The following is a 115,343-nucleotide window of genomic DNA, read 5'->3' as shown; positions in this document are numbered from 1 at the left end:
CGCTGGATCCGCTGTATGCGAGCAAGCTTGGCGTCAACATCGACGAGCTGCTGCTCTCGCAGCCGGACACGGGCGAGCAAGCGCTTGAAATCGCGGAAGCGCTCGTGCGCAGCGGCGCGGTAGACATTATTGTTGTCGACTCCGTTGCTGCACTGGTGCCGAAAGCGGAGATCGAAGGCGACATGGGCGACTCGCACGTCGGTTTGCAAGCGCGTTTGATGTCTCAGGCGCTCCGGAAGCTTTCCGGCGCGATCGCGAAGTCGAAGACGATCGCAATCTTTATTAACCAGCTGCGCGAGAAGGTCGGCGTGATGTTCGGCAATCCGGAGACTACGCCAGGCGGCCGCGCTTTGAAGTTCTATTCCAGCGTACGTCTGGATGTGCGCCGCGTAGAGACGCTGAAGCAAGGCAATGACATGGTCGGCAACCGCACACGCATTAAGGTTGTGAAGAATAAAGTTGCGCCTCCGTTCAAGCAAGCTGAAATTGACATTATGTACGGCGAGGGCATTTCCAGGGAAGGCAGCTTGATCGATATCGGCGTTGAGATGGATATCGTGCAGAAGAGCGGCGCTTGGTTCTCGTTCGACGGCGAGCGTTTGGGACAAGGCCGTGAGAATGCGAAGCAATACTTGAAGGATAATAAAGAAATTGCGGGTAAAATCGAAAAACAAATTCGTGACGCAAGCAATTTGTCCGCTACTGCTTCGCAAGCGAACTTCTCCGCTGATGAAGACGAAGATGAAGACGAATTGGATTTCGAGCTCGAATAATAATGGAACCATCATCGCCGCTCCCGCCGGGAGCGGCGACGTTTTTTTGACCGCGAAGTTAAGGAAGTTATTAGTGCTGAAGCTAAGCGTTAGAGGATTACGAGGGAAGCGGTGAAACCGGTGAATGAACAACTTTCCAATGATTCAGTGGAATGGGAGATTCGGTCTGTAAAGCGTGACGGGAAAGAGAAGCGCCGTTATTTAATCTTTACGGAGGGCGAAGAGCCGGTCCTGTCCGTGCATGAAGATATTATGATCCGTTTCCGATTAATGAAGGGACAGACGATTACGCCCGCGCAAGCAGCCGAAATACGCAATGAGGATGAGCGGTATCAGGGGTATGTGCTGGCTGTCGCTTACCTTGGCGCGAAGCCAAGAACGCGGAAAGCGATCGCGCAGTATTTGGCTCGGAAGGGATTAATGGAAGAAAACGTCGAATATGCGCTGAACCGTTTAGAATCGGAGCGACTTGTTGATGATGAACAATATGCGCGCCAATTTGCCGTAAGCCGCCTTAGAAGCGGATTAAAAGGAAGGCTCATGATTAGACAGGAGCTGCAGCAGAGGGGCGTGCCGAAGCAAGCTGCGGCGGAAGCGTTGTCCGAGCTGGACCGAGACAGCGAATTAATCGCGGCCAAGCGGCTTGCAGAGAAAAAAAGCCGTTCGTTAAAGGGCGATTTAAAACAGAAAAAAACGAAGCTGATGTCTTTTTTAATGCGCAGAGGATTTCCTGGAGACATTGTCCGCGAAGCGATGAAGGGGATTGAGTGGAGCGGCGGCGATGAGCGGGAAGGCGAGGATCATGGCGATTGGCTTGACAACTGATTTTAGGTAAAGCTAAAATGATTGTGTATTCCTTCACATTTTTTGAATCGATTTTTCTTCCAAAAGTTGATTCGAAACGATTTTTTTCGTCAAAATGAAACATGTTGAAACGGTATGGAACCGGTTGAAAACCAAATAACATCCCAAGCAATGCCTTGGTGTATGCAACAAGGAGGTGAACAAGATGGAAGTGAGCATCTGGATCTTGATTCTGGTTTGCATCCTTGTTGGCGCAATTTTCTTTGGGATTGGTTATTTTACTCGAAGGTCGATTGCCGAAGCGAAAATTTCGAGTGCTGAGCAAGCTGCAGTTCAAATCGTGGAAAACGCGAAAAAGGACGCGGAGGCGCAGAAAAAAGAGATTGTTCTCGAGGCGAAAGACGAAGTCCACAAACTACGTGCGGAAGCTGAGAAGGACACCCGTGAGCGGCGCAACGAGATACAACGTCTAGAAAGACGCCTGCTACAGAAGGAAGAGTCGCTGGATAAGAAATTGGAAGCGCTAGAACGCAAAGAAGAAACTGTAGCCAACAAGGAGAAAAGAATCGAAGAAACACAGGAACAGATTGATTCGATTTACAAGCAGCAGCTTAGCGAGCTTGAACGTATTTCAAGCTTGACAATGGAAGAAGCGAAAACGATCATTTTGACCAATGTCGAGCAGGAAGTGCGTCATGAAACTGCACAAATGATTAAAGAGATCGAGCAACAAGCGAAGGAAGAAGCCGACAAGAAAGCGCGCGATATTATTTCACTCGCGATCCAACGTTGCGCGGCCGATCATGTGGCAGAGACGACGGTATCCGTCGTAACGCTGCCTAATGAAGAAATGAAGGGCCGCATTATTGGTCGTGAAGGACGTAATATCCGAGCGCTTGAAACTTTGACCGGTATCGATCTCATTATTGACGATACACCGGAAGCGGTCATTTTGTCAGGCTTTGACCCGATTAGACGCGAAATTGCCCGTACTTCCCTTGAGAAGCTGGTTGCGGACGGCCGCATTCACCCTGCGCGAATCGAAGAAATGGTCGAGAAATCCCGCAAGGAAATCGACGAGCGCGTTCGTGAATACGGTGAACAAGCAACTTTCGAGGTTGGCGTTCATGGATTGCATCCGGATTTGATCAAAATTCTTGGACGATTGAAGTATCGGACAAGCTATGGTCAAAACGTCCTGAAGCATTCGATGGAGGTCGCATATCTGACAGGCCTAATGGCGGCGGAGCTGGGCGAGGATATTACGCTGGCGAAGCGAGCAGGTCTGCTGCATGATATCGGCAAAGCGCTTGACCATGAAGTGGAAGGCTCCCATGTTGAGATTGGCGTTGAGCTCGCCAAGAAATACAAGGAGCATCCGGTCGTCATTAACAGTATCGCATCGCATCACGGCGATACGGAAGCAACATCCGTTATCGCGATGCTGGTCGGCGCGGCAGACGCATTGTCCGCAGCGCGTCCAGGCGCACGCCGTGAGACGCTGGAGACGTACATCAAACGTCTCGAGAAGCTGGAAGCTATAACGGAATCGTTCGACGGCGTCGAAAAATCCTATGCGATCCAAGCGGGCCGCGAGGTGCGCGTTATGGTTCAGCCGGAGAAAATCGACGATACGGAAGCGTTCCGTCTTGCTCGCGACATCACGAAGAAGATCGAGAGTGAACTTGATTATCCGGGACATATTAAAGTTACGGTTATTCGTGAGACAAGAGCAGTGGAATACGCCAAATAATGTTCATAAGCAATATGGAAAAGTGGCTGCTCGTCAGCCACTTTTCTGCATTGCGGCGTACAAATGGATACATAAGAGAAAGGGAAGAAGCAATGAACGTATTATTTATCGGCGATATCGTCGGAAATGTAGGCCGCAGCGCGCTAAAGCAGGTATTGCCCGCATTGCGGGATAAATATAAGCCGCATATCATTATTGTAAATGGAGAAAACGCCGCAGCGGGAAGAGGCATTACCCGTAATATCGCCCGAGAGTTTTTTGAGTGGGGTGTGAACGGCATTACGATGGGCAACCATACGTGGGACAACAAAGATATTTTTGAGTGGATCGATGAAGAACCGCGTATCGTAAGACCGGCTAACTTCTCAGCCGAAGCGCCGGGTCAAGGCATGGCTATTATTAAGGCGAACGGCAAGCAGCTTGCCATTGTCAATCTGCAAGGGCGGGCGTTCCTGCCGCCGATCGACTGCCCGTTCCGCAAGGCGGACGAGCTGATCGAAGAAGCGCAGCAATCGACCAAAGCGATATTGGTCGACTTCCACGCGGAGGCGACCTCGGAAAAAATCGCGATGGGATGGTATTTGGACGGACGCGCATCGATCGTGCTTGGCACGCATACGCATGTGCAAACGAATGACGATACGATTTTGCCGGGTGGAACGGCCTATTTGACCGATGTCGGAATGGTCGGCTCCAAAGAAGGCGTTCTCGGGATGGAGAAGGGCGCCGTCTTGCATAAGTTTTTGACCCAGCTTCCCTCGCGCTTTGTCGTAGATGAAGGCAAATGGCATCTGCATGGTCTTTCGGTTGAAATTGATGAAGCGACAGGCAAAGCGCTAAAGCTGACCAAAATTCGTCTTACGGAAGATGAATGGCTGCTCATGTAAGGATAGGATAAACTGCTCGCAATGAGCAGTTTTTTTGCTATAAAGATTCAGAACATTCAGAACAGCGCGTGAAGTTGAATGGATAAAAGCAGGAATCTTTCTCCTTTCCTCGAATAGTATTTTAGAAGTGGAATCCATCCAACATTCTAGGGGAGGTACTTTTTATGGACGTATTAAAGGTATCAGCGAAGTCCAATCCAAATTCAGTTGCAGGCGCGCTGGCTGGCGTTCTGCGCGAACGAGGAGGCGCTGAACTGCAAGCCATTGGCGCAGGAGCGCTTAATCAAGCCATCAAGGCAGTTGCAATCGCACGCGGATTCGTCGCTCCTAGCGGTGTGGATCTCATTTGCATCCCGGCATTTACCGACATTGTGATTGACGGAGAGGATCGTACAGCGATTAAATTAATTGTTGAGCCAAGGTGATGGGCTTTGGCCTAACGATAAGGCATCGATGACTAGCCTGTTTACCAAGTAGACAGGTTTTTTGCTTTGCCATGATAGCTGCGGAGGTGAAGGTGAAGCATGAGAATTGTTGATTTCCATTGCGACGCTTTAAGCAAGCTGCTGAGGGATGAGGAGCTTACTTTCGAAGGCAATAAACCGGGCGCGCTTGACGTGACCTACGGAAAGCTTCGCGAGAGCGGAACGCTGCTTCAAGCCTTTGCGGTCTATATTTCAACCAGCAGGGCGGATGAGCAGCAGATCGATCCGATTCTAGAGAGTATCGACCTATTTTATGAGAAAGTGCTGACGCTGCCGGATATGCGGCTCGTTCGAAGCGCTGCAGATTTGGAAGCGTGTATAGCGGATGGTAAAACCGGAGCGCTTTTGTCGCTTGAAGGGATAAAGGGGCTGCAAGGCAGGGAGTCGATGCTTCGTATTTTGTACCGGTTAGGCGTGCGGGCAGCCGGATTCACCTGGAACGACGCGAACTGGTCGGCAGACGGCGTTATGGAGCCGCGCGGCGGGGGACTAACCGCAAAAGGCGCCGAGTTCGTACGAGCATGCAACGAGCTTGGGATCATCATCGACGTATCCCATATGTCGGAGCGGGCGTTCTGGGATACGGCCGGATTATCGTCGAAGCCGATTATTGCGTCTCACTCCAATGCGCAAGCCCTTTGCGCCCATCCGCGGAATCTTACCGATTTGCAGATTAGAGCCATTATCGAGTGCGGCGGCTTGATCGGCATTACATATGTTCCGTATTTTGTGCGGTCAGACGGCGGCGCAACGATAGACGATGTGCTCGCTCATATCGATCATATCTGTTCGTTAGGCGGGGAAAACCATTTGATGCTGGGCTCGGATTTCGACGGGATTGAGCGGTATGTGGAGTCGCTTACTCACCCCGGACAAGTGGAGATGCTTCGGGAAGCGATGCTGCGGAGGTTTTCGGAGCCCTTAACCGAACGTATTCTGTCCGGCAACGCGGTCGCATTTCTGAAGAATAATCTCCCTGCGGAGTGACCGGATTTCCGATCTCGGTTCGATATTGGATTCATCGAAAGAAACTATGCTTTTTATAAGCGTTTACATCTTGCAAAACGGGAAATCCAAACATAAAATTGTTGTGACTCTTAACAATTCTATTATATAATGCACACAGTTGTCGAAATTCATGCACCTTTTTGGAGCAGAGGAGATGGGCATTTTGATAAGTCAATTGTCTTGGAAGATTGGCGGTCAGCAAGGTGAAGGCGTAGAGAGCACCGACCGAATTTTTTCCACAGCACTTAACCGACTCGGTTATTATTTATATGGATACCGTCATTTTTCCTCCCGTATTAAAGGCGGTCACACCAACAACAAAATCCGAATCAGCACGAAGCCGATCCGGGCAATTTCCGATGATTTGGACATTCTGGTCGCGTTCGACCAAGAAAGCATCGATCTGAACGCTCATGAGCTTCGTAAAGGCGGCGTCATCGTTGCGGATGCGAAGTTCGACCCGTCTGTTCCTGAAGGAATTGACGCTAGGCTGTTCCCTGTGCCGATTACGAAGCTGGCCGAGGAGCTTGGCACGTCGCTGATGAAAAACATGGTGGCCTCAGGCGCGTCCTGGGCGCTGCTTGGCCTGCCGCTCGAAGTGTTCAATAAAGCGGTAGAGGAAGAATTCGGCCGCAAAGGTCCTGCCATCGTTGAAAAAAATATTGAGGCCGTAAAGCGCGGCGCAGACTTCGTGCTTGAGCTGGCCGGCGGGCCATTGGACGAATTCAAGCTGGAGGAAGCGGACGGCAAGCAGAAGCTGTTCATGATCGGCAACGAAGCGATCGGTCTTGGCAGCATTGCGGCCGGATGCCGGTTGATGTCGGCGTACCCGATTACTCCTGCTTCCGAGATTATGGAATACTTAATCAAAAAGCTGCCGAAGTTCGGCGGAACCGTCATTCAGACGGAGGATGAAATCGCGGCTGTTACGATGGCGATCGGCGCGAACTATGCCGGCGTGCGGACGATGACGGCATCCGCGGGTCCCGGCTTGTCCTTAATGATGGAAGCGATCGGACTTGCGGGCATGACCGAGACGCCGCTTGTTATCGTGAATACGCAGCGCGGCGGTCCGTCAACCGGCCTGCCGACGAAGCAGGAGCAATCCGACCTCAACGCAATGGTATACGGAACGCATGGCGAAATTCCGAAAATCGTCATCGCGCCGGCCTCAATCGAAGATTGCTTCTACGATATGATCGAAGCGTTTAACCTTTCGGAACAATATCAAGTGCCGGTCATCGTAATGACGGATTTGCAGCTGTCGCTTGGCAAGCAGTCCTGCGAGCCGCTTGATTACAGCAAAATCCAAATCGCGCGCGGCAAGCTGGTTCAAGATGCGCCAGCGCTTGAAGGCGCCGAATTGTTCAAACGATACGAATTTACCGAGGATGGCGTGTCGCCTCGCGTGCTCCCTGGCGAAAAAGGCGGTCTGCACCATGTTACCGGCGTCGAGCATGACGAAGTGGGACGTCCTTCCGAGAGCGCGGTAAACCGGCGCCGCATGATGGATAAGCGGCTGAAAAAGCTGAATGCGCTGGAAATACGGGACGCGCTTCGTATCGACGCTCCAATTGAAAAACCGGATTTACTTATAATTGGAATGGGCTCGACCGGCGGCACCATTGATGCGGCAAGAGAAAGGCTGAAGCAGGACGGCATTTCCAGCAATCATATCACCATTCGTCAAATTCATCCGTTCCCGGCCGATGCGCTGAAGCCTTACCTGGAAGCCGCAAAAAAAGTGATCGTTATTGAAAATAACGCAACCGCCCAGCTGGCGGGTCAAATTAAAATGTACGCCGGCAATTCGGAAAAAATCGAAAGCCTGTTGAAATACGACGGCAATCCGTTCCTTCCGCTTGAAATCTATAAAGCATGCAAGGAGATGAGCTAAGAGATGGCAACGTTCAAAGAGTTTCGTAACAATGTTAAGCCGAACTGGTGCCCCGGCTGCGGAGATTTCTCCATCCAAGCCGCGATTCAACGCGCTGCGGCGAATGTCGGACTTGAGCCAGAGCAGCTGGCTGTCATCTCCGGTATCGGCTGTTCTGGACGGATCTCCGGTTATATTAACGCATACGGCTTTCACGGGATTCACGGCCGCGCGCTGCCAATCGCGCAAGGCGTTAAGCTTGCGAACCGCGAGCTGACCGTCATCGCATCCGGCGGCGACGGCGACGGCTTCGCGATCGGAATGGGGCATACGGTTCATGCCATCCGCCGTAACTTGAACATTACGTATATCGTAATGGATAACCAAATTTACGGTTTGACGAAAGGTCAGACATCGCCTCGCAGCGCGGAAGGCTTCAAAACGAAGTCGACGCCTGAAGGCTCGATCGAGACTACGTTGTCGCCTCTCGAAATCGCCATGTCCGCAGGCGCCACATTCGTAGCGCAGTCATTCTCCAGCGATTTGAAGGGATTAACGAGCTTAATCGAGCAGGGCATCAAGCATGAGGGCTTCTCGTTAATTAACGTGTTCAGCCCATGCGTGACGTTCAACAAAATTAACACCTATGACTGGTTCAAGGAAAACATCGTAAGCCTTGACCAATTCCCGGATTACGATCCGTCGGATCGCGTAGCGGCAATGAACAAAATTATGGAAACAAACGGTATGCTGACCGGCCTCATCTATCAAAATACAACCCGCAAGTCTTACGAGGACATGATCGTAGGCTTCAAGCCGGAGGCGCTGGCGAAACAGGATCTGGCCCTTACACAGGAGCAGTTCGATCAGCTTGTTTCCGAATTTAAATAAATGCTATGATAAGCATACGGCAGCTAGCCGTATGCTTTCTTTGCCTTGTATAGAATATTTGTAAATGGAGAGTGCAGCAACATGAGCAAGCAAGTACCAGTAGGTGTTTCAGCAAGACATATACATTTGTCGGAAGAGCATGTACGCATTTTGTTCGGCGAGGGGGCTTCTTTAACCGAGATGAAGCCGTTATCCCAACCCGGCCAATTCGCGGCGAATGAAACCGTAGCCGTCGTAGGTCCAAAGGGTTCCTTCGGCAAGGTTCGCATTCTCGGACCTGTCCGTAAACGGACGCAGCTTGAAATTTCGCGCACTGACGCGTTTGCGTTGGGCGTAAACGCGCCGGTTCGCGAGTCCGGCGACATCGCCGGCTCCGCGGGAATTACGATCCAAGGCCCGGCGGGCGAGGTTGTCATCGAAGAAGGCGTCATCGTCGCGGCCCGCCATATCCATTTCCATACGAGCGATGCCGAGCGCTTCGGCGTGGCGGATAAGCAGAAGCTGCGCGTTCGCGTAGGCGGCGAAAGAGGCGTCGTGTTCGAAAATGTAATCGCGCGCGTGCACGAGACCTATGCGCTCGATATGCATATCGACACAGACGAAGCGAATGCAGCCGGCGTCAAAACCGGTGACATGGCCGAGATTGTGGAATAGCAAGACTGAATGAGGCGATGCGGCACAGTCCGCATTGCCTTTTTTGTTGGGCGGCAAGAACGTTCGAATGTTAAGCGGCCGGTTGTTTCGATAGGAAGACATTTGTTCCGCATACGGATGGATTAGGCGAAGCGGGTGTGGTATAATTTTGTATTGTTATCCTTTTAAGTTTTCATAGATGATGCTAACGGATCCAGCATAAAGGAAGTGAATCAGAATGAATAAAGAGACTCCGGACGCGGCCAGCCAGAAGGCCGGCAAAAGCGAAAAGGACTATTCCAAATATTTTGACTTCAGCGACGCGAAAATTTTAAAAGAAGAGGACGGCGTTACGACGCTTCGGATTAAAGGCCGTAACATTCAGCTGAGCTCCGCGCCTTCCTACAAGGACGAGAAAAAACGAGGCAAAGAGGAAATCCAGGTCCATTACGACTTCACGATCCCGGAAGAGCTTCGCACGATGGGGATCGGCAAGCGCTATCTGATCCAGACGTACGGCTGCCAAATGAACGAGCATGATACCGAAGTGATGAAGGGTATGTTCGAGGAGATGGGCTATACGGCGACGGAGAACCGGAAGGAAGCGGATGTGATCCTTCTGAACACGTGCGCGATCCGTGAAAACGCGGAGGACAAAGTATTCGGCGAGCTCGGCCACCTGAAGGTGCTAAAGACGGAGAAGCCGGATTTGCTGCTTGGCGTTTGCGGCTGCATGTCGCAGGAAGAGTCTGTCGTTGGACGGATCATGCAGAAGCACGCATTCGTCGATATGATATTCGGCACCCATAACATTCACCGGCTGCCCCAGCTGCTGCAGAACGCCTACTTCAGCAAAGAGATGGTCGTCGAGGTATGGTCGAAGGAAGGCGACATCATCGAGAATATGCCGAAGAAGCGCGAAGGCATGCGGGCATGGGTTAATATTATGTACGGCTGCGATAAGTTTTGCACGTACTGCATCGTTCCATACACGCGCGGCAAGGAGCGCAGCCGCCGTCCGGAGGACGTCATTGCCGAGGTGCGCGAGCTGGCGCGTCAGGGCTATAAGGAAGTGACGCTGCTCGGGCAGAACGTTAACGCGTACGGCAAAGACTTCGAGGATATCGAATACCGGTTCGGCGACTTAATGAACGACATGTCCAAGATCGATATTCCGCGCATCCGGTTTACGACGAGCCATCCGCGGGACTTCGACGATCATTTGATCGAAGTGCTTTCTAAACGAGGCAATTTGGTTGAGCACATCCATCTGCCGGTGCAATCGGGCAGTACGGAAGTGCTGAAGCGGATGAGCCGCAAATATACGAGAGAGACGTTCCTTGACCTGGTGGCGCGGATCAAAAAGGCGATTCCGGATGTTGTGCTGACATCAGATATTATCGTCGGTTTCCCTGGCGAGACGGACGAGCAGTTTGAAGAAACGCTGACGCTTGTGAAGGAAGTCGGTTTCCACTCGGCGTTTACGTTTATTTATTCGCCGCGCGAGGGCACTCCGGCCGCAGGCATGGAGGATAACGTGCCGATGGAGACGAAGAAACGGCGTTTGCAGCGTCTTAACAATTTGCTTGCAGAAATCGGCCGCGAGAAAAACGACGAGATGCTGGGACAAGTTGTTGAAGTGCTGATCGAAGGCGAAAGCAAAAACAACGCGAACGTGCTGTCCGGCCGCACTCGGACGAATAAGCTTGTCCACATGCAAGGGCCGAAGGAATGGATCGGCCAGTTCATTCAAGCAAGAGTTACGGAAACGCAAACCTGGTATATCAAAGCAGAGCCGGTACAAGCGGCCTTAGATGAAGCCGTAAGTTAACGGCATAGAGGAGCGATTTAGAAATGGCAGAGCAACATAATCACGAGCACGGCGTAGCTTGTATGCATCATGGCGGAGAAAACGATATTCCTTCCTTCCATACCCGCGATCTGATCGTGAAGGAAGACATTATGAAGAAGGCGAAGGAGCTGGCCGAGGTTATTTATAACTCCGACGAGGTTCAGCACTACCGCCGCGCGGAGAAGCAGATTAACAGCAACGAACGCGTACAAGCGCTGATTAATCAAATTAAGAAAAAGCAGAAGGAAGTTGTCGCGTTCGAAACGACGTTCAAAAATGCGGACATGGTGAAAAAGATCGAAGGAGAGATGGAAGCTCTTCAAGACGAGCTCGACAATATTCCGATCGTCACCGAGTTCCAGCAGAGCCAGGCCGACATTAACTACTTGCTGCAGCTGGTTGTTACCGTTATTCGCGATACGGTATCCGACCGTATTAACGTTGAGAACGCCAACGAGCCCGCTCCGGAAAATTGCAGCGACTAGCATGAAGAAATGCCCGTAAGCGCGAAGCTTACGGGCATTATTTCGTAAGGGGATTAACTTCCGACAGGCGCTGCGGCTTGCGCCGAAGATTTGGCATGCGAAGACCTCAGCTGTCTGATGTATCCTTGCAGGGAAAGGGTAACGACAACGGCGACTGCCGATTTGACGGCATCGCCGGGCAGGTACGGGTAGAAGCCTGCTACTAACGCCTTGTTAAGCGGCAATTCGGTTACGTGCATCATCCAAGGCACGCCTGGGATATAAGAAAGAAGCGAGCCGAACAATTCAAAGACGATAAATAGAAGCAGGGCAGCGGTCCATTTGCTCCGCCATAAGCCCTCGCTGCGAAGGAGCCGATTCATAGCTAGGCTGATCAAGAGGGCGCAGAACGGGAAGGCGAATATAAAGCCGCCGGTCGCGCCGATCAGATGAGAGATGCCGCCTTTGCCGCCGAAGACGGGCAGGCCGAACGCCGCGAGTACGATCACGATCCATATACTGGAGAACGCTTGGCCGGGCCGAAGAAAAACGCCCGCTAATATAACGGCTAAAGTCTGGAATGTGATCGGAACGGCAGATGCTGTAATTCGAAGCTGTATGATGCTGAAGACAATAAATAGTGCTGCGAATAGAGCGGTGAATACGATTGAACGAATGTTGACGGTTTGCATCGAAACGACTCCTTTATCCAGTTGCAAAATTATTGTTAACCATTTAGGATAAAATTAGGTTAACAAATCGAATTGTAGCATAGCCTGTTTGGTATGGGAAGAGGTTTGGAGGAATATTTTTGCTGGGGAACTTTGAATTGGAGTTGGACGAGGTATCGGTAACGCCGCCCGTGACGGATGGTTCTGCGGCCATGATATTGAAGCCGCTCTCGCTGCGTATCCGGGAAGGCGAATGGATCACGATCGTTGGAGCTAACGGCAGCGGGAAAAGCACATTACTGAAGGTAATGGCAGGCATGCCCATGAAAGGCGTCGGCGGGAACATATCGCGGCACGGCCTTAGGCCTGAGGCTGACAGCGGCGCAATCCCGATCGTGCTGCAGCAGCCCGAGGCCGGCATTATCGGGGCAACGCCATGGGAGGATGTCGTCGCGATGCTTGAACGAAGCGGATTTGAGGAGCGAGCTATTATTAGCGCTGCAGAGCAGGCTCTAAGCGAAGTGGGGCTGGGCGGCCGAATGCGCCAGAAGGTGGAGACGCTGTCCGGCGGGCAAAAGCAATTGACTGCCATTGCGGCTTGTTTGGCTGCTCGTGCGCCGGCTTTGCTGCTTGATGAAGTAACGGCGATGCTGGATCCGGCGATGTCGCTGGAAGTGCTGCACACGGTACGGGGGCTGCACAAGGCGGGAACAACCGTAGTTTGGACAACGCAGCGGATGGAGGAGCTTCGGGCCGAAGATCGGGTGCTTGTCCTGGATTCCGGCGAGGTCGTATTCGAAGGAACTGCGGAGAGTTTGTTCCAACGCGGAAACGATGGCAGCGGCGGACGGAATCAAAGCGCGGCGGAGAGGCTGGGCCTAGAGGCGCCGTATTCGATTCGGGTCGCGTGGGAGTTGAAAGGGCAAGGTGTAGAGCTGGACGAGCTGCCGTTCACGCCGGAGCAGCTTGCGGAGGCGGTGATGCGCTATGCCGGCTGACTGGAAGCTGACGAATGTTACGGTGTGCGCGGAAGACGACAAAAACAGGTTACTGCTCGCTATGATTAACCTTACCTTCGAGCCAGGAAACATTACGCTTCTTATCGGACGTAACGGTGCGGGAAAGTCGACGCTGCTGGAGACGATGGCCGGACTTCGCAAGCTCCAAACAGGCAGCATCTCGATCGGCGGGGAGCCGCTTTGGCTTCCGAAGCGGAACAAGAAGCTGAACCGCAGCGCGCTGCTCCGTTTCGGGCTGGCGATGCAGCAGTCGGACGCGCAGTGGTTTGCGCAGACAGCGCGTGAGGAGCTGTTGTATTCGATGAGGCCGTATAAGCTGCCGGAAGAAGAGACGGAGCGCCGAATGCTGGCGGCGCTCGACGTAACGGGGCTCCAGCCGGCTCTGCTGGAGCGCGATCCTTGGACGCTGAGCGGCGGCCAGCAGCGAAGGCTGGCTCTCGCCTGTCTGCTCGCGTGCGAGCCGGACTGGCTGCTGCTCGATGAGCCGACGGCGGGGCTGGACGCCGCCGGCACAAGCCGCCTATGCGCGATTCTCGAAGCGCATAAGGCGGCGGGGCGCGGAGCGGTCGTGGCAACGCACGACCTCGACGCGCTGCTTCCGCTCGCGGACGCCGTCATCGTGGTTGACGATGGCGCCGTCCGCGAAGCGGCACCGGCAGAGGCGGCGCGCGAGCTCGCCTCTGCGGCGCCGCAGGCGCTGCGCGCGCAGGCTCTGCTGCGCGAGAGGGCGGCTTTGCCGCCGGAGGGCCCCGCTACGCGCAGCGGCGGGGCGTTGTGGCCGGAGCCGCGCGAGCTGGCGGCGGCCATTGCGGGCGGTCTCGCGGCACGGGGCGGCCGGCTTTACGCGCATGCGCCGCATGCCGGCCGGATGAGCGCGGGTGCCTTGCGTGCGCAACAGCCGGCTGCAAAGGCATCAGCGAGCGCACGAACTGAGCAACAGACTGAAGGAACGAGATCTCTTGAGCCGTCTCGCGCTGCACCGGCTTGGGGCAACAAGCTGTCCGAGCCGCAGCAGCGGACATTGGATGCGAAACAAAGCCGCTGGCTCCGGCCGGACCGCTTTGATCCCCGGGCGCTCGTCCTGGCGTATTTCCTGCTGACCGCTTGTACGCTCACGCTTGGCGGCATGGGGCAAATGGCGCTGGCCGCATGCGTTGCGGCGGCCGTTATCGCCCCAACGCTGCCGCTCATTCGAAAATGGTTGTCTGTGTTTAGAGCTTTTGCCATCGTAACCGTTATTCTTGCTCTCATCGCCGGTATTTCATTAACGCCATTAACCTTCGACTGGTCGAAGGCGGAGCCGACGACGGTGAAACTGTTCCAGCTCATGGTCATCATGGCGTTTGGAATGCCGATGCTGGAGCTTATGACGCCGCTGCGACTGCAAAGAGCCATCCAGCAAACCTTCGGCTGGACGGCTCGTTTCGGACTGCCTATTCATGCGGTCGGACTGCTCATTACGATTATTTTCCGCTTTATTCCGTTGCTTGCGCGGGAGTGGGGGCGTTTTGCCAAGCTCGCATCCGCAAGAGGGAAATCGGGTTCGCGGCTTGGCGCCGTCCCTATTACGATGCTTCGGTCGGTGTTTATCCCGTACATCCGCGCCATTCTCCGGCTGGCGGAAGGGATGGCCGACGCGCTGGAGGCGAGAGGGTACGGCAGCATGCCCGTCAAGCCGACTTATGGCTTCCGCCTTGCTTTCGGCAAAGCGGATGCGGGGCTGCTCGCGATTGCCGTCACCGGCAGCTTTCTTCTTCTTCTGATCGGCTGCTTTGTTACAATCTAGTTAGGAGTACCAGCTATTGCGCTCAACCATTCATCAACTTTTCCGGACCATAATCCTTCCGGATCGGCAAGCAGCGTGGACCAGCCGCTTGCAGCGCCTTGCTCAAGATTGGATGGCTGATCGTCGATAAACAAGATACGGCTGTTTGCGGGAAGCTGCGAGCCGACATGCTCGAACAGCTCCCGCTGCGGCTTCCGTAAGCCGACGGCGCTTGATATCGTCACGGTACGAAGAAACGGGCGCACATCCTGCAAAATCGGTTCCACCCATGCCGACAAATGATTGCTCAAAATGTGAATATCCGCCGCAAGACTCCATTTCTCCAATAAGCGAATGGCCGGCAGCGGCTGCAAACTTTCCTTTAAGTACGCCTTTCCCTGCTCTTCGCTTAATCCCTTGGCAGCCCGACATAACCAGTCCCAAAAGGCCGCTTCCGTTATGCCGCCTGTCCACAGCATCTTGCTTTGTTCCTCTTTATATTTGCGGTACAAGGGCTCGGCTTTCTGATTGGAATGGGCAGCGACAAGCTCCCAAAAAACAGGCGATAGATTGGTAGCAAGCACGCCTCCGATATCGAAGACAAGCTGTGGCTTGCCCGAGCCTTCCTCAATATGATCAATCGTTGAATAACTCCGCTTCATTTTATAACCACCTTATCCTCGATTCGAATCTTATCTAAAGCCCGATTACTTAGCTTATATCCGCAGATTGCGAGGTGCCGCGTTTTGCTCCTGCAGCCATTCGTTTGTCGAGGATTACCTTTCGAAGCGCTACAGCTGCAGCCAAGGCCGCAAGCGCCGCTCCAAACCAAAAGCCGCTGTCTAGCCCCCACTGCCCGTTCAGCCAGCCCGCAAGGAACGGACCGGAGAACATCCCGATCGAATACAGCGCCTGATACATGCCCATTGCGGTAGCGCGGGACGAGGTGTCGACTTCGCGAATCGCCATGCCGAGCAGAAGAGGGAGATGGAGCCCCTGCGCAAAGCCGTTAACCGCTTGCGTTACATACAGCATGCCGAGGTTTGGCGCGGCAATTAAAGCGATTGTACAGATAGCGCTCACTACAAAACCAATCGTGATCGTGCCGTTAAGCCCCAGCCTCGGCACGAACAGATGGGATCCGGCCAACGACGCGGCGGCGTGTGGGAGCATAAATGCAAATACTAGAAGCGTAAGCTGAGTGCCGCCGGCGCCCAGCTCTTCGGCCTTAAGCGGGGTAAAGCCGAACATCGTAATAAATAAGACGCCATGCGCGAGAATGGAAAGCAGCGACGCCCGCTGCAGCGTCTTGTCGCGGACAACCGTTGCGACCTTCTCGAAGGACATTCCGTTTGCGGCGCTTCTCGCCGTTCCTTCCGGCTCGCGAATGAAGAAAGCAAGCAGCAGTCCTAACGCGCCTATGACAGCCCCCACCGCAAACGGAGCGCGGGGATCGACGCCTTCCGTCAATGCGCCGCTAGCAAGCATGCCGATCATTTGCCCGACCACCGTCATCACGCTGATTCTGCCCATTGCACGCCCCGTCTCCGAAGCCGCGAAATAACCGGCATACATAACGGTGAACGCGACCCACGCGGAGGCGCATACGCCCGCCACAATTCTAGCCGCTATCGGCCAGAACCAGCCGCCAGGCACAAGAAAAAGCAGACAGCTTAAGCTGGCGCAAATCATGCCGAGTATAATAAAAGGCTTACGTTTACCAAGCCGGTCGGAGAAAATACCAAGCGGAAAACGGACAAGCATCTGGGTAAAGCCATAGCTGCCGAGAACGATGCCGATAAACGCAAGCGAATAACCGCCTGCGCTTAAGTAGGGAGATAGGGTGGGCACATAGATGTACATAGACGTCCAGTAAAGCAGGGTAACGATCGTAAAAAGGGCGCGTCCTTCTTTTGCAGCTTTGCGATTCATAGGTGTTCACCATTCCTTTCAACGTCCACTGTAACGCAATCGCCGCGATGGCGCTACCCCTTTTTTGATCCATGCAGGAGATGGAAACTTTCTGGCTATATTGTCCGTATTAACGATAGGTTGTAGACTATTATGAAGAGTGTCGCGGTCTTATGATTTCGCGTCATTATCGACAAACAGAGGTGAAGAGAAATGGAGAAAACGGAAAAACGTCAGAATAAATGGGTAAAGGAGATTAAAGATTGGACGCTATCGCTCGGCATCGCCGTCGTAGGCGCGCTACTGTTCCAAAACTACGTGTATGCTCAAACGGAAGTACATAATGTGTCGATGCAAAATACGCTCGTAGAAGGGCAAAGACTGATCGAGGATAAATGGTCGTACCGGTTTCACGGTCCAAAGAGCGGCGACATCGTGATCATTAACGGCCCGGAGTATGACTCTCGTCTGGTGAAGCGCGTAATTGCGCTGCCTGGCCAAACCATTGATATGAAAGACGGGGAGGTCTACGTCGACGGGGTGAAGCTGGATGAAGATTATGCCAAAGGCGAAACTTATCCGGTTGTCGTCCCTATGCCCTATACGGTGCCGGCGGGTCATGTTTTTGTAATGGGCGATAACCGCGAGAACAGTCTGGACAGCCGCACCTTCGGCGCCGTCGCGCAGGACAGCCTGGAGGGCAAAGCCGTATTCCGCGTATGGCCGATCGATAAATTCGGCAATTTGCATTAATGAAATTTATTTGAAACGTAATAATTTTGTAAGAAATGTGTTCCAGTTCGTTTAGAAATCGTGTTTATGATAAACGATAGGTTCAGAATTACAGCAAGACAGGGCGTGAGCTATGTCCATCAAAATCAAGCTTTATATGTCGTACTTGGCGATGGCGATCGTGCCGGTTATTCTGCTTATGCTGTTTATGCTGTTTTTGTTTTTCGCCGGCAACAATCAAGATTTGAGAGAGTTTACGGAAGCTCAGAAAAATGAAAGCTTCAATCAGGCTATCATTTATGGCGAATTGCTGTATGTGCTGCGGGATGAATCCGAGAAGATGGAGGACCCGGCGTATATTAGCGGCATGCAGCAAAGGCTGAGCGAGCAGTGGGCGGGATTCCTTCTGACGAAGGACGGCGTGATAACCGACGTCTCGCCGTTTCTTAACGAGCTGTCGCCGGACGAGGATTGGCAGCGTATCGCCGACGAGGAACGCGATGAGCTGCGGCTGAAGCATTACCGGTTCAAATCGAAGGCCATCGCGTTTCCGTTCAAGGATGGAAGCGAAGGGGAGCTTCTGCTCTATTATCGTCTGGAGCCGGTTCCGATCTTTTGGCACCGGGTCACCATGGCTGCGGGACTGATTATCGTCTGCTTGACCGGTCTGCTCCTTACCTACTTCGTCTCTCGGAGCATTATTCGTCCGATCCGTTCGCTTCGCGCAGCTGCTCTCAAGATCAAGGACGGCGATTTGTCCCAAGAGCTACGTCCTCAGAAGCCTGTCGGAGGCGGGAATCAGAACGAGATCGACCAGCTCAGCGCGGCGTTTGAGGAAATGCGTATCCGCCTAAAGCATTCCATCGAGCAGAGCTTGCAGTACGAGGACAATCGCAAGATGCTGCTCTCCCATATTTCCCATGACCTGAAAACGCCGATTTCGGCGATAAAAGGATATGTGGAAGGCATTATGGACGGCATCGCCAATACGGAAGAGAAGCGCCAGCGTTACATGCAGACGATCTATCGGAAGGCTTCGGATATGGACCAGCTGATTGACGAGCTGTTTCTTTTCTCCAAGCTGGATATGCACAAGGTTGTGTTCGATTTTAAAACAGTCGATATCGCAAGGTACTTGGAGTATCTGCTAGACGAGCAGCGCTTCGAAATGGAGAAGTCGGACGTGAAGCTGCTGTTCCAGGATGCGTCGGAAGGCCCGATGCTCGCCGCCGTCGATCCGGACAAGCTGTACCGGGTATTCACCAACATGCTGAACAACAGCGTGAAGTATATGCTGCATGACGGCGCTCCGAGGGAGCATCAGGTGACCGTTAAGGTTCGTAAGGAGAAAGACTTCGCGAAGATTGAAATCGAGGATACGGGACCCGGCATTGACGCCGAGGATTTGCCATATATTTTCGACGGATTCTATCGCGCGGAGCAGTCCCGCAATTCTGAAACGGGCGGCAGCGGCCTCGGGCTGGCTATCGTGAAGCAGATAGTGGAAGGCCACGGCGGCATCGTATGGGCGGAGAACCGAAATAGCGGCGGGGCGCGCTTCTGCATCAAGCTGCCGTTAATGTCGGAAAATCAAGGCGGTGATACAGCATGAAAAGCATTCTAATAATTGAAGACGAGAAGGCGATCGCCGAGCTGGAACGGGACTATTTGGAAAGCCATGGATTCCACGTGCATATTGAAGGACGAGGGGATCTCGGGCTGAAAAAAGCGCTCGAAGGCAGCTACGATCTGATTGTGCTCGACGTTATGCTGCCAAAGCTGGACGGATTCGAGATTTGCAGGGAAATTCGCGCAAAGCTTAACATCCCGATACTGATGGTTACGTCGAAGAAAGAAGATATCGATAAAATCCGAGGTCTCGGACTTGGCGCGGACGATTATATAACGAAGCCGTTCAGCCCAAGCGAGCTGGTGGCGCGGGTCAAGGCTCATCTGTCTCGCTATGAACGGCTTACGTCAGAGCATTCAACTGCCGGGCAGCTTATTCAGATTCGCGGCTTACTGATTGACAAACAGGCGCGGAGAGTCACCATCCATGACCAAGAAGCGATGCTGACAGGGAAAGAGTATGAACTGCTCCTGCTGCTCGCCTCTCATCCGAACCGCGTATTCGAAAAGGAAGAGCTGTTCGAGCGCGTATGGGGACTCGAGGCAAGCGGCGACGCGGCGACGGTTACCGTGCATATTCGCCGGCTGCGGGAGAAGATCGAGCATGACCCGTCGAATCCCCAATATATTGAAACGATTTGGGGAGTCGGTTACCGGTTTAAAGTGTAATAGACAGAGCAGAAGATGAGGAGTGGAGTGCATTGAAAAGCATCATCAAGTTTTCATTGAACAACAAATTTGCGCTTTGGATCATGACGTTTCTGGTCATGTTCGCCGGGCTTTATGCCGGAACCAGCATGAAAATGGAGACGATCCCGGATATTACAATCCCGATCGTAAGCGTAACGACCGTTTACCCGGGGGCTGCTCCAGAGGAAGTGATGGAGAATGTGACCAAGCCGATCGAGCAGCGGACACGCAATTTGACCGGCGTAACCGGCGTATCCTCCACATCAATGGAGAATGCGTCTTCCATCATTATTGAATACACGTACGAGACGGATATGGAGAAAGCAGCCGACGAGGTTCAGAATGTGCTTGCCGAGCTCAGCTTGCCGGAAGGCGTAGATACGCCAAGCGTGTCCCGAATCAGTTTTAACGCTTTTCCTATCCTATCGCTGAGCATGTCTAACGAGACTTTGTCTCTCGATCAATTGACGAAGCAGGTTGAGGAAAGCATCGTGCCGAATTTGCAAGGCTTGGAAGGCGTAGCCGATGTGCAAATATCCGGACAAAACATCGTAAAAGGCGAGCTGGCGTTTAACGCAGAAGCGCTTGCCGCGACTGGCTTAACAGAGGATGCGGTGAAAGGCATTATTCAAGCTTCCGCTATCTCGGCGCCTCTCGGCATTTTCGAATTCGGCGATTCCGAAAAATCCATTTTGGTTGACGGCAACGTCGTGACGGAAGCGGATTTGAACAATCTTACGCTTTTGCCTGGCGTGAAGCTTAGCGATGTTGCCAAGTTGACGGTTGTCGGCGAAGCGGAATCCATCTCCCGCACGAACGGGAAGGACGCAATCGGCGTAAGCATCGTCAAAGCAGCCGATGCCAACACAGTTGATGTCGTAAATGCCGTTAAAGAGCAGATCGATGAACTGGAAAGCAGCAATGAAGGGCTGGATATTACAATCACGCTTGACCAAGGCGAGCCGATCGAAGAATCCGTCCATACGATGATGAGCAAAGCTTTGATTGGCGCTTTAGCCGCAATCGTCATTATTCTTCTGTTCCTGCGCAACATTCGTTCCACGATCATTTCGGTCGTGTCCATCCCGCTGTCGATCTTGATGGCAATGCTTGCCCTGAAGCAAATGGACATTACGCTTAATATTATGACGCTCGGCGCGATCACCGTAGCCATCGGCCGGGTTATCGACGACTCGATCGTCGTTATCGAAAATATTTACAGAAGGATGTCCCTTACCGGCGAAAAGCTGAAAGGGAAGGACCTCATCATTTCGGCAACGCGCGAAATGTTCGTGCCGATTATGGCGTCCACCATCGTTACGGTAGCGGTGTTCCTGCCGCTTGGTTTTGTAACCGGCATGGTCGGCGAAGTGTTTATGCCGTTCGCGTTAACAGTCGTATTCGCGCTTGCCGCTTCCCTCATCGTTGCCATTACGGTCGTGCCGATGATGGCGCATATGATGTTCAAAAACGGACTTAAAGAGCATCAGAAGCATGAAGAAAAACCTGGCCGTTTGGCGCTGTGGTACAAAAAAGTGCTGAACTGGACGCTAAACCATAAAGTAATTACGTTTGGCGCGGCGGTTGTCCTTTTGATCGGAAGCATCTTACTAACGCCAATTGTAGGCTTCAGCTTCTTGCCGGCGGACGAACAGAAATCGATGATCGTAACGTACAACCCGGCGCCGGGCGAAACGTTGGAACACGTGAAGGCGATGACGCTTGAAGCGGAAAAGCTGCTGATGGAGCGCGAAGGTCTTGATATCGTGCAATATTCCGTCGGCGGACAAAATCCGATGAATCCGGGCGCTTCGAAGCAAGCGTTGTTCAACCTCAGCTATAACAAAGATTTCGAAGGCTTTACGGAAGAGAAGGAACAGATCGTTCCGCTGCTCCAAGAGCTCGGCGGACAAGGCGAGTGGAAGGAACAGAACTTCGCCGGCGGCGGACTGGGCGGTTCAACTTTATCCATGAACGTATTCGGACCCGATATGAAAACGATCCAGCCGGTCGTGGATGAGCTGGTCGCGAAGTTAAACGAAAATTCGGATCTTAAAAATGTGGATTCGAGCTTGTCTGAGACATATGAGCAGTACCGGATCGTCGCGGACCGCGAGAAGCTCAGCCAGTACGGCTTAACAGCCGGCCAAGTGGCGATGGCTCTAAGCCCTGTGCGCCAAAATCCGGTGCTGACAACGATTGAAAAAGACGGCGAAGAGGTTAGCGTTTATGTGAAGGTTGAAGAGAAAACTTACAAAAGTGTATCCGATTTAGGCGAAGTGACCTTGATGTCCCCAATGGGCGTGGAGGTGGCGCTGAAGGATGTCGTAACCTTCGAGCGCGGCGAATCCCCGAATACGATTACGCGCCTTGACGACCGTATCTATGCGGAGGTTTCGGCTGATGTAACGGCGACGAATGTCGGCGCGGTTACGACAGAGCTGCAAGAAACGATTGATGGAATGGATCTTCCAGGCAATGTCGATATCGAAATGGGCGGCGTAGCGGAGCAAATGAACGAGACGTTCATGCAGCTGGGACTAGCGATGCTTGCAGCTGTTGCGGTGGTGTACTTGGTGCTTGTGCTGACATTCGGCGGAGCGTTGACTCCGTTTACCATTCTGTTCTCGCTTCCGTTTACGGTTATCGGCGCGGTGGTTGGCCTCTTGATTGCCGGCGAAACCATCAGCGCGACAGCCCTGATCGGCGCTCTCATGCTGATCGGTATCGTTGTGACGAACGCCATCGTCTTAATCGACCGCGTCATTCATAAGGAGCAAGAAGGACTGTCCGTTCGGGAGGCGCTGCTGGAAGCGGGCGTTACGCGCCTTCGTCCGATTCTGATGACGGCGATTGCAACAGTCGGCGCGCTGCTGCCGCTTGCATTCGGCTTCGAGTCGGGCGGGCTGATCTCCAAAGGAATGGCGGTTACGGTTATCGGCGGTCTTACAAGCTCGACGCTTCTGACGCTTATTATCGTGCCGATCGTATACGAATTTCTTAACCGGAAGAAAGCGAAAAAAGGGAATCATGCTGCTGTTGAAGCGTAATTAGCTCAAGCAGAAATAGGCGGCTCCATGGGCAATTTATCCATGGGGCTGTTTTTTTGATATAATGCCTACATAAGATTGGGAGCAGAATAACATAAGGGAGTGGCGGCAACATGGAAGCGAACAGCACGAGAATTGGTTTTATTGGTACGGGCGTCATGGGAAAAAGCATGGCGAGCCATATCCAGCAAGGCGGCTATGAGCTGCATATTTATACCCGGACAAAGTCGAAAGCGGAAGAACTGGTCGAGCAGGGGATGATCTGGCATGATGAGCCGTCCGACCTGGCGCCGTTGTGCGATATAATCATTACGATGGTCGGTTATCCAAGCGATGTAGAGGAGCTGTATTTGGGCGAGAAGGGACTCGTACATACGGCGAAGTCCGGCAGTTACCTCATCGATATGACCACTTCCAGTCCGGTGCTTGCGGTACGCATCTATGAGGAAGCGAAGGCCCGCGGTCTGCATGCGATCGACGCTCCGGTATCCGGCGGCGATGTAGGGGCGCGGAACGCGGCGCTGTCCATCATGGCTGGGGGAGACCGGGAAGCGTTTGAGGCAGTGCTGCCGATATTGGAGCGGATGGGCAAGCAAATTTTGCTGCAGGGCGGTCCGGGCGCGGGACAGCATACGAAGATGGCGAATCAGATCGCCATTGCTTCCAATATGATTGGCGTATGCGAAGCGCTGGTGTACGCGAGAAACGCGGGACTTGATCTGGACGCCGTTCTCCAGAGCATCGGAACGGGAGCTGCCGGCAGCTGGTCGCTGAGCAACCTGGCGCCGAGGATGATCGCGGGGAATTTCGAGCCGGGCTTTTATGTGAAGCATTTTATTAAGGATATGGGGATTGCACTCGCGTCTGCTCGCGAAATGGGAATCGAGCTTCCCGGTCTTGCGCTGGCAAAAGAGTTGTACGGCCGGATTGCGGATGCAGGGCTAGCGGATAAGGGAACCCATGCCTTGTATAAAGCCTGGGATTAGGGTTAGTCTGTCAAATACCGAATAGTCGGCTTACGGATTGGTTATGTTAATCATAGGTATGCTTCAATAAATGCATAGGAGGTGGTTCAGCATATTTGGTCAGGTTGTCGTAAAAACGATTTTCCTGCTGCTCAGCATGTCCTATCAAGATGCAAGTATAGCGGATGAGGCCAATATAGCCAGCATTCAAATCGCTTCTCCAGGCTATGCGAAATGGGGTAAAATCGCGGTCGAGGAAACGGCAAAAGCGTATAAAGGCGCTTCGATTGTCGATTATAAATACGAAGGCAGGTCCAGCGGCGGAAGAGGCAGCAACGAAGAACGATTTTTGCTCTGGCTGAAGCAGGGAGGGCGAGAATTCGGCGTCCGCGTAACCGTTACCGTACAGGCTGAGACGGGGACTTTAATGTCTGTTAAGCTGAAAGAACTGCGTCCGAGTTAAATATACGATGGTGAAATTCAAGCGAAAATCGTCAGTATGCCGCAAGCAGCGGCTTCATGGCGCTTTTCGCTTTTTTCGTGCCTATTTGATGGGAAATGGGAAAAACTGCAACTACTTGGGCGCAATTTCCGTTATTATGGAGATAGATGTAATCATGGTGCTAGAGAAAAGGGGTCGTTACGTGAACGTGAGGTTTAAAAAATCGAATGCTATCATCCTATTGATCGTAATGGCTGTCATGCTGCAATTGGTATTGTCGGTTTCAAGCGCGACGGCTGCTTCTGACGATGAAACGATCGATATTCGGAGGACGGTCGGCTTACAAGGCGCCTACCAGCAAGGCAAATGGTTTCCCGTCGAGATTACGCTGACGAACCGGACGAAGCGGGATTTGTCTGGCGAGGTTGTGCTGTCCGTTGTATCTTCCGAAAATATAACGACGGATTATCTTGTCCCCGTCGACCTTCCCGTCGGAACGGATGTTCAAGTAACGATCGGTCTGCCGGGGACGGTGCTGGATAATGACCGCAGCCTGATCCGCTTTTTCGAAGGCTCTTATAAGACGGGCAAGGAAGTGAAGCTGTTCGGGCCAGCCACAATCGAGGGCCGGACGCTTGACGGTTCGAACGTTATAGGCGTCGTCGCGCGTGACCCGGACACACTTAATTTTATGCCGACGCTTAATCTTAGAGGCTATTCGATTAATGTCCTGCCGCTTACGGAGGATGATTTGCCCGACCAGTCGGCCATGCTGGACATGCTGGATACGCTGGTCATTAACGATGTCGATACAGGCGAATGGGACGAAGATGTCGTCAAGGCGATTCGCGATTGGGTTACAAGAGGAGGAACGCTGGTCTTATCCGGTGGGGCCGGATACGTGAAGACGGCTGAAGCGTTTGCCGAACTAGCGCCGCTTGCCGCAACAGGGACTACGACGATTGAAACAGCCGAATCTTTGGCGAAGGCGGGAGGAGCGGAGCTTAAGCTGACCGATCCGATCACGGTCTCGACCGGCGAAGTCGCAAAGGGCGCGTCGGTCGAATTCAGCGAAGCAGGCGTTCCGCTGGCCGTGAGCCGAAGCTATGGCTTTGGTTCAATCGTCTATGCAGCGTTTGATCCTTCGCTTGAGCCGATGTCGACCTGGTCAGGAAGCGCTTCGCTTTGGGCAAAGCTGCTTGGCCGCAACCTTTCCAACCTGCAGGGCATGGGCGGAGCGGTAATGACGGGTAACACGTACATTGACAATATGTTCTGGCCGCTAAGCAATATCATTGACCAGTTCCCGTCGATTAAGCCGCCTTCGTTCTCTTTGCTGCTGGCCTTGTTCGGGCTATACGTGCTTATTGTAGCGCCGGTGCTTTATATCATTCTAGCGAAAGCGGACCGCAGAGAATGGGGCTGGTGGTTAATTCCGGCCGTGTCCGTCGTGATGGGAATTGTTATTTTTACGTTCGGCGCGGGTGACAAAAAGAATACGTCCGTCCATTCGGTCGATATCGTTGAGCTGTCGCCCGACGGAAAGGCCGTCGTGTCGGGAGCTGCAGCCGTATTTTCGCCGACCGGCGGAACGGTTACGGCTTCGTTTGACGAAAAGCCGGAGATGCGCATGTATTCCGATAGCAGCATGATGAATGCTTCTGGTAATTTAACGCTGAACGGAGCTTTCCAATTCCGGGATACGGGTGACGGCCTGCAGACGATCTGGCGTTCCGTCCCTTATTGGTCGACCCGTAAGCTCTTTATGGACAGGCGGGTTGTCGATTCGGCTGAGACTGGCCGTATCGATATCGCTTACGAGGAAGAGAGCGGCGCGGAAAAGCTGGTCGTAACGAACAATACTTCGTCAGATCTGACGCATGTCTCGCTGATCGTGAACGGTCAGGCGCAGGTGATCGGAGATTTGAAAAAAGGCGAAAGCGGATCGATTCTAAATCCGCCAACCTTCGTACCGGCACAGCCGGGCATGTATTACTCGTACTCGAGCATGATATTCCCGGGCTGGTCAGGCAACAACAACGACGAATGGATGAGACAGCGCGAGTTGACGGACCAATATTTCAACCGTAATAACGACGCTATGCGCTCGTCGGGGCCTGTTATTGTAGGCTACAGCACGGATCACGAAAATGCGTTTATGGTAAATGGGGATAAAGTAAGAACCGATCATTTGACGATGTGGGTGCAAAATGTCGACCCTACCCGGCATGTCGGAGACAGAGTGATCATCTCCGCCGGCGCCATGAAGCCTATCATTGCGTCCAATACGCTTGAATTCGTTAATAACTATGGCAACGGCATTGTTAACGTTGGAGCAGGGGAGCTCATCTTGGACTATATGGTTCCGAGGAGTGAAAGCGTCGCTTACGATGTGCTCGATATTCAAACAAATCCGGCATATAGCAATTCGAATCTGACTTGGAGCGTCTGGCATGAGGCCTCCGGCGAATGGGTGAGCCAGCTTAACGCGCTTGGCTCGGCGCATGAATATTTCGTCGACGAACAGATCATTCGTCTCAAGCTGGAGGCGGCAGCCGCGGGCGAAACGATGTTCCCTTACGTGATGCTGGAAGGAGAGGAGCTAAATCCATGAACGAACAAACGCCAATGATCGAAATTCGCGGACTCGCCAAGTCGTTCGGCAGCTTCCATGCGCTAAAGGGAATCGACCTTACCATTGAAAGAGGGACCGTATTTGGTTTTGTCGGGCCGAACGGCGCCGGGAAATCGACGACGATGCTCATCCTTTCGACGCTGCTCGCGCCGAGCGCCGGGTACGCCAAGGTCGGGGGCTTCGATGTTACGCAGCATCCGCATGAGGTGAGGAAAAGAATCGGTTATATGCCGGATTTCTTCGGCGTATACGATCAGTTTAAAACCGTCGAATATTTGCATTTCTATGGGGCGAGCTACGGTATTCCGAAGGCGGAACGGGAAGCTCTGATCCCGCAGCTGCTGGAGCTTGTTAATTTAAGCGACAAACGGGACGCATACGTAGACTCCTTGTCGAGAGGGATGAAGCAGCGCCTGTGTCTGGCGCGATGCCTCGTGCACGATCCCGAGCTGCTCATTTTGGATGAACCTGCATCAGGGCTTGATCCGCGCGCCAGAATCGAGATGCGTGAAATTTTGAAAGAATTGAAGGCAATGGGGAAAACGATTATTATCTCCTCGCATATTTTGCCGGAGCTTGCGGAGATGGTGGATGAAATCGGCGTGATCGAGCACGGCGAGATGGTGGCGGTCGGCAATGTGGCGGATATTCAAAGCCGGCTTCGCGTCAAACGGTTTTTGCATATCCGGCTGCTGGACCGGGAGGAAGAAGCGGAGCAATTTTTGCGCGACCGACCTTTTGTCAATCGGCTGATTCGCGATGAACGCGGCCTTCAAATCCATTTCGGCGGGCAGGACGAGGAACAGGCGGAGCTTCTAAGCGCGTTAATGTCCCAAGGGTTCCGCATTGTCTCTTATAGCGAGGCGCAGACCAATTTGGAGGATGTGTTCCTGGAAATTACAAAAGGCGGAGGCGGAGACGAATGAAAGAGAGCGGAACGGCAGCCAGAGGGGTGAACTGGCGTGTACGATTGATCAATCCGGTTCTGGATAAGGAGATCCGTCTCCGTATGCGGTCGCCTCGGGCAATGTGGACGTTATTTTTCTACTTGCTGGCGATCGGCTTGATGGCTTTTGCCGCGATATACCTGACGCAGGTCCTGTCCGGGAGCGGTTCTTCCTATAATCCGGAGCAAAGCAAAATTTTATTTTATTTTCTTTCGTTTGCGCAGCTTGGCCTGGTCGCTTTTATGGCGCCTGGTCTGACTGCGGGAGTCATCAGCGGCGAGAGGGAGAAGCAGACGCTGAATTTGCTGCTGACGACGCAGCAGAGCTCGTCTACGATTATTTTGAGCAAGCTGGTGTCTTCGCTCAGCTTTATGGTGCTGATCGTCGTCAGTACGATTCCGATCTACGCGATGGTTTTCCTGTACGGTGGCGTATCGCCGAAGCAGATGACGCTTATCTTTTTGTTCTATCTGTTTATTATGCTGGTGCTCGGTTCGTTCGGCATCTTTTTCTCTACAATCCTGAAGAAAACGATGATGTCGGTCATTTCGACGTATGGCGTGACGCTGTTTATTTTCGTGGGCACGGCGATTTTGTATTTTGTCATGGTGAATGTGCTCGAGGATCAGTATCGCTATTCGACAGTTAGTCCTAGTTCGACGCCTTACGCTTGGGTCGGTCATATTATGGCTTTTAATCCTGCGGTGGCGCTTTATAGTATTCTGGAGCCGTCAATCTCTGACGATGCTTTTCTCTCCTCTCGTTACGGCGGTTCGGGAAGCGGGGCTCCTATAGCGTTGTGGCTGGAGTTTATGATCATTTATACGGTCATTTCGTCCATCGCGTTATGGTTGTCCGTGCGCAACCTGCGACCAAGGCTAAACCGGAAGCGGTAAATGAAAGGATGAAGGGAGGCGCCGCGTATGGCGCAAACGTCTTTGGTTGATCTGCTGCGCCCGGTGCGGCGCAGACTGACCATGTTCCGCTTGGCGCGCGCGCTGCTGCTGGGTCTAACGGCGGGAAGCGGAGCAGGGGCGCTTGTCCTTGCAGCAGCCAGGCTGTGGCCAATTCTTAACGCCGCAGGCGTTTTTGCAGGGCTTGTAGCAGCGGGTGCAGCTGCTGGTGCCGGATATGGGATTTGGAAACGCGCGACGACAAGGGACGCCGCGCGGGAGATGGATAAGCGCGATACGGAAGACGCCGTCATGACCGCGCTGGACGGTTTGGCGAAGTATCCGGAAGCCGCATCGGCGCCTGCCATTGTCAAGCTTCAGCGGCAGGATGCGCTGGATGCCGCACGCGGGTATGTCGATATGCTTAGCGAGCGGCTGCCCTGGCCGGCTTGGAAGCAGTGGCGGACGATCGTCTTCAGCGCTGCGGCTCTGCTCGCGATATGTATCGTCATGCTGGCTTTGCCGAACCCGCAGCATGACCGCGCGGTGGCGCTTGCCGAGGCGCGGTCGGCGGTTCAGGAGCTGGAAGCGGAAGCGGAAAAGCTCGAGGAAGAGCTGGATTCGCTGAAGCTGCCGGAGGAGGCGAAGGAGGAGCTGCTGCGGCCGCTGGATGAGCTGCGGCGGGAGCTTAACGCGAGCGGCGTCGATCCCGCCGCCGCGCTGGAGGAACTGGCGGAAGCGATGCGCGAGCTGGAGCAGACTGCAGCCGAGGCGAAGGCCGCTTCCGAGCGTCTCGAGCAGACGGCGGCGGCGATGAGCGCGCAGCCGAGCCTGCGGCAGCTGGGAGCGGCGCTGCAGGACCGCGACGCCGCCGCAATGGAACGCGCGATCGAGGATATGCGATCGCAGCTGAAAGAGCTGTCGCCAGCGGAGCGCGAAGCGCTGGCGCAGGCTCTGGAGCGGCTGGCTGCCGAGCAGCCGCAGGAGGAAGGCGCCGCCGGCGAGCTCGCGGCGGCGCTGGAGGAGGCGGCGCAGCAGGCGCGCGCCGCCGGCGACGACGGGGCGGCGGAAGGCGAAGCCGCCCCGGAAAGCGGCAGCGGCGGCGATGCTCTCGCCGCGCTGCAGGAGGCGCTCGCCCGCGAAATGTCGCAGGGCGAGCTGGAGCGGCTGGCCCGGGAGATGTCGGGCCAGCTGGCTGGCGGCGGCGCAGCGCTCGCGGAGCAGCTCGCCGCGCAGGGCGGCGCGGTGCCGCCGTCATGGGCGGGCGCCGCGGCTAGCGGGGCCGCCGGCCAAGGCTCCGCCGGCTCGGGCGGCCAAAGCCCGGGCAGCGGCTCCGGGCAAGCGGGCGAAGGCGCCGGACAGTCCGGCGGCTCAGGTTCTGGCGCGGGCGCCGGTCAAGGCCAAGGCGCGGGTTCAGGCGCCGGCCAAGGCTCCGGCAGCGGCGTTGGGAGCGGCTCGGGCGGTTCAGGTGGTGGAAGTGGAGCAGGCAGCGGATCTGGGACCGGCAGTTCGGGAAGCGGAACAGGCAGCGGTTCCGGAGCGGGCGGCGGCTATGGCGCAGGAACAGGAGCAGGGAGCCGCACACTGGTAACGACACCGCGCAGCTTAGCTGGAAGCGGCGATGTGTACGAGGACGGCGGCCCATCAACTGGGGGCCAAACCCAAAGCGGCGGCCAATCGCCAATGATCGACGGTACTACCCGCCCATACGAAGAGGTGTACAGCGAATACGCCGCCGAAGCCCAAGAATCGCTCGGTCGGTCCCAGCTGCCTGCCAGCATGCAGGACAAAGTCAAGCAGTACTTCGACGAAATCCAGCCAAACCGCTGACCCACACAAACATATTGGTCTCGAAGCAGCAGGTATGGAGCAAATAATGACGCCACACATGACTACTTCTCTCGAAGCAGCAGGTATGGAGCAAATAATGACGTCACACGTGACTACTTCTCTCGAAGCAGCAGATATGGAGCAAATAATGACGCTACGCGTGCTTACTTCTCTAGAAGCAGCAGGTATGGAGCAAATAATGACGCCATACGCGCTTACTTCTCTCTAAGCAGCAGGTATGGAGCAAATAATGACGCCACGCGTGCTTACTTCTTTCGAAGCAGCAGGTATGGAGCAAATAATGACGCCACACGTGACTACTTCTCTCGAAGCAGCAGGTATGGAGCAATAATGACGCCACGCGTGCTTACTTCTCTCGAAGCAGCAGATATGGAGCGCAAAATGACGCCACACGTGCTTATCTCTCTCGAAGCAGCAGGTATGGAGCAAATATTGACGTCACACGCGCTTACTTCTCTCTAAGCAGCAGGTATGGAGCAAATAATGACGCCACGCGTGCTTACTTCTCTCGAAGCAGCATGTACGGACCCAATTAATCACTCCACACGCGCTTCAAGTCCCCAGGGAGTAGACACATCGGGAGACTTAGCATCTATGGAGCACTAAAGGTTGAGGCCCTATCGCCTTAAATCAACCGAAGTGTGCTTTTTGAAGCAAACAAATCGGTGCCACCGCCTTATTTCGACTGAGAGGGCCAGAATGGAGCAAATAGGTCTGTGCAGCCGCCTTAAAACGACCGATGCGTGGGGGGCGAAGCGGGTAAGTCGGGCTGACCGCCTTAAATCAACCAAAGTGTGCTTTTTGAAGCAAACAAATCGGTGCGACCGCCTTATTTCGACTGAGAGGGCCAGAATGGAACAAATAGGTCTGTGCAGCCGCCTTAAAACGACCGATGAGTGCGGGGCGAGGCGGGTAAGTCGGGCTGACCGCCTTAATTCAATCGAAGCGTGCGGGGCGGAGCAAATTAGTCGACCTGACCGCCTTAAAGCACTCATGTGTACCGGATTGCGATAGTAGGCCGATGCAACTGACCGCCTACGAAGAACAACCATTGTCAGGTGGGGGAGAGCAGATATAGCGGGTTAGAGATTAGAACAAATTTGTTACCGACAACAAGTGCTAACATACGATTTTGTTCGACACGTTAATGATTAATGCCATTAACTAAAGAAGCGAGAGGGGGAGAAGCATGATCGAAACAAAGGAACAGCTGGAGGCGGCCGCGGCAAAAATTACAAATTTGAAACAGGAAATCGCAAAGGTGATTGTCGGGCAGGAAAATGTAGTGGAGCAGCTTTTATGGTGCCTCATTGCGGGTGGACACGCGCTGCTGGAGGGGATTCCCGGTCTCGGTAAAACGATGCTGGTGCGCACGGTGTCGGATACGGTATCGCTGCAGTTTTCGCGTATCCAGTTTACGCCGGATCTGATGCCTTCCGATATTACCGGCACCACGCTTATCGACTTCGGCGCGCAGGGAACGGCGTCGCAGCGATTCCAGCCGGGGCCGATCTTCGGCAATCTCATTTTGGCGGATGAGATTAACCGCGCGACGCCGAAAACGCAAAGCGCTTTGCTCGAAGCGATGCAGGAAGGTACGGTTACGGCCGGCGGGGAGACGCATATGCTGCCGAAGCCGTTTTTTGTGCTGGCTACGCAAAACCCGATTGAGCAGGAGGGGACTTATCCGCTGCCCGAGGCGCAGCTTGACCGGTTCCTGCTCAAAATCGGCGTCGACTACCCGACCCGCCAAGAACTGAAGGAAATTGTACTGCGGACGACCTCACTCGAAAAGCCGAAGGCGGAGTCCGTTCTAACCGGTGAGGAACTGACAGAACTGCAGCAAGCGGCTAAGGGGCTGCTTGTTGCGGACGATGTGCTCGATCTTGCCGTTCGTCTCGTCATGGCGACGCATCCGGATGAAGCCGACGCGCCAGAGGATGTGAAGAAATATACCCGTTTCGGCGCGGGTCCGCGCGCGATTCAAGCGCTGATCTCCGTCAGCAAAGTCCGAGCCTTGTGCAGCGGACGAATGCACGTCTCTTGGAATGATCTCCGTCAGACGGCGCTTCCTGTTCTTCGTCACCGCATCGTGTTGACGTATGAAGCCCAGGCGATTGGCCTTACGACTGACCGGCTCACCGAGTCGATTCTCCAAAGCATCGAGGCGACAAGATGACGGAGCTTAACCTAAACAAGCATAACCCGCCGGCACAGACAGCTGACGCATCGCTTCAACAAGATGGGATGGGCGCGGACGAAGCGTTAAAGCTTCTATTCCCGGATATGTCCGTTCTGACGCAGGTTGAGAGACTTCGGCTTGCCAGCGGCGGACGAATTCGGGGAACGATGGCGGGGAAACGCCGCTCGGTATCGCTCGGGGGCTCGCAGGAGTTTGCGGATTTCCGGCCTTATGCGCCGGGTGATGATGTCCGCCGGATCGATTGGAACGTCTATGGAAGGACGGGCCGTGCTTATGTCCGGCAATACTGGGACGAGCAGGAGCTTCACGCGCATTTGTATGTGGACGCTTCTCGTTCGATGTCCTTTACAGGCGGCGCGGCATGCAGCAAGCTGCAGTACGCTCTTCGGCTTGCCGCCTTGATCGGATATGCAGCGCTGGTTGGTGAAGATCGGCTGACGGTTAAAGCTTTTAACGAAAGCGCAATCGAAATCGAGCTTCCCGTTATGCGGGGCAGGGCTGCCTTCCCGAAGCTTATTCGGCATTTAGCCGCCTTATACGCGGCACCAGCCAGTGCTCGGCAAGCAAGGGACTCGCACACTAACGCCTCTTATGCAGCGGCGCGTTCGGACCTGTCGGCTCCATTCCGGCAGCCTGGCGCTTTGCCTAGACGCGCGGGTACAGCATGGCTGTTCACAGACGCCATGTTTGAGGATGGGATGCGGGAATCGCTGCTAGCCCTGACAGCGTCGGGCCAGCAGATTGTGCTGGTCCACCTGATGTCTCCGGAAGAAATCGATCCTCATCTGGGCGGAGAGTTAAAGCTGATTGACAGCGAGCTCGGGACAGGCAAAGAGGTTGCGGTATCTGAGAGGCTGTTGAACGAATATCGGTCGGCTGTATCGGAATACCAGGAGGAATTGAAGGCGAAATGCGCGGAAATGGGCGCCGCATATGCATTCCTTAATACAAGCCAGCCGCTTGCGCAAGCCATACAGACGCTTACGTCGGTTCCCGGTGTACTGAAGCATTAAGAAAAGCAAGGGGGTGACAAGTTGCAATTTTTATCTGCGGCATCGGCCTGGTTCGCAGCGGCATTGCCGATTATCGCGCTCATGTATATTTTGAAAAAAACATATCGGGATACCGAAGTGGCGAGCCACCTGTTATGGCGGCGCGTGCTGCAGGAGCAGGAAGCGAATAGGCCGTGGCAGAAGCTGCGCGGACGCTGGCTGCTGCTTCTGCAGCTATTCGCGGCGTCTCTGCTTGTGCTGGCGCTTATGAATCCTGTATGGACGAGGCCGGCCGGTTCGGACGGTCATGCCGTTCTTGTCATTGATCGTTCCGCCAGCATGACGGCTTTAACTGCGCAGAACGCGGTGGGCGGAGGCGGACTTGTCACCCGCTTTCAGCTTGCCATTGAGGATGCGAAGCAGTGGGTTCTAAGCCAGCCGAAGTCCCGGCCGATCAGTGTTATCGCTACCGGGCCGGAACCGCTCGAGCTTGCTTCGAGAAGCGTTGATCATGAAGCGATTGCAAGCGCATTGGATGAACTGACGCCCTTCTATGGCAATGCCGACAATACGGCCGCTTTATCGCTTGCGGATTCTCTTCATTCGGGGGATGAGGGCGGCATAACGGTCCTCTTTACCGACGGTCTCTGGAGAGATGCGGAGGAAGCCGGCGCTCTGCTATTGCATGCACCGGTCGAGCTAAGAGCAGCAGGCGAAGAGGCCGCGGCGGATAACGGCTCTATTCTGAACGTCGGTATCCGCCCGGACCCTGCCGATTCAAGTCTTAATCAAGCGGTCGTCACCGTGCAAAATGACAGCGCGCAGAAACGCGAGTATACGATTGAATTGTACGCGGTGAACCAAGGGAACGAAAGCGAGCTTGCGGCGTCTGTTCCGCTAACCGTTGAGCCTAACGAATGGGGGAGCGCCGATGCATCCGGGCTTCCGCCAGCGGAGTACTACAAAGCGAGGCTTCTTCCGGCATCGGATCGAATTTTAGCGGATAATACGGCATTCGGTTTTCCCGCAATAAAGAACAGCAGCCAAGTATTATTGATTACCGAAGGCAATCTCTTTCTGGAAAAAGCGCTGCTTCTCGCCGGCGTTCAGCCCGTAAAAATAAGCCCGGATGCGGCTCCGCCCGGCAATGAGCAGCTGAAGGAAATCGATTGGGTCGTGTTGGACGGTTCCGACGAAAGGCTGAGAACCGACGAAGCCTGGACCGAGCTTCTGGCACAAAAACCGCTCTGGCAAATCGATCATCCGGCCGAAGGCAGCCCGTCTTCTTCCGTCCCGAAGCATAGCGGCGTACAAACGATAGAGCATCCGGTCACGGCCTATGTGACGCTGCAGGAAACCCACATCGGCCGGTTTTATGTGCCCGATACGGAAGAGACAAGCTGGGGAAAGCCGGTCCTTACCTACGGCGGTATACCGGCTATCTACGCGGGTTCGGAGGGTGGTCTGCCGAGACTCCGCTATACATTCAAGCTTCAGGATACGGATCTTCCGCTTCGGCCTGAGTTCCCTGTCCTGATCGTACAGTCAGCGGAATGGATGAGCGGCGGTTCGCTTAGTCAGCTGGGTACTGTAACCGCGGGCGAACCGGTCGAGCTGCCCTTTCAGTCGGAGACGGAGGCAGCGGTATGGGAGCCGGTCGAATGGTCGGGGGCGGGGCTGACGCTCGAGGGGCAGCTGCCGCTGCCTTCCGTGACAGTTGGAGCTGATCGTCAGGAAGCGCCCGCCGTTCCAGGCTTGTATAAGCTTGTGGAGCGGGACGTTAAGGGCAAACTGCTCAGCGAGCGGTATTTGGCGGTTATGCCTCAAAGCTCGGAGCTTCTGACCAGCGGAGCAGGCAACGCTGAACTGAAGCCGCAGACCGCTTTCCCGAACAGTTCGGAGGAGGGTTCAGCCCCTTCAATGGACACGCCGGCTCCGCTTACGCATCAGTCGTTGCTGGTATGGGCTGTCCTGCTAGTTCTGGCGGTTATGCTGGCGGAATGGGAGGTGTACCGACGTGGGCATACAAGCTGATTCGCCATGGGCGCTTCTGCTGCTGGCGCCGTTGCTCGTATACATTTGGCGGATGGCACGTCATACGCCAAGACTTCAGGGGACGCGGAAGCTTGCAGTAATCGCAACGCGCGCACTGATTCTGCTCCTGCTTGTTGCCCTTATTGCAGGCGTGGCGCCTTACCGGACGCTGGAGCAGCGAAACGTCGTGTTTTTAGCCGATCGTTCAGCCAGTATGAAGGATCAAGACGCGGTCGGCGAATGGATTGCAGAAGCATGGAGGAATAAATCGGAGGGGGACTACGGCGGAATATTATCTGCGGGCTTACATGCTGTGGTCGACCGGGCGCTGTCGGAGAAGCCTCTTCCGAACGAAAGGCAATATGAGTTCCGGACGGAATTAAACGATCAGTTTACCGATCTGTCGAAAGGATTGCAGCTTGGTTCGGCGCTGCTTCGCGAAAAAGGCGGCGGCCGAATCGTGCTTTTGTCGGACGGTTCGGAAAATGCGGGAGATGCCCTGCGAGGGGCTCGCCTGCTAAAGGATGCCGGAATCGCCGTCGATGTGGTGGAGCTTGCTTCCGCTTTGGAGCGCGATGCCGCAATCGATGAACTGCAGGTGCCGACCGCGCTCAAGCAAGGCGAGACGTTCAGCTTTCAGCTTAATATTCAAAGCACCTTCACAGGCGAGGCCGAGATTCGTCTGTTCGAGGATGACCGGCCGGTTACGACGGCAAGCGTACATCTGGAGGCAGGGGAAAACCGGTTTGCCCTGCAAGGCATCGCCAAAGATTCCGGTTTTCATCGGTTCCGCGCCGAGCTATTTGCGGCTGGCGACGAACAATCGGCCAATAACGAAGCTTTTGCGTTCAGCCGGGTTAGCGGACCGCCGATCGTGCTGATCGTGGAGGGTGTGCCGGGCTCTTCCGGCAATATCGAAGCGGCCTTATCGGCTTCCTTAATCGGGCATGAAACGATAAGTCCCGAGCAGCTCTCGGTCGAGCTTGCCGCGTACGCGGCTTATGACAGCATTATCCTGCATAATGTTCCCGCGACACGAATCGCCGAAAAACCGATGGAATGGCTGGCTAAAGCTGTCGGCGATTATGGGGTAGGTTTGGTCATGCTTGGGGGTGAGGACAGCTACGGCTTAGGCGGTTATTTCAAGACGCCAGTCGAAAGAGCGCTCCCCGTCTATATGGATCTGCAAGGACGGAAGCAAATTCCTTCGCTTGGGCTTGTGCTTGTTATCGACCGTTCCGGCAGTATGGCTGACGGCAAGCTGGAGCTGGCCAAAGAAGCGGCGATGCGGACCGTCGAGCTGCTGCGCGATGTGGATACGGTTGGCGTTGTCGCGTTTGACTCAACGCCATGGTGGGTTGTCGAACCTACGCCTCTTACGAATCGCGACGAGGTTCTGCAAAAGATTCAAGGCATTCAAGCGGAAGGCGGAACCGAAATTTACATGGCGCTTGACGCCGGCTTCAAGGGTCTGCTTGAGATAGATGCGCAGCGGAAACATATGATATTGCTCACGGACGGTCAATCCTCTACATCGATGAATTATAAAACGATAACGGACGCGATGAATGAAAATCTGATGACGTTATCGACAGTTGCAGTTGGCGAAGGTTCGGACCAGGCGCTGCTGCAAAGATTGGCGAATGACGGCAAGGGGCGTTACTACTTTACGCGAGACCAAAGCACGCTGCCGGCAATATTCAGCCGCGAGACAGTACTCATGTCCAGAACTTATATTGTGGACGGCACCATTGCGCCAAGCGTTGGCGATGCAGGCAATTGGAGCGCGTTATTTGACAGCGGTGTGCCTCGGCTTCAGGCTTATGTGGCGACGACGCCTAAGGAAATGGCGGAGGTTGCCCTTTGGTCGCCGGACGGAGATCCGCTCCTCGCCAGATGGACTTACGGCGCCGGTCGTTCGGTCGCATGGACTAGCGACATGATCGGCAAGTGGGCGCCGGAATGGGTACAGTGGAACCGGTTCCCCGAGGCGCTGACGGAGTGGGTGAAGTGGACGTTTCCGCAGTTTGACGGCTCTCCGTACCGCATATCCGCGGCCATGGACGGCGGTTCAGGCAAGCTGATCGTCGAGACAACCGGCGATCAATATGAGACAGGTTCGGTCAGCGGACTAGCCGCCGCTTTGGAGGAGGAAGAAGGCGAAGCGGCGGCGAAACGGCTCATGCCGGTCGCCCCGGGACGCTATGAAGCGCAGCTTGGAGAGATGGAGCCCGGCGCGTACTTAACCCAAATTGGCAGTCTGAGCGCTGCCGAAGGAGGCTCCGCCATTCGTGAAGGTACAACAGCGGGATTCGTTATTCCGTATTCGCCGGAATACCGGATCGGCAATCAAGAAGGCTCGGAGCTGCTGGCACAGATTGCCTCCGTCACCGGCGGCAGAAAACTAAGCGTTGAAGAGGCCGAAGAAGCGTTTCGCTTCGAGCCGGTCAAGCTAAAGGTGCCGTACGATTGGTCGCGCGAGCTTCTCGTCATCGCTTTGTTGCTATGGCTGATCGATATCGCCTTAAGACGCTTGTCGCTGCCATGGGCCCGGATAGCGGCAGCCGTCGCGCTGCCGTTCCATAGCTTGCGCAGAACGGCATCACCGAACCCTAACGCACGCCAAAGAGCGGATTCGATCGGCAGAATAAAACAGCGGACGGCGGAGAAAAGCAAATTTTATGGGCAAGAGAGCAAGCATGAACCGCCCGCCAGTCCTAAAACGGCCACAACTACTAGGTCCTGCAATGCGGCTGCTTCGGTGACTTCGCCTAACCGAACAAAATCTGGAGCGGACGCAGTGAACCGTCAGCCTGCCCGAGCGTTTAATGAACCGCCTTCGCAGAGAACGCCTAAGCGTCAAGACGCGGTTGCAAACGAAAAGAAGGACCGCAAACCGTCAAGCGGAGGCAAGCCGCAGGAGGATGCCGCGCAAGCCGCGACGATCAACCGTTTGTTGGCCGCCAAAAATAAAACGAAGCGGTAGAAGGATGCCTGCAATGGACTTTTTGAGCTGTGCGGGGTACAATGCTTTCGAATGGTTATTTTCGACAGAGGAAGGATGTTGCCGGGATGTATCGCGAAATATCGACCGCCGAGCTGGAAACGCTGCTGAAGCAAGGCGAAAAATTAAATTTGATTGACGTGCGTGAGCGGGATGAATGGGAAGAGGGACATATAAAAGAAGCAAGGCTAATTCCATTGTCGGAGTTTCAAGCCCGCGCCAATGAAGTGCATGATGTTGAAGGCGATGTCGTATTTATTTGCAGAAGCGGCGGAAGAAGCGGACGGGTTTGCGAATTTCTAGCTCTTCAAGGCTTCGACGTCGCCAATGTGACCGGAGGCATGCTGGCGTGGACGGGAGAAGTCGTTCAAGGCGAATAGGTATTCCGGATAACGGGAGCAGGCGAAGATGCCTGCTCTTTTTTAATTGCGGCATAACGTCCCCTTCTTCGACTGGACGATTGATTTTTTTGATAGGAAACGGCAACCTTCCGACTAACCAAGACGTCACTACACATAAAGGAGGCGTTAATTGTGAGCAAGCCCGTGAAAGCCGCCGCATTAGGCATTGCCGGACTCATTCTCTTTTGCCTTTTACTAGCGGGGCTCTATGTCCACAATATGGGGTTAAACAACATAAAGCTTATGTACGAGCTTCACCGCAATAATCATTCTATTCTTCGGATGGAAACGGAAGGGCAGTATGTGACAAAAACAAGCTATAAAAATGAACGACTCTTAGAAAAAATGAAAGAAGAAGGATGGACTTTTGTCGGGCAGGAAGGCTCCGGTTATTTTTTTGAAAGGAACGGCCAAAAAACGATCGTAACGGCTAAGCAGATTTGGAACCGTCACTATATCATGTATCAGGTAACCGATCATGCTGTGGATTTAACAAATTGACGAAAGACCCTGCTAAGCGACATAGCAGGGTCTTTCGTTATCAGTCGCAGCTGCATCGGACAATAAAACTAATTTTATGTTAATTATATTTACATTCCACGTAACATCAGTATATATTAGATTTTAAAAAAGATTAAAGGAGGACGTTCCATGGACGATCGGATGCTTTCGCTTCCTAAGGTGGATCTGCATGTTCATCTGGATGGAAGCGTACGGCCGGAGACGGTGATTGCGCTCGCGAAGGAAAGCGGGGAATCGCTGCCGGTCTGGGAGCCGGAGCTGCTTCTGCCCTACATGCAAGTGCAGGGCGAGTGCAGCAGCTTGGTCGAATATTTGAACAAATTTCATTTTGTCGGGCAATTTCTCCATACGTCCTCAGCGCTTACGAGAGTGGCTTATGAGCTTGTGGAGCAGGCGGCGGAGAACAATTGCCGCTACGTCGAAGTCCGCTTTGCTCCGCAGCTGCACCGGAAGCTCGGATTAACGGTGGTGGATACCGTTCGTGCGGTCTTAGAAGGCCTCGGGCGGGGTGAGCGCGACTTCGGTGTAATTGCAAGGTGTATCGCGATATGCTTGCGCGGCCATTCCGAGGAGATGAATCGGGAAGTTATCCGGGCTGCATCGCAACATTTGGGGAGAGGAGTCGTGGCGGTTGACTTGGCGGGGGCGGAAGCCGCATATCCGCCGGAGCTGTATGTGGATCTGTTCGCGATGGCGCGCGAACGGAAGCTGCCGATTACGGTCCATGCGGGCGAAGCGGCAGGCGCCGCAAGCGTCCGGACGGCCGTCGAGCGGCTCGGGGCCGCTCGAATCGGCCACGGCGTCCGCATGAACGAAGATCCCTCCCTCGTCGAACGGATACGCAAGGAGCGGATTCCGCTGGAGCTCTGTCCGATCAGCAATCTGCAGACCAAAGCAGCGTCCAGCTGGCAGGCGTACCCGATTCGCGAATACTTCGAGCAAGGCATTGCGGTTACCGTCAACACCGACAATTTAACCGTTTCCAATACGACGATTACGAAGGAATACCGGATGATGCACGAGCAGCTGGGCTTTTCGGAGACGGAGTTAACGAAGGTCGTTATGAATGGAGCGGAGGCGGCTTTTTTGCAGGGGACGGAGAAGAAAGAGCTGCTCTCCCTCATGGAGCAGCAGCTCGATAATTGGCTGAAGCGGGAACCGGTCAGCTGACAAGATCCTTAATCATGAGCGCAATGCGTATCCGCAGACTGTCCGCCGGATTGCGGACTTGAACGCCGGTGAGCTGCTCGATGCGGTTCAGCCGGTAGAGCACCGTGTTCCGGTGAATATACAGGCCTTTGGCTGTTTCTCCGATGTGGCAATGATTATCGTAGAAGACCCGGAGCGTCTTGCGCCATTCCCGCTGTTCGCCCTCGTCGATGCCGTTCCAGGCTTCGAATGTTTCCTCTATAAATTCCTGCAGGTCGTCTACGGGGATAAGCCGGAGCAAATCCGCAAAATCTTTGGTGTGATAATATTGCACGAACCGCTGCTTGTTATGGCTTCGGCCGAGGCGGTAAGCGTCCATAGCCTGCTTATAGGCGACGGGAATGTCTACAAGCTTATTGAACGGACTTCCGATCCCGTAAGACAGGCTTATTTCTTCTCTGGCGGATAACCGTTCAGAGATGCCGATTAGCTGCTGCGACATGCGCAGCTTGCCGTCGGGCGATGCTCCAAGCAGCTCTTTGGCGGAGAGTAAGGCAATGAACTTATCCTTCAGCGTAAAAAGCACAAATGGCGCGCCAAGCTTCATGAACTCCTTCGAGAGCGTATGATAGAGCTGGTCCGTCTCTCTCGCTCTCCGCTCGACCGCAGCATGATCCTGCTCCGACTCCGCAAAGCCGTCGTCGGAATCTCTTCCGCATACGACGCAAAGCATCGAATCGGCCGGGAAGAGGCCATGCTGCTTGCCGCGATGAATGATTTCCTGCTCCGACGTGATTTCCCCTTGCACAAGCTCCGTAAAAAACTCGATCTTGTACCGGCGCGCCCGATCCTTTACCGCCTGCGCTTTCAGCAGCTCGAACCCAAGCACATTCGCCGCCTGCTCCAGCGCCAGCGCATGGTGCGTCCGCAGTTCTTCCTCATGCATAAACGCCAAAATATAGCCGGGCCGCTGCGGCGTCGGAATCGGCTGAAGTCTGACAAACCCCGCGCCGTCTGCCGGAAGGAGGTCGGAGATCGTATACAAGCCGGCCTCCAGTCCGTTTTTCGAGCCTCCGAATTGCCTAATCCACTTATTTAACAGCTGAATATTCGGTTTGATGACCGAGGACAAGCTAATCAGTTCGAGCTTGGAGCCGAGAATGACAATCGGGCTGGCGATAAGCTGCGAAAGCTTCTCCACAATCTCGGATAAGCCCTCGCCCTTTAGGATGAGATTAAAAAACGTATGGTGGGTGTCAAGCGCGTAGCTGAGTTCGTTCGTTTTATTTTGAAGGATGCTGCTAAGCGCGCCGTTCAGCACTTCGCCAAGCGAATGGTCGAGCGGCAGCTCAAGCAGCGGAAACTGGAGACGGTTCGCGGCCTCGATCACGCAGCCGGGGATCTCCTCCAGAAATCGCTTTGTTTTAATCGCAAGACCCGCGCAGCCTGCTTCCGCCATTTGTTCGATTAACGAATAAAGCGTTTCCGGGTGGTCCTTTACCGCATATGCGGTTGTTAAGAGGAGCTCGTTCGGCTTCAGAAAATGAATGATGTCCGGGGCGTCCATCATATTGACCGTGCCCACGCTGCGGTTCAGCCCTTCGGCTCCTGCCGCAATACGCGCATCCTTCAGTACGGGGATTTGAATAAGATCCTTTAGCAACATAAGTGAGTCGCCCTCCTTTATGTTAGATTATCTTACATAAATATAGCGGATAAATCCGGAAAAGGGAAGCCGTTTTTTTCATTTTTTTAGTCGATATGCACGAACACCCCCTGCAAATCTAGATATTCTGTACAATGACAAAAGCTTTGCCGCATCATATGATAGTTTCAATTCAAATGTTTATGTCATTAAAACTAACACAAATGATCGAGAAGGGCTGGAATAGACGATTAGGGGGAATGGATATGGATCGACTTTTACACCTATCGAATAATTGGGATCAAACGGCGTTTGTCGCGCAATACGGATCGTTGTTCGAATGCTCGCCTTGGGTGGCGGAGAAAGCCTGGCACAGCCGACCATTCCGCACAAGGGAAGCGATGCTGAAGCGGATGTGCGAAATTGTGAAGGACGCGGATGAGGCGCTGCAGCTAAAGCTGCTCCGCGCGCATCCCGAGCTCGGCGCAAACATTCGAATGACGAAGGAATCGGTAGCGGAACAGCGCGGAGCGGGGTTAGACCGCCTCGAACGCGATGAAGCGTATATTTTTCATCAATTGAACGCGAAGTACCGCGAACGATTCGGGTTTCCATTTATTATCGCAGTAAAGGGGTTGACGCCGGATATGATCGCGGACTCCATGCAGAAGAGGATGATGAACACCGCCGAACAAGAGAAAGAGCGCGCGCTAGGGGAGGTTTGCAAAATCGCATCCTTCCGGCTGGAGCATATGGATATCAATACCGAGGCCAGTTAGCGAGGGAGTTGAGCCGGCATGGAAGGAAAAGTAACGACACATGTGCTCGATACAGCGCTCGGCAAGCCGGCGCACGGTCTTGGCGTAGAGCTGTACCGGCTTCAGCCTGCCGGGAGCTTTGAACTCATCGCGAACGCTTGGACGAACGCAGACGGCCGTCTGGACGAACCGCTCGTATCCGGCGCACGGCTTGAAGCCGGCTTCTACGAGCTGCGGTTCCGGGTCGGCGACTATTTTGAAAGGATTGCATCGCCGGTGCCTACGATATGGAACGTCGTGCCGATCGCCTTTCACGTTCGCGACGCCGCGCAGCATTATCATATTCCGTTGTTAATCGCGCCAGGCGCTTACAGCACGTACCGCGGCAGTTGAAGGACTGAAAAGGAGCGCAGACAAGGAGATTAGGACATGAATAAAACGCTCATAAAAGACGCCCAAATCATAACGATGGATGAGAAAGGCTTGGTGTTGACAGGCGATGTGCTCATCGAAGGAGACCGAATCGTCCAAGTCGCGGAGCGAATCGAAGCGATAGCGGACCGGACGATCAACGCGAAAGGGAAGACGCTCTTGCCCGGCTTCATTCAGACGCATATTCATCTCTGTCAGACGCTATTCCGCGGCAGAGCGGATGATCTGGAGCTGCTGGATTGGCTGAAAAAACGCATTTGGCCGCTCGAAGCGGCGCATGACGAGGAATCCGTCTATTATTCCGCGATGCTTGGAATCGGAGAGCTGATTCGCAGCGGCACGACAACCATACTCGATATGGAGACGGTGCATCATACGGAAGCCGCGTTCCGGGCGATTGAAGAGAGCGGCATTCGCGCATTTTCCGGCAAGGTGATGATGGATTACGGCGGCGACGTTCCGGCGCGTTTGAACGAAAGCACGGAGCAATCGCTTTCCGAAAGCGTCGATTTGCTGGAGAAGTGGCACGGCAGGGCGAACGGGCGCATTCAATATACGTTCTGCCCGAGGTTTGTCGTCTCCTGTACGGAGGAGCTGCTGACCGGCGTTCGCGATTTGTCGAAGCGGTATAACGTGAAGGTGCATACGCACGCCTCTGAGAATAAAGACGAAATCGCGCTTGTCGAGCGGGAGCGAGGCATGCGCAACGTGCTCTATCTCGATCATATCGGGCTTACGGATCCGAATCTCATATTGGCGCATTGCGTTTGGCTTAATGAAGAAGAGAAAAGGGTCATCCGCGAGCGAGGCGTGAAGGTGACGCATTGCCCGGGCTCCAACTTGAAGCTGGCTTCGGGAATTGCGGAGGTGCCGGATTTACTCCGTCATCATATATCCGTCGGGATCGGCTCGGATGGAAGTCCGTGCAATAATACGCTGGATATGTTTTCGGAAATGAGATTGACGGCGATGATCCAGAAGTCGCTGCACGGCCCTACGTCGATGGACGCCAAAACGGTGCTTCGCATGGCGACGATGGGCGGCGCCGAGGTGCTTGGCATGGAGCAAGAGATCGGCAGCATCGAAGCCGGGAAGAAGGCGGACCTCATTTTGCTTGAGCTTAACGAGTTCCACGCGTTTCCGTCCTTCGACGCGGATCCGTATTCCAGAGTCGTGTATTCCGCGGGCTACAGCGATGTGGATACCGTTCTGATTGACGGCAAGCTGGTCATGCACAACAAAGCGATGATGACGGTGGACAAAAGCATTGTGCTGAAAGAAGCGGACCGCTCGATTGCGCGTCTGCTCAGGAGAATAAACGAAGGGGGCTGAACGGGGTGCATGACGCGGATCTGGTGAAGGAAGCGGCTAACCTGGGCGGACGGTGCGTAATCGCAACCATCCTATTCGTAGAGGGGCATGCTTACCGGAAGAAAGGCGCCATGATGGTGCTCAAGCCGGAAGGCGAAGCCTGCGGCACGCTCAGTCCCGGTTGTTTGGAAACCGATCTTCTGGCCTATGTCCCTTTCGTCCTTCAACAAAATTCGCCTCAGCTCGTCGAATACGATATGCGGCCGGAGAATGATCTGTCGTGGGGAGAGCATATCGGCTGCGGCGGCCTCATACGGGTGCTGCTGGAGCCGGTGACGAGAACGCTTCTTGCGTCTGTCCGGGAAGCCAGCCAGATTCTTCAAGACGGCAAGCCGGTTTGGTTCATTCGCAAGCTCAAGGAACAGGGCTTGCCTAATGACTATGCGGTGACCGAGTCGCGTGAAACGGCAGAAGCGTTCCGGGAAAAAGGCTGCGAGACGGTGTGCTGGGAGCCGAAGCCCCGGCTGCTGCTGTTCGGCGCAGGCGATGACGCGAGGCCGCTTTGTCAGTTGGCGCAGGGTTCGGGGTTCTCCGTCACCGTTACCGATTTCCGCGAGTCGTTGTGCCGAGAGGATCGTTTCCCGGGAGCTTTCATCGTGCCAGGCTTTCCGAAGGATACGATCCCCGTTCTGCGGCCCTCCTCAAAGGATTATGTAGTCATCATGAGCCATCAATTCCAGCGCGACCGGCAGTTTCTTGAGCTGGTGCTGCCCGCAAAACCTTTTTACATCGGTGTGATGGGCTCTGCGGCGAGAAGAGAAAGACTGCTGGGAGACAATGCTCGCAATGAAAGGATTTCCTGTCCAATTGGTCTCCCGATTGGCGCGGACGGTCCGTACGAAATCGCGGTCAGTGTCATGGCGGAACTTATTGCCGTGAGGCGCGGAGGGGATAAGCATGAGGACGGGGGAAGTCGCAATCTTGTATTTGGGGGCGGGAAGCAGCCGGCGCATGGGATTTCCAAAGCTGTCGGTTGAGCTGGAAAAGCTCGAAGGGGGAGAGGACGGTAGCAAGCTTGGCGGCTGCGGTCTGAGAAGCGCTCTTCTAAGCCATTGCCGTCCGGTTATTGTCGTGACGAAGCCTGGACCGGCTCCGGATTGGCTGCCAGTCGGATGGACCGAGGACGCGTGGGATGGCTTGGTGCTTGTAACGGCGGATGACGCGGAACAAGGCATGGCCTATTCGATCCGGGCGGGGATAGCCGAGGCGATGCGCTATAAGCCGAAAGCTGTTCTTGTCCTGTTAGCCGACCAGCCGCTCGTGACAACGGAGATGATCGAACGGCTTGTGGCGCGCTGGCATATGGAGCCGGAAATCGATTATGCCGCTTATTGCAAGGGAGAAGCGCCGACACCGCCGATTCTGCTATCGGCTGCAATGTTCCCGTCTCTTCTTGCTTTAAGCGGCGATCACGGCGCAAGGAAGCTGCTGAAGGAGCCGCGGGTTAAGGGCGCGCTGCTTCAAGCGGAACAGGACATCCGTTTGACGGATATCGACACAGTCGAAGATTTGGTTTTGTTCATGCGGGAACGAAGGCATCTATCAGCGAGGAAAGAGAGGGGAAGCGATGAGCCGATTGGCGGTGCAGATGAACCATGTCGTGAAACGGTTCGGGGATGTCGTTGCGAATGACCGTGTAGATTTTTCTGTGGCGCGCGGTGAGATCCACGCGCTGTTGGGTGAGAACGGCGCAGGGAAGAGTACGGTGATGAGCTTGCTGTCCGGTATTTACCGCGCCGACAGCGGCGAGCTGTTCGTTCACGGAGAGCGCGTCAGGATCCGCTCGCCAAGAGACGCGATGCAGCTCGGAATCGGTATGGTTCATCAAAATTTCCGGCTTGTCGCAACGTTAACGGCGCTTGACAACATCATCCTTGGCGAGAAAAAGCAGCCTTGGCGAGGAGCGTCATGGAAGCGGAAGAAAGCGAAGGAGATTTCCGAGCTCTGTGAACAATACGGACTACAGTTCCCGATCGATGCGCCGGTCTGGCAGCTGTCCGTCGGTGAACAGCAGCGGGTCGAAATCGTAAAAACGTTGTACCGCGGCGCGGATATTATCCTGCTCGACGAGCCGACCTCCGTTCTGACGCCGAGTGAAGCCGAGCGGCTGTTCATGACGCTTCGCGAGCTGAAGCAAAGCGGGAAAACAATCGTCATTACGACGCACAAGCTGAAGGAAGTCATGGCGGCCGCCGACCGGATCTCCGTCATGCGGAAAGGACGGATGATCGCGTCGCTTGACCGCAAGGACACAAACGCCAAGGAGCTGGCCGAGCTGATGGTCGGCCGGGCACTGAATGACGCCGGGGAAGTGCCGGCCGGTCAGGCCGGGGCTGCCATAATGGCCGTTCAAGAGATGACGGTGCTTGCGGATCATGGATACCGGGCGCTTAACGGCATCAGCTTTGAGGTGAAGGAAGGTGAAATAATAGGCGTCGCCGGTGTCGCCGGCAATGGCCAGAAGGAGCTGGCGGAAGCGATTGCCGGGCTTCGGAGCTGGGCGAGCGGGACGATGACGTGTCTGGGCGAGCGCATGGAGGGCGCCAGCATTAGACGGCGCATCGATAAAGGCATCTCGCTTATCCCCGAAGACCGCATGAAGAGCGGGCTCGCCGGCAGTCTCGGTCTTGTGGACAACCTGATGCTGAAAAGTTATCGGGGGAACGAGCGGTTTCGAATGGGTGTTCTTCGAAATAAGGACAATGAGCGGTGGGCAGCGCAGCTTATTGATCGGTTCGATGTAAGAACGCCTAGTTTGACCGTTCCGGTTAGAGGCCTGTCCGGGGGCAACCAGCAGAAGCTGCTGCTGGCCAGAGAAATCGATCAAAAGCCTAAGCTGATGGTTGCCGTCCATCCGACGCAAGGGCTCGATGTGGGCGCTACGGAATCGGTTCATCAAATGCTGCTTGACTTGCGGGACAGTTCAGCCGGCGTGCTGCTTATTTCCGAGGATTTGGACGAAGTGATGCGGCTGTCCGACCGGATTCTCGTCTTATACGGCGGCAATATTGTTGGCGAATTAAGTAAAACGGAAATCGATAAGGATAGAATCGGCCGAATGATGGCCGGTATCGGAGACAGCGAGGAGGCCGCCCGATGAATCAGGAAACATGGGCTGAGACGGTAAATCGAAAGATCCGCGCCCGAGAAAACGCAGCACACAAGCCTCTTTTTACTTTCTCTTTGCAATATGATCCGGCGAAGAAGGGAGGCGGATGGTGGGTCCCTCTGCTCTCCATCGCTTCCGCATTGCTGCTTTGCGCAATGTTCATCTGGGCGAACGGCATGAATCCGTTCACGGTGTACGCCAAGATGGCGAAGGGCGCCTTCGGCTCGTCGTTCGGAATTAGCGAAACGCTGGTGAAGGCGATCCCGCTTCTGCTTTGCGGACTCGGCGTTGCCGTCGCTTACCGCATCTCCGTCTGGAATATCGGAGCGGAGGGGCAGCTGATCGCCGGCGCGATTGCCGCGACCGCGGTTACGGTTTATTGGCCGGATCTGCCTGGGGCGCTATATATCCCTGTTATGGTTGCGGCAGGCATCGCGGCCGGCGCGGTTTGGGGGCTGCTGACGGCGCTGCCCCGCACTTATTTCGGCGTCAACGAATTGATTACATCGCTGATGCTTAACTACGTGGCGCTGCTCCTGCTGGATTACTTCGTATTCGGGCCATGGCGCGATCCGGAAGGCTTCAACTTCCCCGGAACGCCGATCTTTTCGCTCGACCAGCAGCTGATGACGTTCTCCGGCACGAGACTGCATTACGGTCTGATCTTTGCGTTAGCCGCCGTTGTTCTGTTCTCGCTGCTCTACAGCAAATCGCGCTGGGGCTATGAGATGAAGCTGCTTGGGGCAAATCCGCTAGCGGCCAAATACGCTGGCATTTCCGTTAACCGCCATATTCTTCTCGTCATGCTAATTAGCGGCGGCTTGGCCGGACTTGCGGGCATGAGCGAAGTATCGGGCGTGTCGCACAGGCTGATGTACGGCATCTCGCCGGGCTACGGCTATACCGCGATTATCGTCGCGTGGCTTGCGAAGCTGAACCCGTGGTGGATGATCGTCACCTCTTTGTTCGTCGGCGGCTTAATTGTCGGAGGATACAGCGTGCAGACGATCGGCCTGCCTTCCTCGATGTCGCTTATGCTGCAGGGGGCGATTCTCATTTGCCTCATCGGCGGCGAGATGCTGGGCAAATACAGGCTCGTGAGAAGAGGCGGGAGCGGGAAGTAACGACAGCTTTCACCTAGGGCGGAAGGAGTAAACCCGTATGGATTTCTACGTTTTCTTAATTATTGCGGCCATTTCGTCGGGCACGCCTCTCCTGTTCGCGGTGCTCGGAGGCATTCTGAGCGAGCGCTCCGGCGTGATCTTCTTGGGCGCCGAAGGTACGATGCTGATCGGCGCGGTCGTCTCTTGTCTGACGTTCGTACAGACGAACAATCTGCTCCTGGCAACGCTAGCGGCGCTGGCTGCGGCGGGCGGCATGGGGCTCCTGCATGCGTTCTTATGCGTAACGCTACGGGCGAATCAGACGGTGTGCGGGCTCGCGCTAACCCTGTTCGGCACGGGGCTGAGCGCCTATCTGGGCAAGCCGGTCGCGGGTCAAGCGCTGGCCGTCGCCGTGCCGAGAATCAAGCTGCCGTGGCTGGAGTCGATACCGTTTGCCGGGCGCATTTTATCCAATTTGGATGTATTTGTCTGGCTGAGCTTCGCGCTTGTGATGCTGCTTTATTTGTATATGTATAAAACCTCTTGGGGACTGCATCTCCGGGCTGTAGGCGATAATCCGGCGACTTCCGATGTAATGGGGCTATCGGTAAGCGTTACTAGATATATTCATGTCGTCGCTTGCTCGATGCTGATGGGGCTCGCCGGCTCTTATCTCATTATGGTGTATTCGCCGAACTGGATCGAGGGCATGACCTCCGGCCGCGGCTGGATTGCGGTCGCGCTCATCATCCTGGCTGCATGGAATCCGCTGTATGCCTTAGGCGGCGCTTATTTATTCGGCGGACTCGACGCGCTTGGCTTCCGGATGCAGCTGATGGACATCGGCATCCCGTCCTATTTCTTGAAGATGCTGCCTTATGTCGTCACGATACTTGTGCTGATGGCCGTCGGCTGGCGGAACCGAAATAAACCGTCCGTCGAGCCGAAAGCTTTGGGTATTCCCTATATGAGGGAACAACGATTCTAGGTCGAAAAGGGATAGGGGGAATCGATATGGCGATGGAAATGACCAATGCGCCGAAATATCCGGAGGTTTGGCAGCCGGCGGCAGCGGAAGAAGCCTGGCTTCTGAAGCGGAAATGGGGCGAGGCCGCCTGTTACGTGTCGGGAGGCACCCTGCTCCGAACGCAGTGGGAGAACGGCGTAAAGCCGCCGCCTCTGCACATCATCAGCCTCGAAAGCGTTCATGAGCTGCAGGGTGTCCAGCTGACGGAAGGCCATGTCAGCGTGGGGGCTGCCGTGACGCTGAATGAATGCCGGTCTAACGGAGCTCTTCAGCGTTATGGCGGATTGCTGATAGAAGCGATCGAACAGATCGCCGCTCCGTCCATCCGCTATTTGGCAACGATCGGCGGCAACATAAGCAGCTTGGTCGGCGATTCGATTCCCGCATTGATGGCAATGGACGCGAAGCTGCTTATTGTCCGCGGTCCTGCGCGTCATACCGTGCCCATCCGGGACTGGGTGCAAGGGGCGGAAGGAGCGCGGGAGCCGGACGACATTATCGGCAGAGTGCTCATTCCCGCATCCGCGAGCGCAAGTCCCCTGACAGAGCACGATATTCACGCGCAGCACGATGAGTGGTTTCAGTTCTACGAGAAGGTGGGCCGCCGGGAGGCGTTCACGCCTTCGCTCGTTACGATTGCGGGAGTCGGAAGGCTGTCGGAGGACGGCGTCATGCAAGAGATCCGGTTATCCGCCGGTGGTGGCGCGGCGCTGCCGGACCGATTGCCGGAGGCGGAGAAGGCTCTTAGCGGTTCCCGGTTAAGCGAAGCGATGCTTTCGTTGATCCATCAAACGATTAATAGCCAATATCGGGCTGCTGAAGATCTATTCGCGGGTTCGGAGTACCGGAAAGAAGCGTCCGCCAATTTGATTACTTCACGGCTATGGAAGCTGATGAAGTCGTAAAGGACATCTTTGATGCTTAGCGGAAGGAGGGAAAACTTATGCTGACGAGAGGGGAAAGAACGGCGCATAAATGGCGAGGAAGGCCGGACGGTCCAGCTAAAGTAAGCGGCTCGCTCACTTATTTGACGGATCTGTCCGTGCCGGGAATGCTTTACGGGAAAGTGCTTCGCAGCGCGGTTCCTCATGCCTTTATTCTCGATATCCGCACGGCGAAGGCGGAACGCGCGCCGGGTGTCCGGGCGGTATTGACGCATAAGGATGTGCCGGGCTTGAACCGGTTCGGCATTGTAAATCCGGATCAGCCGGTATTCTGCGAGGACCGGGTCCGTTATATCGGCGACGCCATTGCGGCAGTGGCCGCTGATACGAAGGAAGCGGCCGAATACGCGCTGTCTCTCATCGAGGTTGACTACGAGCCGATCCCTCTTGTGGATGATCCGGAGAAGGCGCTTCAACCGGATGCGCCGCTGCTTCATCCCGGCGGCAACGTCCTCCACCGCACGAGCTACCGGAAGGGCGACCCCGATGAGGCGTTTGGGAGCTGCGTCCACGTTGTGGAGGAGACATATTGGACGCCCCGTCAAATGCACGCGTATATGGAGACGGAGGGCGGCGTTTTCGTACCGGAAGAGGAAGGCGGATTAACCGTCTACGCCGCTACGCAGCACGGCTTCAAGGACCGAATGCAGCTGGCCCGGATTCTTGCCGTCTCCGAAGAATCCATCCGCGTCGTCTCCAGTCCGATCGGAGGCTCGTTCGGCGGGAAGGACGAGCTGAACGTGCAGCCGTACGGAGCGCTTCTCGCCCTGAAAACCGGCAATCCCGTCAAGCTGCATAACAGCAGGCGCGAATCGGTTCGGGCAGGTTTGAAGCGGCATCCGATGAAGCTCGTCATGAAAACCGGCATCGACGCAGAAGGGCGGCTTGTCGCTCATCGCGCCGAAATTATCGCGGACACGGGCGCCTATTCGACGCTCGGTGCGCCGGTCCTAAACTTCGCCACGGAGCATGCGATGGGGCCGTACCGGATCCCGCATATCGCCGTCGAAGGGGTGTCGGTGTTTACGAACAATGGGGTATCCGGCGAATTTAGAGGCTTCGGAGGCAACCAAGCGATATTCGCGGTAGAAAGCCAGATGAATCGGCTCGCGGAGCTGGCGGGGATGGACCCTTGGCAATTCCGGAGACTGAACCTCCGCGAAGCGGCAGATCCCGGTCCGCTTGGGCAGCGGATCCTTCCGACGGATTGCTTGCCCGCCGTGTGGCGGTCGGTCGCCGATTCGGAAGTATGGAGCAGACGGCGGTCATCCCGTTTGCGTGACGCTTCGGAGCCTTGGGTGAAGCGCGGCGTCGGAGCGGCGCTTGCGATGCATGGCTCCGGTCTCGGCTACGGCATTCCGGATCCTGGCGGCGGGAGGCTCTCGTTGACCCGGGAGGGCAAGCTGGAAGCGGCCTTCAGCTTCGAGGAATTCGGGCAGGGCGTCATTGCGACATTGGAGCTCATGCTTATGGAACGTTTCCGCTGCAGCGCTGATGATTTAAGCATCGTGATCGGCGATACGGCTAAGGTGCCGCATTCCGGCTCCAGCACCGCGTCGCGATCGACGACGATCGCGCATATGGCGCTGTCGAAGCTGCACCCGCAGCTAAGCGCTCGCATGATCGGCTTGGCGGCGAAGGCGACCGGCAAGCCGGCGCCGCTCCTATCGACCGGACCGGGCGGCATTTGGCTTCAACCCGAGAACGGAAAGGCCGAAAGGCTGATCACATATAAGGAAGTCGCTCTGCTCCAAGAGGAGGAGCTCGCATATGAAACGGAATTTCATTTCCCCGTCTCACCGGATCCGGTGATCGGCGGCCATTATTTGTATACATGCGCGGCAGTCGCCGTCGAGGTTGAGGTAAACACGCTGACAGGCGCAATCAAGCTGCTCGGCAAGCATCATGCCGTCGCGGCGGGACCTGCTGTCAATCCGATGGGCTACATCGGCCAGATCGAAGGCGGCAGCGTGATGGCGCAAGGCTTTACCCTAAGCGAAGACGCATTGCTCCAGGACGGTCATTACAAAACCGAAAATTTGGACACGTACATCATTCCGACGATTCGAGACGTGACGGAGGATGTTACGCTGCATGCGATCGAAGAGCTGCCGCAGGACGACCCTTACGGCCCGCGCGGCATCGGCGAAGTAGGCTCGGTTGCGCTCGCCCCGGCCATTGCGCTGGCCGTTCACGATGCGGTCGGAAGCTGGATTACGCGGTTGCCGATCCGCAGAGAAGAGCTGATGGGGGCGTTCCCCGGCATACTGAAACGTAGTTGCAAAGGAGCTGACGACTCGTGATGGATTACATCTGGAAAGCAACGGTGAACGGTCAAACGGCGGAGCTCCGCGTTCGGCCTGCCGAACGGCTGCTGACGCTGCTGCGTGAGGAGCTTGGGCTGACAGGAACGAAAGTGAGCTGCGAGCTGGGGCGCTGCGGAGCTTGTATCGTCCATATGGACGGGAAGCCCGTTAACGCGTGCCTTGTCATGGCTTATCAGAGCAACGGCAAAGCCATTACGACGATCGAAGGACTGTCAGCGGGCGGACTGCACAAGGTGCAAGAGGCTTTCCTGGAAGAAGGGGGATTCCAATGCGGCTATTGCACGCCGGGAATGATCATGTCCGTGAAGGCGCTCCTGGATGAGACGCCGTGCCCGACAACCGACCAGATCAAAGAAGGATTGGCAGGCAATTTATGCCGCTGCACCGGGTATGGAGGCATTCTCCGGGCGGTAAGAAGATGCGGCGCAAGCACGTAACCAGAGGAGGAGAAACTATGAAAAAAGCTTTTTTGACACTCATTATATTTACTTTAGCTTTCATCACCGCGTGCTCCCAAGCATCCAAAACGGCGAGTCCTTCCGCATCGCCAAGCACATCCCCGTCCGAAGCGGCTTCAACCGAACCTGCGGCAAGCCCGTCCGCGGGGCTGCCGAAGGTGGCTTTCGTCTACATCGGCGTTCCGGGCGACGGCGGCTGGACATTCGAGCACGATAAAGCCCGTCAAGCGATTGAAGAGAAGTTCGGCATCAAAGCGACGATCGTCGAGAATGTGCCGGAGGGCCCGGACGCGGAGCGCGTATTCGAGGAGCTGGCGCAGGACCATGATCTTATTTTTGGAACAAGCTTCGGTTATATGGATCCGATGTACAACGTGGCGCAGAAATATCCCGACGTAAAATTTATGCACGCGACCGGCTACAAAACGCTCCCGAACCTCGCGACTTACCAAGGAAAAGGCTACCAGCCAGGCTACTTGGCCGGCATCGCGGCAGGGATGCTGACCAAAAACAACAAAATCGGGTACGTCGGCGCATTTCCGATTCCGGAGGTTATTTATACGATCAACGCTTTTACGCTCGGCGCGCAAAGCGTCAATCCGGACATCGAGGTGTCGGTCGTGTGGAGCAACACTTGGTTCGATCCGGCGACGGAAAGACAAGCGGCGATCAGCCTGCTTGATCAAGGGGTTGACGTGCTGGCGAACTACCAAGATTCGCCGGCAGGCATTCAGGCGGCTCAGGAGCGAGGCGTATGGGGGATGGGCAACGATTCCGATATGAACCGTTACGCGCCCGAAACCTATGTGACGAACCCTGTCTTGAACTGGGCGCCATATTATACGGATGTCATCCAAAGCGTCATTGACGGCACGTGGGAATCGCATCAATTCTATGGCGGCTTCAAAGAGGGCATGGTAGAGATCGCGCCATACGGCAAAAATGTTCCGCAGGACGTGAAGGACGCCGTCGATGCGAAAAAAGCGGAAATTCAGGCCGAGACCTTCGACGTGTTCACGGGACCGATTTACGACCAATCCGGCTCCGAAAAAGTAGCCGCCGGCGCGGCGCTGCCGCTTGAAGATATTTTGGCGATGGACTATTTCGTAAAAGGCGTGAAAGGCACGATCCCACAATAACAGCAAGAAAGGAAGGTAGCTTCTTATGACTGCTCTCGACCCCGTATTAAAAGATTTGTGGCATCCCGTCATGATGTCCGCCGCCTTAACCGGCGCTCCTGCCGCAATCGAGGTGCTCGGCGAGAAGGTCGTGCTGTTCCGTTCCTCGGATGGGGTTCATGCGCTGAAGGATTTGTGCATTCACCGCGGCGTACCGCTATCGCTCGGCAAGGTGAGAGGCGATGAAATCGTATGCGCGTACCACGGGTGGACCTATAACGGATGCGGGACTTGCACCCGCATTCCTTCCCTCCCGCAAGGAACGGCAATCCCGTCCAAGGCTCGCGCTGTCGCTTACGCATGCAAGGAAACATATGGTATCATATGGGTATGCGTAGGGAATCCTGTGACGGAAATGCCCGAGATCGGTCTGCGAGGTCCGAATCCCGATTTCGCGCAGGTATATATGGGACCGTACGAGATATCGGCAGCGGCGCCGCGCGTGGTTGAAAATTTCCTGGATGTCTCCCATTTAATGTATGTGCATGAGGGGATGCTCGGGGACAGCGAATACTCGGAAATAAACGATTACCGGGTGCACGAGGCGGACGGCGCCCTTCGCACGGATATTATCGAGGTGTATCAGCCCGATCCAGACGGCAGAGGCGTGGGCGTGCAATCGCTGTACACCTACGAGGTGTATCATCCCGTCAGCGTTTCATTGTCGAAGCAAATTGCGGGTTCGGATGATATTTTTCATTTATATTTGCTCGTTCTGCCGAAAAATGAAACAAGCAGCGTCGCGTTTATGCTGATGGAGCGCAATTACGCGAAGGACGAACCGGACGAGATCTTTATCTCCTTCCAGGACATTCTGCTTGAGCAGGACCGATTGATCGTCGAGAACCAGAAGCCCGAGCTGCTGCCGCTCGATTTGCAGGCGGAGCTCCATTTGAAGTGCGACCGGCTTGCCATCGCATATCGAAAGATGCTGAAGGAGTCCGGCGTTACATTCGGAACGGCATAAACCGCGGGAAAGCGACGCGTAGTCTCGGCAGCAGCCGGCTCGCGCCGCTTTCTTTGCCATCATATACAACAAGATAGGTGATAGGGATGAACATACGAAAACTTCGGCTGCATGATACAGGGGGGACGCTGTCCAGCGAGGACCGCGACGAATACGAGAAGGATTACGCCAGGCTGATCCAGTCCCCGGCGTTTCGCCGGCTGCAGGGCAAGTCGCAAGTATTCGGGGCAGGCTCCGGCGATTATTACCGGACACGGCTGACGCATTCGCTGGAGGTGTCGCAAATCGCCCGCGAGGTGGCGCGGCGGCTTGGCAAAACGTACCCGTTTCTGATGAAAAACGAGCATCCCGGACTGAAGCTGGTTCCGGAGGTTGTCGAATGCGCTTCGCTGGCGCACGATCTGGGGCATCCGCCGTTCGGCCATAAAGGCGAAGAAGTGCTGGATCATATTTTGCGTGAACGTTACGGGGTGCCTTACGAGGGAAACGCGCAGAACTTCCGGATTCTTATGTTTTTGGAGAAGCGCGCCGGAAGCGAACGCGGACTGGATCTGACCGCGGCCGTATTGCTTGCGATCAACAAATATCCGTATTGCCTGGACGATCCGAGCCGGATGAAGGGCGTCTACCCGATGGAGTGGAAAGGTATCGATTATTTGCGCGAGCTATGGGGAATGCCGAAAGGCTGCAGCACACTCGAGGCGCAGCTCATGGATCTATGCGATGACATCGCGTACTCCACGCATGATATCGAAGACGGCGTTCGCGCGGGCAAAATTGTGCTGTCGGAGGATTTTTTCGAGGATAACCGAATTGTGGACGGCGTTGTTCGGGAAATACTCGACGATCCGGCCAGCATGGCCGCGGTGCAATGGGAAAAAAGCACGGATCTAAGCGCGATGGTAAAGCGCGTACTGGAAGACTATTATTTGCAATGGAAGCAGATCCATGTGCAATACGGTAGGGAGAAATCGCGAACGAACCGTGAGATGAAGGCGAGATGGGTGAGCAAATTCGCCAGCGGCGTCGGCATAATCGACGACCCGAAGTCGGGCTGGAAACGGGTTACGTTCGTTAAGGATGACGCGGAGGACCTTGAGCTGCTTCGCACGATGGAAATTTTGAAAAAGCTGGCCTGGGTTACAATGATCAAAGATTTCCGGGTCCAGCGTCTGCAGAAGCGCAGCGAAAATATGCTCAAACGGCTGTGGGACAGCCTGGAGGACTATGAGACGGGGCGGCTTATTCTGCCGCCCGACTGGGTTGAAAGCTACGACATGCAGAAAGGCGAATGGCCGTGGGAACGGCTCGTCGCGGACTATATCGCGGGAATGACGGACGCCTACGCCGAGAAGGTCTATACGGAATTGTTCGCAAGCCGCTCGGGATCGATTTATGAGAGAGATTAAGTTACGTTCTGTGCCGTTCCATCCAAGCGACGGTCCAATCGACGAGCGGCCGCTGACGGATTAAACGAACCTCCGCGCCGCCTACGGCGTGGATCGGTACGGCATGCTCCTGCTCATATTCCGTGCCCAGCCGTATGAAGTCATGGTCATCGACCGCTTGCGTGTGATAAGACACCCAGGCGCGTTTGCCGTCCACGAACATGGCGCTGTGCTCCTCGACGTCGTGTTTGCCGGGGAAGCTTGCTTTTGTTTCTGCAAGATGAAGCGACGTGTTCTTCTCGTGACCGACGCCGATCAGCAGGACGTAGCCGTCCAGTTGATACAGGCGGTCCAGAGGCGAGCCCGCGCCGAATATATTCCGAAGATCGTGCTCTTCCGTCAAATAGGAGGCGTACCGGCCGATAGCCGCGAACGACCGCGCTGGATGGCCCGAACGTTTGGCGCCCGGCCATATGCGTATCGTCTCCGCTACGGCTCCCATGCCGACGGACGGGGTGACGAGCGGGTCGAACGCCGGCCAATGCTCCCGGATGATCGGCCACCAGGAATGCGGAATTTCCCCGTGGACGCCGGTGGACGGGTCAAGATTTTTCCATGTTTGGGCGGGCGCCAGAAGCGTTCCTTCGTCGCCGATTAGGTCCAGCAGCGCTCTTACGATGGCTTCCGCTCCGCCGGCGACGAAGCCTATGCGGCTCATGGAGGCGTGAACGATGATGTGTTGTCCCCGCGAAACTCCGCATGACACGAATGCTCTCCGCAAATCCTCGATTGTCAGAATTGCTTTGCCTTCCTCATTCATTGGAACTCCTCCTTGTTGGCCATAAAAAAACTCCGCCCCTAAAGCAGGACGGAGTTGGGCGGAGCAGCTTAAGGTTGCCGCCGCCAGCATGGCTCTCGAATTGTCCCTTTAATCTTAGAAGAGCGGATCGCGATTTGTCAACGGCAGGTTTCGTTATCGTCGTTATCTGCTATTTGCTCCCTGGCTCCGGCACCCGCATGAGTATGAAAATACCGATGATAAACAGGATGACGAGGCTGAAGACGCCTATGCTCGTATTGCCGGTGAGCTGCGCGGTGACGCCGACGAGGAAGGGGCCTAATATGGACGCGAACTTGTCGAAAATATTATAAAATCCGAAAAACCGGTTCGCGTTCTCCTTCGGCACCATGCGCGCGAAGTACGCCCGGCTGAGCGCCTGGATCCCGCCCTGCGAGGTGGCGACCAGCATCGCAAGCACCCAAAAATCGAACGCCGACTTCATAAAGTACGCGTAGACGCATACGACAATATAGACGCAAATGCCGACGTACAGCATCGTTTTGCCTGAAAACCGATCCGCCAGACGACCGTACAGTATCGCAAATGGGGAAGCGACGACCTGAGTGACGAACAGGATGATGAGCAGATCCGTCGACTCGATGCCCAGATCCGTTCCATATGCGGTGGACATCGTAATAATGGTCCCGACGCCGTCGATATAGAAAAAATAGGCCAGCAAAAAAATAAAAATCGCGCGATGCTGTTTGATTTGTTTAAAGGTCTGGAACAGGCTTTTGAAGCTGTTCGTAAGTATGCGGGGCTCACGCTTCATATAATGCTTCTGACGTACGTTGCGGAGCATCGGCAGTGTGAAGACGCCCCACCAGAGCGCCGTTATAAAAAAGGCGATTTGACTCGCGGACGTGACGGAAAGCGGCAGAATCTCTTGCTCGGCAAGCAGAATGATCGCGATGCTGACCAGAAAAGGGATGGTGCTTCCGATATAGCCGATCGCAAATCCGCGGGCGGACACTTTATTCATTCTGTCGTCAACCGTGACGTCCACGAGAAAGGCATCGTAGAACACCGCCGAGCCTGCCGACCCGATCGCGATAAACATATAACAGACAAGCAGCAGCTCCCAATTATTGTGCGGAATAAAGGCGAGCAGCGCGGTGGCTGCGATGCCGAGCAGGCTGAAGCCGGCGAAAAACGTTTTTTTGAAGCCTTGGTAATCGGCAATCGTGCCCAAGATCCGACCAAGCAGAGCAAGGACCAATGTCGAGATCGATATTGCGTACCCCAAGTATGCCGTGGAATCAGCGGCGCTGACACCCGCGCCTTCCGCGGCGGCTTTGTAGAACAGAGGGAAGACCGCTGTCGAGATGATGACGGAGTAGGCGGAATGGCCCCAGTCATACCACATCCAGCTTTTTTCTTCTTTTGTGTACGAACGCATAAGCTTGGCCTCCTCGATCGATCCGAATGCCTTAATTGTATAGGATAAGCGGGCTCATGAACGGAAATAACAAAAAATTTACATAAAAACAGATCGCTTGTCAGATAAAAAACGCATGCCGCTGACGGCATGCGCTTAGTTGACTCGCAAAAATTAGAGCTATTCTTTGACGGATTCCGCATACTTTTTGAAGTTATCTAAAATGGCTTGCCATCCGGCTTGCTGCATTTCGGCGGCATGGGTCTCTTCCGCATCGAAGGATTCAATCACTTGCGTGCAATTATCTTTGGGAACAAAGGTGATCTTCACCTTTCTGTCGTCGCCGAGCGTGTAAGCGATGCTTTCGTGCTGCTTCACCTCGTCATATACGCCGCCAAAGTCGAATCCAAAGCTGCCGTCTTTCGCTTCCATTCTAGTTACGAACTTGCCGCCAACTCTTAAATCATTCTCCGCATGCGGCGCGTGCCAGTCGTCGGAGGCTTGGTTCCATTTCGTAATATGCCTGGGCTCCGTCCAGCATTCCCAGACCTTTTCGACCGGGGCTTGGACAATCGTTTGAACCGTAATCGTAACCGGATTTGCTGCTCCCATTAAATAACCCTCCTTATTCTAAATACGCGGCGAAAGATGCGCCAGCCACCACTTATTATAACAGAATGTGGCAGATTCGCTTCTTCTCGTTTGCTATTTTTCTAAATATTTCTTCCTACAAACTAGCATTCATGCATTTCGTGCATCGGTCATATAGTGTAGGGAGGCTGTACAGGCCCCGGCGTCGTTGACGCGCGGGGCTTTTGGCGGATTGGAGGGACGTTAATGAGCGGAAGCGGCCATGAGTTGGATTTTACAATACAAGGGATGAGCTGCGCGGCGTGCGCGGCCAGAATTGAGAAGACGCTGGGACGTATGGACGGCGTCTCGGAGGTGGCGGTCAGCTTCCCGCTACGAACGGCTTGGGTTCAGGTCATTCCCGAACGGGTGACAAAGGAACAGCTGGCGGAGAAGGTGGAGCAGCTCGGCTTTACCGCGAAGCTGAACGAATCCGCGAGAGAAGGACTGCAGAGAGAAAGAGTTTGGCTGCTCATTCGGCTAATCGCGGCAACGCTATTGACATTGCCTCTCCTTGCCGGCATGACGGAGCATTTGTCCTGGCTTAAACCAGTGGCTGCCGCGCTTCCCGGCTTTTTGTTCCAGCCGTGGCTGCAGCTTGTACTCGCAACCATTATTCAATTTGTGATAGGCATGCCTTTTTACTTTGGGGCGTATTACGCCGTCAGGCAGCGAAGCGCCAACATGGACGTGCTCGTAGTCATCGGCACGACGGCTGCTTATTTATACAGCCATTACGTCGTCTTCCAGGGCGGATGGGATACTTTATTAGCGGGCGGATCGCACGGCGCGCCGTTATATTTTGAAACCTCGGCTGTTGTCATTACCGCTATTCTCCTAGGCAAATATATCGAAACGTCAGCTTCGCTCAAAGCGCAGGACGAATCGTTAGGGTTCGATCAGCTGCGCGTGCAATCCGCCATGGTGGAACGAGCGGGGAGCGTATCGGCTGTGCGAACGGAATTTGTGCGAAAAGGCGACATCGTGCACGTAGAGGCGCATGAGATCATTCCGATTGACGGCATGATCTTGCAGGGCGAATCATTGGCGGACGAGGCGCTCCTTACAGGAGAAAGCGCGGCCGTCATGAAGCGGCCCGGCGATTCGGTATGGGCGGGAACGATGAACGGACCGGGAAGGCTGATCATCGAAACCGGCGCCGCCGGTCACGACACGATGCTGAGCCGTATACAGGAGCTGGTCGTGCAGGGACAAAGAGCAAAGTCTTCGCTGCAGACGCAAGTGGATGCCGCTGCGGGCTGGTTCGTGCCGGCCATGCTGATCGCGGCGGCTGGAACGTTCCTTGCATGGGGGATGTTTGCCGATCCGGGGAATTGGAGCCGCGCGTCACTGTGCGGGATTGCCGTGCTGCTCGCCGCATGTCCATGCGCGCTAGGTCTGGCCGCTCCGATCTCGCTTGTGATCGCCTCAGGGCGCCTGGCGAAGAGAGGAATCATCGCGAAGGAGGCGGGTGCGGTCGAAAGGCTTGCTTCCATAAATACGATGCTGCTAGACAAAACAGGGACGTTAACCGAAGGCAAGCCAAAGGTGAACTATGTAGGACCGGTCGGAATCGGCAGATCGCCGCTGCTCCGGTTGGCGGCGGCGCTGGAGTCGGAATCAACGCATCCGCTTGCCGGAGCGATCCGCGAAGAGGCCGGACGGCTTGGGCTCAATGCGCCTAGCGCTGAGCGGATCACCTACATCGCGGGCGGAGGCGTGCAGGGCTGGGTGCGAGGCGAGCTGGCGGCGTTCGGCAATGCTCATTTCATAGGAAGCTTAGGTATCGAGCTGCCGCGCTCCGTGCGATTGATGGCGGCGGATAGAGAAGCGCTTGGAGAGACTGTCTTATATGCGGCGCTGGAAGGAACATGCATAGGAATTGTCGGATTCCGAGACACGCTGAAGCAGGGCGCGCGTGCGATGACGGGGGAGCTGCGGCGGCTTGGCATCGAGCCCGTTGTGGCGACGGGCGACCATGCAGCGCCGGCAAGCGCCGTTGCAAAAGCGATAGGCGTAAAAACCGTTCATGCGTCGATGCTCCCGGAAGGCAAGCTTGCGCTGATCGAGGAGCTGAAGCGGAAGGGGAGACGCGTCGCGATGGCAGGCGACGGCTGGAACGACGCTCCCGCGCTTGCAGCTGCGGATGTCGGCATCGCGATGGGGAACGGCACGTATGGAGCGCTGAACGCGGGCCACATTACGTTGTTGTTCTCGCGGCTTCCTGCTATCCCGGAAGCGATCCGGTTAAGCCGGCTGACGATTCGCAATATACGCCAGAACCTTGTTTTTGCTTTTTTGTACAACGCGGTGATCATTCCGTTCGCTGCCCTCGGTTTCCTTCAGCCTTGGATGGCGGGGACGGCGATGGCGCTTAGCTCCGTGTCTGTCGTAACCAATGCGATTCGGCTAAAAGGCCGCTTGGAGCGGGCCGGAATGAGGAAAGCCGGATGACGCTGACGTGGAACGCGATCGGACTTATTCTTCTGACGGGCTTGTTCAGCGCGCCTCATTGTATCGGGATGTGCGGCGGGATCGTCTCCGCCGTCTCGCTGCAAACCTCGGCTTCCGCCATGAAATCGATGCTCCTGTATAACACGGGGAGAATCGTGTCTTATATGATCTTAGGCGCCGCAATGGGGGCGGTCGGCTCATTTGTCGATGTTGCGGGGAATATGGCGGGTATTCGCGGTCTGGCTTCGATTATCGGAGGCTGTTTTGTGCTATTGTGGATTTGGCGAAAGGTGCAGCTGCCGTTTCTGAATCGTCTATCCGGCAAGCTGCATCAGGAGCTCGCGGCCGGCGTGCGGCCTTCTTCCGGAAAGGAAACGGCGCATTTGCTGGCGACCGGCTTTGCGTTCGGTTTCTTGCCGTGCGGTCTAACCTACGCTATGAGTATGAATGCGGCCGCAACCGGATCGCTGGCGGAGGGAGCGCTTGTCATGGCGTTGTTCGGCGTGGCAACCGTTCCTGCCCTTGTGTTCGCCGCTTCAATCGCGTCACTCGCGAACAAACGGTGGAGGCGTTTTATGCGAAAGGCGGGTGTCGTCACGGCGGTTGCGGTCGGCCTGCTGTCCATCCTGCGGGGACTCGCTGCAAACGGCGTCATCCCATCGATCTCCCCCTGGCTGTGGTAACGCGAAGCAACATCAATAAAAGCCAGTCTGCCTTTGCGGTAGACTGGCTTTTTCGTTTATCCGTTAAGACGTTTTTTGTTCTGCTGAGCTACAGTCAGCATTGCGACATAAAAAGGCTGGACGTTAAATTTTTTGCCGAACTCGAATTTATAGGCGGCAGTGCTGATGTTGTTCGAGCGATAATATGGCGAGGCGATGTAATGGATCGTTACCTCGCTGTCATCGAACCCCGTTCCCGCCGTCTCCATCGTCACATCGAAAATGGAATCAAGGTCGATGCTTGCCACTCTCGTCTTTTTGCCGGTAACGCCTTGGTGGTCGACCAATATGATTCGGCTATCGGTCACAATAAAGGTGTCCCTCACCAGCCTGAAGCCAGTCTGAATCGCTTCGTTTGGCATCAGAAATCCGCCGTATTGAGCTGTTAATTCCTGGGGAGATAATTGCGAGTAGTTGCCGAGCAGACCGTTTAGCAGAGACATTATTCCTTCCTCCTTCGCAGATATAAAGGTACGTCTAAAGTTAAGTTTACTACAGAGATCTAATCCTGCGCACTAGATTCTTTAAATTGCCGCTGATGTCACCGTGGTGATTCTATCCGCAGAAAATCGGTTATACGCGATGCATACGACAGCAATGGCCGGTTTATTTTGACCGAGTTCTTCCGGTTTCGTCATGCGGGCATAGGTTTCCCGAGTTCTACCCCCTCATTGCGGATAAACGGGAAACGGCCGGGCTTCCGCTGTATCTTTCATCCGCCGGCTCAATATACCGCCTTTAACGTTCGGCTTATTGCCGACGCATGATCGCCGTCGATGGTAAGCGTCGCTTTCCAGAGACCGGCCATAAGCGGCACGCCTTCTCCGGTGTATACCCCAGGCGAGGTTTCAGTCAGCCGGAAATCGTAATCGCCGCATTCCATATCGATCATTTCAAGCTTGATCGCAAGCTCTGCCCCGCGCAGAGGCTCGCCGCCTGCGTCGGTTAAGGTCAGGCGAAACCTATTGCCTTGCAGCACGATTGCGGGATAATCCTCAATCTGCCATTGCAGATGGCCGTTATCGAAACGATGCTCCGTAACGGCGGAATCCGCTGAAATGGCGGAGGGACGAAGCAGCAGTGCGGCAATGACGATAGCAGCTGTTCCAACCAGCGCGAACATCAGCCATGAAGCCCATTTACTTTGAGCGGTTTTGGTCAGCATGCTTGCCGTGTCATCCATTGACATGGTGTTCCTCCTTATATTTTATGTCGTTAATTAATTTGCGAATTGACATCCTATGTTTACCTATGTGCGAAACAGGCTCTCTTATACCTGTTTACAGATCCGCCACATTTGTTTCCGTAACTGTGAGAAATGTGTTGGACAAAAACAAAGAAGGCGTGTATAGTAACTACTGATCATTTAATAGTCGAAAGCAACAGGTGCCAAACGAATGTCCAGACGCGGATATTCGTGGAAGCTTAATAGGGAAGCCGGTGCAAATCCGGCGCGGACCCGCCACTGTAAGGAGGGCGGCGCAAGCTCGACATCGAGCCTGCGCGCAGCCATCGCCGCCGCAGCATGTCACTGAGCCAATGGCTTGGGAAGACGCGGCGCGCGACAATCCGAGCCAGGAGACCTGCCTGTATGCGTTAACGCTGTTACCTACGTGGACTTAGGGAGGTGTTGGAGAAGCTATGCGCATTCGCGGCATTTGCAGCGGATGTTACGGGGCATTTCCGGCACAGAGGCCGGGAATGCTTTTTTTTGTGGGCTTGGAGATTGGATTTATAGACAAACGTACATAGGAGTGAAAGAAACGATGAAAGCAACAACGTGGACAAGCATAAAAACGGCCATGAGCTTGATGCTCATTATGATGATGGTATTCCTGGCTGCCTGCGGCGGGAATAATGGGGCGAATAACGGAAACGCAAACAACAACGGAACACAGACGGAGCAGGGAGCTTCGAATACGCCGTCGGAGGAGCCGTCGGAAGAGCCATCCGGTAACGTGCCTGGCGAGACGGTATATCCGATCACGGTAACGGACGCGACGGGAACGGAGCTGACGCTGGAAAAGGCGCCGACCGCGATTGTTACCCTCGTGCCGAGCGAGACGGAAACCATCTTCGCCATCGGCGCCGGCAAATCGGTCGTCGGCGTGGACGAATGGAGCAACTATCCGGAGGAAGCGGCAGCCGTGGCCAAGATCGGCGATATGACGACCAACATCGAGTCGGTCGTTGCGCTTAACCCGGATTTGATTCTAGCGTCGTCCTCGATGAACGCGGATGCGATTGCGAAGCTTCGCGAGCTGAACCTGAACGTCTACGCGACGAACCCGAAGACCTACGACGAAGTCGTTGCGAAAATAGAAGAAGTCGGTAAAATGGTGAATAAACAAGCTGAAGCTGCGGAAGTCGCAAACCGGATGCGCGACGTGAAAGAGCAGGTCGTAAGCGCAGTGAAGGATGCGGAAAAGAAAAAGGTGTACTTGGAGTTTTCCCCAGGTTACACAGTCGGTTCCGGCGAGTTCCTCGACGAGATTGTAACGCTGGCGGGCGGTATCAACATCGCTGCCTCGCAGCCGGGCTGGTTCGAAGTAAATGCGGAAGAAGTGATTACGCAAAATCCTGAAATTATTATTTACCCTGACTTCGGAGAGGAGAAAAGCTCGATCGTCGCGGGCATCGAAGCAAGGCCGGGTTGGGACGCCGTCGATGCGGTGAAGAACAACCGGTTAGTCGAGGTATCGAACGATCCTCTTGTGCGCGTCGGCCCACGACTCGCGGATGGACTGTTGGAGGTAGCAAAGGCGATCCACCCAGAGCTTATCAAATAGATGTTGCGATTAAAAGGTTTGGCGTATGGAGGAGCAGCTATGCTCCTTCTTGCTGTTTCTATAATAGGATGTCTGTCTATCGGATCGGCCGGGCTGTCATTTGGGGATGTATGGGGAATCCTTCTGCATCAGCTGCCCGGCATGCCGGATGCTGAGGCGAATTGGTCAAGCGGAGAGATCGCGGTCGTGACGCAGGTTAGGCTGTCGCGCGTCATTCTGGATGTGCTCGTAGGCGCAAGCCTCGCGCTTGCGGGAGCCGGCTTTCAGGGAGTGCTGCGCAATCCGCTCGCGGACCCTTATACGCTTGGCGTCGCGTCGGGCAGCTCGGTTGGCGCGGCTCTCATTATTTTTATGGGCTGGCAGATGGTTCTCGGCATTTGGACGGTGCCGCTCGTCGCGTTCAGCACCGGAATCGTTACTTTAATGGCTGTCATATGGCTTTCTCGAAGCAAAGGCGTCATGCAGATCGAAACCGTTATTTTGTCCGGCGTCATCATTCAATCGTTTCTCGGCGCTTTCGTGTCGCTTTTGGTTTCGATGTCGGAAGGCGTCGTGAATCAGATCTTATTCTGGATCATGGGCTCGCTCGCGCTCAGGAGCTGGGAGCATGTCTATATGGTTCTTCCTTTTTTATGCGTCGCCTTTCCGATCCTTCTGTTCCACGGTCAAGCGCTCAATTTGTTTACGCTCGGGGAGCGGCATGCCGCGAATCTTGGCGTTAGGGTCGAACGGACAAAGCTTGCGGTGCTGATCGTATCGACGCTGCTGACCGCGGCCGCCGTATCGGTATCCGGCGTCATCGGATTTGTCGGCTTGGTCGTGCCGCACGTGATCCGGCTGCTGGTCGGTCCGGATTATCGGCTTATCATTCCGCTGTCCGCGATGGGCGGCGGCGTCTTTATGCTGTGGGCCGACACGCTGGCGAGGACCGCGCTTGGCGCGAAGGAGCTCCCGCTTGGCGTCGTGACGGCGCTTGTCGGCGCGCCGATATTCGCTTATTTGCTTCATCGGCGGATGAAGGTCGAAGGAGGCGGCAGGGAATGAAGATGAAAGCGAACCAATTGACGGCGACGCGGCAGGGCAATCTTGTGCTGGATTCGGTCTCGTACAGCTTCGAGGCGGACCGGTTCTACGGGATGATCGGGCCAAACGGGGCGGGGAAAACGACGCTCCTGCACCTGCTGTCCGGCACGGACCGTCCGGACCGCGGCGAGGTGCTGCTGGATGACAGGCCGATCGCGGAAGTGCCTCGAAAAACGCTGGCCCGAAGGCTGGCTGTCCTGCAGCAAGGCGGCCTACCGCCGGTAGGCTTTACCGTGCGCGAGGTTGTGGCGATGGGGAGATATCCGCATCAAAATTGGCTGGGCGGTGAGGAAAGCGATCCGGCTTCGATCATCGATGAAGCGCTCGACACGATGGGCCTGCGGCATCTCCAGAAGCGCAGGCTGCATCAATTAAGCGGCGGAGAGCGGCAGCGCGCGGCGCTGGCGAAGCTTATGGCGCAGCAGCCTGACATTTTATTGCTCGATGAGCCTACCACTTATTTGGATATCGGCTATCAGGTCAGCTTGCTGGATACGGTACGCGCCTGGCAGCGGGAGAAGGGGCTGTTAGTCATTGCCGTGCTGCATGACCTGAACCTGGCGGCTTTATATTGCGATGAACTGCTTGCTTTGCATAACGGTAAAATCGCAGCGGCAGGCACGCCGGAGGACGTGCTGCAGCCTTCGGTCATCGAAGAGATGTACGGCACCCAGACAACGGCCATCAGGCATCCGATAACGGGGGCTCCGCAGCTGATGCTGCAGCCGAAAGCTTAACGGAGAACGGGTAGAAGAGAGGAAGATAAGGAATGGACGAGCATAAAGAAACAAATGGAGAGCGGGCGCTTAAGGAAACGATTCGCCGGATCCGCCCCATGGACGACGAGGCGGCACGGCTTGCGCGCAGCCATTCCGACAGCTTGACGAAACCGCCGGGCAGTCTGGGCAAGCTGGAGGATGCTGCGGCAAAGCTTGCCGGCATTACAGGGGAGCTGTGGCCGGATTTGTCCAAGCGGGCGGTCATCGTCATGGCCGGCGACCACGGCGTGTGCGAAGAGGGAGTCAGCGCATTCCCGCAGGCGGTAACGCCGCAGATGGTGCACAACTTTTTGAACGGCGGCGCGGCGGTCAACGTCTTGGCGCGGCAGGCGGGGGCCGAGGTCGTCTGCGTCGATATCGGCGTTGCCTCGGAGCTTTCGCATGAGCGGTTAATTAGCCGCAAGGCGGTATGGGGAACCCGTAATATGGCGAAAGAACCGGCAATGACCCGGGAAGAGGCGGTATCCGCTGTGCTGACCGGCATTGAGGTGGCCCAAGAGCAGCTGCAAAGAGGCGTCCGTGTATTCGCTACGGGAGAGATGGGCATCGGCAATACGACGGCAAGCGCCGCAATCGTATCGGTGCTGGCCGGTTTGCCGGTTAGGGAAACGGCAGGCCGCGGGACGGGAATCGACGACAAAGCGTTGTCGCATAAAATCAATGTCGTTGAGCGGGCGATCGCGCTGAACAAGCCGGATCCGGAAGATCCGATCGACGTGCTGGCGAAGGTAGGAGGAGCGGAGATCGCCGGCCTTGCCGGCGTCATACTCGGCGCAGCGTCGAACCGATGCCCCGTCGTGATCGACGGCTACATCTCATCCGCCGCTGCGCTCATTGCAATGAGGCTTTGCGAGCATGCGCGGGAATATATGCTGGCATCGCATTTGTCGCAGGAACGCGGCCATGCCCTGCTCCTACAGAAGCTGGGGCTCTCGCCGCTCTTGCAGCTTGACATGAGACTCGGAGAAGGCACGGGCGCCGTGCTCGCTTTCCATCTGCTCGACGCTTCGATTCGTTTAATGCAGGAGATGGCGACCTTCGACAGCGCGGGAGTTTCCAAGTCTTAAACGGGAGGACGACAATGGCCATTATGGTAACGGGCGGGGCAAGGAGCGGCAAAAGCCGATTTGCCGAAGCGTATGCAAAGAGAGCGGGCTCCCGCGGCATCTATATCGCCACCTGCCAGCCCTATGATGAGGAGATGAAGGAACGGATCGCCTTGCATCAGGCGGACCGGGATCAGCCAGATTTCCAATGGGAGACGATCGAGGAGCCGTTCTCGGTTGCCGAACGGCTCGATCAGCTCGCGGAGCGATTCAGACTGGAGAGCGATACGGCGTATCGAAAGTCAGAAGGTTGGCAGCCGCCAGTGGTTCTCGTGGACTGTTTAACGTTATGGCAGACGAATTGGCTGCTCCGTGCGGAAGAAGACACGGACGGCGCGTCGATTTTAGATAGGGAACAGAAGCGGCTTGCCGAATCCGCGGGGCGCTATTCCTATCCGCTGATCTTTGTGACCAATGAGGTCGGGGACGGCATCGTGCCGACCTATCCGCTCGGCCGGCGGTTCCGTGACGAGGCGGGGAGGCTGAACCAGCGAATGGCGGACATTTGCGAACGCGTTTTTCTTGTAACGGCGGGTATACCGGTTGAATTGAAATCGATCGCATTCCGCTGGGAGGATCTATGATCTTCTACAGCATGCAAGAGATTCTGCTTCTTTGCGCGGCAGCCATCGTCATCGATTTGCTGATCGGCGATCCGAAATGGCCGACGCATCCTGTCATTTGGATAGGCAGGTTCATTCGTTTGTTGGAGGGCCGACTCCGAAGGGAGGGAGCTCGAATGTCGCCGCGATCCCTTAAGTGGCGCGGCATAGGATTGACAAGCGCAACACTCGCTGCAAGCTATTGCGTCTTGTGGCTGCTCGCGGCGATTGCGGATGCGATCCATCCATGGGCGGGGTATGCGGTATCCGCATGGTTTATTTCGACGACAATCGCCGTGAAAGGCTTGAAGGACGCGGCCATGCTGGTGTACAAGCCTCTCGTAGAAGGAAGGCTGACGGAAGCGCGCAAGTATACGGGTTATATTGTGGGCCGCGACACGCATGACTTAAGCGAAAAAGAAGCGGTCCGCGCGACGGTGGAGACGGTGGCGGAGAATACGGTGGACGCTTTTGTCTCGCCGATCGTATTCGCTCTGCTTGGAGGCGCTCCGCTTGCGATGCTGTACCGCGCCGCGAATACGCTGGATTCCATGGTCGGCTACCGGAACGAGACGTATCTTCATTTCGGCTGGTGCTCGGCTCGTCTCGATGATGCGTTGAATTACATACCGGCAAGAATAACCGGTATGCTTATGATTTTCGCCGCTTGGCTTACTCCCGGATTGTCGGCAGGGCGCAGCTGGCAAGCGGTAAGGACTTTCGCCGCTCTCCATCCGAGCCCGAACAGCGGAATACCGGAGTCCGCCTTTGCCGGTGCGGCGGGCGTGCAGCTTGGCGGCGAGAACCGGTATTTCGGCGTCGCCAGCGAACGCGCCCGTATGGGTTGGCCGATTCGCGAGCTGGAATCCCAAGATATTAGGAGAGCGGCGAAGATGCTGTACAGCGTTTGTCTTCTTATTCTAACAGGAGTGTTGGTGGCAGGATTATGGGTGTCTTAAAGCTGCATATGCAGGCGGCAATCGCCGCCATCCAGTTTCTAACCCGCTTCCCGGTCCCGGTACAAGTCCCGTTCGAGAAGCCGGTATTAACCCGCAGTGTCATTTATTTTCCGCTGGCGGGCGGCTTAATCGGTGCCGCGCTAGGGGCGGCGTCATGGCTGCTAAGCTTTGTGCTGCCTCCTTGGCCTGCTGCCGTGATTGTGCTGGCGCTTTGGGCCGGACTTACCGGCGGACTGCATTTGGACGGATGGATGGATACCGCGGACGGGGTACTGAGTCACCGTTCAAGAGAACGGATGCTCGAAATTATGAAGGACAGCCGGGTCGGCGCTATGGGTGTTATCGCGGGTGTGCTTCTGCTGCTGTTGAAAGCTGCTCTTCTTGCCGAACTGCTAAAGCTAGGGGACATAGAAGGGATGGCTCCAATTACGCTGTTCATTCTCGGTACCTCCCTGAGCCGGGCTTGGATGGCGGCGGCTATCGCGGGATGGCCGCCTGCCAGACATGGCGAAGGAATGGGAAATTTATTTAGCGGCGTTAACAAAATACAGGCTACCGGTTCGTTTGCAGCGGCGGCAATCCTTTCATTCATTGCATTAATGATTAATTACATTAATCATGAACATCCGTTCTACCTAATCGGGATCGCGCTAATGGCAGCCTGCTTCATGTCCATCGTTTGCGGCTGGACCGCAGCCGCGTGGCTGAACAGAAAGCTCGGCGGCTTGACGGGCGATACCTATGGCGCGATGAACGAGTTCATCGAGACCGTACTACTATTGGCGGCAATAATCTGGGCACAGCCGGTATAACAAGGGGGAGCAACGATGCTTGAGCGATATGGACACGGGGGAGATTTGAAATCGGCTGAAGAGAGCTTCGGATTGCCGGCTTCATCTTTCCTTGATTTTAGCTCCAATATGAATCCTTACGGACCGCCCGCTGCCGTATTTGACGCGCTGCTGCATTACAAACACGACATTACCAACTATCCGGACCCGGTATCGCGAAGCTTAAGAGCGAAGCTGGCGCAGCGGCACGGCATTGAACCGGACTCCATTCTTGTAGGGAACGGGGCTGCGGAATTGATCGATTTGGCCGTACGGGCGCTTAGACCCGCGAAAGCGGCGATTGCGGTTCCATGCTTTGCGGAATACGGCGATGCGATCCGGAAGTCGGGGGCGGCGCTTTACGAAGGGCGGCTGTCTGCAGCGAGCGGATTTCAGTTGGATCGAAGCTGGGTGTCGGCGGCGATTGCAGAGTCGGGGGCCAGTCTCTATATGCTCGGATCGCCGAACAATCCGACAGGCGCTCTAATCGATCCTGCGTTAATAAGGGAGCTTCTTGAATCGGGTGCAACGGTTATTGTGGACGAAGCGTTTATGGATTTTGTGCCGGAGGAGGGCCGCTTCAGCCTTCTGAAGGAAGCGGCGTTCCGCCGGAATTTGCTCGTCCTCCGCTCGATGACGAAGTTTTATTCGATTCCCGGCATCAGACTCGGCTACATCGTCGGACATCCGGAAGCGTTAGCCCCGCTGCGTGCGCTGCAAGTGCCATGGAGCGTAAATTCGCTAGCGCAGTCGATTGGCGAGGCGGTGCTGGACGACGAAGAATTCGCCAGAACGAGCTTAGCCTGGTTGCAGGAGGAACGGCCGTTTTTGCAAAGAGAGCTGCAATCTTTCGGGTTGTATGTGCATGAAAGCCAAACGAACTATTTGCTGCTTCGTATTCCCGATGAGCTACTGATGACAGCCGCCGCATTGCAGCGGGAAATGGGGAAAAAAGGGGTGCTGATCCGCGATGCTTCCAAGTTCCCGGGCCTAGATGACAGCTATATCCGGGTCGCCGTAAAGCGAAGAGAGCAGAACGAAAGACTGATTGGGACGCTTAGAACGATCTTGACAGAAAATGGAGTCAGCCGGAATGACCGGACTTGATGAGAAACTTGAAGAGAACCTTGATGAGAAGCCCGCCCATCGGAACGGACGAATCGCGAAAACATTAATGGTTCAAGGAACGGCCTCCGATGTCGGGAAAAGCTGGATTGTTGCCGCGTTGTGCCGAATCTTCGCGCAAGACGGGTTGCGGACGGCGCCGTTCAAATCGCAAAATATGTCGAACAACGCTTACGTCACAGTTGACGGCAAAGAAATCGGGCGCGCGCAGGGCATGCAGGCTGACGCCTGCGGCATCATGGCGACAACGGATATGAATCCGATCCTGCTGAAGCCGACCAAGGAGATGTCTTCTCAGGTTGTCGTTCACGGTAAGCCGCTGCGCGAGTATGAAGCCAGAGAATACCGGGAGAGCTATCTCCCCACTGCGGGGCGAATCGTCCGGGAGGCGCTAGGCAGGCTGCGCGGCGAATACGATATCGTGGTGATGGAAGGGGCGGGCAGCCCGGCGGAAATTAATTTGAAGGACCGCGACATTGTAAATATGCGGATGGCCGCTTGGGCGGACGCCCCTGTTATTCTGGCGGCGGATATCGACCGGGGCGGCGTATTCGCCTCCATTGTCGGAACGCTCGAGCTGCTGGAGCCGGAGGAAAGAGATCGGATTCGCGGCTTCATCATCAACAAGTTCAGAGGTGACGTTTCGCTCCTTAAGCCGGGCCTCGACTGGCTGGAGGAACGGACGGGCAAGCCCGTGCTTGGCGTACTTCCTTTCTTGCCGGGGCTCGCGCTGGAGGACGAGGATTCCTTGTCGCTTTCCAATGCGTTTAGGTTCAATTCTGCGGGACAATCGAATACGGAGTCCGATAAGCTGGATGTAGCGGTCATCGGTTTACCGAGAATCGCCAACTTCACGGATGCGGACCCGCTGCGCTGCGAGCCCGATGTCAGGCTTCGTATCGTGCAGCGCCCCGAGGAATGGGGGAAGCCCGATATCGTAATCCTTCCAGGCAGCAAAAATACGGCGGAAGATTTAGCGTGGCTCCGTGATCAGGGCTTGGCCGACTGTTTGAAGAGCCATCTTGCCGGCGGAGGCAGAGCGGCCGGGATATGCGGCGGTTATGAAATGCTGGGACATAGACTGCTGGATCCAGACGGCGTGGAATCCGACCGCAAAGTGACCGAAGGGCTGGGGTTTTTCCCTTTCGAGGTATTATTTAACGACATTAAACGTACGGTTCGGGTGGAAGGAAATGCGTATTTATGGGGGAACAACGGAGCCGGTAAGGGGAGCGCGGCTGCCAGGTGTCTGCCGATTAACGGCTATGAGATCCATATGGGGAGCATGCATCCGCTGAATGATGAATTGATTCAGCCGTTCCGCATAAGAGAGTGCGGCTCCAGCAGTCTTGAGCTGAGTCCTGAAGGAGCATGCACGTCCGACGGGCGGCTCTGGGGAACGTTTGTGCACGGCATCCTTCACAATGACGACTTTCGGCGCGCGTGGCTGAACGAGGCAAGAGCGGATAAAGGACTCGCGCCGCTCTCCGCGGGGCATCCCTTCCAGGAACGAAGGCAAGCTTCGTTTGACCGTCTGGCTGCGCATGCAAGGGAGCATTTAAATCTACCGCTCATCTACAAAATCGCGGGGCTTGAATCAGGGGAGGGGAATCGCGATGGCTCAGCCATTTCGTAAAGGCAGTTCCTATCAATCGGAGCTCTGGCAAGGGCTGGAGCTGCGGCTCATGGAGGATCGGATTGCGATGAAGGCTCCGGGCGAGCTGTACACGCTGAGCAGCGCCGTGCTGTCAGGCGGCTTCAGCCGGTCGTCTGTGTTCGTGAACTGGAAGGTGCCGCTGCATTACGATTGCAGCGACCCGGTATCCGACCTGCTGCGCCAGTGCAGAATATGGGGTTACAACCCGAGCGAAACCGTCGGCCTCATCACTGCGGCGAAGCTTACGCACGCATCCGTCATCGAGAAGGATGGTGACAAGTTCCGGCTTATATGCTGTACGACGGCGGGGACGAGGAATGCGGCGAAAGCGGGAAGTCCAAGAACGACGTTTTCCGCCTACACCGCAGGAACGATTAATACCATGCTCGTCATCGAAGGCGCGATGACGATGTCGGCTATGGTGAACGCGGTCATGACCGCGACGGAGGCGAAGGCTGCCGCTTTATGGGAGCTTGGCATCCGAGACAGCGGGAGCGGCGAGCTTGCGACCGGGACGACAAGCGACGCGATCGTAATCGGAGTCAGTCAAACGCCGATCCAGGGAGCGGTTCACGCTTACGCAGGCACGGCTACAACAATAGGCTGCGCAATCGGCGAAGCCGTGTATGAATCGGTGCTGGAATCGGCCGGTACGCAGCAAGAGGTCTAAGAGAGTCCCAAATGGGCAACGCTTAATAGAATACGAGACGGAAAAGGATATGCGGTCGGATATGCGCTTAACGAAGAGATGCGGATAAACGTTTTATCCAAATTATGATAGAAATGGAAGTGCCGGGATCTGCAACTTTTCTTGTCGAGAAACGTCTATACGTGTGAGCTTAATAAGGCGATAGCCTCGAACAGCCGTATACTTAGATAGATTAGGAGTTGTAGAGAATGGTTCAACTTAGAACGGGAGCGAGGAAAAAGGCGGCTGCGGTGCTGCTGTCCGCGGTTCTGCTGACGGCGCCGATGAGTCACGCGGCCGCGCAGGATTCACCGACGGCGGGCACGACGTATGTCGTTTTTTATTTGGACAACGATGAAGCTTTCCTGAACGGGGAACAGGTGACGCTAGATGCTCCCGCCGTTGCGAAGAAAGGCAGAACATATGTGCCCGCGAAATTTCTCGGCGACGCGTTCGGCATGAAGGTCGAATGGCAGGAGAAAACACGCACCATTTTGATGGAGACGCCTGATCATGAAATATTGCTTGACACCGTTAATAAAAAAGCGTGGGTGAACGGCTACGCTTATCCTTTCGACGATGTCGCGATGCTGATGAACGGCAGACTCATGATTAAACTGACGTGGTTGTCCGAATATATGGGCGCAACGTATACATATAATCAGGAGCTGCGCCGCGTCGATGTTATCTATGTGAAGAAGCCAGCCGGCAATTATAATCCGGATCTTAATAACTCGGCGCCTGTCGCCAAATTTTCGTTAGGCAAGGAAACCTATCGGATCGGCGAGCCGATCAAATACGTGAATCTCAGTTATGATCCGGATGCCGAAGGACTGAAATTCGAGTGGACGGGGAATGAAGAAGTGTTCTTTAAGGCAGGGACTTATCCCGTTACGCTGGTCGCTACCGATAAGAAAGGGCAGAAGAGCGCGCCGTTTACGCGCGAAGTCGTCGTTACGAATGAAGTCTACTTGTCCGAAGTCGAATATCCGGTCTTCACGAAGCCGGTAGGCGGCTACATTCCAACGGACTGGGGCATGCTCAACAAGCATTATCTCAATTTGCCGGATGTCCCGAAAACGATTAAGGAAGATAAGTCGCGCACGCTGCTTCTAAGCGACAGCCCCGAGACGTTCAAGGAGCTGGGCATCCTGTATCAGGACAGCGTGAACGGGAAAGGACGCTTGTACGCGGACCATTTGAACGGTACGGACAAGACGGTCAGCTTCGCAATTCTGGCGACGAATAAATCGGACAAGCCGGTAACGATCACGACGACGAACAAAGGCGAAGTGTATCCGTCGATCTATGCGCATCTTATCGGAAGCGAAGCGATGGTCGATTATCTGCTGAACGATTCCGAAGAGGAGACAATTACGATTCCGCCGGGCGAAACGTTCATCTATAAGCAGTTCCCGGACTTCTACCCGGGCTCCGGCGTGAACCTGATGTATGATGTAGAGACGGACGGCGAAGTGCAGTTTACGTTTGCGGCGGCGGAGAAAGCGTCCAAATCGATGCTCGATATGCCGAAGCTCCCGTTCACCGGCCATATCCGGGGGACGTTCCAGATCGAAGGCTTCGATTGGAAGATGGATTTGTCGGAGACGGGGCTTAAGAAACCGATGAAGCTGGTCATCGGCGACGGCAAGAAGGATCCGTTCCAGACCGGCTTCGACCCGCAGCGCGGGACGGAAGCGACGCTGTTCGGCAACTACGGCACCGTCTATAAGATTCATTCCGACAAGCCGAGAAAAATGGCGGTCATGATTATTGCCAAAGGCGGTCCGTTCAAAGGCCCGTTCAAAATAAACGGCGAAATGGTCAAAGTGCCGGCTTCCGGCGTCTTAACCGCATTTGACGGCATGATCATTTTGGCGAAAACGACAGGTAAGGAAGAAAGCCTGGATATCGAGTTCAGCCCGCCGGCCGGCTCGGCATTCCCGATTAACCTTATTTTCTACCCGTTGGATGATCGCTCGCAATAAACAATGAAACGGCATCGCTGCTCTTCCGGGAGGCGGCGGTGCTTTTCTTTGGAATAAATACGATAGAACCGTAGACAACCAGCCCTTAATAACGTTACAATAAAAAGCTTGAAGTTTACGGACGGTCAGGGAGGCGGGAATCCATTGTCATCAGAGCTGAAAAACGAAGTGGATCAAAAAGGGAACAGTCCATTAACCAGAAAACAAGTGATGACGGTTGTATGGGTTGTGTTAGCTGTGCTTGCAGCAGGCGGCATCCTCTTCTCCGTTCTTGTGTTCTCGCTGGGCAATCGAGCCCCGCGCGCAGACGCGCCGCTAACGGCCATCACGCAATACAGCTATGAGGCGGCGGAGGCGTCTAACGGGCTGAAGCTTCACATTCTGAAGACCAAGCCGGCTTATGTGACGCTGGAGGTCGTGAACGAAAATGTGACGTTGACCAATAAGGTTGGCATTAACGGCGGATTCTTTTACGGAGAATCGTTGATCAGCATGGGCGTCGTGAACGGTTATGCGGTTAACGGGGATATGAACGGCTACGGCAGCGGCGGGGAAAATCTGAAATATGCGCGAGGCACCCTTGTATGGGATGGAGCATCGGATACGTTAAGCGTCCAGACCGTCTCGAAGGCGTCCGAAGTAAAGGTGAAGGATCATTCCCGCTTCTGGGCGCAGGGCGGCATTAGCATGAGCTTGTCGGACGATGAAGCTTGGAGGAATATTGCGGAGGCGGAGCATGCCCCCTTCCCGGACGATCTTAGGCTGCGGTCCGGCGCGGTGTACGACGGTGCGGGCAATTTGTATCTGGTCGTCAGCGAAAACGGCGGCACGCTCGAAGCGTTTCGCAGCGCGGTTATCGAAAAGGTTGGTGCCGGAGAGCTTGTCGACGGGATATTTTTGGACGGGGACGGATCTTCTCAGCTGCTGAGCAAGGAAATGTCGCTCGCTGGCGATAACCGGCCCGTGCTGCAGATGCTTCGCATTACGAAGTAACAGAAGCAAAAAGGGGTAGTGTCGATGAAGGCTTTGCCGATTGACGAGGTGCTGCCGGCGCTGCTGGCGGCTCTAGACAAGGGCGGCAACGCGGTGCTTGTAGCCGAGCCCGGCGCAGGGAAAACGACCCGGGTGCCGCTTGCTTTAATGGAGCAGAAATGGCTTGCCGGGGGTAAGATTATTATGCTTGAGCCGAGACGGCTTGCGGCGCGTTCCGCGGCTGCGTACATGGCGGAGACGCTTGGGGAGAAAGCGGGCGAGAGGATCGGCTATCGTGTTCGGATGGACGCGAAGGCTGGACCGCGGACCGTTGTTGAAGTGGTGACGGAGGGCGTCCTTACCCGGATGCTGCAGGCGGATCCCGCGCTCGAAGGCGTCGCGGCCATTCTGTTCGATGAATTTCATGAGCGTCATTTGCACGGCGATCTTGGTCTTGCTTTAAGCCTGCAGGCGCAGTCGCTGCTCCGCGAGGATTTGCGGATCGTCGTCATGTCGGCGACGCTCGACGCCGCTCCTGTCGCGGCGCTGCTTGGCGGAGCGCCGGTCATTCACAGCAAGGGCCGCGCATTTCCCGTGGACACCCGGTACGCGGCGCTTAGACGGAACGGACCGCTGGAGCCGGCTGTCGGCAAAGCCGTGCTCGAGGCGCTGCGGGAAGAGCCCGGCGATGTGCTCGTCTTTTTGCCGGGCGTTGCCGAAATCCGCAGAACGGCGCGCTGGCTGGCCGAAGCCGGATTGCCGCCGGGCGTCCGGACCGCAGAGCTTCACGGCAGCTTGCCGCTGGAAGCGCAATCGCTTGCAATTGCGCCTTGCGCAGCTGGCGAACGAAAGGTTGTGCTGGCCACGTCGATCGCGGAATCCAGCTTGACCGTTGAGGGTGTCCGCGTCGTCGTGGACAGCGGCTTGATGCGGGTGCCGCGGTTTTCGCCGCGAACCGGACTAAGCCGTCTGGAGACGGTGCAAGTATCCAAAGCGTCCGCTGATCAGCGCCGCGGCCGGGCGGGAAGGCTTGCGCCAGGCGTCTGCTACCGGCTGTGGACCGAGGCGGAGCATGCTCATCTGCCGGAGCAGGGCAAGCCTGAAATTATGGATGCGGATCTCGCGTCGCTAGCGCTGGAGCTCGCCGTCTGGGGCGTCAAAGATCCGCTTGAGCTGAATTGGCTGACCCCTCCGCCGGAAGCCGCTTTTGAGGGAGCGTTGACGCTGCTCCAAAGCATTCATGCGCTTGATGCTGCTGGAAAGCCGACGGTAAGCGGAGAACGCATCGCCAGGCTGGGGCTGCATCCGCGGCTTGGCGCGATGCTATGGGCGGCAAGAAGCGACGGAGCGAAGCTTCGGCTGGCCTGCGAGCTTGCCGCCCTGCTCAGCGAGCGAGATATGCTCGGTTCGCAGCACAACGTAGATTTGCAGCTTCGGGTGGACGCGCTCCGAAGCGCCGGGAGAGAGGCTGCCGCGCAGCGGGTGAAGGCGCAGGCGGAGCAATGGCAGCGGATGCTCGAAGCGACGCTGCGGGAGGACGGCTTCGCAGGCGAGGCGGCAGGCGGCGGCCGGGAGGTCACGCTTGGAGCGCTGCTAGCAAGAGCTTATCCCGACCGAATTGCGCAGCGAAGGCCGGACGGCCGGTATTTGCTCGCGAACGGGAGAGGCGCAGTGCTGCCTGAACAGCAGCCGTTGTCCCGATTCGCATATCTCGTCGTCTGCGAGCTGGACGACGCCGGATCGGAAGGTAGAATTCGGCTGGCTGCAGCAATCGAAAAGTCGGAGCTGGAGAACGAGCTCTCCGAATATGTAACGAAGGAAGAGGCCGTGGAGTGGGATCCGGCCGCTGCCGCGGTTCGCGCAAGACGAAGGCTGCGGCTCGGCGCCTTAACGCTTAGCGAAGGGCCATTAGAACGGCCGGATCCGGAGCTGGTGGCCGATCAGCTTCTGCAGGGCATTCGGCAGAAGGGGATCGAGTCGCTGCCGCTCGGGAAGAGCGGAGCTGGACTGCTTGCCAGAATGCGGCTTATGCAGCGCCATTCCGGAGATTCCGAATGGCCGGACGTATCGGAAGAGGCGCTGCTGGATACGATGGAGCAGTGGCTGAAGCCGCACGTTTACGGGCTCAAAAGCTTATCCGATTTGAGCAGGCTGCAGATGACGGGGATTTTAACCGGACTGATGAGCTGGAAGCAGTCGCAAGAGCTGGACGAGCAGGTGCCGACTCATATCGTGGTGCCAAGCGGCTCGCGCATCCCGATCGATTACAGCGATCCGGAATCGCCGGTGCTGGCCGTCAGGCTGCAGGAGATGTTCGGCTTAAAGAAGACGCCGAGCATTGCCCGAGGCAGGCTGCCTCTGACGCTGCATCTGCTTTCTCCGTCACAACGCCCCGTACAAGTTACGCGCGATTTGGCGAGTTTTTGGGAGCATGCTTATTTTGATGTCAAGAAGGATTTGAAAGGGCGTTACCCGAAGCATTATTGGCCGGACAATCCGTATGAGGCGACGGCGACGAATCGAGCGAAGCCGCGTTCCTAATGGTCTGACCTTCGAGAAGGAGAGTGAATGGATGTCGCTGTTATATATCGTATACGGTTACCTGATCGCGATGAACCTGTACGCCTTTGCGCTGATGGGCATGGATAAGCGGTTCGCCAAACGCAGAAAGAGGCGCATTCCGGAACGGCGTTTCTTTATCCTCGGTGCTATCGGCGGGGCGATCGGCGTATGGTATGGGATGAAAGTGTGGCGGCATAAGACGCAGCATCATTCGTTCACTACAGGTATTCCGTATTTAGTCGCGGTTAATATTATCGCGATTATTGTCATAACAGGATTATGGGGAATGAATGGCAGAGGTTAACGCTACAAGAGGAAATCATACATGAAGCTGAGTCCTTAGGGTCTCGGCTCTTTACGCTTGGGAGGGAATGAAGATGTCGCAAAAGACGATTCAGCAAGAAGAGCAGGAGCGGTTAAACGCGGCGCTGCAGGATATCGAAGCTCAGCTTCGCGCGATCGGTCCGCGCTATACGGGCAACGATTTTACGGAGCAGATGCTGGACCTCCAGCGGGAGGAACGCAAAAATAGGCTCGAGGTAGCGAGGCGCGAGCCTTATTTCGGCCGGATCGACTTTCAGGAGCTAACGAATGACGGCAAAGGCGATGCCGGAGAACCGAAGCCGCTGTATATCGGGAAGGCCGGCGTCGCCAAAAACGGCGGGAACGAGCTGCTCGTCATTGACTGGCGCGCTCCAGCCGCCAGCATGTTTTATTCCTTCACAGGCGGCGATGATCCGGCCGGCTATGCATCTCCCGACGGCGAAGTGTCTGGCTACGTGCATTTGAAACGCAACTTCATGATTCGGAACGGCGAAATCGTAAGGCTCGTCGACAGCTATGTTCGCGGTCAAGAGGAAGGCGCCGTATCGGATGAATTCCTGTTGTACCGGCTGGGTGAAAACAAAGACAATAAGCTGCGCGACATCGTCTCGACGATTCAGGGCGAGCAGGACCGTATCATCCGCGCGGAGCGGAACAAAGCGCTGTTCATCCAAGGTGTCGCGGGCAGCGGAAAAACGACCGTCGCGCTCCATCGGCTCGCGTTCCTGCTCTACCAATATGAAGGACGGATCCGTGCAGAGCGGATGATTATTTTTGCTCCGAACCGGATGTTCCTCGATTACATATCCGGCGTGCTGCCTGAGCTAGGCGTCGGCGATATTGGACAAACGACATTCGCGGATTGGGCGCTCGAGCTGCTGGAGCATTCGGTCCGGCTAAGCGATCCGTCCGAAACGATGGCCTATTGGTTCGAAGAGAAGCGGACGAAGGAAGAAATCGAGCAGTCTTCGGGACGGTGGAAGGGAAGCCTCGCCTTCAAGGATGCGATTGATAGGCGGCTTGCCGAGCTGCAAGGAAGCATCGTGCCGGATACGGCGTTTGTCCCGCTGGACGGATTCACGTTGAAGCCGGAGACGATGCGCGAATGGTATGAGACGGATTACGGCGAAGAAACGGTTATGGTGAAGCGCGACCGGCTCGCCAGCCGAATCAAACGCTGGCTGGAGTCGGAGCTGAAGCACCGTGGCGTTGCGGATAAAAAGAAACGTTCCGCGGCGATGGCGAAGCTGAACAGCTATGTGAAGCGGATTCCTGCGTTTACGGCGCTGCAGCTGTATGCTTCGTTGTTCAAAGGCAAAACCGCGCTGCCGGATGTCCCGAAATCGCTGGCGAAAGCAACCTCCGAGCGGCTTGGCTCGGGGCTTGCCGGAGCCGAGGATTTGGCGCCTTTGGCTTATATCCAATTGAAGCTGTACGGCTTGAAGGTCCCGCCTTTCGACCATATCGTCATCGACGAAGCGCAGGATTATTCGCCGTTTCAGCTGGAAACGCTCCGGCTGTGTCAGAGGACGCCGTCCATGACGGTGCTGGGCGATTTGCAGCAAGGGATTCACGCTTACGCGGGAATTCAGAGCTGGAACGAGCTTATGGACTTGTTCCCGGACGGCGACACCGATTTCTTCGAGCTGAACCGAAGCTACCGGTCTACGATGGAAATCATCGATTTCGCTAACGTCATTTTAGGCGGCATGACCGGAGGCGTGAAGCCGGCCGTGCCGGTGTTCCGGAGCGGCGATCCTGTCCGGACGGAGCCGGCTGCCGAGGATAATTGGCTTCAGTCGGTCGCATCGACGGTAACGGAGTGGCAGGCTAGCGGCAGCTATGACACCATTTCCGTAATCGGGCGGACTGCGCGCGAATGCGAGGAGATTCATCGCTACCTGCTCTCGCAAGGGCTCGAATCCTCGCTCGTACAAAGCAAGCAGCTGACTTATGGCGGCGGGCTGACCGTCGTGCCCGTATACTTGTCCAAAGGGCTCGAGTTCGATGCGGTCCTCATCGCGGACGCGGGCAGCCGAAACTATGAGACGATCGACGCGAAGCTGCTGTACGTCGGCTGCACGCGCGCGCTTCATAAGCTGAAGCTGCTCTACCGCGGCGAGCGTACGCCTCTCTTAGAGGGATGGGAAGGTTAAGCTGAATCGAACGATCCAAGCTTGGAAGATCGCTTTTGTCTGCCTGATTTTGCAGACGAAAGCGATCTTTTTTCATGACTGCCTATAATCTTGCGCGTGCTCAAAAACTTCGGGGTATGCTATTCTATTGAAATGACACTTGCAGAGATGAGGGAATCATAGACGTGGATTTTCGTATGCATTATTTATCCTTTTATGTGATCCAGACAGACGGAGAGCAGTCGGCGGCTTCTTCCGGGAGACGGTTTAAGCATTTCCAGACGCTGGACGAAGAAGATTACGAAGACAGCGAGATCAAAAGGTTTCTTGACGAAGAGTTTGTACGAATCGTCAAGCGGAAGGTCGAGCGCAATCCGAATACGGCGAACGCGCCGACCAAGATCGGCCGGTTTATGGTGGAGCCGGGCTATGAGCTCGGCAGCAACCAGAACTATAACCTGTTCCAGCGGCTTCGCGAGGCGGACAGCAAGGACCGCTTTCTCGGAATTGCGGATGAGCTTGTCCGTATTTATATGGATACGAGCGCAGTGCGGGGAGGGGCGTTTATCATTGCGCTCTCCACGCTGAACACCTTCTTCAATGAACCGTTTCTGTTCCTGTTGAAATGCGATTTCGAGCCGAAGATTGCCCGGATCGCGGATGAGCGCAGCCTTATAACGCAGGTCGATATGGCGATCAGCGCGCGCAGTATTAAATCGATCCAGTATCCGCATATGCCGGAGGAAGGCATGCTCGAGCATTGGGAGCTGAAAATTCACCAGGCATCCCATGCGCGATATTTTGAAGACTTCTTGAAATATGTATCTTACGAAAAACCGCTGCCGGAAGTCATCGGCGAGCAGGTCGTCGAGATGGCGCATCAATATATTGCGGATAAATGGCAGGATGACGAGACGTCTGCGGAACGCAGCGAGGAGTTAAATGCGCTGGAGGTGTGGGCGGCCAGCGAGAAGCGCGAGCTGCAGGAATGGTGGACGCAGGCGCAGGTGGAGTCGGCGTCGGCCGCGCTTGTGGAGCAGAAGCCGGATCTGCCGTTTTCATTCAAGCTGGATGGCATAACGGTCAAGGGCCTGCTGTCCGAATTCGGCGCAAGCCTTCACTTTGCCAAGCATAACGGGCGTTATGTGGTCGTGATCGAAGGCGGTCAGTTCCAATTCGATCGCGGCATGTCGCCGATCGAGCTGCTGCAGCCAAGAGATCTGTCGGAAGTGCTGCCATTGATCGGGACGAAGCGGATAGCGGAAGAATCAGCGACGGCAAGTGTTTTCCCGCCATCCACTTCAGCGGATAACGGCAATACGCCTCCATGGTGATTCTTAAGGGCGGCGAACCGCATCGAAGTATGAGGGAATCGAATAACGGTTAGGCTGATAGCGAAGGGGGACTCTCTTGTGGCGCTTAAGCTGATCTTATTCGTTCTTTTGCTTCTTTTAACGGCGTTTTTTGTTGCGACGGAGTTTGCCATTATTCGGATGAGAGCAAGCCGCGTACAGCAGATGGTGGATGAAGGACTTAAAAATGCGGCGGCCGTTCAAAAGGTAACGACGCATCTTGACGGTTATTTATCCGCCTGCCAGCTCGGCATTACAATTACCGCGCTAGGGCTCGGCTGGCTTGGCGAACCGACGGTGGAGCAGCTGCTGCATCCTGTTTTTGAATGGTTAGGCATTCAAGGAAGCGCAGGCTCCGTCATTTCGTTTTTTATCGCGTTCGTGGCGGTTACGTATTTGCATGTCGTGCTGGGGGAGCTGGCTCCGAAAACGATTGCCATCATTAAGGCTGAGCAGATCAGCCAGATGACGGCTCCGCCCATCATCATTTTCTACAAGGTGATGTTTCCTTTTATCTGGCTGCTGAACGGATCTGCGAACAAGCTGGTTCGATTGCTCGGCTTTCAGCCCGCGAGCGAGCATGAGGCGCACTCCGAGGAAGAAATCCGGTTTATTTTGAACGAAAGCTATGAAAGCGGCAAAATCAACAAAAGCGAATACGGCTTCGTCAATCGCATCTTTGCATTCGATGAACGACTGGCGCGGGAAATTATGGTGCCTCGCACGGATATGGTCTGCCTCTTCGTCGATCACACGCGTGAGGAGAATATCGAAATAATCCGCAGGGAGCAGTACACCAGATTCCCTCTTGCCAAGGGCGATAAGGACAATATTATCGGGATTCTTAATACGAAGCATCTATTTCTGCAGGATTACGACGATCGCGAGGTTGATCTTCGGAGGCTCGTTCAGCCTGCGCTATCGGTCCCCGATGTGATGCCGATCAGCCAATTGCTGCGAATGATGCAGCTCGAGCGCGTGCATCTCGCGATCTTGCTCGACGAGTATGGCGGGACTTCCGGACTGCTTACGATTGAAGATATTGTGGAGGAAATCGTCGGCGATATTCGGGACGAATTCGACGCGGACGAAGAGCTGGAGATTGAGCGGCTGGAGCATGAGCATTATTTGGTGGACGGGAAGGCTCTTATTAGCGAAGTGAACGAAGCGGCCGGACTGAGTCTGGAAAGCGAAGAGGCGGATACAATTGGAGGCTGGCTGTATCAGAAGCAGCCCGGGCTGCCTGAAGGGGAGAGATGGACCTTCGGCAACGCAACCTTTGTGGTTAAGGAAAGAGACGATCACCGGATCAGGAAGATTGAAATCTATACCGATTCGGCAGGCAGTGAAATGAATGAATATGGTCATGCATAAAAAAGGCATCCGTCTGCCCAACTGGGAAGCGCGGATGCCTTTTTCAAGTCTAACTTAATCACGCAGCAGCTTCCGGTCAACGACAAACGGACCGAACGGGAGAACGGAGGCTACGCAAGCGGCTAAAAACTTCAGAATGGACCAGCGGTGCTTGATTGTAACATGAAGGACGGCTAGCAGATATAAAACGAATAGTCCTCCGTGCAAGCCGCCGACGATCGTTACGACCTCCGGAATATCGGCCCAATACTTAAGCGGCATTGCAATAAGAAGCAGGATTAAAAATGAGAGTCCCTCCAGCCAGCCAATAAGGCGCAGCCTGCCAATTGCGGTTTTCAACAAAATGGTTACCCCTTTCCAACAATCCTTCATCAGAGGAGCTCGTCCTCATTTAGGTCATTGTACGAGATGAAGCTGTGATTTGTCTCACTTTTTACAAATCGTTCACATGTTGTAACCTAACTTATCCATCTAACGTCTCATGTAAGAGGGGTTGAAAGGGGGACGAACGATTGATGCTGTCTAGTCGCAAGTGGATATGGTTTGGAGTGGTTATCTCTGTTCTATTGGGGAGCGCGGCGCTGAAGCCGGAGGCGGCAAGCGCATGCAGCTGCGCCATCGTCTCGAATGTTCAGGAGGCGAAACAGAGCAGCGATGCGGTATTCGACGGTACCGTCATCGGCAAGAAAACGGCCTCGAAGCTGTTTGCGAGCTCGTCGGCCGATCCGGTTACGTGGACATTCCAGGTCAATGAAGTATGGAAAGGCAAGGTGGCGCCGGTTCTCTCGGTTACGTCCGCGGAATCCGGAGACAGCTGCGGCTATGAGTTCCGGGAAGGACAGCGTTATGTGGTTTACGCGAGAAAGACCGGCGAAACGCTCGACGTCAGCTTGTGCAGCCGGACGGCGCTTTACAGCGCGGCGGGACAGGATTTGGCCGATTTGGGGGTCGGCTCCGTACCGCCGCAGCAACCAGCTGCCGCAGCGGATAGCCAGTCGGGATTTCTTCTATGGTGGCTTCTGCTTTTAGCCGCAGCCGCTGTCCTAGCTGCAATGATCTACTACAAACGCCGGAGCAAGAAGCAGACGTTCTAGATCAAAAACATCGCGACGATGGTTGTGACCACGAGTCCGATAAGCACCGGCTTGAAGTTGCGGCGCGCCAGCTCGAACGGGCTGACGCCGCATATAGCCGCAGCAGGGATCAGCGCCCAAGGCACCAGCGTTCCGCCGCCGACCCAAATGGCGGCGACTTGGCCAAGAGCGGTTAACGTTGCGGTGCCGGAGCCGATCGCGGTGCCGAACAGCTGCGCGATGGAGCCGGCAAGCGAAATGCCGGAGAAGCCCGAGCCGTCAAGGCCAGTCACGGCGCCTACAAGGGAAAGCGTCACCGAGCCGACGAAGCCGTTCACCGGCACTTCATGCGCTAACGCGACGCCGAGGTCGTTCACGATGCCGTTCGACGCTTCGGGCAGTACCTTCTCTCCGAACAAAGAGAAGAAGCCGGCGTCTCCCAGATAGAAGAACGCGGCGATCGGAATGACAGGACCGAATACGCGGAAGCCGAACAAGAAGCCTTCAATCAAATAGCCGGTTGTTTTCTCCAAGCCTTTGCCGCGATAGGTCATCATCGTTACGGCCAGCATAATGAGAATAGAGGTGCCGCCGACGAGCGCGGTTGCGTCGCCGCCTTGGAGATTAAATGCGAACATGGCAACCACATTTAGTGCATAGAGCACCGGAATGATGACCGCGAGAATCCGTTTCGAGGCTAGGGACAACACCGCATTGTCATCCGAATCGGCGCTGCCGGTGATCGCTTCTTGATGGTCGATTCGCTCGATCAGGCCGTCATTCCATTTGCCCGTCCGCATATCCCGCTTCATCATCCAGAAAGCTGTCGCTGTAGTAACAAGTCCCATCACGATAACAAGCGGGATGCTGGCTTGCATCACTTCGCTGACGGGAATGCCTGCCGCGTCCGCGGTTAGTTTCGGCGCGCCTTGAATGATGTAGTCTCCGGATAACGCGATCCCATGTCCGAACAGGTTCATGGCGACGGCGGCGCCTAACGCCGGAAGACCTACGCGCAGGGCGACCGGCAAGAGCACTGCGCCGATCAGGGCTACTGCGGGAGAAGGCCAGAAGAAGAACGAGGTGATCATCATTATGAGTCCGATGCCCCAAAACGCGAGTGTAGGCGTTCTCATAAAACGGGCGAATGGCGTTATCATGACCTCGTTAATGCCGGTCCGAATTAAGATTCGGCTCATGGCCACAATAATGGAAATGATAAGAATGGTGCCGATCAATTCTTTTATCGCATAGATAAAGCTGTTGAAGATCCCGCTGACCGAGCCTTCAATCGTGAGCGTAGCGAGTATGCCGATACCCAAAATGCCTGCGATGCAGACAAGCGTCGTGTCGCGTCTCAACAGCATAAAGCCGATAATCGCCACGACAAAAATTAGGTAAACCCAGTGAATTGCCGCTAACTGAATGACCATAAAGATCAACCTCCCAGTGTCGCGACAGCCTCTCTTCTTTGGCTATCGTATAGTAATGTATGCACGAGAGGACATAGGCGTTCGGCGCGTGCGTACGGCTTGTCAGCCTTTTGCCTTGCGCGGGAATAATTGGCTATGCTATCCTACTAACATCGTTATTTCGTTCAGGAGAGAAGGGCAAAACTATGCTAAAAATCGATATTAAAAACGCGTCGATGACTTATTCGAAGGAAGACGGCTATGTCGGCAAGGTGCAATTCGGCGTCGAGGGTCATGAGAATGAATACGAGATCACTCTGCACAGCAAGCGCGGCACGGATTGGGGCTACGGATTATTCTTCCTGCATGAATCAGGGAAGGAAGAGCAGCTGCTCGCGCTTGAGGACGAGCTGGAAGAGGATGACGAGCTGTTCGATACGCTCGTTGAAGCAGCTAAAGCGAAGCTGGAGCAATAAAGCCCGTCACATAACGAAGCCCCTGCCTCAGACATAACCGAAAGGCAAGGGCTTCATTCATTGTTATAAGGACCGGCGGACCGACTCTTTTTCGTCCGCTCTTTTGTTTCGAATATATCGGTAAGTCAGGTAGCCCAACGCGGCAGCCGCCAGTGCGGCCACGATCCAGATTCCGTACTGATAGATCGCGTTCGCGATGTCCTGTACTTTGTTCCCGACGAACGTGCCTAGAATAAAGTAGAATAACGTCCATACAAAAGCCGACGGGTATGCAAACAACGCAAAACGTCCAAATTTCATCCGGTTCATGCCCATGACATAAGGCGTCACATGGCGAAGGAAAGGCAAGCATAAGCTCAGGCTAATCGCGTATCCGCCGTATTTTTCGCTTAGCTCCTCGGACCGTTCGATGAAACGGCCGATATTTTTTTTGCTGCGAAACCAGTTCGACAGCTTGCTTCCGGCAAACCGGCCGATGCTGTACCCGAAGGTCATCGCGGAGCAAATGCCGAGACAGGTCATGATAAAAGCGGGGACGGGGGACAGCAGTCCGTCCGCCGATAGCGCCCCGCCGGTCATGACAACCGCCTCATTCGGGATGGGCAGGCCGATTAGACCCAGACATAACACAAGGAACAAAGCCGCGTAACCGACCTGCTCGATAATGGATAATAATAGTTCGTAAGCCATAGCGGAACTCGCTTTCTCATTAGGTTGTAAACGAATACGTCAAATTTAAACAATCTTATCTAGGGTAACATATTTCGACGAATATGCCCACTTTTCCAACATTATCCTCCGCTGGTGGTCATTTTAACCATTTCGTAACTATTTTGACAAGCTGCGACGCTATAATGAAATGTAGCTTACGCGCTTGACGAAGGAGCGGAACGGTAATGTTGACTTTCCAGAAAAAAGTTGCGGTTCTCAAAAACTGCGAATCCATCGTATACACAATATGCTTGTCGATCCTTACGGATGAACATTCCGCTTGCGAAATGGCGAAGCGGGTTTTAATCGAACTGTTCAAGGATTCAGAATTTTGGATGAGGGAAGAGAAGGATAGGCAAGCTTATATTAGCAGGCTGTGCATGAGACGATGTTTTCCTCCAAGTATGCACATGCATGCCGCAGCCGCTTCAAGCTGCGTTTCCTAAAAGAATGTACGAGTCAGAAGGAAGCAGGGTTGCACTGAAATGAATGTTTTTTACAGCTCATCCGTTCTCCAGGCGGCAATAGAATGGAAATTGAAAGCATTTCTTGTCTACAAGAAGGGAGAGTTGCTTGGGGAATGGTATGAAGACGGCAAAGACAGCATTGGGCCTTTGTACTCTTGCACCAAAAGCGTATTATCCGCGCTGATTGGCATCGCGCTGGGACGCGGGGAGATCCATAGCCTGGATCAAACGATATCCGATTTTTTGAATGACGAGGGGATGCCATGCCCGGAAGCGGGCGGCCAAATTACGATCCGTCATTTGCTTACGATGACGCCGGGCTTTGACTGGCCGGATTTCGATAAGCCTTACAAAACGCTTCGCGCTTCGCAAGATCCGGTCTCCTTTACGCTATCCCGGCCGGTCATCCATACTCCCGGACAAGCTTTTACTTACAATTCAGGCGGTTCTCATCTATTATCGGCAATTCTGACAAAGGCGACAGGCCAGTCTGCGCTTGAATACGCGAAGGAACGCCTGTTCCGTCAGCTTGGCTTCAGCGCCGCCAGGTGGTCCGAGAGGGACGGCGTCAGCGAAGGAGGAACAGGCTTGTCTTTGTACGGCCGGGATTTGGCTAAGATCGGGCTGCTCTATATGCAGAATGGCAATTGGGAAGGCGAGAGGCTGCTTCCCGGGAGCTATGTGAAAGCGTCCACCGAGCAGAGCCATCGCGCCTTGCTTCATTACGAACCGCCGATCTATGGGGGATACGGCTACCATTGGTGGATATCCCCCAAAGAGCATAACGGCTGCGCCGATTGCTACTTCGCATTTGGGCATGGAGGGCAATATTTGATGAATATACCGAGCCTGGATTTAACGATTGTGATTCGTAAAAAAATTACAAAACGGAATGACGCCATTTGGTCCAGACGGTTTATTTTCGAATATCTCGTTCCTCGATCGCTTGAATAAGCTCCCGAATCCGTTCATTTGCTTGGCCGCGGTATTCACCGCCATGGTGGCACAGTACGGTGTCGATATCATAATTCGTCAGCTGCCTCAGCGACTCCAGGGCTTGGCCGTAATCGGAGCACTGAGCCGGATCTGGGAATTCCAGCTGACCATCGGCTACTCTTAGCGCATCTCCCGCTATCAAGGTTTTGGAGCTGGGGTGGTATAAACTGATATGTCCCGGAGTGTGGCCGGGTGTAGGAAGCACGAGCAGGCCGCCGCAATAGGGCAGAAGCTCCATATTCCGGACCTCGGCATCGACCTGTACTTTAGGCGGATTCTCAAGCGTCTTGCGAAATGCCGCCTTCCATTCCGGGGGCACATTGTCGGGCAAGGACGATACGGCCATATCGACGGCCTCTGGAGTCAGCTTCAGGAGCATGAGGTCGCCTTGAATGTAAGGGATCTCGATCGGATGCGCCAATACTTCGGCATTCCCGCCTGTCTCCTCCTTCAAGGAGGACGCGCAGCCGATATGGTCCATATCCTGATGCGTAATAATGAGTTTAGTGACGCGATCCGTACCGAGTCCGAGCTGATGGAAGGCGTTTTTGAGAAGCGGCAGCTGTCCCGGATAAGCGGTGTCAATGAGCACGATGTCGTTGTCGTCCCAAATTAATGTGGGATAAACCGTCTCGATACGGTTCATCATGGGAGCTGAAATGGCAAGCGATTGAATGTTTGCAGTTGGCATACGAAATCCTCCATTCCTTTTTGCGCGTATTTGATCAGGGCGAAGGATATCGTATCAAATATAAAAGTAATCGTAAATACCGTAACTTTATATCATACCACAAAAATTTTTATTTGTCAATAATCATTTTGTGTAGGTGATCGACACGAGATAGGCTTGGTATGATACAGAAATAAAGCCTATTTTCTCTATCGTGCGCTGCAAGCTAGGAATCTTTTCCTAAAACGAATAAAGTATGATAATAGGGCTTTCTTGCTTTATCCAATAGTTGTATAATCATGGAAGAATCTTTACTAACGAGACCCGGCCAACTTTGATCTGATTCATGGCCGGGTCGTTTTTTTATTACAGATTGGGGATTGTGATGGGGATGAGCATTCAAGCAATCAATCATTTGTGCTTTTCAGTTTCGGATTTGGACAAGTCGATCGAATTTTATCAGAAGGTGTTTGACGCAAAATTAAAGGTAAGGGGTAAAAAGCTGGCGTACTTTGATTTAAACGGACTATGGCTCGCATTGAACCAAGAGGATATCGACCGTCATACGGGCGCGCGTTCCTATACCCATATTGCGTTTACAATCAGCGATGAAGAGTTCGAGGTGGTGTCGCAACGATTAGAGGAGCTGCAGGTCGATATGTTTTCCGGCAGACCAAGGGATGTTAGGGATAAAAAGTCGATTTATTTCACGGATCCAGACGGGCATATGTTCGAATTCCATACCGGGACGCTGGATGACCGGTTGAACTATTATAGATCGGATATGAATCATATGATCTTTTATGATGAGTAGGTAGCTTCGCCCGGCTGAGTCCGGGTTGTTTTTTTGCGCAGGACGCTCGTTGCTGGGGGGATGGGATCATGGTGTTTACACTTTGGCGTTCAAAAATTAGAGGCCGCAGTTCAAGGCCAATGCGAGTTTTGGCAGGGCTTCTGCTGCTTCTCGTTCTATTGCCCCTAAGCGCGTTATCGAGGCCTGATACGGCATATGCCTGCGATTGCGCGATACCGGATAATGCCGCTGAGGCGCTTCAGGAGAATGCCGCCGTTTTTACGGGTAAGGCGCTCGCGATGAAAGGAACGAAATGGACGGGACAATATGACGATGAGTTCGACGCCGTTCTATTCGAAGTGGAACGGATATGGAAAGGCGTCGAGCAATCGCAAATCATCGTTTATAACCCGATTTCCAGCTGCCAATATGATTTCAAGACGGGATCGTCCTATTTAGTTTACGCGAACTTGAACGGCGGAGAATGGGTTGTAAGCAACTGCAGCCGAACGGCTGAAGTGACGCAGGCCAGCTCCGACATAAGCGAGCTTGGTTCTTCCGTCCCGCCGCGTCAGCAGGTGAATCTGCTGACGACTTTCCACGCGTCGAGCTGGTTTAACATAGGTGCTGTAACCGCCCTTGCGATTGTCCTGATATTGGTTCCGCTTGCGTTTCTTGTGTATCGTTACCGTACTGGAAGGGAATAAGAGGAGCGTTTGAGAGAGGGGCTGGCTCGGGTTGTTATTGACGAGAGACATTGCGGTGCTACTGGAGCAGTCGGAGATGGACTATATGAGGGATCGGATGAAGGCGATGATGGAGATGCCGGGTAATCCCAACGGGGCGGAAATGAGGGCGTTCAACAGCGCGCTTGCTGTTTACTGCCGGTCTATGCCTTGGCCGATGTTCAACAACGTAAAAGGAAAGCTGGAGCCGGAGCAGCTGGAGCCGATTATCGCGTTTTATAGGGAGCGTGAAAGAGTCTTTGAATTTCAAGTGATGCCGAAGCATGCCGACCCTGAAGTGCTAATCGAGCTTGCACGGAAGGGCTTCTATCAATCGGGCTTTCACTCAACGCTATTTACGGAAGCGCAACCAATCGAAGCGGCGCTCCCGGAGGGTATTACGATCCGCGCCCTGCAAGATCATGAATTTATGCAGTACGCCGCCATTCACTGCGAAGCGACAGGGTTGCCATTGGAAGGCCAGCATTACGTCGCCGAGAATAACCGAATTGTTGGCTGCCGGCCGGGATGGCGGTACTACATCGCCTTATGTGATGATGAACCGGCTGCTGTTGCCGTCATGTATGCGGAAGGAAAGGCGGCATCCTGCACATTTGCGGCCACATTGCCGAAGTTTCGCGGCCGAGGACTTCAGCTTGCTTTGTTAAGAAGAAGAATTCGCGATGCGTACGCGGCGGGCTGCGAGCTTGTTGTGGCGCAATGCGCGTACGGCTCAAGCAGCCATGCCAATATGGAGCGAGCAGGGATGCGGCTCGGCTATACGAGAGCGACTTGGAAGCCGTTGGTTACATAGTTTACATAATACTGATTACGTAAACATATAGGAATGAAGTCGCCGACGCAATTTAACAATTATCGACATGTATTTTTTAGTGATATTAATAATTAGTGATATTAATTAATTTGCATTTGGAAAGGAGTTTCCCCTATGTCCATTCAGGAACTGGAGTTCAGGAAGTTTATCGTGGAGGCTAAGCGGGCCGCCTATGCGTCCGGCAGCCATGCAAATGCGCTGCCGACGAGACCAGGCGCTAAGGATCTGCCTTACCGGAACGGCGCTTATGCGTATCTGGACAGCTATTACGGTGAGCTTCATTTCTCCGGACAAGAGGTTGTGTGGCATGAAGAAAAGGCGAAATGGTCAATGAATTATTATGGGACCACACTGGACCCGATTGCCGGTTTTCCGGAGTTTTTGAATGAATGCTTGAAGGAGGTTAGCGTGGATGCGCCTTACCGCGGGCCTGCCTTTCGGAAATATGAGGATTTCGAATATCATTGCGACTGGTCAGGAGACTGGACCCGGTTTAATGGGGAAGAGCGGATCACTTACAAAGGAAAATTTATATTTCACCTCTTCTTCCACGGCGGCGTTGTCGCATACCTGTAGCCTTTTGTTGCGGGAGGAGCTTTCTCTATGTCAAAATAGGGGAAGCGATGAGCGGCTTTCAGCCATTATTATACGAGAAGAATCGAGGAGCGACGTTGAAATTTAGACCATGCATTGATTTACATGACGGCAAAGTGAAACAGATTGTAGGCGAAACGCTAAATGATAACGCCCTTGTCGAAAACTTTGTTTCTTCCCATGATTCCGGCTATTATGCGGAGTTATTCAAGCGGGATGGATTGACCGGCGGGCATGTCATCATGCTGGGACCGGGCAATGAGGCGGCGGCTGAGCAGGCGCTTCGGCGGTACCCGGGGGGCCTGCAGATCGGCGGAGGCATTACAGCGGACAATGCGGCCGCTTATCTCGAGATGGGCGGAACGCATGTCATTGTGACGTCCTATATATTCAAGGACGGGAAGCTGAATGAAGACAACTTGAACCGGATCGTCGCGGAAGCGGGGAAGGAGCGTCTTGTCATCGACCTTAGCTGTAAGGCAAAGGACGGCAAATGGTATGTCGTGACGAATCAATGGAAGCAATTCAGCGACTTTGAAGTCAATGAAGCCAACATTCGCGCATTAGAGAGCTGCTGCGACGAGTTCCTCATCCACGCGGTCGATGTTGAAGGGAAACAAAGCGGCATTCAGGAATCGCTTGTGCAAGATCTTGCGAAATGGGTGAGCATTCCGACAACTTACGCGGGCGGAGCAAGATCCATCGAAGATATGAAGCGTTTCCTGGAGCTGTCGGGGGGAAGGCTGGATTTGACGATTGGCAGCGCGCTTGATATTTTTGGCGGGAAGCTTTCGTACGAGGAAGTTGTGAAATTTAGCCGCGAAATAGAAAAGTTGACGAAATAATAATTATGTAAACTAGTTGAGATCTGTTTTAAAAAGATCGGCCCCGCACATCCCTATTGGACGCTGCAGGGCCGATCCTTTATTTTTGTACCTTACCTGTGCCTTTTGGATATTCGGTCACTTGGACGGCGCTGTTCTCCATCTCATATTCGACGGTCGCTTTCGCGTAGACATCATCACCGTACATGACGAATGCATAGACCTTATTTACGCCAACCACATCGCCCCAATTACGCTGAACGAAATCGTTCATAAAGGCTGCTTTCCTATCCTTGCCCCAAGCGTTGAACTGCTCGACATGCTCTTCGGTCGCAAGGTCGATAAACATCATCGCCTCCGTTGTCTCCAGATCAAAATCGTTGTAGTAATACCCGTCAACGAAGCTATAGTCCGCATTGCGGGTCAGCGTCTTCATTGTTGAATCATCGGTGACGGGCGGCTCAGCTTCCCCGTAAAACTCGTCATTGACCCAATACCCGGCATTGCTGAAGGAATGGTTGTCGTGTTTAATAAAGCCGTATCCGTCCATCGTATCATAGTAGACCTCTCCGATATACCGGGATCCATCCTCAAAGTAGTAGATGCCTACCCCTGTAATATGTCCGAACTGGAATTGGCCCCGATAGTACAGCTCGCCGTCTGGGGTATACGTCGTTCCGTAGCCATGCGGGTTGTTATCATGAAAGTAGCCCTCGTAATCTAGCTTTCCATCGACATACGATTTTCCTTTATATTTTGAATCTCCTTCCCACTCGCCTTCATATTGAAGCTTGCCGTCGTAATAAACCTTGCCTTGGCCGGCAAATAGCCCATCTTCGAAGGAACCGATATAGTAATGGTTTTCGCCAAAATAGTAGGTGCCTTTTCCGTGAGGGGCGCCGCCGCTGAATGATCCGGTATACAGCAGGGAGCCGTCGCTGTTCAGCAGCTTACCCGTGCCTTCCTGCAGGCCGTCCTCGAACGGTCCGGTATAGTAGGTGCCGTCGCCATAGGCGAATGTCCCGCTGCCCTGGAAGCGGTTGTTTTTAAACTCGCCTTCGTAAAAGGAGTTACGGTCCTCCATGTCGTACATTTTGCCGCTGCCTTCGATTATGCCGTTCTCGAAATCGCCTTCATAAAACAGCTTGCCATTGTGAAGCAATCGGCCTTGACCATGCGCTTTGCCATCCTTCTCTTCGCCGAAGTATTCCGTATCGTTCAAATAAAGGTATTCGAAGTTGTACGAAGTCAATGAGGAGCGGATGCTGACGATTCTGTCATCGCCATACCAAGTGACGTGTCTCCCAGTCGCTTCACCGATAAAGCGAAGCGGAACCATCGTATTGCCTTCGATAATCTTTGGAGCGATTGGAAGGGCGATTTGTTGTCCGTTGACATTCGCAACTTTATTATCAATGGTAAGGGAAATTTTTAGCTTTTCTTTTGTACCCGTTGCGGTGCGAGTCGCTTGGTCCCAGCCGACCTCCAGGCCGAATAGCTCAAACAGCTTGCGGAAAGGCACCATGGTGGAGCCGTTGATGATGACTGGATCCTCAGGGAAATCTACAAGTTCGCCGTCCACGAACACTTTGATCGGGAGCGGGTGAGAGGCCATGTCGAGCGGATCAAAGTTCAAATTTAAGATGGCGACATCCTTTTTCTCCAGTTCGCTGACCACATATTGGCCTTCTTCATTTAACGCCTCGACGTCAATGGCCAGGAACAGCAGATTCGGAACCTCCGCAAGCGCGGAGATGTCGAGCTTGTCATGAGCGCCGTTAAAATAGATGTTTTCCAGGAACACGGCTTCCTCCAAGCCTCGCAGGTTCTTAATCGATTCACCTTCCGCGATGTACAGGGATGTCAAAATCGCAACCTCATCCTCCGTTACCTCATCGGATGCAGGAAGCGCAAGCGTCTCCCGTATGACGGCATCCAATCCCTGATCCAGCTCCGTCTTAAATGCGGCTTGCGTGGTGCTCACAGGACCCCATGCGAAGGCTCCCGCAGCGATTGCGCATGCAATCGTCAGTTTGCTTAATTTGTTCAGCAACGATGCTCCACCTTTCAGATGCGAATATAAGGTACACCTCCCATAAATACGCTTTCGCCCTGCAAAATCCTTCCTCCTTAATTGGTCGCCGTGAAATTTATCAGGACTCTGGGACCGGTCGTACAGACCTGTTGTGAAATGTTGATCTTCCACGAATAAGGCGAAAGTTGTATAATCGTGGCAGTCTGGTTTATTTGCAAAGCTGCGGTATGGGGAGGGAGATTCAATGCTAAAGCTTGCCAAAGAGGTGGCCATTGCCGCTGCCTATGAAGCGGGAAAGGCGATAAAGGAACGGTTCGGCGCTTTGTCGCGAATTGAGGAGAAGGATGAGCACGGCGATCTTGTGACGGAAGCGGATACGTTGGCGGAATCGATTATTTTGGCCAAAATACAAGGCGCATTCCCGGAGCATCGCATCCGATCGGAAGAATTTGGAGACAATGAGAACAAGAGCGAGTGGATATGGCTTGTCGATCCGTTGGATGGGACAAATAACTTTGCGGTCGGTCTGCCGGTGTTCGCCGTGTCCGTCACGCTGATGCATCATTCCGTTCCGGTCCTTGCAGTCATCTATGAACCGTTGACAGACCGGATGTACACTGTCGTTGAGGGCGAAGGCGCGGCCTGTAACGGCAAAGCAATCGCGATGCCGGCTGTGAAGCCTCTCAGCAAAGCGAGGGTTGGCTGGATTCAAGGCCATGCGGTACAAAATGCGGAGGATGCTGTCCGCTTGAGACATTATATTGATGTCAGCACGAAGCGGATGTTGAGGTTATGGGCACCGACCTTGCAATGGTGTATGCTCGCCAGAGGAGATCTGGACGGCATCATCGTCTACAACTCGGATGGCGAGGATTTATACTCCGGGTTGTTACTGGCCCAAGAAGCAGGCGCGGCTATCGTGGATTTTGAAGGGAATCCATTTACCGGCGCGACAAGCCGGCCTTATCTGATCGCATCTCATCCGGACCATACCGGTTATTTCTTGACGATGGTTCGTACAGGAATGAGGCAATCCTAACGGTTGGGCGGCATACTATTTATAGTTGAAGGGAAATTTGGGTATGGAGCTGCTGCGGGAAATCTATGAACGGGAGCTTGGGATCAGCGGCCGCGATAACAGCTCGAGGAGGCACGGAACGAGCGTCTGGCTTAAGCGGATTGCCCGCTTCGTTATTTTTAACGTTAGAGAAGAGGTTGCCCTCCTGCATATTGCAGACGGCGATTATTATGAGCTGCCTGGAGGGGAGCTCGAAGCTGATGCCGCAGAGGAAGCTATGCTTAGGGTCATGCGTGAATTCGGAATATCCGCCACTGCAGCAGGCGGAATCGGGCTTGTTATGGAATACCGGGATGAGCATGAGCTTCTGCAGTTTTCCTATGGATTCCTTGCTGAGACGGCGGATGAGACGGGGCCTGAGCACGAGGACGCCTATCAAGAGGGAGCGCTGCGATGGTTGAAGCTGAAGGACGCGATTGCCTTGCTGCAAGGCCATGGGACGGATTCGTACGAGGGGAAATTTAGTCAAGCGCGCGATTTATGTTTTTTGAAGCAAATTAGGTAGGAAAGGAGCGGATGAATGATGACTGCTGCGCTCCTAGGCAGTTTTATCTCTGCTATGGCGACGGTGCTGGGCGCGGTTCCGCTGCTGTTCGTCCGGTCATTGTCGGAGAAATGGAAGGATATTCTAATTGCATTCACAGCCGGCATCATGGTATCAGCCTCGACCTTCGGGCTGCTGCCTCAATCTTTGAATGAATCGGGACTATTGCCGCTGACGATCGGTCTGATCGTTGGTGTCGTAATCCTGGACCTGCTTGAGAAAAATATTCCGCATATCGATATTGAGCAAAAAAGGGGCATTAGCTCCTTTGATTCGAAATCATTGCTTGTGATGTTCGCTTTATTCATCCATAATATACCCGAAGGTCTCAGTACCGGCTTCAGCTACGCCAGCGTCAACGAAGGGCTGGGACCGATGGTCGCGATCGCGATCGGCGCTCAGAATATGCCGGAAGGGCTTGTCCTTGCCGTCTTTCTAACCCAGTCCAAAGTCAGCAAGCTGAAGCTGATGCTGATTGTAACGGCAACCGGATTGATGGAGGTCGTGTCAGCGGTCGTCGGATATTTTACAGCGAGTTATATTCAGTCCCTTATCGGCTTCGGGCTCGCGTTCGCATCCGGGGCGATGCTGTTCATCGTTTATAAGGAGCTTATTCCGGAATCGCACAGCCATGGCTATGAGCGTCCAGCTACGTATTCGTTTATTATCGGACTGCTCATTATGATCTATATTAGTTACTTCTTCAGCTAAGAGAAAAACGGAGTATGACGGCATTCGGGCCGGCCGTACTCCGTTTTTGCTTTCTAGTTCGCCGGCTTCTCGCTGTTGCGCGCTTGCTTCGGCGAAGCCTGGCTGTCGTCCGCCAGCTTGTCGCCGAACTGGTCGAGCCGCGATGGGCTGGATGCCGGACCGTTATTTTTAGGCTTGTTGTTTCTTCCGGTCAATGCGATCACCTCCAACTCTGTTAGCATGAGCTGGGAGCTTTATTTTATGCAGGTTTGGAGCTTAGGAGAGAGGCGTTTCCCGGTAGTAGATAACCGTCGCATGCAGCTCTCCGTCAGCCGACCTTGCGAAACGCGGGATTTGTCCGGCCTCGCGGTATCCAAGCGACCGATACAACAGGTTAGAAGGATCGCCTGCGCGAGTATCCAGGATGAGCAGGGTTCTGTTCTCGGCTTCAGCCTGCGCATGGGCCGTGTTCATGAGCCGTCTCGCGACGCCGTTCCTGCGCTGATCCGGCCGCACCATCAGCTTGGCGATTTCCGCCCGATGGGCGGCGTTGCGTTTCATCGCAAGCTGTAGCTGGACGGTGCCGACGATTTCGCCATTGCGAAAGGCCGCCCATAAATACGTTCCCGGCTCGATAACCGTTCGCCAGTAGGCAGCCGCCTCTTCTAGGGTGAGGGGCGGAAGAAAGCCGACGGATGCGCCATCTTCGACGACGGATACAAGCAGTTGTGACAATTCGGTCAAATGCTGTTCGTTCATTTCATGCATTTGCGCGATCATGATCGTTTCGTTTCCCGTTCTCATGATGATTACAACATCCCGATCTTTCTTAGAATCGATTTGGCGAGAGGCAGCTGCTTCTTCGCCAATTTGGTGATGCGTTTCGAACTCCCTTTGACGAAATCGCCTCGACGGACCCGCGCGTTCCAATCGGCCTCACGTTCTTTCCATAATTGCTCGTGTACGTATTCATGATTCAGCATTGTTATCATCTCCATTTATTTCTTGTTGCCTTTATTATGCGCTCGCTAAAAGGGTATAAAAAGTGTATAATCTGATTTATTAATTTCCCCTTTTACAAAACTTCCCTTTGGGAGAGGAGGAGTTTGTTCGTATGGTCAGTGATGAACGGTATTTGATGCTGTATAGCAAAATCGCGGAACCGCATGGCAACGGCAAACCGATCGAGGTGTCGCTCGACGGGCTGGCTGAGGCTTTATACTGTACGCAGCGGAATGTGAAGCTGATTGTGCGGAAGCTGGAGGAGGAAGGCTATATTGAGTGGCACGCCGGCCGCGGCAGAGGCAATCTTTCGAAGATGACGTTTCTATTTCCGAAGGAGCGGAAGCTGCTCGAGCTCGCCCAGCATTACGCTACCAAAGGGGAATATAAGCAAGCCTTCGAAGCGATCGACCGGTATGGCGAAGGGACGGGAGTCCGGCATCAGTTCGTGGAATGGATGAACGGGCACTTCGGTTATCGCACGGAGCTGATCGATGATACAGAGGCCGATATTTTGCGGTTGCCGGTATACCGACCGATTCTGACGCTCGACCCGAAGGATGTGTATTACGCTTTCAGCGCTCATATGGTGAAGCAGCTGTTCGATTGCCTCGTGCGTTACGATAGAGAGGCTCATAAAATCGTGCCTGCGCTTGCTCATGCATGGGAGCATGACGGCACCGGCAAGGAATGGACGTTTTATTTGAGGAAGGGTGTGCAATTCCATCACGGCAGAGAGCTTGCCGCGGAAGATGTGCTATTCTCGCTGGAGCGGCTGCGCGGCTCGACGCCGTCAGGATGGTTCGTAAGAGGAATTGAGGAAGTGGTGCGTAAAGGCCCGCGGAAAGTGACCATTAAGCTGAAATCGCCCAATTGGTTGTTTCCCCGGTATTTATGTTCAGCCGGGTTGTCGATCGTACCTCATGAGCTTGTGCAGCAGGACGAAGACTTTTGGAAGCATCCTGTCGGCACGGGGCCTTTCCGATTCGTCGATTGGCAGTCGGATCGGTTTATTATGGACGCGAATCCTCACTATTTCCTAGGCCGCGCTCATCTGGACGGCGTTGTAATCGTCAACATGCCGGAGGATACGGTTATTTTCGCCAAACGGTGGGAGCAGCTGCTGGTCAATCATGAGATTCGGGAGCTTCATCCTGAACAGGGCTGGATGAAGGAGGAGTATGTCTGCAACGGCTGCAGCTTGTTAACCTGGAATATGCGCAAAGCCGGGCCGCAGCGCTCTGAGCAATTCCGGAAGGCGGTTGACCTGTTAATTGACCGAAAGCGTATCATTCAAGAGCTTCAGGAGGACCGGATTTATCCGGCCAGCGGTTTCTTCCCGAGCGAGGAATCGTATCGCCAGGCGACTTGTCCGGATGTGCGGAAGGCGTTAAAGCTTCTGGAAGAGTCAGGCTACCAAGGCGAAACCGTTCGAATCGGCACCTACGGCATTCATTTGCAGGATGCGGAGTGGATGAAGAATGAGTTAAGCCTGTACGGCATTAACGTTGAAATTCAGGCCGAAACCTGGTTGACCATTCGAAGGCGGGCCGTCATTGACGAGGTCGACTGCTTCCTGTATTGCGTCGTTTTTGCAGAGGATGAAGTATGCATGATCGAGCTGTTCGAGCAGACGGGAAGCTTCCTGCGCGAGCATCTGGATCCGGAGCTGCTGGAGTGGATCGGCAGCAAGATCGAAACGGCGCTCGCCTTGAAGGACCCTGAGGAACGCTGGAATGAATGGATGAAGATTGAGCGGCGGCTGAAGGAAGGGACGCATATTTTGTTCCTTCTGCATAAGAAGCTCAATACGTTTCATAACCCACACATTAAAGGAGTTGCGGTCAACTCGCTCGGATGGATTGATTTTAAGGATGTGTGGGTGGAAGAGGATTCAGCCGAAAAAGAACAGCTCGTGCTTTTACGAAATACGCCGGTTCATGTGTAAGATGGAATCATACAAAATTTCATGTAATAGGGCAGCATTTGCTGCCTTTTTTCTTTGATCTATAACTATTTCCTTCGAAAAGACGTTACTGATATATACAATTTCGAGGAGGTGTTTGGATGCGTAAGTATGCGATCGGATTCATTTGCGGCGTTACGCTGGCGACAGCAACGACCGTGTACGCGGGCGATACCATAAAAGCGGCCATATTTCCCGTCAAGTACGAGGTGAACGGCAAAAATGTCACGCTGCCAGACGGGTATGAAACGTTGATTTATAATAACCGCGCTTACGTCCCCGTTCGTTTCGTCGCAGAAGCGTTAGGAACGGTTGTCATTTATAATCAAGCAGCGGGAACGATACGGCTAGATGACGGGTTTTCGATGCGCAGTATTTCAAGCGATTTACGAGGGGGATATGTTCAGACGCGCAAGATAGGCAGTAGGACGAAGGTTACGGCTCAGTTGTACGCAGGTCCAGCCTACTGGGAGTCTCTCTATACCAGTAAGATATCATTAGAGCCGAAGAGTCATGTGACGATCACGGCTAATCTATCCTTTTATGATGAGGAAGGGAAGCTGCTGGCCAAATTGCCGGTGAGCGTGTCATGCAAGGCTGATGGCGATCAATTGCTTAACGTGGAGGCGGAGACGGCAGCTGATCTTTCGGACTATGCGTTTGTTTCGCTTGAAAACGTAGAGCCGGAACCGATTTATGCGTTCTTGCCTCCGGATCTCCCTTATGTGGATGCAACCGGGTCGCTTGCTCTTGGGCAGACGGACGCGATGCCGAGCGGAGAATTCACCAAAGTGCGCGTCCATTACGCCGTATTGAAGGAAGGCTATTACCGGTTTGAAGCCGAGCTTATCTATTATGACGAGAAGGGGAGCAAAATCGGAACGGCAGCTTTGAACGCAGAAGGAGCGGGCACGGGAATCTCTCCCGACCAGGCCGGAAAGCATTCCATCTATTCATTGGAGACGGTCGGGCGAGGAGATTTCACTAAAGCGGACAGAATAGAGGTTTCAGTGAAAAAAATGGAGAAGGTAACGACGAAATGAAATCACAATAGAATTAGGCCTCCTGTCCATATCGGGAACAGGAGGCCTTGCGTTTATTGCTGCGGTTGCTCGCCAGGGACATTCACTTGGAACGTAACGCCGAATTTATCTTTCACAATGCCGTACAAAGGGCTCCAGTCCGTCTTCTGGAGAGGCATGACCACTTGTCCGCCGTCTTCCAAAGCGGAAAAAATTTCTCTGGCTCTTGCCTCTTCCTCAGGATGGATGGCAATCTGGACGGTGTCGCCGCCTGGCTGATAAGGCATGCCAGGGAACGTGTCGGAGAACATAAGCTCCGTGTCGCCGACTTTCAACAGCGCATGCATGACGCGGTCCTTCATCTCTTCCGTCACAGGATGGTTCGGGTCAGCCGGCATATCACCAAAGGTCATTATTCCCAATACTTGTCCGCCTAGCGCCTTCTCGTAGAAATGGACCGCTTCTTTCGATCTGCCATCGAAAGTCAAATAAGGGTTCATACGGATCGACATCCTCAACAGCTCCTTTGGAATAAATTGGACAACCTCATTCATTATACACCAAAACGAAGCGGAACAAACCCTTTTTACGAACAATTGATCTTATTTGCACGATCCGGTAACTCCTTGCATGGCTATCGATTTGTCGTATGGCTATTATTCGAGTACTTGAAGATCACCCAAACATAGAGAATGCCGATCATAATAAAAACGAAAAGAAACCCAAAATGAAAATAGCGCTGAATGTTCGGTCGCAATATCCATAACGGCGGTGAGTTTGCGTTCCAAGAGTTTGGCATGTCGTGATCAAACGGATGAGCTTGATACGTAATTGCCCACGTCATACCCGCATTTATAAGCGGTTTCCGCTATCGAGAACTCGCCGCTCGCCAGCAAATTTTCCGCGTTGTTAATACGGACCCAGTTGATGTATGCATTGACAGTTGTGCCGGTATGCTTTTTAAAGAGCGTTCCGAAGTAAGACGGGTTGGGGCCGACAAGGCTTGCCAAATCCTTTACTTGAATCGGAGCGCTGTAGCTCTCGTGAATAACCTCAGCGCTTTTTTGATGTGAATATCTTCATTTTCAGACGTATCTGTATAAACGAACAGTTGAAAATACTTATGCAGTATGTTTAGAAATATCGCGCGGACTTTCATAGGGTAACGGCTACCTTCAAAAACCATGGCGGTTCGTTTTCGCCATGGTTTATTATTTAACGAAGTGAAATGGTGTAACTTCATTGCGATTACTGACGTCACTCTTATAGCTGGAAAAATATTCAACGATCCGGTTTAATAGTTAACATAATTATTATTACGGAAACTAGTGGGTGATCCGATGGATGACAAAGGAATAAACGGGATGAAGTATTGGGTTAAGCTGAATCTGGTGAGCGCAGCGTTTGCGCTGCTGCCGTTCCTTGGAACCGAGCTCTTAGTCAATGTGTACCGTATTAGCAGGTTAACCGGCATTCCGCTTGGTAAGGTGAATTCGTCCGTTAATATGACAATAGTCGTGAGCAGCGTATTGGCGACGATTTTGTTTGTATGGGTTGTTTGTCGAATCTTGCAAGGAAGGCTCATGAGCTTCTTCGCCGTTATTTTATGGATCCCTTATTATGTATTGTACGTTTTTCTATTCGCACTCTTGTTCCCCATTGCAGAACGCGCGGATGATCCGAATCCCGCGACCGGACTTCTTCTCATGTCGGGTTTGATCGTGTATCCTTTTTATTTGGCTGGCATTCTTGCAGTCGGAACCTTCCGCAAATGGGGAAGACGTTGATCTGCTTTTGTCTATCCATCGAATGTACCTTCCTAGGAACATGTTCCCGTAAAAATAGGAGACAATAGGGGGAGGGGGAATGAATATGTCGGAAGGAAGCAATACGGCATGAGTCTCGGCATCGTTGTCGTGGAAGTTTGCGACCGCAACGCGATTGCTTTGGAGGATTTGGAACGATTGGAGACAACGTATCTGGAAGTCGCCGTCATGCGAACGAATTGCCTCAACATGTGCAACCTTTGCCGGGCGAGACCTTATGCTTTGGTTAACGGGAAGCGGGTTTTCGCCAAAACGTCTGAGGAATGCTTGGAAGAGGTTGAGAAGCTGATCCAAGAGGAACTGCGGGACTTTTATGGGTAATATGAGAAATCGCTCTCGCCAAGCAAGGTGACGGGCGATTTTTGACGTGCTCATTCTGCGATGTTTGTTATAATCTTTCTATTCATCACGAAAATATTGAATGTTTTTCGATTTAGATGACGTCTACTTCATAGAGGAGGGAGAAGATGACGGATTCGCTGGAAAGAGAGCTTGTACGCCAATCTGGATACGGGGATCAACAAGCTTACACGAAGCTGGTTCGGAAATATTCCAACGTCATTTATAGTATTGTCTTTAGTGAGGTTTCGGATTTTTATTTCGCGCAAGATATCGCCCAGGAGTGCTTTGTTAAAGCGTGGTTCAAGCTCGATCAGCTTCAGGATGAGAACAAGTTTGGCGCATGGATCGTCAGCATCGCCAAAAATCTATGTAAAGACCATGTTAGAAAAAAACGGTTTTTTGAACGTCCGCTTGGCGAAGCAGAGGGTATTGCTGCTGATGATTCGCTGGATGAAATGGTCAATCGCCAGTTTGACCGCAATAAGGTGTGGCGCGCATTCGAGGTGTTAGACGAAAAATACCGCACCCCGACCCTTATGTACTATATTAGCGGATATAAAGCCAATGAAATTAGTGATTTACTTGGAATCCCTTTGCGGACCATCGAGACTCGGATTAGAAGAGCCAAAAACCTATTAAAACAGGAGCTGATTGATTTGGCCGAACAAGGCGCATCCGAAATTAAGCTTGGCGAAGAATTTGTCGGGAAGGTCAAAGCAAGGATTAAAAACGCTCTGCAAGTGAGATTAGTGAAGAACCTCAAAGCATCTATCCAATATTATCATAAAATTCTCGGCTTTACCGTGGATGACTGGGGCCATGCGGAGCGTGAGGGCATAGGCTTCTTACTGCTGCAGGCGGAAAGTCCGGAGCAGGTGCGTCCTAATGGTATACCGGCAAAGAGCAGTTATCCGCAAGGGTGGACGGGGCCGCCGACAAGCTGGGATACCTATGCCTACTCCGACTTCAATGGCGTTCAATCGCTTTATGAAGAATTTACGGCAAAAGGGGCAACGATTGCATACCCTCCTCAAATCGAGGTTATGGGAGACAGAAAGTGGAAGGAATTCGCCGTAAAGGATTTAGACGGCTATGTCATTGTATTTGGCGGAAGCAATTGAGTACAATGGATATTAAGGTTAAGAAACCCGCATACATGCGGGTTTTCTCGCGTTCGGGCGAAAATATCGCATTTCAGGACATATGTCCTTTTCTATTCGGCAAGGATAGCTTTTAATGAGAGAAGATGTGAAGCCGAAGGAGAGAGAGAAATGAAAGGGTGGATATATGCTGTGCTTGGCGGCGGATTCATTGCGCTGCAAGGGGCGGCAAACTCGCGAATCAGCGAAGGAATCGGGACTTGGCAAGCGGCGACGCTTACTCAATTTACGGGATTCGTGACGGCGCTGATCATCGCGCTATTCGTTGGAGGCGGAAGCTTTAAGGATCTCAAACAGGTAAAGCCGTTATATTGGTTTGGCGGGGCGTTCGCGGCAGCTGTCATTTACAGCAATGTAACGGCCATTCAAAGCGTCGGACTGACCTTAACGGTTGCCGCCGTATTAATCGCTCAGTTAGCGATGACGTTCCTAATCGAGAGCCGCGGATGGTTCGGGATCGTCAAGCAAAAGATGGGGCTGCCGCAGTTTATCGGAATCGCGATGATGATTGCGGGCGTTATTGTTCTTAAATCTTAATGAAAGAAGCGAAAGCACGATGAGTGAGACGCAATTATCGGAGCAGCTCCGCTATTATATCCAGCTGCACCAGCTTCATCGCATACTTCCCGAATCGTTATATCCGCATTTGGCAGTCTGCGAATTCGAGCAGGGGGAGCCGATCTGTACGCAGGGAGAGATTTCGCGTTATCTTTATATTTTAGTAAAAGGAAAAATCAAAATTTTTAATACGTCAACGGAAGGCAGGACGCTTGTCGTCTCCTTTAAAACACCGCTGGAACTGATCGGTGACGTCGAATATGTTCAAGATATTGAAATCATTAATACGGTTGAGGCGGTATCGCCTGTTGTTATGATTCGCGTGCCATACCGGTCTTTGAAGGAGCACGGAAGCGATCACGCGCCGCTGCTTCGGTTTTTGCTGGACATAATTACCCGGAAATTCAGCTTGAAATCTCAATTCATGAGCTTCAATCTCATATACCCCGTTGAGGTGCGTCTGGCCAGCTACCTGCTGTCCGTCTCCTTTGACGAAAATGATACCGGGTTTCAAGGGAAGCTTCGAACCTCCGGTTTAACGGATGCGGCCAATCTGATTGGGACCAGCTATCGTCACTTGAATCGGGTTCTCCGGAAGTTTGCGGAGGAGGGGCTAATCGAAAGGAACAGGGAATACATCCGTGTGCTCGATCGGGAGGCACTGCGGGAACGAGCCAACCAGAACATTTACGAGCAGAAGCCGGAGAGGATAGATTAAGATGTGGCACGGACTATTATTAGCCGCATTCGGCGGCGCCCTTGTCGGGATGCAAAATATTTTTAATAAAAGAGTCGGCGAACGGGCAAGCTCATGGACAACGACGACTTTAGTGCTCGGAATGGGCTTTGCCGCTTCGTTACTTATGGGATTGTTAACGGAGGGAGGACAGCTTTTTCATCTGCAGCATATGAAGCTGTGGTACGGATTCAGCGGCATGATAGGCGTTGGCGTCGTTGTCTGCATTACGCAGGCGACCAAGCTGCTAGGTCCGACGTATGCCACCTCAATCGCGCTTATTTCGCAAATTAGCTTCGCATTATGGTGGGATACGCAAGGGTGGATGGGGCTGGAGAAAGTGCCGTTCACGCTGAATCAAGCGGCAGGCGTTCTGATCATCATATGCGGGATTCTCATGTTCAAATTCGGCGACCGTATGAACATGCTAGGGGGACTCTTCCGTGTAAAACGGCTTGAAAAAGAGTAAGCGCCTGTCCGGATGAGCAGGTGGACGAGCGCTTTTTTGTCCCAATATTTAGAAACCTTTCATCACCATCAAGTATAGAATGACGATCGGAAGAAGCGTCGCGATCGTGCCGCAGATGGCCCAAGACCGCGACGCTTCGCGGTATGACTTCGATATTGTGCCTTCGGCCATACACTCCTCGCTGATCCGGATCATTCTCCGCTGCAGCGGAATAAGGGCAGCACCCCATATGATGCCGGTGATCGCAAATAGCACAAGTGACAGCGTCAGCCAGTTGAGTCCCGACAATGACATGCCGGCGCGTTCAGCCATAATGCTTCCCGAGACGACGATCAGAACGAGACCCGGGATGGTGAACGCGTAATCGGCAAGCATCACATTGCGGGCCGCTGCGTTGATCACAGCTGGATTGCCGCTTTGATCCGCGCGAATTTTCCAAAAGGCAGCCGTAACGATATTGCCCACGGCAAGCAAAACCCCGACTAAATGTACAAGCAGCCATCCGTTCATCTCTATAGCATCCTTTCTAAGTCAATGATTTGGATTGTAAGATTTGAATCATAAGCGATGTTAAGTCTTCCGCCTGGAATGGGGAGGACTGGAGCGGGATCGTGCTTCGCATTCGAAGACCGAGGGTCATGACGACGAAAAGGTCGGCCGTTTGGGCTGCGTCAACCGAGGCGGGGATGACGCCATGCCGCTGCCCGGTCTCGATCCACTGCCGCGAAAGCGAAACGGACCGTTCGTAATAGATGCGCAATGCCTCCGCAACGATCGGTTCATTCTCCTTGCCCAGCAAGTACATAAGCACTTTGTTTGTAACATCCTGCGGTCTTCCGTAAGCCATGATGCTATCTGTAATTTTCTGCATCGGGCCGTCGAAGTTTTTGGGACCTTGTTCGACCTCATCCATGAACCGCGCATTTGTTTCTTCTAAACGTTTCTGCAGCAGCCAGACGAATATCTCGTCTTTACTTTTTACATAATGAAAGATCGCGCCCTTGGATAAGCCGGAGCGTTCCATAATATCCTTCATGGTAATGCCGTTGCAGCCTTTCTCCTGTACCAGCGCTTCCGTTGTCTCAAGCAGCAGGCGAACAGTCTGCTCTCTGCGTTCCTCTTGCTTCACGTTTTCCCCTCCGAAATTAAAAGATGCCAAACTGAATGATATTAACTCCATTATAAATACCGACCATCGGTTTGTAAATAGGAAGATTTGTGTCGCTACCGTATTTTCGTGAATAGGATGGCAATACTTATCCTAATCTAGCGAATATAGGAGGCTGAACATGGCAGAGGATCACAAAATAACGATAAAAGTGAATGATAATGGCTCATTTCGGGTGACGGGACCGGTTGAGCTGGTGGATGCGGAAGGCAACTCGTTCGAGCACAAGGAGTCGTTCTCGCTTTGCAGATGCGGAGGGTCGGGCAACAAGCCGTTCTGCGACGGCACGCATAAATCGATAGGCTTCCAAAGCGCGCCAAGAGCGAAATAGAAGCATGCTTTGACGGTGAAGAGAAGGAGCAGCGTGCCTGGATTGGGCTGCTGCTCCTTGTTTCATTCTACAATTCGGCTTCCTTGATGAGCCGTTTCACCATGGAGTGAAGGTTTAGAACCTTCAAATTGAGCTCCGGCTTTTGATTTAGAAACACGATGACGCCGGATTTGTTATCGGGATTGAACAAAACGATTGTAAAGATACCGGGATCGGAGCCCCCGTGGCCGATCGCCTGGCCTTGAACAGCGTTTTTCAAATAGATCTCCTCCGGCACGGAGTAACTCCAGCCGAGAGCCTGTTTGCCGCCGTTCGACTGAGGTTCGAGCATCAAATCAATGGTGGGCTGTGATAAAATCGCTCCGTTTTCACCTTGTCCGCTGTTCATGACAGCCAGAACAAACGCCGCAAAGTCAGAAGCGGTCGTCTTCAAGCCTCCATCCGGGTAGGTTGGAAAGGAGTAGGGAACTATGGGTTTGCCTTCGGATTCATAAAGGGTGGCCAGCTGCTCGCTGTTTTCTATATCCTGGTGCAGCCATTTCGTGCTTGTCATCCCGATCGGGTCAAAAATATGAGTCTGTGAATAGTCAGGAAACGGCGTCTTGGTTATCACTTCTACCAAATAACCTAGGAGTCCGTAGCCGATGTTGCTGTAGGTAAATGCAGTTCCCGGCTCATTCGCCGTAAAATTTTTCTCCTCATCGTACCACTTGCCATCCGGCAGCAGAAACTGTTTCATAAACGTTTCCAGACTAATGGGTGAGTCTCCGCCTCCGCTATGCGTTGTATAAAGGGTTTCATATACCTCCCAATTGTTCTCTATGCCGGAGGTATGGCTGAGCAGCATGCGGAACGTAATTGGCGTGTCGGGATATTTCGGATGAACGACGCGGAAAGGCAAATAATCGTTAATGTCATCATCCAGTTTGATTGTTCCGTTCTCGACGAGCTGCATGACGGCCGTTGCCGTTATCGTTTTGGATACGGAGGCAATTTGGAACATCGTCTCATCGGTAACCGGCTCGTCATTCTCGCTATCGGCGTAGCCGTAATGGATGAGTCGGTCTACTTTATTATCCTTAAGGATGGCGATAGACGCGCCGGTCAGTCCGGATTTTTTCATTTTTGCTTCAACGAATTCGTCGAGATCTTTAGGGTTGGAAAAGTCGATCTGCACGACGACTAGCACCGCGATGGAAAGAATAACGACCCCAACGATACCGCCGATTATTTTCCATACGCGACCTCTTTTTCGTTTTTCTTTCATTTTCTCCCCACCAATCCTTTTTCTATTTGCGATTCCTACCCTAATTTACCAGAATAAGTGAGGATATCAGTCCAGTCAGAGGTCGTGTTTTTGTTGCGACTTAGGTCGGGTTTTGGCGGCACTACGTTCATTTTGGGTGGTATTATTTCAGTTCACCATTGCGGTGAGCTCGTAACGTTATTATGATTGTAGTAATGAGGTGGTGGAAAAGATGAACATTCGAAAGCTGATGCCGGGTGAAACGCCTCCGATGGAGCTGCTGCTCGATGCGGACCCTTCGCAAGAGCTGGTGGAGGAGTATATCGGAAGAGGAGAATGCTATATTGCGGAGGAAAACGGACGAGTCATCGGCGAGTATGTGCTTATTCGGACCCGGCCCGACACTGTCGAATTAGTCAATATTGCCGTTGCGGCGGACAAACAGGGGCAAGGTATGGGGAAGAAGCTGGTTCTTCACGCGATTGAGCAAGCTAAATTGCAGGGCTTTAAGACGATTGAGGTAGGCACGGGCAATTCCGGAGTGACCCAGCTCGCGTTGTATCAAAAATGCGGATTCCGGATCACGGGAGTTGATCGGGACTTTTTTATCCGGCATTATTCCGAGCCTATCTACGAGAACGGAATCCAGGTCATCGATATGGTACGGTTATCACAAGATTTATAAGAAATAAGCTGTTTTCGGTTGAAGGCAGCGTTTATTGGGAGTTGTGAAAATCTTCACATGTTTCGATGCTTTGATAAAGTGATGCTTGATATAAGCTAAATGAATCGACGCTTGAACATTGGCATCTGGTCCGATGTATGCCCGGATTGTTAATCGCTAAAGTAACAAATTCTAATAAATCGATGTGATAAAGGCTATGGATGAAATGTACCGTTTGTAGTGAAAGCTAAATTTAAGCAATCGACCGGGATATTGAACGCAATATCTAAATAGAAATCGTTCAAGGATGAACGAAATCAATTCTAACAAGCAGGATTCAATTGATTGTAATTAACATGCAATCAAGATTGATCATGGGTGTAAAGCTTACACAAATCTAAAGCTTGTATGTCGAAGTCACGAATTAGTTTGAATTGTTTAAGAAGTGAATTGAATGAGATAAATGCAATGAAACAACAAAGAAAAAAAAGCAATGAAACAACTAAGAAGCAAGTATGACAACAAATAATTACGTTAGAAATAGCATCTAGGTAAAGCGAGAGTTCAAGGATACAAATCAAATGATATTGGCTATTCCAAGAATCGTTCCTTAATACTTTTTCACAAAACTCGTATTTTGTACATATGTCTATAAGCAGAGATGACGTCATTTCTGTGTATCTTCGATTCGATTATTGTCGGATGACAAGAACTTTAGGACATAAATGACAAGATCTATATCGTTAACGTAATGAAGCTACCGATCGGCTCCGGCAGCTTCAACTTGGTCGTTTATTCGTCGTTTCTCAATAACGCAACAGTTACGCGCACTCCTGGATTACTGCCGGATGTTAAAGAATATGCTTGGTCAACTCATATAATTTAAGTGCGTCCTTCTTGCTAAGCGTCGGAAGATTGAGATCAACTGGCTTGGTCCGATCCCAGGCAATGAGGGGCTGGGATGGAGGATTATCCATCAGTTTAATGATCGGTTGAATACTCCTCTCCACCGGCTGTGCGAAGAGCTTGCCCATTACCCGCAATATTCCTTTGAAAGGCTGGGCCAAATGATTCGTGCCGCTATGGGTATAACCGGGATGGCTAAGAATGAAACGTATCTTCCCAAATTTGTGGTTCTCGGCATAGGCAACCCCTAGTAGATCATTTGCCCGTCCTCCCTGCAGAGTCGCCTTCAGCAGACCATACCCCTGTTGAAGTGTCAGGTCATCGTAATGAATGACTCCCTTCGTCATTCCAGTGCCTCCGATACTTACAATGACCGGCCGAGTCCCCCTCTCCAACAATTCCGTCAAACCATAACTCAGAATAAATCGGCTGACATAATAAAGTGCAAACGTGCTTTCAAAACCATCTGGAGTCAATTTCCGCTTAGGAAATTGTTGCATCGCTGTGAGCACCAGTCCGTCAAGTGACGCATGTCGTTGTTGAACCTCTTGAATGACGCGGCGATTTTCAGACAATGTTAATAGATCGGCTTGAATAAAGGATGCCCGGTCTGCGAAGCCGAGACGTGCAGCCTCATCAAGAAATTCCTTCCCCCGGAGACGGTTGCTTCCGGTCACGGTTACCCTGCTCCCCTGTCTCAAATAGTGAATGGCCAACCCTTTTCCCATGCCCGAAGTACCTCCTGCTATGAATAAGTCCTTCATCCTTCGCACTCTCCTATAAATGAATTGAACTATAATTGTTGACTAGACAACTGTTGTCAATTAGCATGATAATAGGAATATCCTATGTTAATCAATAAGCAAAAGAGTCGATACGTTGTTTAGACAACAATCGATCGAAATTGTATTATTACCAGCAGCGGGAACGCGGGACAAGGAGATGGTGTAGGATGGGTTTAGTGAACCCAAATGACCCTCGCGCGAAGCGAACGAGGAAATATATTCAGAAAGCATTTACGGATTTGCTTGCGGAAATGGACTTCGAAGAGCTCTCGATTCAGGATATTATGGACCGGGCTGAACTAAACCGGGCAACCTTTTATAATCATTATCATGACAAATATGAATTGCTTGAGTTGACCATGAGTGAAGCATTTACGGAGATTCTATATTCAAAGATTCCTCCCGGTACCCGCATGCAAGGCACAGAGTTGTTGCGTAATCTATTGCTGGCGGTCTGTGAGTGGCAGATTGAAATGACGAAGCAGTTGAATGTACGGAGGACCCTGTCGCAAGCAATGGAGGACAACGCCAAGCAACAACTGTGCAATATCATCATCTCATGTATCGCGCAAGTAAAAGACCACTCGGTGGAGGAAAGACGGAGAATTGAATGGGTCTCAACCATGATCAGTTGGTCGATTTATGGGGTGGTTGTGAAGTGGAGTCAGTCGCAGAAAGAACCGGTGGATCAATTCATCGAGCATGTACTGCCCTTCCTAATGTCGAACCTATATACGCTTGATCTGTGATTGTTCGTCGAATGGCCGCATAATGCCTGCGAGGTAGCAGAATCTTAACCACAGCGTTCCCCCAGTTTTTCAATAGCACCAAGATGTCCGAGGGAATGGGTTAAAGTTCATATCAAAAATCGGGAATGAGATAAGATTCTTGTCATTTGCTTTTGACAAGAACTTTACCCATAAAACAAAAAAACCGCGATTTACTCGGACTTTAATGAGGCAGTGCTCTTGTCACCCGACATTTATAATATTGTTACATCGATCATCAAAAATAATAAATTCTAATAGTCCCCATCGGATCGTGTTTTGAACGTAATACGAATCCAACGATGTCTGAAACGAAAACTTTTCTTCAAGAAAAAAGGGCTATCCAACGGATAGCCCCAGGCTGTCGAGAAAGTCTCGACAGCCTTTCATATGTTTAATTATTTTAAGACGACACCGCGTTAATGTTGTATAATATAATTAACAATAACTGAACGGTAGGTGTCGCTGATGCTGCGATCTAATC

At 53.9% G+C, this 115,343-nt stretch carries 108 protein-coding genes and 1 riboswitch (1 of these 109 running past the window's edge); of the genes, 85 read left to right on the top strand and 23 right to left on the bottom strand.

Annotated elements, in window-relative coordinates; translation table 11 throughout:
* From recA to D3P08_RS15105, 11 genes are all read left to right on the top strand, one after another.
* Window positions 1–773, top strand: partial view of a recombinase RecA gene (gene recA, locus D3P08_RS15155; protein ID WP_119600538.1) — the 3' portion only. It extends 286 nt beyond the left edge of the window; only the last 773 of its 1,059 coding nucleotides appear in the window; the start codon falls outside the window, past its left edge; it ends in the stop codon at window positions 771–773.
* A 120-nt stretch (window positions 774–893) separates the two neighbouring features.
* Window positions 894–1,598 carry a RecX family transcriptional regulator gene (locus D3P08_RS15150; protein WP_240647552.1) on the top strand — a complete coding sequence of 235 codons (705 nt, stop codon included), beginning with the start codon at window positions 894–896 and terminating at the stop codon, window positions 1,596–1,598.
* A 184-nt stretch (window positions 1,599–1,782) separates the two neighbouring features.
* Window positions 1,783–3,330, top strand: a complete 1,548-nt coding sequence (gene rny, locus D3P08_RS15145) for a ribonuclease Y (protein WP_119600537.1) — start codon at window positions 1,783–1,785, stop codon at window positions 3,328–3,330.
* Window positions 3,331–3,422: 92 nt separating this feature from the next.
* Window positions 3,423–4,217, top strand: coding sequence for a TIGR00282 family metallophosphoesterase (locus D3P08_RS15140; RefSeq protein WP_119600666.1), 795 nt, complete (start codon window positions 3,423–3,425; stop codon window positions 4,215–4,217).
* 164 nt (window positions 4,218–4,381) lie between these two features.
* Window positions 4,382–4,642 (top strand): stage V sporulation protein S, encoded by a 261-nt coding sequence (locus D3P08_RS15135; protein WP_006036664.1) that lies wholly within the window; start codon window positions 4,382–4,384, stop codon window positions 4,640–4,642.
* Between the two features lie 99 nt (window positions 4,643–4,741).
* Window positions 4,742–5,689, top strand: coding sequence for a dipeptidase (locus tag D3P08_RS15130; RefSeq protein ID WP_119600536.1), 948 nt, complete (start codon window positions 4,742–4,744; stop codon window positions 5,687–5,689).
* A gap of 184 nt (window positions 5,690–5,873) precedes the next feature.
* Entirely contained in the window at window positions 5,874–7,607 is a 1,734-nt protein-coding gene (locus D3P08_RS15125) for a 2-oxoacid:acceptor oxidoreductase subunit alpha (protein ID WP_119600665.1), read from the top strand.
* A gap of 3 nt (window positions 7,608–7,610) precedes the next feature.
* Window positions 7,611–8,477 carry a 2-oxoacid:ferredoxin oxidoreductase subunit beta gene (locus tag D3P08_RS15120; protein ID WP_119600535.1) on the top strand — a complete coding sequence of 289 codons (867 nt, stop codon included), beginning with the start codon at window positions 7,611–7,613 and terminating at the stop codon, window positions 8,475–8,477.
* 81 nt (window positions 8,478–8,558) lie between these two features.
* Entirely contained in the window at window positions 8,559–9,131 is a 573-nt protein-coding gene (gene pduL / locus D3P08_RS15115) for a phosphate propanoyltransferase (RefSeq protein WP_119600534.1), read from the top strand.
* A gap of 217 nt (window positions 9,132–9,348) precedes the next feature.
* The gene (miaB, locus tag D3P08_RS15110) at window positions 9,349–10,941 is read left to right on the top strand and encodes a tRNA (N6-isopentenyl adenosine(37)-C2)-methylthiotransferase MiaB (protein ID WP_119600533.1); all 1,593 of its coding nucleotides are present in this window, start codon (window positions 9,349–9,351) and stop codon (window positions 10,939–10,941) included.
* A 23-nt stretch (window positions 10,942–10,964) separates the two neighbouring features.
* A complete protein-coding gene (locus D3P08_RS15105; RefSeq protein ID WP_119600532.1) occupies window positions 10,965–11,447 on the top strand; it encodes a YlbF/YmcA family competence regulator in 483 nt (160 codons plus the stop codon).
* Window positions 11,448–11,500: 53 nt separating this feature from the next.
* On the opposite strand, the gene D3P08_RS15100 is transcribed toward D3P08_RS15105, so the two are convergent.
* The gene (locus D3P08_RS15100) at window positions 11,501–12,118 is read right to left on the bottom strand and encodes a biotin transporter BioY (RefSeq protein WP_119600531.1); all 618 of its coding nucleotides are present in this window, start codon (window positions 12,116–12,118) and stop codon (window positions 11,501–11,503) included.
* Window positions 12,119–12,237: 119 nt separating this feature from the next.
* On the opposite strand from D3P08_RS15100, the gene D3P08_RS15095 reads away from it, so the two are divergent.
* Together D3P08_RS15095 and D3P08_RS15090 are read left to right on the top strand one after the other, a co-directional pair.
* Entirely contained in the window at window positions 12,238–13,095 is an 858-nt protein-coding gene (locus tag D3P08_RS15095) for an energy-coupling factor ABC transporter ATP-binding protein (RefSeq protein WP_119600530.1), read from the top strand.
* Window positions 13,085–14,902, top strand: coding sequence for an ATP-binding cassette domain-containing protein (locus D3P08_RS15090; protein WP_119600529.1), 1,818 nt, complete (start codon window positions 13,085–13,087; stop codon window positions 14,900–14,902). Before D3P08_RS15095 ends, D3P08_RS15090 begins: the two co-directional genes overlap by 11 nt.
* Here D3P08_RS15090 and D3P08_RS15085 read toward each other — a convergent pair.
* Together D3P08_RS15085 and D3P08_RS15080 are read right to left on the bottom strand one after the other, a co-directional pair.
* Complete coding sequence (locus D3P08_RS15085) at window positions 14,899–15,543, bottom strand: HAD family hydrolase (protein WP_119600528.1); 645 nt, start codon at window positions 15,541–15,543, stop codon at window positions 14,899–14,901. The genes D3P08_RS15090 and D3P08_RS15085 overlap by 4 nt on opposite strands.
* Before the next feature lie 49 nt (window positions 15,544–15,592).
* Window positions 15,593–16,813 (bottom strand): MFS transporter, encoded by a 1,221-nt coding sequence (locus D3P08_RS15080; RefSeq protein ID WP_119600527.1) that lies wholly within the window; start codon window positions 16,811–16,813, stop codon window positions 15,593–15,595.
* A 192-nt stretch (window positions 16,814–17,005) separates the two neighbouring features.
* Between D3P08_RS15080 and lepB the strand changes: the two genes are divergently transcribed.
* The 17 genes from lepB (at window position 17,006) to add (ending at window position 40,952) form a co-directional block, all read left to right on the top strand.
* Entirely contained in the window at window positions 17,006–17,545 is a 540-nt protein-coding gene (lepB, locus tag D3P08_RS15075) for a signal peptidase I (protein ID WP_119600526.1), read from the top strand.
* Window positions 17,546–17,657: 112 nt separating this feature from the next.
* Window positions 17,658–19,136, top strand: coding sequence for a sensor histidine kinase (locus tag D3P08_RS15070; RefSeq protein WP_119600525.1), 1,479 nt, complete (start codon window positions 17,658–17,660; stop codon window positions 19,134–19,136).
* Window positions 19,133–19,822, top strand: a complete 690-nt coding sequence (locus D3P08_RS15065; protein ID WP_119600524.1) for a response regulator transcription factor — start codon at window positions 19,133–19,135, stop codon at window positions 19,820–19,822. Before D3P08_RS15070 ends, D3P08_RS15065 begins: the two co-directional genes overlap by 4 nt.
* 32 nt (window positions 19,823–19,854) lie before the next feature.
* Complete coding sequence (locus tag D3P08_RS15060) at window positions 19,855–22,893, top strand: efflux RND transporter permease subunit (RefSeq protein WP_119600523.1); 3,039 nt, start codon at window positions 19,855–19,857, stop codon at window positions 22,891–22,893.
* Between the two features lie 113 nt (window positions 22,894–23,006).
* Window positions 23,007–23,879, top strand: a complete 873-nt coding sequence (locus D3P08_RS15055) for an NAD(P)-dependent oxidoreductase (RefSeq protein ID WP_119600522.1) — start codon at window positions 23,007–23,009, stop codon at window positions 23,877–23,879.
* 70 nt (window positions 23,880–23,949) lie between these two features.
* Entirely contained in the window at window positions 23,950–24,321 is a 372-nt protein-coding gene (locus tag D3P08_RS15050; RefSeq protein ID WP_240647550.1) for a DUF3889 domain-containing protein, read from the top strand.
* A gap of 181 nt (window positions 24,322–24,502) precedes the next feature.
* Complete coding sequence (locus D3P08_RS15045; protein WP_147381812.1) at window positions 24,503–26,914, top strand: DUF7408 domain-containing protein; 2,412 nt, start codon at window positions 24,503–24,505, stop codon at window positions 26,912–26,914.
* 14 nt (window positions 26,915–26,928) lie between these two features.
* Window positions 26,929–27,861 carry an ABC transporter ATP-binding protein gene (locus D3P08_RS15040; protein ID WP_119600663.1) on the top strand — a complete coding sequence of 311 codons (933 nt, stop codon included), beginning with the start codon at window positions 26,929–26,931 and terminating at the stop codon, window positions 27,859–27,861.
* Window positions 27,858–28,778 (top strand): ABC transporter permease, encoded by a 921-nt coding sequence (locus tag D3P08_RS15035; protein WP_240647548.1) that lies wholly within the window; start codon window positions 27,858–27,860, stop codon window positions 28,776–28,778. The genes D3P08_RS15040 and D3P08_RS15035 overlap by 4 nt, the downstream gene beginning before the upstream one ends.
* Window positions 28,779–28,805: 27 nt before the next feature.
* Window positions 28,806–30,605: a hypothetical protein gene (locus D3P08_RS15030; RefSeq protein ID WP_119600520.1), complete on the top strand. Its 1,800-nt coding sequence runs from the start codon at window positions 28,806–28,808 to the stop codon at window positions 30,603–30,605.
* Window positions 30,606–31,815: 1,210 nt separating this feature from the next.
* A complete protein-coding gene (locus D3P08_RS15020) occupies window positions 31,816–32,805 on the top strand; it encodes an AAA family ATPase (RefSeq protein WP_119600518.1) in 990 nt (329 codons plus the stop codon).
* Complete coding sequence (locus D3P08_RS15015) at window positions 32,802–33,842, top strand: DUF58 domain-containing protein (protein WP_119600517.1); 1,041 nt, start codon at window positions 32,802–32,804, stop codon at window positions 33,840–33,842. Before D3P08_RS15020 ends, D3P08_RS15015 begins: the two co-directional genes overlap by 4 nt.
* A 21-nt stretch (window positions 33,843–33,863) precedes the next feature.
* Window positions 33,864–35,855: a vWA domain-containing protein gene (locus D3P08_RS15010; protein ID WP_119600516.1), complete on the top strand. Its 1,992-nt coding sequence runs from the start codon at window positions 33,864–33,866 to the stop codon at window positions 35,853–35,855.
* Window positions 35,839–38,841, top strand: coding sequence for a VWA domain-containing protein (locus D3P08_RS15005; RefSeq protein ID WP_119600515.1), 3,003 nt, complete (start codon window positions 35,839–35,841; stop codon window positions 38,839–38,841). Before D3P08_RS15010 ends, D3P08_RS15005 begins: the two co-directional genes overlap by 17 nt.
* 86 nt (window positions 38,842–38,927) lie before the next feature.
* The gene (locus tag D3P08_RS15000; RefSeq protein WP_119600514.1) at window positions 38,928–39,239 is read left to right on the top strand and encodes a rhodanese-like domain-containing protein; all 312 of its coding nucleotides are present in this window, start codon (window positions 38,928–38,930) and stop codon (window positions 39,237–39,239) included.
* A 153-nt stretch (window positions 39,240–39,392) separates the two neighbouring features.
* Window positions 39,393–39,761, top strand: coding sequence for a type II toxin-antitoxin system HicA family toxin (locus D3P08_RS14995; RefSeq protein WP_119600513.1), 369 nt, complete (start codon window positions 39,393–39,395; stop codon window positions 39,759–39,761).
* Between the two features lie 150 nt (window positions 39,762–39,911).
* Window positions 39,912–40,952 (top strand): adenosine deaminase, encoded by a 1,041-nt coding sequence (add, locus tag D3P08_RS14990; protein ID WP_119600512.1) that lies wholly within the window; start codon window positions 39,912–39,914, stop codon window positions 40,950–40,952.
* Here the strand turns inward: add and D3P08_RS14985 are convergent.
* Window positions 40,945–42,597: a PucR family transcriptional regulator gene (locus D3P08_RS14985; protein WP_119600511.1), complete on the bottom strand. Its 1,653-nt coding sequence runs from the start codon at window positions 42,595–42,597 to the stop codon at window positions 40,945–40,947. The two genes, add and D3P08_RS14985, sit on opposite strands and share 8 nt — an antisense overlap.
* Before the next feature lie 245 nt (window positions 42,598–42,842).
* Here D3P08_RS14985 and uraD point away from each other — a divergent pair, with 245 nt between their 5' ends.
* The 14 genes from uraD to D3P08_RS14915 all read left to right on the top strand — a co-directional run bounded on the left by uraD (window position 42,843) and on the right by D3P08_RS14915 (window position 57,659).
* On the top strand, window positions 42,843–43,355 hold the full coding sequence (uraD, locus tag D3P08_RS14980) for a 2-oxo-4-hydroxy-4-carboxy-5-ureidoimidazoline decarboxylase (protein WP_119600510.1): 513 nt from the start codon (window positions 42,843–42,845) through the stop codon (window positions 43,353–43,355).
* A gap of 18 nt (window positions 43,356–43,373) precedes the next feature.
* A complete protein-coding gene (uraH, locus tag D3P08_RS14975) occupies window positions 43,374–43,727 on the top strand; it encodes a hydroxyisourate hydrolase (protein WP_119600509.1) in 354 nt (117 codons plus the stop codon).
* Between the two features lie 36 nt (window positions 43,728–43,763).
* Window positions 43,764–45,098, top strand: coding sequence for a 5'-deoxyadenosine deaminase (locus D3P08_RS14970; RefSeq protein WP_119600508.1), 1,335 nt, complete (start codon window positions 43,764–43,766; stop codon window positions 45,096–45,098).
* 5 nt (window positions 45,099–45,103) lie between these two features.
* On the top strand, window positions 45,104–46,114 hold the full coding sequence (locus tag D3P08_RS14965) for an XdhC family protein (RefSeq protein ID WP_119600507.1): 1,011 nt from the start codon (window positions 45,104–45,106) through the stop codon (window positions 46,112–46,114).
* Window positions 46,089–46,769: a nucleotidyltransferase family protein gene (locus tag D3P08_RS14960; protein WP_162848494.1), complete on the top strand. Its 681-nt coding sequence runs from the start codon at window positions 46,089–46,091 to the stop codon at window positions 46,767–46,769. Before D3P08_RS14965 ends, D3P08_RS14960 begins: the two co-directional genes overlap by 26 nt.
* Window positions 46,705–48,237, top strand: a complete 1,533-nt coding sequence (locus D3P08_RS14955) for an ABC transporter ATP-binding protein (protein WP_119600505.1) — start codon at window positions 46,705–46,707, stop codon at window positions 48,235–48,237. Before D3P08_RS14960 ends, D3P08_RS14955 begins: the two co-directional genes overlap by 65 nt.
* Window positions 48,234–49,370, top strand: a complete 1,137-nt coding sequence (locus D3P08_RS14950) for an ABC transporter permease (RefSeq protein WP_119600504.1) — start codon at window positions 48,234–48,236, stop codon at window positions 49,368–49,370. Before D3P08_RS14955 ends, D3P08_RS14950 begins: the two co-directional genes overlap by 4 nt.
* A 37-nt stretch (window positions 49,371–49,407) precedes the next feature.
* Complete coding sequence (locus D3P08_RS14945; RefSeq protein WP_119600503.1) at window positions 49,408–50,337, top strand: ABC transporter permease; 930 nt, start codon at window positions 49,408–49,410, stop codon at window positions 50,335–50,337.
* 26 nt (window positions 50,338–50,363) lie between these two features.
* Complete coding sequence (locus D3P08_RS14940; RefSeq protein WP_119600502.1) at window positions 50,364–51,281, top strand: FAD binding domain-containing protein; 918 nt, start codon at window positions 50,364–50,366, stop codon at window positions 51,279–51,281.
* Between the two features lie 38 nt (window positions 51,282–51,319).
* Window positions 51,320–53,623 carry a xanthine dehydrogenase subunit D gene (gene pucD / locus D3P08_RS14935; RefSeq protein WP_119600501.1) on the top strand — a complete coding sequence of 768 codons (2,304 nt, stop codon included), beginning with the start codon at window positions 51,320–51,322 and terminating at the stop codon, window positions 53,621–53,623.
* Window positions 53,623–54,084, top strand: coding sequence for a (2Fe-2S)-binding protein (locus D3P08_RS14930; RefSeq protein WP_119600500.1), 462 nt, complete (start codon window positions 53,623–53,625; stop codon window positions 54,082–54,084). The genes pucD and D3P08_RS14930 overlap by 1 nt, the downstream gene beginning before the upstream one ends.
* Window positions 54,085–54,101: 17 nt before the next feature.
* On the top strand, window positions 54,102–55,244 hold the full coding sequence (locus D3P08_RS14925) for a BMP family ABC transporter substrate-binding protein (RefSeq protein WP_119600499.1): 1,143 nt from the start codon (window positions 54,102–54,104) through the stop codon (window positions 55,242–55,244).
* Window positions 55,245–55,269: 25 nt separating this feature from the next.
* Window positions 55,270–56,250, top strand: coding sequence for an aromatic ring-hydroxylating oxygenase subunit alpha (locus tag D3P08_RS14920; RefSeq protein WP_119600498.1), 981 nt, complete (start codon window positions 55,270–55,272; stop codon window positions 56,248–56,250).
* Between the two features lie 86 nt (window positions 56,251–56,336).
* Window positions 56,337–57,659, top strand: coding sequence for a deoxyguanosinetriphosphate triphosphohydrolase family protein (locus D3P08_RS14915; protein WP_119600497.1), 1,323 nt, complete (start codon window positions 56,337–56,339; stop codon window positions 57,657–57,659).
* Between the two features lies 1 nt (window position 57,660).
* On the opposite strand, the gene D3P08_RS14910 is transcribed toward D3P08_RS14915, so the two are convergent.
* The 3 genes from D3P08_RS14910 to D3P08_RS14900 all read right to left on the bottom strand — a co-directional run bounded on the left by D3P08_RS14910 (window position 57,661) and on the right by D3P08_RS14900 (window position 60,469).
* The gene (locus tag D3P08_RS14910; protein ID WP_119600496.1) at window positions 57,661–58,458 is read right to left on the bottom strand and encodes an AAC(3) family N-acetyltransferase; all 798 of its coding nucleotides are present in this window, start codon (window positions 58,456–58,458) and stop codon (window positions 57,661–57,663) included.
* Window positions 58,459–58,627: 169 nt separating this feature from the next.
* Window positions 58,628–59,878, bottom strand: coding sequence for an MFS transporter (locus D3P08_RS14905; RefSeq protein WP_119600495.1), 1,251 nt, complete (start codon window positions 59,876–59,878; stop codon window positions 58,628–58,630).
* A gap of 159 nt (window positions 59,879–60,037) precedes the next feature.
* The gene (locus D3P08_RS14900) at window positions 60,038–60,469 is read right to left on the bottom strand and encodes an SRPBCC family protein (RefSeq protein ID WP_119600494.1); all 432 of its coding nucleotides are present in this window, start codon (window positions 60,467–60,469) and stop codon (window positions 60,038–60,040) included.
* Window positions 60,470–60,694: 225 nt separating this feature from the next.
* Between D3P08_RS14900 and D3P08_RS14895 the strand changes: the two genes are divergently transcribed.
* A complete protein-coding gene (locus D3P08_RS14895) occupies window positions 60,695–62,941 on the top strand; it encodes a heavy metal translocating P-type ATPase (RefSeq protein WP_119600493.1) in 2,247 nt (748 codons plus the stop codon).
* On the top strand, window positions 62,938–63,624 hold the full coding sequence (locus D3P08_RS14890; protein ID WP_119600492.1) for a sulfite exporter TauE/SafE family protein: 687 nt from the start codon (window positions 62,938–62,940) through the stop codon (window positions 63,622–63,624). The genes D3P08_RS14895 and D3P08_RS14890 overlap by 4 nt, the downstream gene beginning before the upstream one ends.
* 56 nt (window positions 63,625–63,680) lie before the next feature.
* Here D3P08_RS14890 and D3P08_RS14885 read toward each other — a convergent pair whose 3' ends face one another.
* On the bottom strand, window positions 63,681–64,106 hold the full coding sequence (locus D3P08_RS14885; RefSeq protein WP_119600491.1) for a PH domain-containing protein: 426 nt from the start codon (window positions 64,104–64,106) through the stop codon (window positions 63,681–63,683).
* A gap of 281 nt (window positions 64,107–64,387) precedes the next feature.
* On the bottom strand, window positions 64,388–64,852 hold the full coding sequence (locus D3P08_RS14880; protein WP_119600490.1) for a FixH family protein: 465 nt from the start codon (window positions 64,850–64,852) through the stop codon (window positions 64,388–64,390).
* A 178-nt stretch (window positions 64,853–65,030) separates the two neighbouring features.
* Window positions 65,031–65,268, top strand: a riboswitch (cobalamin riboswitch).
* Between the two features lie 161 nt (window positions 65,269–65,429).
* Between D3P08_RS14880 and D3P08_RS14875 the strand changes: the two genes are divergently transcribed.
* The 17 genes from D3P08_RS14875 (at window position 65,430) to D3P08_RS14800 (ending at window position 85,988) form a co-directional block, all read left to right on the top strand.
* The gene (locus tag D3P08_RS14875) at window positions 65,430–66,452 is read left to right on the top strand and encodes an ABC transporter substrate-binding protein (RefSeq protein ID WP_119600489.1); all 1,023 of its coding nucleotides are present in this window, start codon (window positions 65,430–65,432) and stop codon (window positions 66,450–66,452) included.
* A gap of 39 nt (window positions 66,453–66,491) precedes the next feature.
* Window positions 66,492–67,496, top strand: coding sequence for a FecCD family ABC transporter permease (locus D3P08_RS14870; protein ID WP_119600488.1), 1,005 nt, complete (start codon window positions 66,492–66,494; stop codon window positions 67,494–67,496).
* Complete coding sequence (locus D3P08_RS14865; RefSeq protein WP_240647546.1) at window positions 67,493–68,272, top strand: ABC transporter ATP-binding protein; 780 nt, start codon at window positions 67,493–67,495, stop codon at window positions 68,270–68,272. The genes D3P08_RS14870 and D3P08_RS14865 overlap by 4 nt, the downstream gene beginning before the upstream one ends.
* Window positions 68,273–68,304: 32 nt before the next feature.
* Entirely contained in the window at window positions 68,305–69,381 is a 1,077-nt protein-coding gene (gene cobT / locus D3P08_RS14860; RefSeq protein ID WP_119600487.1) for a nicotinate-nucleotide--dimethylbenzimidazole phosphoribosyltransferase, read from the top strand.
* Window positions 69,382–69,395: 14 nt separating this feature from the next.
* Window positions 69,396–70,004, top strand: coding sequence for a bifunctional adenosylcobinamide kinase/adenosylcobinamide-phosphate guanylyltransferase (gene cobU / locus D3P08_RS14855; protein WP_119600486.1), 609 nt, complete (start codon window positions 69,396–69,398; stop codon window positions 70,002–70,004).
* Window positions 70,001–70,981, top strand: a complete 981-nt coding sequence (gene cbiB, locus D3P08_RS14850; protein WP_119600485.1) for an adenosylcobinamide-phosphate synthase CbiB — start codon at window positions 70,001–70,003, stop codon at window positions 70,979–70,981. Before cobU ends, cbiB begins: the two co-directional genes overlap by 4 nt.
* Window positions 70,969–71,793 (top strand): adenosylcobinamide-GDP ribazoletransferase, encoded by an 825-nt coding sequence (gene cobS / locus D3P08_RS14845; protein WP_119600484.1) that lies wholly within the window; start codon window positions 70,969–70,971, stop codon window positions 71,791–71,793. Before cbiB ends, cobS begins: the two co-directional genes overlap by 13 nt.
* Before the next feature lie 15 nt (window positions 71,794–71,808).
* Window positions 71,809–72,918, top strand: a complete 1,110-nt coding sequence (gene cobD, locus D3P08_RS27320; RefSeq protein ID WP_162848493.1) for a threonine-phosphate decarboxylase CobD — start codon at window positions 71,809–71,811, stop codon at window positions 72,916–72,918.
* The gene (locus tag D3P08_RS27315; protein ID WP_162848492.1) at window positions 72,905–74,572 is read left to right on the top strand and encodes a cobyric acid synthase; all 1,668 of its coding nucleotides are present in this window, start codon (window positions 72,905–72,907) and stop codon (window positions 74,570–74,572) included. Before cobD ends, D3P08_RS27315 begins: the two co-directional genes overlap by 14 nt.
* Window positions 74,553–75,263 carry an adenosylcobinamide amidohydrolase gene (locus D3P08_RS14835; RefSeq protein ID WP_119600483.1) on the top strand — a complete coding sequence of 237 codons (711 nt, stop codon included), beginning with the start codon at window positions 74,553–74,555 and terminating at the stop codon, window positions 75,261–75,263. The genes D3P08_RS27315 and D3P08_RS14835 overlap by 20 nt, the downstream gene beginning before the upstream one ends.
* A 227-nt stretch (window positions 75,264–75,490) precedes the next feature.
* Window positions 75,491–77,269, top strand: coding sequence for a stalk domain-containing protein (locus D3P08_RS14830; RefSeq protein WP_119600482.1), 1,779 nt, complete (start codon window positions 75,491–75,493; stop codon window positions 77,267–77,269).
* A gap of 144 nt (window positions 77,270–77,413) precedes the next feature.
* Window positions 77,414–78,262: a hypothetical protein gene (locus D3P08_RS14825; protein WP_119600481.1), complete on the top strand. Its 849-nt coding sequence runs from the start codon at window positions 77,414–77,416 to the stop codon at window positions 78,260–78,262.
* Between the two features lie 24 nt (window positions 78,263–78,286).
* Window positions 78,287–80,782, top strand: a complete 2,496-nt coding sequence (hrpB, locus tag D3P08_RS14820) for an ATP-dependent helicase HrpB (RefSeq protein ID WP_119600480.1) — start codon at window positions 78,287–78,289, stop codon at window positions 80,780–80,782.
* A gap of 31 nt (window positions 80,783–80,813) precedes the next feature.
* Complete coding sequence (locus D3P08_RS14815) at window positions 80,814–81,107, top strand: DUF1294 domain-containing protein (RefSeq protein ID WP_119600479.1); 294 nt, start codon at window positions 80,814–80,816, stop codon at window positions 81,105–81,107.
* A 73-nt stretch (window positions 81,108–81,180) separates the two neighbouring features.
* A complete protein-coding gene (locus D3P08_RS14810; protein ID WP_338068725.1) occupies window positions 81,181–83,283 on the top strand; it encodes a HelD family protein in 2,103 nt (700 codons plus the stop codon).
* A gap of 164 nt (window positions 83,284–83,447) precedes the next feature.
* Window positions 83,448–84,596 carry a DUF3900 domain-containing protein gene (locus tag D3P08_RS14805; RefSeq protein ID WP_240647544.1) on the top strand — a complete coding sequence of 383 codons (1,149 nt, stop codon included), beginning with the start codon at window positions 83,448–83,450 and terminating at the stop codon, window positions 84,594–84,596.
* 78 nt (window positions 84,597–84,674) lie between these two features.
* A complete protein-coding gene (locus D3P08_RS14800; protein WP_119600477.1) occupies window positions 84,675–85,988 on the top strand; it encodes a hemolysin family protein in 1,314 nt (437 codons plus the stop codon).
* A 54-nt stretch (window positions 85,989–86,042) separates the two neighbouring features.
* On the opposite strand, the gene D3P08_RS14795 is transcribed toward D3P08_RS14800, so the two are convergent.
* Entirely contained in the window at window positions 86,043–86,330 is a 288-nt protein-coding gene (locus tag D3P08_RS14795) for a DUF3817 domain-containing protein (RefSeq protein ID WP_162848491.1), read from the bottom strand.
* 170 nt (window positions 86,331–86,500) lie between these two features.
* On the opposite strand from D3P08_RS14795, the gene D3P08_RS14790 reads away from it, so the two are divergent.
* On the top strand, window positions 86,501–87,082 hold the full coding sequence (locus tag D3P08_RS14790; RefSeq protein ID WP_147381811.1) for a hypothetical protein: 582 nt from the start codon (window positions 86,501–86,503) through the stop codon (window positions 87,080–87,082).
* Here D3P08_RS14790 and D3P08_RS14785 read toward each other — a convergent pair.
* Window positions 87,079–88,494 carry a hypothetical protein gene (locus D3P08_RS14785; RefSeq protein WP_119600475.1) on the bottom strand — a complete coding sequence of 472 codons (1,416 nt, stop codon included), beginning with the start codon at window positions 88,492–88,494 and terminating at the stop codon, window positions 87,079–87,081. The genes D3P08_RS14790 and D3P08_RS14785 overlap by 4 nt on opposite strands.
* Window positions 88,495–88,679: 185 nt before the next feature.
* Between D3P08_RS14785 and D3P08_RS14780 the strand changes: the two genes are divergently transcribed.
* On the top strand, window positions 88,680–88,949 hold the full coding sequence (locus D3P08_RS14780) for a hypothetical protein (protein WP_119600474.1): 270 nt from the start codon (window positions 88,680–88,682) through the stop codon (window positions 88,947–88,949).
* Window positions 88,950–89,012: 63 nt separating this feature from the next.
* Here D3P08_RS14780 and D3P08_RS14775 read toward each other — a convergent pair whose 3' ends face one another.
* Window positions 89,013–89,639, bottom strand: a complete 627-nt coding sequence (locus tag D3P08_RS14775; RefSeq protein WP_119600473.1) for a DedA family protein — start codon at window positions 89,637–89,639, stop codon at window positions 89,013–89,015.
* 506 nt (window positions 89,640–90,145) lie between these two features.
* On the opposite strand from D3P08_RS14775, the gene D3P08_RS14765 reads away from it, so the two are divergent.
* Window positions 90,146–91,081: a serine hydrolase domain-containing protein gene (locus tag D3P08_RS14765; RefSeq protein ID WP_119600471.1), complete on the top strand. Its 936-nt coding sequence runs from the start codon at window positions 90,146–90,148 to the stop codon at window positions 91,079–91,081.
* Here D3P08_RS14765 and D3P08_RS14760 read toward each other — a convergent pair.
* Window positions 91,044–91,814, bottom strand: coding sequence for an MBL fold metallo-hydrolase (locus D3P08_RS14760; RefSeq protein WP_119600470.1), 771 nt, complete (start codon window positions 91,812–91,814; stop codon window positions 91,044–91,046). The genes D3P08_RS14765 and D3P08_RS14760 overlap by 38 nt on opposite strands.
* A gap of 370 nt (window positions 91,815–92,184) precedes the next feature.
* On the opposite strand from D3P08_RS14760, the gene fosB reads away from it, so the two are divergent.
* From fosB to hisA, 5 genes are all read left to right on the top strand, one after another.
* Window positions 92,185–92,607 carry a metallothiol transferase FosB gene (gene fosB / locus D3P08_RS14755; protein ID WP_119600469.1) on the top strand — a complete coding sequence of 141 codons (423 nt, stop codon included), beginning with the start codon at window positions 92,185–92,187 and terminating at the stop codon, window positions 92,605–92,607.
* A 119-nt stretch (window positions 92,608–92,726) separates the two neighbouring features.
* A complete protein-coding gene (locus tag D3P08_RS14750; protein WP_119600468.1) occupies window positions 92,727–93,293 on the top strand; it encodes a hypothetical protein in 567 nt (188 codons plus the stop codon).
* A 31-nt stretch (window positions 93,294–93,324) separates the two neighbouring features.
* Window positions 93,325–94,125 (top strand): GNAT family N-acetyltransferase, encoded by an 801-nt coding sequence (locus tag D3P08_RS14745; RefSeq protein WP_240647541.1) that lies wholly within the window; start codon window positions 93,325–93,327, stop codon window positions 94,123–94,125.
* 135 nt (window positions 94,126–94,260) lie between these two features.
* Entirely contained in the window at window positions 94,261–94,722 is a 462-nt protein-coding gene (locus tag D3P08_RS14740; RefSeq protein WP_119600467.1) for a DUF5680 domain-containing protein, read from the top strand.
* Between the two features lie 95 nt (window positions 94,723–94,817).
* Window positions 94,818–95,585: a phosphoribosylformimino-5-aminoimidazole carboxamide ribotide isomerase gene (gene hisA / locus D3P08_RS14735; protein WP_119600657.1), complete on the top strand. Its 768-nt coding sequence runs from the start codon at window positions 94,818–94,820 to the stop codon at window positions 95,583–95,585.
* Between the two features lie 79 nt (window positions 95,586–95,664).
* On the opposite strand, the gene D3P08_RS14730 is transcribed toward hisA, so the two are convergent.
* Complete coding sequence (locus tag D3P08_RS14730; protein ID WP_162848490.1) at window positions 95,665–97,617, bottom strand: copper amine oxidase N-terminal domain-containing protein; 1,953 nt, start codon at window positions 97,615–97,617, stop codon at window positions 95,665–95,667.
* A 226-nt stretch (window positions 97,618–97,843) separates the two neighbouring features.
* Between D3P08_RS14730 and D3P08_RS14725 the strand changes: the two genes are divergently transcribed.
* Genes D3P08_RS14725 through D3P08_RS14715 form a run of 3 tightly spaced genes read left to right on the top strand, consistent with a single transcriptional unit; the run spans window position 97,844 to window position 99,932 of the window.
* Entirely contained in the window at window positions 97,844–98,638 is a 795-nt protein-coding gene (locus D3P08_RS14725) for an inositol monophosphatase family protein (protein ID WP_119600656.1), read from the top strand.
* 43 nt (window positions 98,639–98,681) lie between these two features.
* On the top strand, window positions 98,682–99,182 hold the full coding sequence (locus tag D3P08_RS14720; RefSeq protein ID WP_119600465.1) for a hypothetical protein: 501 nt from the start codon (window positions 98,682–98,684) through the stop codon (window positions 99,180–99,182).
* Between the two features lie 18 nt (window positions 99,183–99,200).
* A complete protein-coding gene (locus D3P08_RS14715) occupies window positions 99,201–99,932 on the top strand; it encodes a ZIP family metal transporter (RefSeq protein ID WP_119600655.1) in 732 nt (243 codons plus the stop codon).
* Between the two features lie 53 nt (window positions 99,933–99,985).
* On the opposite strand, the gene D3P08_RS27310 is transcribed toward D3P08_RS14715, so the two are convergent.
* The 3 genes from D3P08_RS27310 to D3P08_RS27305 all read right to left on the bottom strand — a co-directional run bounded on the left by D3P08_RS27310 (window position 99,986) and on the right by D3P08_RS27305 (window position 100,894).
* Window positions 99,986–100,126: a hypothetical protein gene (locus D3P08_RS27310; protein ID WP_162848489.1), complete on the bottom strand. Its 141-nt coding sequence runs from the start codon at window positions 100,124–100,126 to the stop codon at window positions 99,986–99,988.
* A 61-nt stretch (window positions 100,127–100,187) separates the two neighbouring features.
* Window positions 100,188–100,715: a GNAT family N-acetyltransferase gene (locus tag D3P08_RS14710; protein ID WP_420819038.1), complete on the bottom strand. Its 528-nt coding sequence runs from the start codon at window positions 100,713–100,715 to the stop codon at window positions 100,188–100,190.
* Between the two features lie 5 nt (window positions 100,716–100,720).
* Window positions 100,721–100,894, bottom strand: a complete 174-nt coding sequence (locus D3P08_RS27305; protein WP_162848488.1) for a hypothetical protein — start codon at window positions 100,892–100,894, stop codon at window positions 100,721–100,723.
* Window positions 100,895–101,025: 131 nt separating this feature from the next.
* On the opposite strand from D3P08_RS27305, the gene D3P08_RS14705 reads away from it, so the two are divergent.
* A complete protein-coding gene (locus D3P08_RS14705) occupies window positions 101,026–102,861 on the top strand; it encodes an SgrR family transcriptional regulator (protein ID WP_119600464.1) in 1,836 nt (611 codons plus the stop codon).
* A gap of 119 nt (window positions 102,862–102,980) precedes the next feature.
* Complete coding sequence (locus D3P08_RS14700; RefSeq protein ID WP_119600463.1) at window positions 102,981–103,922, top strand: copper amine oxidase N-terminal domain-containing protein; 942 nt, start codon at window positions 102,981–102,983, stop codon at window positions 103,920–103,922.
* Between the two features lie 53 nt (window positions 103,923–103,975).
* Here D3P08_RS14700 and D3P08_RS14695 read toward each other — a convergent pair whose 3' ends face one another.
* Window positions 103,976–104,413, bottom strand: a complete 438-nt coding sequence (locus D3P08_RS14695) for a VOC family protein (RefSeq protein ID WP_119600462.1) — start codon at window positions 104,411–104,413, stop codon at window positions 103,976–103,978.
* Window positions 104,414–104,707: 294 nt separating this feature from the next.
* A complete protein-coding gene (locus D3P08_RS28085) occupies window positions 104,708–104,950 on the bottom strand; it encodes a helix-turn-helix transcriptional regulator (RefSeq protein WP_119600461.1) in 243 nt (80 codons plus the stop codon).
* A gap of 315 nt (window positions 104,951–105,265) precedes the next feature.
* Here D3P08_RS28085 and D3P08_RS14685 point away from each other — a divergent pair, with 315 nt between their 5' ends.
* The 6 genes from D3P08_RS14685 to D3P08_RS14660 all read left to right on the top strand — a co-directional run bounded on the left by D3P08_RS14685 (window position 105,266) and on the right by D3P08_RS14660 (window position 108,992).
* The gene (locus tag D3P08_RS14685) at window positions 105,266–105,688 is read left to right on the top strand and encodes a hypothetical protein (protein ID WP_147381810.1); all 423 of its coding nucleotides are present in this window, start codon (window positions 105,266–105,268) and stop codon (window positions 105,686–105,688) included.
* Between the two features lie 108 nt (window positions 105,689–105,796).
* Window positions 105,797–106,048 carry a YuzB family protein gene (locus tag D3P08_RS14680; RefSeq protein WP_119600459.1) on the top strand — a complete coding sequence of 84 codons (252 nt, stop codon included), beginning with the start codon at window positions 105,797–105,799 and terminating at the stop codon, window positions 106,046–106,048.
* A gap of 146 nt (window positions 106,049–106,194) precedes the next feature.
* Window positions 106,195–107,190, top strand: coding sequence for a sigma-70 family RNA polymerase sigma factor (locus D3P08_RS14675; protein WP_119600458.1), 996 nt, complete (start codon window positions 106,195–106,197; stop codon window positions 107,188–107,190).
* Window positions 107,191–107,340: 150 nt separating this feature from the next.
* Complete coding sequence (locus D3P08_RS14670) at window positions 107,341–107,766, top strand: DMT family transporter (RefSeq protein WP_119600457.1); 426 nt, start codon at window positions 107,341–107,343, stop codon at window positions 107,764–107,766.
* Window positions 107,767–107,785: 19 nt separating this feature from the next.
* The gene (locus tag D3P08_RS14665) at window positions 107,786–108,505 is read left to right on the top strand and encodes a Crp/Fnr family transcriptional regulator (RefSeq protein WP_119600456.1); all 720 of its coding nucleotides are present in this window, start codon (window positions 107,786–107,788) and stop codon (window positions 108,503–108,505) included.
* A gap of 1 nt (window position 108,506) precedes the next feature.
* A complete protein-coding gene (locus D3P08_RS14660) occupies window positions 108,507–108,992 on the top strand; it encodes a DMT family transporter (protein ID WP_119600455.1) in 486 nt (161 codons plus the stop codon).
* Between the two features lie 48 nt (window positions 108,993–109,040).
* Here D3P08_RS14660 and D3P08_RS14655 read toward each other — a convergent pair whose 3' ends face one another.
* Together D3P08_RS14655 and D3P08_RS14650 are read right to left on the bottom strand one after the other, a co-directional pair.
* Window positions 109,041–109,502 carry a DUF2269 family protein gene (locus tag D3P08_RS14655; RefSeq protein WP_119600454.1) on the bottom strand — a complete coding sequence of 154 codons (462 nt, stop codon included), beginning with the start codon at window positions 109,500–109,502 and terminating at the stop codon, window positions 109,041–109,043.
* Window positions 109,503–109,518: 16 nt separating this feature from the next.
* Complete coding sequence (locus D3P08_RS14650; protein ID WP_119600453.1) at window positions 109,519–110,121, bottom strand: TetR/AcrR family transcriptional regulator; 603 nt, start codon at window positions 110,119–110,121, stop codon at window positions 109,519–109,521.
* Between the two features lie 160 nt (window positions 110,122–110,281).
* Between D3P08_RS14650 and D3P08_RS14645 the strand changes: the two genes are divergently transcribed.
* Complete coding sequence (locus D3P08_RS14645; protein WP_119600452.1) at window positions 110,282–110,491, top strand: CDGSH iron-sulfur domain-containing protein; 210 nt, start codon at window positions 110,282–110,284, stop codon at window positions 110,489–110,491.
* A gap of 67 nt (window positions 110,492–110,558) precedes the next feature.
* Here D3P08_RS14645 and D3P08_RS14640 read toward each other — a convergent pair whose 3' ends face one another.
* Window positions 110,559–111,758: a serine hydrolase domain-containing protein gene (locus D3P08_RS14640; protein WP_119600451.1), complete on the bottom strand. Its 1,200-nt coding sequence runs from the start codon at window positions 111,756–111,758 to the stop codon at window positions 110,559–110,561.
* A 211-nt stretch (window positions 111,759–111,969) separates the two neighbouring features.
* Between D3P08_RS14640 and D3P08_RS14635 the strand changes: the two genes are divergently transcribed.
* On the top strand, window positions 111,970–112,422 hold the full coding sequence (locus D3P08_RS14635) for a GNAT family N-acetyltransferase (protein WP_119600450.1): 453 nt from the start codon (window positions 111,970–111,972) through the stop codon (window positions 112,420–112,422).
* A gap of 830 nt (window positions 112,423–113,252) precedes the next feature.
* On the opposite strand, the gene D3P08_RS14630 is transcribed toward D3P08_RS14635, so the two are convergent.
* On the bottom strand, window positions 113,253–114,035 hold the full coding sequence (locus D3P08_RS14630) for an SDR family NAD(P)-dependent oxidoreductase (protein WP_240647539.1): 783 nt from the start codon (window positions 114,033–114,035) through the stop codon (window positions 113,253–113,255).
* Window positions 114,036–114,259: 224 nt separating this feature from the next.
* Between D3P08_RS14630 and D3P08_RS14625 the strand changes: the two genes are divergently transcribed.
* A complete protein-coding gene (locus D3P08_RS14625; protein WP_119600448.1) occupies window positions 114,260–114,841 on the top strand; it encodes a TetR family transcriptional regulator in 582 nt (193 codons plus the stop codon).
* The last annotated feature ends 502 nt before the right edge of the window (window positions 114,842–115,343 follow it).

The sequence above is a fragment of the Paenibacillus nanensis genome (genome assembly GCF_003583765.1).
GTDB lineage: Bacteria > Bacillota > Bacilli > Paenibacillales > Paenibacillaceae > Pristimantibacillus > Pristimantibacillus nanensis.
This window is presented reverse-complemented; position numbering and strand designations above follow the sequence as displayed.

What these genes read in the sequence shown, in the direction of transcription:
- D3P08_RS14900 (WP_119600494.1), bottom strand. Translation starts at nt 60,469, where the DNA reads ATGGGAGCAGCAAATCCGGTTACGATTACGGTTCAAACGATTGTCCAA.
- D3P08_RS14950 (WP_119600504.1), top strand. Translation starts at nt 48,234, where the DNA reads ATGAATCAGGAAACATGGGCTGAGACGGTAAATCGAAAGATCCGCGCC.
- D3P08_RS15020 (WP_119600518.1), top strand. Translation starts at nt 31,816, where the DNA reads ATGATCGAAACAAAGGAACAGCTGGAGGCGGCCGCGGCAAAAATTACA.
- D3P08_RS15055 (WP_119600522.1), top strand. Translation starts at nt 23,007, where the DNA reads ATGGAAGCGAACAGCACGAGAATTGGTTTTATTGGTACGGGCGTCATG.
- D3P08_RS14645 (WP_119600452.1), top strand. Translation starts at nt 110,282, where the DNA reads ATGGCAGAGGATCACAAAATAACGATAAAAGTGAATGATAATGGCTCA.
- miaB (WP_119600533.1), top strand. Translation starts at nt 9,349, where the DNA reads ATGAATAAAGAGACTCCGGACGCGGCCAGCCAGAAGGCCGGCAAAAGC.
- D3P08_RS15065 (WP_119600524.1), top strand. Translation starts at nt 19,133, where the DNA reads ATGAAAAGCATTCTAATAATTGAAGACGAGAAGGCGATCGCCGAGCTG.
- D3P08_RS14765 (WP_119600471.1), top strand. Translation starts at nt 90,146, where the DNA reads ATGAATGTTTTTTACAGCTCATCCGTTCTCCAGGCGGCAATAGAATGG.
- D3P08_RS14920 (WP_119600498.1), top strand. Translation starts at nt 55,270, where the DNA reads ATGACTGCTCTCGACCCCGTATTAAAAGATTTGTGGCATCCCGTCATG.
- cbiB (WP_119600485.1), top strand. Translation starts at nt 70,001, where the DNA reads ATGATCTTCTACAGCATGCAAGAGATTCTGCTTCTTTGCGCGGCAGCC.
- add (WP_119600512.1), top strand. Translation starts at nt 39,912, where the DNA reads ATGGACGATCGGATGCTTTCGCTTCCTAAGGTGGATCTGCATGTTCAT.
- uraH (WP_119600509.1), top strand. Translation starts at nt 43,374, where the DNA reads ATGGAAGGAAAAGTAACGACACATGTGCTCGATACAGCGCTCGGCAAG.
- D3P08_RS14830 (WP_119600482.1), top strand. Translation starts at nt 75,491, where the DNA reads ATGGTTCAACTTAGAACGGGAGCGAGGAAAAAGGCGGCTGCGGTGCTG.
- pucD (WP_119600501.1), top strand. Translation starts at nt 51,320, where the DNA reads ATGCTGACGAGAGGGGAAAGAACGGCGCATAAATGGCGAGGAAGGCCG.
- D3P08_RS14670 (WP_119600457.1), top strand. Translation starts at nt 107,341, where the DNA reads ATGAAAGGGTGGATATATGCTGTGCTTGGCGGCGGATTCATTGCGCTG.
- D3P08_RS15085 (WP_119600528.1), bottom strand. Translation starts at nt 15,543, where the DNA reads ATGAAGCGGAGTTATTCAACGATTGATCATATTGAGGAAGGCTCGGGC.
- D3P08_RS14870 (WP_119600488.1), top strand. Translation starts at nt 66,492, where the DNA reads ATGCTCCTTCTTGCTGTTTCTATAATAGGATGTCTGTCTATCGGATCG.
- D3P08_RS14785 (WP_119600475.1), bottom strand. Translation starts at nt 88,494, where the DNA reads ATGGTCATTCAGTTAGCGGCAATTCACTGGGTTTACCTAATTTTTGTC.
- cobU (WP_119600486.1), top strand. Translation starts at nt 69,396, where the DNA reads ATGGCCATTATGGTAACGGGCGGGGCAAGGAGCGGCAAAAGCCGATTT.
- D3P08_RS15130 (WP_119600536.1), top strand. Translation starts at nt 4,742, where the DNA reads ATGAGAATTGTTGATTTCCATTGCGACGCTTTAAGCAAGCTGCTGAGG.
- D3P08_RS15105 (WP_119600532.1), top strand. Translation starts at nt 10,965, where the DNA reads ATGGCAGAGCAACATAATCACGAGCACGGCGTAGCTTGTATGCATCAT.
- cobS (WP_119600484.1), top strand. Translation starts at nt 70,969, where the DNA reads ATGGGTGTCTTAAAGCTGCATATGCAGGCGGCAATCGCCGCCATCCAG.
- D3P08_RS15135 (WP_006036664.1), top strand. Translation starts at nt 4,382, where the DNA reads ATGGACGTATTAAAGGTATCAGCGAAGTCCAATCCAAATTCAGTTGCA.
- D3P08_RS14910 (WP_119600496.1), bottom strand. Translation starts at nt 58,458, where the DNA reads ATGAATGAGGAAGGCAAAGCAATTCTGACAATCGAGGATTTGCGGAGA.
- D3P08_RS14675 (WP_119600458.1), top strand. Translation starts at nt 106,195, where the DNA reads ATGACGGATTCGCTGGAAAGAGAGCTTGTACGCCAATCTGGATACGGG.
- D3P08_RS15080 (WP_119600527.1), bottom strand. Translation starts at nt 16,813, where the DNA reads ATGAATCGCAAAGCTGCAAAAGAAGGACGCGCCCTTTTTACGATCGTT.
- rny (WP_119600537.1), top strand. Translation starts at nt 1,783, where the DNA reads ATGGAAGTGAGCATCTGGATCTTGATTCTGGTTTGCATCCTTGTTGGC.
- D3P08_RS14905 (WP_119600495.1), bottom strand. Translation starts at nt 59,878, where the DNA reads ATGCGTTCGTACACAAAAGAAGAAAAAAGCTGGATGTGGTATGACTGG.
- cobD (WP_162848493.1), top strand. Translation starts at nt 71,809, where the DNA reads ATGCTTGAGCGATATGGACACGGGGGAGATTTGAAATCGGCTGAAGAG.
- D3P08_RS15140 (WP_119600666.1), top strand. Translation starts at nt 3,423, where the DNA reads ATGAACGTATTATTTATCGGCGATATCGTCGGAAATGTAGGCCGCAGC.
- D3P08_RS14660 (WP_119600455.1), top strand. Translation starts at nt 108,507, where the DNA reads ATGTGGCACGGACTATTATTAGCCGCATTCGGCGGCGCCCTTGTCGGG.
- D3P08_RS14885 (WP_119600491.1), bottom strand. Translation starts at nt 64,106, where the DNA reads ATGTCTCTGCTAAACGGTCTGCTCGGCAACTACTCGCAATTATCTCCC.
- cobT (WP_119600487.1), top strand. Translation starts at nt 68,305, where the DNA reads ATGGACGAGCATAAAGAAACAAATGGAGAGCGGGCGCTTAAGGAAACG.
- D3P08_RS14810 (WP_338068725.1), top strand. Translation starts at nt 81,181, where the DNA reads ATGTCGCAAAAGACGATTCAGCAAGAAGAGCAGGAGCGGTTAAACGCG.
- D3P08_RS15090 (WP_119600529.1), top strand. Translation starts at nt 13,085, where the DNA reads ATGCCGGCTGACTGGAAGCTGACGAATGTTACGGTGTGCGCGGAAGAC.
- D3P08_RS15070 (WP_119600525.1), top strand. Translation starts at nt 17,658, where the DNA reads ATGTCCATCAAAATCAAGCTTTATATGTCGTACTTGGCGATGGCGATC.
- D3P08_RS14835 (WP_119600483.1), top strand. Translation starts at nt 74,553, where the DNA reads ATGGCTCAGCCATTTCGTAAAGGCAGTTCCTATCAATCGGAGCTCTGG.
- fosB (WP_119600469.1), top strand. Translation starts at nt 92,185, where the DNA reads ATGAGCATTCAAGCAATCAATCATTTGTGCTTTTCAGTTTCGGATTTG.
- pduL (WP_119600534.1), top strand. Translation starts at nt 8,559, where the DNA reads ATGAGCAAGCAAGTACCAGTAGGTGTTTCAGCAAGACATATACATTTG.
- D3P08_RS14750 (WP_119600468.1), top strand. Translation starts at nt 92,727, where the DNA reads ATGCGAGTTTTGGCAGGGCTTCTGCTGCTTCTCGTTCTATTGCCCCTA.
- D3P08_RS14725 (WP_119600656.1), top strand. Translation starts at nt 97,844, where the DNA reads ATGCTAAAGCTTGCCAAAGAGGTGGCCATTGCCGCTGCCTATGAAGCG.
- D3P08_RS14930 (WP_119600500.1), top strand. Translation starts at nt 53,623, where the DNA reads ATGGATTACATCTGGAAAGCAACGGTGAACGGTCAAACGGCGGAGCTC.
- D3P08_RS14915 (WP_119600497.1), top strand. Translation starts at nt 56,337, where the DNA reads ATGAACATACGAAAACTTCGGCTGCATGATACAGGGGGGACGCTGTCC.
- D3P08_RS14630 (WP_240647539.1), bottom strand. Translation starts at nt 114,035, where the DNA reads ATGGGAAAAGGGTTGGCCATTCACTATTTGAGACAGGGGAGCAGGGTA.
- D3P08_RS15035 (WP_240647548.1), top strand. Translation starts at nt 27,858, where the DNA reads ATGAAAGAGAGCGGAACGGCAGCCAGAGGGGTGAACTGGCGTGTACGA.
- D3P08_RS15040 (WP_119600663.1), top strand. Translation starts at nt 26,929, where the DNA reads ATGATCGAAATTCGCGGACTCGCCAAGTCGTTCGGCAGCTTCCATGCG.
- D3P08_RS27315 (WP_162848492.1), top strand. Translation starts at nt 72,905, where the DNA reads ATGACCGGACTTGATGAGAAACTTGAAGAGAACCTTGATGAGAAGCCC.
- D3P08_RS14635 (WP_119600450.1), top strand. Translation starts at nt 111,970, where the DNA reads ATGAACATTCGAAAGCTGATGCCGGGTGAAACGCCTCCGATGGAGCTG.
- D3P08_RS14775 (WP_119600473.1), bottom strand. Translation starts at nt 89,639, where the DNA reads ATGGCTTACGAACTATTATTATCCATTATCGAGCAGGTCGGTTACGCG.
- D3P08_RS14890 (WP_119600492.1), top strand. Translation starts at nt 62,938, where the DNA reads ATGACGCTGACGTGGAACGCGATCGGACTTATTCTTCTGACGGGCTTG.
- D3P08_RS14685 (WP_147381810.1), top strand. Translation starts at nt 105,266, where the DNA reads ATGAAGTATTGGGTTAAGCTGAATCTGGTGAGCGCAGCGTTTGCGCTG.
- D3P08_RS14665 (WP_119600456.1), top strand. Translation starts at nt 107,786, where the DNA reads ATGAGTGAGACGCAATTATCGGAGCAGCTCCGCTATTATATCCAGCTG.
- lepB (WP_119600526.1), top strand. Translation starts at nt 17,006, where the DNA reads ATGGAGAAAACGGAAAAACGTCAGAATAAATGGGTAAAGGAGATTAAA.
- D3P08_RS14985 (WP_119600511.1), bottom strand. Translation starts at nt 42,597, where the DNA reads ATGTTGCTAAAGGATCTTATTCAAATCCCCGTACTGAAGGATGCGCGT.
- D3P08_RS14655 (WP_119600454.1), bottom strand. Translation starts at nt 109,502, where the DNA reads ATGAACGGATGGCTGCTTGTACATTTAGTCGGGGTTTTGCTTGCCGTG.
- D3P08_RS14880 (WP_119600490.1), bottom strand. Translation starts at nt 64,852, where the DNA reads ATGTCAATGGATGACACGGCAAGCATGCTGACCAAAACCGCTCAAAGT.
- D3P08_RS14760 (WP_119600470.1), bottom strand. Translation starts at nt 91,814, where the DNA reads ATGCCAACTGCAAACATTCAATCGCTTGCCATTTCAGCTCCCATGATG.
- D3P08_RS15100 (WP_119600531.1), bottom strand. Translation starts at nt 12,118, where the DNA reads ATGCAAACCGTCAACATTCGTTCAATCGTATTCACCGCTCTATTCGCA.
- D3P08_RS14720 (WP_119600465.1), top strand. Translation starts at nt 98,682, where the DNA reads ATGGAGCTGCTGCGGGAAATCTATGAACGGGAGCTTGGGATCAGCGGC.
- D3P08_RS15015 (WP_119600517.1), top strand. Translation starts at nt 32,802, where the DNA reads ATGACGGAGCTTAACCTAAACAAGCATAACCCGCCGGCACAGACAGCT.
- D3P08_RS14875 (WP_119600489.1), top strand. Translation starts at nt 65,430, where the DNA reads ATGAAAGCAACAACGTGGACAAGCATAAAAACGGCCATGAGCTTGATG.
- D3P08_RS15050 (WP_240647550.1), top strand. Translation starts at nt 23,950, where the DNA reads ATGCATAGGAGGTGGTTCAGCATATTTGGTCAGGTTGTCGTAAAAACG.
- D3P08_RS15120 (WP_119600535.1), top strand. Translation starts at nt 7,611, where the DNA reads ATGGCAACGTTCAAAGAGTTTCGTAACAATGTTAAGCCGAACTGGTGC.
- D3P08_RS14940 (WP_119600502.1), top strand. Translation starts at nt 50,364, where the DNA reads ATGGCGATGGAAATGACCAATGCGCCGAAATATCCGGAGGTTTGGCAG.
- D3P08_RS14865 (WP_240647546.1), top strand. Translation starts at nt 67,493, where the DNA reads ATGAAGATGAAAGCGAACCAATTGACGGCGACGCGGCAGGGCAATCTT.
- hrpB (WP_119600480.1), top strand. Translation starts at nt 78,287, where the DNA reads ATGAAGGCTTTGCCGATTGACGAGGTGCTGCCGGCGCTGCTGGCGGCT.
- D3P08_RS14815 (WP_119600479.1), top strand. Translation starts at nt 80,814, where the DNA reads ATGTCGCTGTTATATATCGTATACGGTTACCTGATCGCGATGAACCTG.
- D3P08_RS14740 (WP_119600467.1), top strand. Translation starts at nt 94,261, where the DNA reads ATGTCCATTCAGGAACTGGAGTTCAGGAAGTTTATCGTGGAGGCTAAG.
- D3P08_RS15030 (WP_119600520.1), top strand. Translation starts at nt 28,806, where the DNA reads ATGGCGCAAACGTCTTTGGTTGATCTGCTGCGCCCGGTGCGGCGCAGA.
- D3P08_RS27305 (WP_162848488.1), bottom strand. Translation starts at nt 100,894, where the DNA reads ATGCTGAATCATGAATACGTACACGAGCAATTATGGAAAGAACGTGAG.
- D3P08_RS14960 (WP_162848494.1), top strand. Translation starts at nt 46,089, where the DNA reads ATGGGATTTCCAAAGCTGTCGGTTGAGCTGGAAAAGCTCGAAGGGGGA.
- D3P08_RS14715 (WP_119600655.1), top strand. Translation starts at nt 99,201, where the DNA reads ATGACTGCTGCGCTCCTAGGCAGTTTTATCTCTGCTATGGCGACGGTG.
- D3P08_RS14955 (WP_119600505.1), top strand. Translation starts at nt 46,705, where the DNA reads ATGAGCCGATTGGCGGTGCAGATGAACCATGTCGTGAAACGGTTCGGG.
- D3P08_RS14700 (WP_119600463.1), top strand. Translation starts at nt 102,981, where the DNA reads ATGCGTAAGTATGCGATCGGATTCATTTGCGGCGTTACGCTGGCGACA.
- D3P08_RS15000 (WP_119600514.1), top strand. Translation starts at nt 38,928, where the DNA reads ATGTATCGCGAAATATCGACCGCCGAGCTGGAAACGCTGCTGAAGCAA.
- D3P08_RS14625 (WP_119600448.1), top strand. Translation starts at nt 114,260, where the DNA reads ATGGGTTTAGTGAACCCAAATGACCCTCGCGCGAAGCGAACGAGGAAA.
- D3P08_RS14695 (WP_119600462.1), bottom strand. Translation starts at nt 104,413, where the DNA reads ATGTCGATCCGTATGAACCCTTATTTGACTTTCGATGGCAGATCGAAA.
- D3P08_RS14970 (WP_119600508.1), top strand. Translation starts at nt 43,764, where the DNA reads ATGAATAAAACGCTCATAAAAGACGCCCAAATCATAACGATGGATGAG.
- uraD (WP_119600510.1), top strand. Translation starts at nt 42,843, where the DNA reads ATGGATCGACTTTTACACCTATCGAATAATTGGGATCAAACGGCGTTT.
- D3P08_RS14705 (WP_119600464.1), top strand. Translation starts at nt 101,026, where the DNA reads ATGGTCAGTGATGAACGGTATTTGATGCTGTATAGCAAAATCGCGGAA.
- D3P08_RS14945 (WP_119600503.1), top strand. Translation starts at nt 49,408, where the DNA reads ATGGATTTCTACGTTTTCTTAATTATTGCGGCCATTTCGTCGGGCACG.
- D3P08_RS14640 (WP_119600451.1), bottom strand. Translation starts at nt 111,758, where the DNA reads ATGAAAGAAAAACGAAAAAGAGGTCGCGTATGGAAAATAATCGGCGGT.
- D3P08_RS14895 (WP_119600493.1), top strand. Translation starts at nt 60,695, where the DNA reads ATGAGCGGAAGCGGCCATGAGTTGGATTTTACAATACAAGGGATGAGC.
- D3P08_RS14680 (WP_119600459.1), top strand. Translation starts at nt 105,797, where the DNA reads ATGAGTCTCGGCATCGTTGTCGTGGAAGTTTGCGACCGCAACGCGATT.
- D3P08_RS14925 (WP_119600499.1), top strand. Translation starts at nt 54,102, where the DNA reads ATGAAAAAAGCTTTTTTGACACTCATTATATTTACTTTAGCTTTCATC.
- D3P08_RS14780 (WP_119600474.1), top strand. Translation starts at nt 88,680, where the DNA reads ATGCTAAAAATCGATATTAAAAACGCGTCGATGACTTATTCGAAGGAA.
- D3P08_RS14710 (WP_420819038.1), bottom strand. Translation starts at nt 100,715, where the DNA reads ATGAGAACGGGAAACGAAACGATCATGATCGCGCAAATGCATGAAATG.